Origin of the sequence: Alishewanella aestuarii B11, from assembly GCF_000280055.1 — a bacterium.
Lineage (GTDB): Bacteria > Pseudomonadota > Gammaproteobacteria > Enterobacterales > Alteromonadaceae > Alishewanella > Alishewanella aestuarii.
In genome coordinates, this window is sequence record NZ_ALAB01000010.1 from 57672 (window position 1) to 173014 (window position 115343).

General features: G+C 51.9%; 102 protein-coding genes, 3 tRNA genes, 1 other RNA gene, 1 pseudogene and 1 riboswitch (2 of these 108 cut by a window edge). Of the genes and pseudogenes, 57 read left to right on the forward strand and 50 right to left on the reverse strand.

All coding sequences use genetic code 11. The features are described from left to right. The 7 genes from AEST_RS05265 to AEST_RS05295 all read left to right on the forward strand — a co-directional run. Window positions 1-462: the 3' portion of a riboflavin synthase gene (locus AEST_RS05265; RefSeq protein WP_008607566.1), read on the forward strand. It extends 189 nt beyond the left edge of the window; only the last 462 of its 651 coding nucleotides appear in the window; its start codon lies off the left edge, out of view; its stop codon occupies window positions 460-462. 11 nt (window positions 463-473) lie between these two features. Next, complete coding sequence (gene ribBA / locus AEST_RS05270) at window positions 474-1583, forward strand: bifunctional 3,4-dihydroxy-2-butanone-4-phosphate synthase/GTP cyclohydrolase II (protein WP_008607567.1); 1110 nt, start codon at window positions 474-476, stop codon at window positions 1581-1583. Window positions 1584-1659: 76 nt separating this feature from the next. Beyond that, on the forward strand, window positions 1660-2124 hold the full coding sequence (ribH, locus tag AEST_RS05275; protein ID WP_008607568.1) for a 6,7-dimethyl-8-ribityllumazine synthase: 465 nt from the start codon (window positions 1660-1662) through the stop codon (window positions 2122-2124). A 12-nt stretch (window positions 2125-2136) separates the two neighbouring features. Beyond that, window positions 2137-2550 carry a transcription antitermination factor NusB gene (gene nusB / locus AEST_RS05280; protein ID WP_008607569.1) on the forward strand — a complete coding sequence of 138 codons (414 nt, stop codon included), beginning with the start codon at window positions 2137-2139 and terminating at the stop codon, window positions 2548-2550. A 42-nt stretch (window positions 2551-2592) separates the two neighbouring features. Further along, a complete protein-coding gene (gene thiL / locus AEST_RS05285) occupies window positions 2593-3552 on the forward strand; it encodes a thiamine-phosphate kinase (protein WP_008607570.1) in 960 nt (319 codons plus the stop codon). Continuing rightward, window positions 3552-4028: a phosphatidylglycerophosphatase A family protein gene (locus tag AEST_RS05290; protein WP_008607571.1), complete on the forward strand. Its 477-nt coding sequence runs from the start codon at window positions 3552-3554 to the stop codon at window positions 4026-4028. The genes thiL and AEST_RS05290 overlap by 1 nt, the downstream gene beginning before the upstream one ends. 24 nt (window positions 4029-4052) lie before the next feature. Further along, a complete protein-coding gene (locus tag AEST_RS05295; RefSeq protein ID WP_008607572.1) occupies window positions 4053-7067 on the forward strand; it encodes a ligand-binding sensor domain-containing protein in 3015 nt (1004 codons plus the stop codon). Between the two features lie 74 nt (window positions 7068-7141). Here AEST_RS05295 and dxs read toward each other — a convergent pair whose 3' ends face one another. Genes dxs through xseB form a run of 3 tightly spaced genes read right to left on the reverse strand, consistent with a single transcriptional unit; the run spans window position 7142 to window position 10177 of the window. Then, entirely contained in the window at window positions 7142-9019 is a 1878-nt protein-coding gene (gene dxs / locus AEST_RS05300) for a 1-deoxy-D-xylulose-5-phosphate synthase (protein ID WP_008607573.1), read from the reverse strand. A gap of 23 nt (window positions 9020-9042) precedes the next feature. Beyond that, window positions 9043-9930 carry a (2E,6E)-farnesyl diphosphate synthase gene (gene ispA / locus AEST_RS05305; protein ID WP_008607574.1) on the reverse strand — a complete coding sequence of 296 codons (888 nt, stop codon included), beginning with the start codon at window positions 9928-9930 and terminating at the stop codon, window positions 9043-9045. A 1-nt stretch (window position 9931) separates the two neighbouring features. Further along, entirely contained in the window at window positions 9932-10177 is a 246-nt protein-coding gene (gene xseB / locus AEST_RS05310) for an exodeoxyribonuclease VII small subunit (RefSeq protein ID WP_008607575.1), read from the reverse strand. Window positions 10178-10387: 210 nt separating this feature from the next. Between xseB and pomA the strand changes: the two genes are divergently transcribed. From pomA to thiI, 3 genes are all read left to right on the forward strand, one after another. Next, window positions 10388-11158, forward strand: coding sequence for a flagellar motor protein PomA (pomA, locus tag AEST_RS05315; RefSeq protein WP_008607576.1), 771 nt, complete (start codon window positions 10388-10390; stop codon window positions 11156-11158). Next, the gene (locus AEST_RS05320) at window positions 11155-12096 is read left to right on the forward strand and encodes a flagellar motor protein MotB (protein ID WP_039925146.1); all 942 of its coding nucleotides are present in this window, start codon (window positions 11155-11157) and stop codon (window positions 12094-12096) included. The genes pomA and AEST_RS05320 overlap by 4 nt, the downstream gene beginning before the upstream one ends. Window positions 12097-12196: 100 nt before the next feature. Then, the gene (thiI, locus tag AEST_RS05325; protein ID WP_039925176.1) at window positions 12197-13654 is read left to right on the forward strand and encodes a tRNA uracil 4-sulfurtransferase ThiI; all 1458 of its coding nucleotides are present in this window, start codon (window positions 12197-12199) and stop codon (window positions 13652-13654) included. Window positions 13655-13658: 4 nt separating this feature from the next. Here the strand turns inward: thiI and AEST_RS05330 are convergent, their stop codons facing one another. After that, window positions 13659-14555, reverse strand: coding sequence for a ketopantoate reductase family protein (locus AEST_RS05330; protein ID WP_008607579.1), 897 nt, complete (start codon window positions 14553-14555; stop codon window positions 13659-13661). Continuing rightward, on the reverse strand, window positions 14516-14878 hold the full coding sequence (locus AEST_RS05335; RefSeq protein WP_008607580.1) for a VanZ family protein: 363 nt from the start codon (window positions 14876-14878) through the stop codon (window positions 14516-14518). The genes AEST_RS05330 and AEST_RS05335 overlap by 40 nt, the downstream gene beginning before the upstream one ends. An 81-nt stretch (window positions 14879-14959) precedes the next feature. Between AEST_RS05335 and AEST_RS05340 the strand changes: the two genes are divergently transcribed. Further along, window positions 14960-15442, forward strand: a complete 483-nt coding sequence (locus AEST_RS05340) for a YajQ family cyclic di-GMP-binding protein (protein ID WP_008607581.1) — start codon at window positions 14960-14962, stop codon at window positions 15440-15442. 74 nt (window positions 15443-15516) lie between these two features. Next, a riboswitch (cobalamin riboswitch) is annotated at window positions 15517-15719 on the forward strand. 35 nt (window positions 15720-15754) lie between these two features. Next, window positions 15755-17530, forward strand: a complete 1776-nt coding sequence (locus AEST_RS05345) for a TonB-dependent receptor domain-containing protein (RefSeq protein ID WP_008607582.1) — start codon at window positions 15755-15757, stop codon at window positions 17528-17530. A gap of 26 nt (window positions 17531-17556) precedes the next feature. Here the strand turns inward: AEST_RS05345 and msrA are convergent, their stop codons facing one another. Continuing rightward, entirely contained in the window at window positions 17557-18102 is a 546-nt protein-coding gene (gene msrA / locus AEST_RS05350; protein ID WP_008607584.1) for a peptide-methionine (S)-S-oxide reductase MsrA, read from the reverse strand. A gap of 88 nt (window positions 18103-18190) precedes the next feature. Between msrA and AEST_RS05355 the strand changes: the two genes are divergently transcribed. After that, entirely contained in the window at window positions 18191-19159 is a 969-nt protein-coding gene (locus tag AEST_RS05355; RefSeq protein ID WP_008607585.1) for an NAD(P)/FAD-dependent oxidoreductase, read from the forward strand. Beyond that, window positions 19152-19862 carry an SDR family NAD(P)-dependent oxidoreductase gene (locus tag AEST_RS05360; RefSeq protein ID WP_008607586.1) on the forward strand — a complete coding sequence of 237 codons (711 nt, stop codon included), beginning with the start codon at window positions 19152-19154 and terminating at the stop codon, window positions 19860-19862. The genes AEST_RS05355 and AEST_RS05360 overlap by 8 nt, the downstream gene beginning before the upstream one ends. A 101-nt stretch (window positions 19863-19963) precedes the next feature. Here the strand turns inward: AEST_RS05360 and AEST_RS05365 are convergent, their stop codons facing one another. Both AEST_RS05365 and AEST_RS05370 read right to left on the reverse strand, forming a co-directional pair. After that, the gene (locus tag AEST_RS05365) at window positions 19964-23122 is read right to left on the reverse strand and encodes an efflux RND transporter permease subunit (RefSeq protein ID WP_008607587.1); all 3159 of its coding nucleotides are present in this window, start codon (window positions 23120-23122) and stop codon (window positions 19964-19966) included. A 2-nt stretch (window positions 23123-23124) separates the two neighbouring features. Continuing rightward, window positions 23125-24141 (reverse strand): efflux RND transporter periplasmic adaptor subunit, encoded by a 1017-nt coding sequence (locus AEST_RS05370; protein WP_008607588.1) that lies wholly within the window; start codon window positions 24139-24141, stop codon window positions 23125-23127. 227 nt (window positions 24142-24368) lie between these two features. Here AEST_RS05370 and AEST_RS05375 point away from each other — a divergent pair, with 227 nt between their 5' ends. From AEST_RS05375 to AEST_RS05390, 4 genes are all read left to right on the forward strand, one after another. After that, on the forward strand, window positions 24369-25028 hold the full coding sequence (locus AEST_RS05375; RefSeq protein WP_008607589.1) for a DUF2982 domain-containing protein: 660 nt from the start codon (window positions 24369-24371) through the stop codon (window positions 25026-25028). 57 nt (window positions 25029-25085) lie between these two features. Further along, window positions 25086-25421 carry a hypothetical protein gene (locus tag AEST_RS05380; protein WP_008607590.1) on the forward strand — a complete coding sequence of 112 codons (336 nt, stop codon included), beginning with the start codon at window positions 25086-25088 and terminating at the stop codon, window positions 25419-25421. Window positions 25422-25632: 211 nt separating this feature from the next. Continuing rightward, window positions 25633-27288: a FapA family protein gene (locus AEST_RS05385; RefSeq protein WP_008607591.1), complete on the forward strand. Its 1656-nt coding sequence runs from the start codon at window positions 25633-25635 to the stop codon at window positions 27286-27288. A 95-nt stretch (window positions 27289-27383) separates the two neighbouring features. Beyond that, complete coding sequence (locus AEST_RS05390) at window positions 27384-28142, forward strand: DUF2884 family protein (protein WP_238534559.1); 759 nt, start codon at window positions 27384-27386, stop codon at window positions 28140-28142. 19 nt (window positions 28143-28161) lie between these two features. Here AEST_RS05390 and AEST_RS05395 read toward each other — a convergent pair whose 3' ends face one another. From AEST_RS05395 to AEST_RS05440, 10 genes are all read right to left on the reverse strand, one after another. Then, the gene (locus AEST_RS05395) at window positions 28162-29214 is read right to left on the reverse strand and encodes a succinylglutamate desuccinylase/aspartoacylase family protein (RefSeq protein WP_008607596.1); all 1053 of its coding nucleotides are present in this window, start codon (window positions 29212-29214) and stop codon (window positions 28162-28164) included. Beyond that, on the reverse strand, window positions 29214-30131 hold the full coding sequence (gene rimK, locus AEST_RS05400) for a 30S ribosomal protein S6--L-glutamate ligase (protein WP_008951500.1): 918 nt from the start codon (window positions 30129-30131) through the stop codon (window positions 29214-29216). Before rimK ends, AEST_RS05395 begins: the two co-directional genes overlap by 1 nt. Window positions 30132-30224: 93 nt before the next feature. After that, a complete protein-coding gene (locus AEST_RS05405; RefSeq protein ID WP_008607598.1) occupies window positions 30225-31187 on the reverse strand; it encodes a magnesium transporter CorA family protein in 963 nt (320 codons plus the stop codon). 60 nt (window positions 31188-31247) lie between these two features. Next, window positions 31248-33095, reverse strand: coding sequence for a DUF885 domain-containing protein (locus tag AEST_RS05410; RefSeq protein WP_008607599.1), 1848 nt, complete (start codon window positions 33093-33095; stop codon window positions 31248-31250). A gap of 21 nt (window positions 33096-33116) precedes the next feature. After that, on the reverse strand, window positions 33117-34259 hold the full coding sequence (hemW, locus tag AEST_RS05415) for a radical SAM family heme chaperone HemW (RefSeq protein WP_008607600.1): 1143 nt from the start codon (window positions 34257-34259) through the stop codon (window positions 33117-33119). Continuing rightward, the gene (gene rdgB / locus AEST_RS05420) at window positions 34256-34861 is read right to left on the reverse strand and encodes an RdgB/HAM1 family non-canonical purine NTP pyrophosphatase (protein WP_008607601.1); all 606 of its coding nucleotides are present in this window, start codon (window positions 34859-34861) and stop codon (window positions 34256-34258) included. The genes hemW and rdgB overlap by 4 nt, the downstream gene beginning before the upstream one ends. A gap of 9 nt (window positions 34862-34870) precedes the next feature. After that, window positions 34871-35302 carry a DUF4426 domain-containing protein gene (locus AEST_RS05425; protein WP_008607602.1) on the reverse strand — a complete coding sequence of 144 codons (432 nt, stop codon included), beginning with the start codon at window positions 35300-35302 and terminating at the stop codon, window positions 34871-34873. A 13-nt stretch (window positions 35303-35315) separates the two neighbouring features. Then, window positions 35316-35855, reverse strand: coding sequence for a YggT family protein (locus AEST_RS05430; RefSeq protein WP_008607603.1), 540 nt, complete (start codon window positions 35853-35855; stop codon window positions 35316-35318). 15 nt (window positions 35856-35870) lie between these two features. Next, window positions 35871-36686 (reverse strand): pyrroline-5-carboxylate reductase, encoded by an 816-nt coding sequence (proC, locus tag AEST_RS05435; protein ID WP_008607604.1) that lies wholly within the window; start codon window positions 36684-36686, stop codon window positions 35871-35873. Further along, window positions 36679-37374 (reverse strand): YggS family pyridoxal phosphate-dependent enzyme, encoded by a 696-nt coding sequence (locus tag AEST_RS05440; protein WP_039925150.1) that lies wholly within the window; start codon window positions 37372-37374, stop codon window positions 36679-36681. The genes proC and AEST_RS05440 overlap by 8 nt, the downstream gene beginning before the upstream one ends. Before the next feature lie 29 nt (window positions 37375-37403). Between AEST_RS05440 and AEST_RS05445 the strand changes: the two genes are divergently transcribed. Genes AEST_RS05445 through AEST_RS05455 form a run of 3 tightly spaced genes read left to right on the forward strand, consistent with a single transcriptional unit; the run spans window position 37404 to window position 40036 of the window. Then, a complete protein-coding gene (locus AEST_RS05445; protein ID WP_008607607.1) occupies window positions 37404-38456 on the forward strand; it encodes a type IV pilus twitching motility protein PilT in 1053 nt (350 codons plus the stop codon). Window positions 38457-38464: 8 nt separating this feature from the next. Beyond that, entirely contained in the window at window positions 38465-39583 is a 1119-nt protein-coding gene (locus AEST_RS05450) for a PilT/PilU family type 4a pilus ATPase (protein WP_008607609.1), read from the forward strand. Window positions 39584-39595: 12 nt separating this feature from the next. Continuing rightward, on the forward strand, window positions 39596-40036 hold the full coding sequence (locus AEST_RS05455; RefSeq protein WP_008607610.1) for a CBS domain-containing protein: 441 nt from the start codon (window positions 39596-39598) through the stop codon (window positions 40034-40036). On the opposite strand, the gene AEST_RS05460 is transcribed toward AEST_RS05455, so the two are convergent. After that, window positions 40021-40695, reverse strand: coding sequence for a lytic transglycosylase domain-containing protein (locus AEST_RS05460; protein WP_008607612.1), 675 nt, complete (start codon window positions 40693-40695; stop codon window positions 40021-40023). The two genes, AEST_RS05455 and AEST_RS05460, sit on opposite strands and share 16 nt — an antisense overlap. A 12-nt stretch (window positions 40696-40707) precedes the next feature. Beyond that, complete coding sequence (locus AEST_RS05465) at window positions 40708-41985, reverse strand: DUF3422 domain-containing protein (protein WP_008607613.1); 1278 nt, start codon at window positions 41983-41985, stop codon at window positions 40708-40710. Window positions 41986-42271: 286 nt separating this feature from the next. Here AEST_RS05465 and AEST_RS05470 point away from each other — a divergent pair, with 286 nt between their 5' ends. Then, window positions 42272-43129: an EamA family transporter gene (locus AEST_RS05470; protein WP_008607615.1), complete on the forward strand. Its 858-nt coding sequence runs from the start codon at window positions 42272-42274 to the stop codon at window positions 43127-43129. Window positions 43130-43241: 112 nt separating this feature from the next. On the opposite strand, the gene AEST_RS05475 is transcribed toward AEST_RS05470, so the two are convergent. From AEST_RS05475 to AEST_RS05485, 3 genes are read right to left on the reverse strand one after another with little or no spacing between them, the layout of a single operon-like run. Continuing rightward, window positions 43242-46331 (reverse strand): efflux RND transporter permease subunit, encoded by a 3090-nt coding sequence (locus AEST_RS05475; RefSeq protein WP_008607616.1) that lies wholly within the window; start codon window positions 46329-46331, stop codon window positions 43242-43244. Window positions 46332-46341: 10 nt separating this feature from the next. Next, window positions 46342-47460 carry an efflux RND transporter periplasmic adaptor subunit gene (locus tag AEST_RS05480; protein WP_008607618.1) on the reverse strand — a complete coding sequence of 373 codons (1119 nt, stop codon included), beginning with the start codon at window positions 47458-47460 and terminating at the stop codon, window positions 46342-46344. 50 nt (window positions 47461-47510) lie between these two features. Then, complete coding sequence (locus AEST_RS05485) at window positions 47511-48266, reverse strand: TetR/AcrR family transcriptional regulator (RefSeq protein WP_008607619.1); 756 nt, start codon at window positions 48264-48266, stop codon at window positions 47511-47513. 160 nt (window positions 48267-48426) lie between these two features. Between AEST_RS05485 and AEST_RS05490 the strand changes: the two genes are divergently transcribed. Further along, on the forward strand, window positions 48427-48858 hold the full coding sequence (locus AEST_RS05490; RefSeq protein ID WP_008607620.1) for a CBS domain-containing protein: 432 nt from the start codon (window positions 48427-48429) through the stop codon (window positions 48856-48858). Between the two features lie 74 nt (window positions 48859-48932). Here the strand turns inward: AEST_RS05490 and AEST_RS05495 are convergent, their stop codons facing one another. Further along, window positions 48933-51089 carry a S46 family peptidase gene (locus AEST_RS05495; protein WP_008607621.1) on the reverse strand — a complete coding sequence of 719 codons (2157 nt, stop codon included), beginning with the start codon at window positions 51087-51089 and terminating at the stop codon, window positions 48933-48935. A gap of 281 nt (window positions 51090-51370) precedes the next feature. Between AEST_RS05495 and AEST_RS05500 the strand changes: the two genes are divergently transcribed. The 3 genes from AEST_RS05500 to AEST_RS05510 are packed head-to-tail and all read left to right on the forward strand — an operon-like array spanning window position 51371 to window position 54585. Further along, window positions 51371-52525 carry a porin gene (locus AEST_RS05500; protein WP_008607622.1) on the forward strand — a complete coding sequence of 385 codons (1155 nt, stop codon included), beginning with the start codon at window positions 51371-51373 and terminating at the stop codon, window positions 52523-52525. Window positions 52526-52534: 9 nt separating this feature from the next. Then, window positions 52535-52930, forward strand: a complete 396-nt coding sequence (locus AEST_RS05505) for a substrate-binding domain-containing protein (RefSeq protein WP_008607623.1) — start codon at window positions 52535-52537, stop codon at window positions 52928-52930. A gap of 44 nt (window positions 52931-52974) precedes the next feature. After that, window positions 52975-54585 (forward strand): methyl-accepting chemotaxis protein, encoded by a 1611-nt coding sequence (locus AEST_RS05510; RefSeq protein ID WP_008607624.1) that lies wholly within the window; start codon window positions 52975-52977, stop codon window positions 54583-54585. On the opposite strand, the pseudogene AEST_RS05515 reads toward AEST_RS05510, so the two are convergent. From AEST_RS05515 to hisG, 9 genes and pseudogenes are all read right to left on the reverse strand, one after another. Continuing rightward, window positions 54582-56272 (reverse strand): annotated as a pseudogene (locus AEST_RS05515) (PocR ligand-binding domain-containing protein). The gene AEST_RS05510 and the pseudogene AEST_RS05515 sit on opposite strands and share 4 nt — an antisense overlap. Before the next feature lie 178 nt (window positions 56273-56450). Next, window positions 56451-57065 (reverse strand): bifunctional phosphoribosyl-AMP cyclohydrolase/phosphoribosyl-ATP diphosphatase HisIE, encoded by a 615-nt coding sequence (gene hisIE / locus AEST_RS05520; protein ID WP_008607629.1) that lies wholly within the window; start codon window positions 57063-57065, stop codon window positions 56451-56453. Between the two features lie 231 nt (window positions 57066-57296). After that, on the reverse strand, window positions 57297-58070 hold the full coding sequence (gene hisF, locus AEST_RS05525; RefSeq protein ID WP_008607630.1) for an imidazole glycerol phosphate synthase subunit HisF: 774 nt from the start codon (window positions 58068-58070) through the stop codon (window positions 57297-57299). Further along, window positions 58052-58789, reverse strand: coding sequence for a 1-(5-phosphoribosyl)-5-[(5-phosphoribosylamino)methylideneamino]imidazole-4-carboxamide isomerase (gene hisA / locus AEST_RS05530; RefSeq protein ID WP_008607631.1), 738 nt, complete (start codon window positions 58787-58789; stop codon window positions 58052-58054). The genes hisF and hisA overlap by 19 nt, the downstream gene beginning before the upstream one ends. Beyond that, on the reverse strand, window positions 58786-59382 hold the full coding sequence (gene hisH, locus AEST_RS05535) for an imidazole glycerol phosphate synthase subunit HisH (protein ID WP_008607632.1): 597 nt from the start codon (window positions 59380-59382) through the stop codon (window positions 58786-58788). Before hisH ends, hisA begins: the two co-directional genes overlap by 4 nt. Then, a complete protein-coding gene (hisB, locus tag AEST_RS05540; protein ID WP_008607633.1) occupies window positions 59382-60452 on the reverse strand; it encodes a bifunctional histidinol-phosphatase/imidazoleglycerol-phosphate dehydratase HisB in 1071 nt (356 codons plus the stop codon). The genes hisH and hisB overlap by 1 nt, the downstream gene beginning before the upstream one ends. Then, window positions 60449-61573 carry a histidinol-phosphate transaminase gene (gene hisC / locus AEST_RS05545; protein WP_008607634.1) on the reverse strand — a complete coding sequence of 375 codons (1125 nt, stop codon included), beginning with the start codon at window positions 61571-61573 and terminating at the stop codon, window positions 60449-60451. The genes hisB and hisC overlap by 4 nt, the downstream gene beginning before the upstream one ends. Before the next feature lie 14 nt (window positions 61574-61587). Continuing rightward, a complete protein-coding gene (gene hisD, locus AEST_RS05550) occupies window positions 61588-62913 on the reverse strand; it encodes a histidinol dehydrogenase (RefSeq protein ID WP_008607635.1) in 1326 nt (441 codons plus the stop codon). Window positions 62914-62917: 4 nt separating this feature from the next. Then, entirely contained in the window at window positions 62918-63826 is a 909-nt protein-coding gene (gene hisG, locus AEST_RS05555) for an ATP phosphoribosyltransferase (RefSeq protein ID WP_008607636.1), read from the reverse strand. A gap of 487 nt (window positions 63827-64313) precedes the next feature. On the opposite strand from hisG, the gene AEST_RS05560 reads away from it, so the two are divergent. The 3 genes from AEST_RS05560 to tsaB all read left to right on the forward strand — a co-directional run bounded on the left by AEST_RS05560 (window position 64314) and on the right by tsaB (window position 67312). Then, window positions 64314-64559, forward strand: a complete 246-nt coding sequence (locus AEST_RS05560; protein WP_008607638.1) for a hypothetical protein — start codon at window positions 64314-64316, stop codon at window positions 64557-64559. 111 nt (window positions 64560-64670) lie between these two features. Further along, entirely contained in the window at window positions 64671-66617 is a 1947-nt protein-coding gene (locus AEST_RS05565) for a DNA repair helicase YoaA (protein ID WP_008607640.1), read from the forward strand. Continuing rightward, window positions 66617-67312 (forward strand): tRNA (adenosine(37)-N6)-threonylcarbamoyltransferase complex dimerization subunit type 1 TsaB, encoded by a 696-nt coding sequence (gene tsaB / locus AEST_RS05570; protein WP_008607641.1) that lies wholly within the window; start codon window positions 66617-66619, stop codon window positions 67310-67312. The genes AEST_RS05565 and tsaB overlap by 1 nt, the downstream gene beginning before the upstream one ends. 2 nt (window positions 67313-67314) lie before the next feature. Here the strand turns inward: tsaB and AEST_RS05575 are convergent, their stop codons facing one another. Together AEST_RS05575 and AEST_RS17140 are read right to left on the reverse strand one after the other, a co-directional pair. Then, on the reverse strand, window positions 67315-68280 hold the full coding sequence (locus AEST_RS05575) for a CPBP family intramembrane glutamic endopeptidase (protein ID WP_008607642.1): 966 nt from the start codon (window positions 68278-68280) through the stop codon (window positions 67315-67317). A gap of 22 nt (window positions 68281-68302) precedes the next feature. After that, window positions 68303-69037 (reverse strand): hypothetical protein, encoded by a 735-nt coding sequence (locus tag AEST_RS17140; RefSeq protein ID WP_008607643.1) that lies wholly within the window; start codon window positions 69035-69037, stop codon window positions 68303-68305. 789 nt (window positions 69038-69826) lie between these two features. On the opposite strand from AEST_RS17140, the gene AEST_RS05585 reads away from it, so the two are divergent. Beyond that, window positions 69827-70147: a hypothetical protein gene (locus tag AEST_RS05585; protein ID WP_008607646.1), complete on the forward strand. Its 321-nt coding sequence runs from the start codon at window positions 69827-69829 to the stop codon at window positions 70145-70147. 84 nt (window positions 70148-70231) lie between these two features. Here AEST_RS05585 and AEST_RS05590 read toward each other — a convergent pair whose 3' ends face one another. Beyond that, on the reverse strand, window positions 70232-70465 hold the full coding sequence (locus tag AEST_RS05590; protein ID WP_008984105.1) for a type II toxin-antitoxin system ParD family antitoxin: 234 nt from the start codon (window positions 70463-70465) through the stop codon (window positions 70232-70234). A gap of 155 nt (window positions 70466-70620) precedes the next feature. On the opposite strand from AEST_RS05590, the gene AEST_RS05595 reads away from it, so the two are divergent. Genes AEST_RS05595 through AEST_RS05605 form a run of 3 tightly spaced genes read left to right on the forward strand, consistent with a single transcriptional unit; the run spans window position 70621 to window position 72345 of the window. Further along, entirely contained in the window at window positions 70621-71358 is a 738-nt protein-coding gene (locus tag AEST_RS05595; protein ID WP_008607648.1) for an SDR family NAD(P)-dependent oxidoreductase, read from the forward strand. Beyond that, window positions 71355-71852, forward strand: coding sequence for a DUF2878 domain-containing protein (locus tag AEST_RS05600; protein WP_008607651.1), 498 nt, complete (start codon window positions 71355-71357; stop codon window positions 71850-71852). Before AEST_RS05595 ends, AEST_RS05600 begins: the two co-directional genes overlap by 4 nt. Next, on the forward strand, window positions 71845-72345 hold the full coding sequence (locus AEST_RS05605; protein ID WP_008607653.1) for a chalcone isomerase family protein: 501 nt from the start codon (window positions 71845-71847) through the stop codon (window positions 72343-72345). The genes AEST_RS05600 and AEST_RS05605 overlap by 8 nt, the downstream gene beginning before the upstream one ends. A 3-nt stretch (window positions 72346-72348) precedes the next feature. Here AEST_RS05605 and AEST_RS05610 read toward each other — a convergent pair whose 3' ends face one another. Then, window positions 72349-73662: an alkaline phosphatase gene (locus tag AEST_RS05610; protein WP_008607655.1), complete on the reverse strand. Its 1314-nt coding sequence runs from the start codon at window positions 73660-73662 to the stop codon at window positions 72349-72351. Between the two features lie 188 nt (window positions 73663-73850). Here AEST_RS05610 and AEST_RS05615 point away from each other — a divergent pair, with 188 nt between their 5' ends. The 5 genes from AEST_RS05615 to rarD all read left to right on the forward strand — a co-directional run bounded on the left by AEST_RS05615 (window position 73851) and on the right by rarD (window position 80199). Continuing rightward, window positions 73851-74687, forward strand: a complete 837-nt coding sequence (locus AEST_RS05615; protein WP_008607659.1) for a class I SAM-dependent methyltransferase — start codon at window positions 73851-73853, stop codon at window positions 74685-74687. A 153-nt stretch (window positions 74688-74840) separates the two neighbouring features. Next, on the forward strand, window positions 74841-76496 hold the full coding sequence (gene fadD / locus AEST_RS05620) for a long-chain-fatty-acid--CoA ligase FadD (RefSeq protein WP_008607661.1): 1656 nt from the start codon (window positions 74841-74843) through the stop codon (window positions 76494-76496). A 47-nt stretch (window positions 76497-76543) separates the two neighbouring features. Further along, a complete protein-coding gene (gene rnd, locus AEST_RS05625; protein WP_008607662.1) occupies window positions 76544-77689 on the forward strand; it encodes a ribonuclease D in 1146 nt (381 codons plus the stop codon). A 129-nt stretch (window positions 77690-77818) separates the two neighbouring features. Next, on the forward strand, window positions 77819-79204 hold the full coding sequence (locus AEST_RS05630; protein WP_008607663.1) for a DUF4397 domain-containing protein: 1386 nt from the start codon (window positions 77819-77821) through the stop codon (window positions 79202-79204). Window positions 79205-79305: 101 nt separating this feature from the next. Then, complete coding sequence (gene rarD / locus AEST_RS05635) at window positions 79306-80199, forward strand: EamA family transporter RarD (RefSeq protein WP_008607665.1); 894 nt, start codon at window positions 79306-79308, stop codon at window positions 80197-80199. Window positions 80200-80240: 41 nt separating this feature from the next. On the opposite strand, the gene AEST_RS05640 is transcribed toward rarD, so the two are convergent. The 4 genes from AEST_RS05640 to minC are packed head-to-tail and all read right to left on the reverse strand — an operon-like array spanning window position 80241 to window position 83806. After that, entirely contained in the window at window positions 80241-81959 is a 1719-nt protein-coding gene (locus AEST_RS05640; protein ID WP_008607666.1) for a hypothetical protein, read from the reverse strand. 39 nt (window positions 81960-81998) lie between these two features. Then, a complete protein-coding gene (minE, locus tag AEST_RS05645) occupies window positions 81999-82259 on the reverse strand; it encodes a cell division topological specificity factor MinE (protein WP_008607670.1) in 261 nt (86 codons plus the stop codon). Between the two features lie 3 nt (window positions 82260-82262). Further along, window positions 82263-83072, reverse strand: a complete 810-nt coding sequence (gene minD / locus AEST_RS05650; RefSeq protein ID WP_008607671.1) for a septum site-determining protein MinD — start codon at window positions 83070-83072, stop codon at window positions 82263-82265. Window positions 83073-83083: 11 nt separating this feature from the next. Further along, the gene (gene minC / locus AEST_RS05655; RefSeq protein ID WP_008607672.1) at window positions 83084-83806 is read right to left on the reverse strand and encodes a septum site-determining protein MinC; all 723 of its coding nucleotides are present in this window, start codon (window positions 83804-83806) and stop codon (window positions 83084-83086) included. Between the two features lie 146 nt (window positions 83807-83952). Between minC and AEST_RS05660 the strand changes: the two genes are divergently transcribed. The 9 genes from AEST_RS05660 to AEST_RS05700 all read left to right on the forward strand — a co-directional run bounded on the left by AEST_RS05660 (window position 83953) and on the right by AEST_RS05700 (window position 94112). Next, the gene (locus tag AEST_RS05660) at window positions 83953-84252 is read left to right on the forward strand and encodes a YcgL domain-containing protein (RefSeq protein WP_039925156.1); all 300 of its coding nucleotides are present in this window, start codon (window positions 83953-83955) and stop codon (window positions 84250-84252) included. Further along, on the forward strand, window positions 84249-85274 hold the full coding sequence (locus AEST_RS05665; protein WP_008607674.1) for a lytic murein transglycosylase: 1026 nt from the start codon (window positions 84249-84251) through the stop codon (window positions 85272-85274). Before AEST_RS05660 ends, AEST_RS05665 begins: the two co-directional genes overlap by 4 nt. Beyond that, window positions 85274-85936, forward strand: coding sequence for a fumarylacetoacetate hydrolase family protein (locus AEST_RS05670; RefSeq protein ID WP_008607675.1), 663 nt, complete (start codon window positions 85274-85276; stop codon window positions 85934-85936). Before AEST_RS05665 ends, AEST_RS05670 begins: the two co-directional genes overlap by 1 nt. Further along, on the forward strand, window positions 85937-86431 hold the full coding sequence (locus tag AEST_RS05675; protein WP_008607676.1) for a YcgN family cysteine cluster protein: 495 nt from the start codon (window positions 85937-85939) through the stop codon (window positions 86429-86431). Between the two features lie 3 nt (window positions 86432-86434). After that, window positions 86435-87088, forward strand: coding sequence for a mechanosensitive ion channel domain-containing protein (locus tag AEST_RS05680; protein WP_008607678.1), 654 nt, complete (start codon window positions 86435-86437; stop codon window positions 87086-87088). Window positions 87089-87148: 60 nt separating this feature from the next. After that, window positions 87149-90562: a chromosome segregation protein SMC gene (gene smc / locus AEST_RS05685; protein ID WP_008607679.1), complete on the forward strand. Its 3414-nt coding sequence runs from the start codon at window positions 87149-87151 to the stop codon at window positions 90560-90562. A 20-nt stretch (window positions 90563-90582) separates the two neighbouring features. After that, window positions 90583-91470, forward strand: a complete 888-nt coding sequence (zipA, locus tag AEST_RS05690) for a cell division protein ZipA (RefSeq protein ID WP_008607681.1) — start codon at window positions 90583-90585, stop codon at window positions 91468-91470. A 59-nt stretch (window positions 91471-91529) separates the two neighbouring features. After that, window positions 91530-93566 carry an NAD-dependent DNA ligase LigA gene (gene ligA, locus AEST_RS05695; protein WP_008607682.1) on the forward strand — a complete coding sequence of 679 codons (2037 nt, stop codon included), beginning with the start codon at window positions 91530-91532 and terminating at the stop codon, window positions 93564-93566. Window positions 93567-93644: 78 nt separating this feature from the next. Then, entirely contained in the window at window positions 93645-94112 is a 468-nt protein-coding gene (locus AEST_RS05700) for a DUF2919 family protein (protein WP_008607684.1), read from the forward strand. Between the two features lie 11 nt (window positions 94113-94123). Here AEST_RS05700 and AEST_RS05705 read toward each other — a convergent pair whose 3' ends face one another. The 4 genes from AEST_RS05705 to AEST_RS05725 form a co-directional block, all read right to left on the reverse strand. Next, a complete protein-coding gene (locus AEST_RS05705) occupies window positions 94124-95752 on the reverse strand; it encodes a response regulator (protein WP_008607686.1) in 1629 nt (542 codons plus the stop codon). 1199 nt (window positions 95753-96951) lie between these two features. Continuing rightward, window positions 96952-97027 (reverse strand) — tRNA-Val (locus AEST_RS05715). 25 nt (window positions 97028-97052) lie between these two features. After that, window positions 97053-97128 (reverse strand) — tRNA-Val (locus AEST_RS05720). Between the two features lie 25 nt (window positions 97129-97153). Then, window positions 97154-97229 (reverse strand) — tRNA-Val (locus tag AEST_RS05725). A 198-nt stretch (window positions 97230-97427) separates the two neighbouring features. On the opposite strand from AEST_RS05725, the gene gltX reads away from it, so the two are divergent. The 3 genes from gltX (at window position 97428) to AEST_RS05740 (ending at window position 101864) form a co-directional block, all read left to right on the forward strand. Then, on the forward strand, window positions 97428-98834 hold the full coding sequence (gene gltX / locus AEST_RS05730; protein WP_008607687.1) for a glutamate--tRNA ligase: 1407 nt from the start codon (window positions 97428-97430) through the stop codon (window positions 98832-98834). 117 nt (window positions 98835-98951) lie between these two features. Continuing rightward, window positions 98952-99743 carry a DUF481 domain-containing protein gene (locus AEST_RS05735; protein ID WP_008607688.1) on the forward strand — a complete coding sequence of 264 codons (792 nt, stop codon included), beginning with the start codon at window positions 98952-98954 and terminating at the stop codon, window positions 99741-99743. Between the two features lie 114 nt (window positions 99744-99857). Continuing rightward, the gene (locus tag AEST_RS05740) at window positions 99858-101864 is read left to right on the forward strand and encodes a PhoX family protein (RefSeq protein WP_039925159.1); all 2007 of its coding nucleotides are present in this window, start codon (window positions 99858-99860) and stop codon (window positions 101862-101864) included. 79 nt (window positions 101865-101943) lie between these two features. On the opposite strand, the gene serA is transcribed toward AEST_RS05740, so the two are convergent. From serA to ssrS, 4 genes are all read right to left on the reverse strand, one after another. Further along, entirely contained in the window at window positions 101944-103170 is a 1227-nt protein-coding gene (gene serA, locus AEST_RS05745; protein ID WP_008607690.1) for a phosphoglycerate dehydrogenase, read from the reverse strand. A gap of 105 nt (window positions 103171-103275) precedes the next feature. Continuing rightward, on the reverse strand, window positions 103276-103932 hold the full coding sequence (gene rpiA, locus AEST_RS05750) for a ribose-5-phosphate isomerase RpiA (protein ID WP_039925160.1): 657 nt from the start codon (window positions 103930-103932) through the stop codon (window positions 103276-103278). 99 nt (window positions 103933-104031) lie between these two features. Continuing rightward, window positions 104032-104616, reverse strand: a complete 585-nt coding sequence (locus tag AEST_RS05755) for a 5-formyltetrahydrofolate cyclo-ligase (protein WP_008607694.1) — start codon at window positions 104614-104616, stop codon at window positions 104032-104034. Window positions 104617-104656: 40 nt separating this feature from the next. Beyond that, a non-coding RNA gene (ssrS, locus tag AEST_RS16995) (6S RNA) lies at window positions 104657-104840 on the reverse strand. A gap of 140 nt (window positions 104841-104980) precedes the next feature. Between ssrS and AEST_RS05760 the strand changes: the two genes are divergently transcribed. From AEST_RS05760 to gcvP, 7 genes are all read left to right on the forward strand, one after another. Next, window positions 104981-105562 (forward strand): UPF0149 family protein, encoded by a 582-nt coding sequence (locus tag AEST_RS05760; RefSeq protein ID WP_008607695.1) that lies wholly within the window; start codon window positions 104981-104983, stop codon window positions 105560-105562. Between the two features lie 8 nt (window positions 105563-105570). Next, window positions 105571-106878, forward strand: coding sequence for a Xaa-Pro aminopeptidase (gene pepP, locus AEST_RS05765; protein ID WP_008607696.1), 1308 nt, complete (start codon window positions 105571-105573; stop codon window positions 106876-106878). Window positions 106879-106935: 57 nt separating this feature from the next. After that, entirely contained in the window at window positions 106936-108144 is a 1209-nt protein-coding gene (gene ubiH, locus AEST_RS05770; protein WP_008607697.1) for a 2-octaprenyl-6-methoxyphenyl hydroxylase, read from the forward strand. Next, entirely contained in the window at window positions 108131-109330 is a 1200-nt protein-coding gene (locus AEST_RS05775; protein ID WP_008607698.1) for an FAD-dependent oxidoreductase, read from the forward strand. Before ubiH ends, AEST_RS05775 begins: the two co-directional genes overlap by 14 nt. A 231-nt stretch (window positions 109331-109561) precedes the next feature. Then, window positions 109562-110641: a glycine cleavage system aminomethyltransferase GcvT gene (gene gcvT, locus AEST_RS05780; protein ID WP_008607699.1), complete on the forward strand. Its 1080-nt coding sequence runs from the start codon at window positions 109562-109564 to the stop codon at window positions 110639-110641. A gap of 132 nt (window positions 110642-110773) precedes the next feature. After that, window positions 110774-111163 (forward strand): glycine cleavage system protein GcvH, encoded by a 390-nt coding sequence (gene gcvH / locus AEST_RS05785; RefSeq protein WP_008607700.1) that lies wholly within the window; start codon window positions 110774-110776, stop codon window positions 111161-111163. 79 nt (window positions 111164-111242) lie between these two features. Then, window positions 111243-114134: an aminomethyl-transferring glycine dehydrogenase gene (gene gcvP / locus AEST_RS05790; RefSeq protein ID WP_008607701.1), complete on the forward strand. Its 2892-nt coding sequence runs from the start codon at window positions 111243-111245 to the stop codon at window positions 114132-114134. A gap of 221 nt (window positions 114135-114355) precedes the next feature. On the opposite strand, the gene AEST_RS05795 is transcribed toward gcvP, so the two are convergent. Continuing rightward, window positions 114356-115343 carry the 3' portion of an anion permease gene (locus tag AEST_RS05795; protein ID WP_008607702.1) on the reverse strand. The gene runs 464 nt beyond the window's last position, so only the last 988 of its 1452 coding nucleotides appear in the window; its start codon lies off the right edge, out of view; the stop codon is at window positions 114356-114358.

A 115343-nucleotide genomic window follows, 5' to 3' on the forward strand; every position in this document is an offset into this window, starting at 1 on the left:
TCGGCTGAAACCTTAACCCTGACCCGCTTTGGTGAATATAAGGTCGGGCAGTTGCTGAATCTGGAGAAGGCACTGCTGGCAACCGGGCGTCTCGGCGGGCATCTGGTAAGTGGTCATGTCGATGGGGTGACGTCTTTGCTGGCCATGGAACAAAGCGCCCGTGCCTGGCAGCTGTGGTTTGCGCTGCCGGCAGAACTGGCGCCCTTTATTGCCCACAAAGGCTCGGTGACTATCGATGGCATTAGTCTGACCGTAAATGAAGTGCTGACTGACCGTTTTCGCTTAACCATAGTGCCGCATACGGCAGCACAAACTACCTTACTGACCTTGCAAAAAGGCAGTCGGGTGCATATAGAGGTGGATCTGTTAGCCCGCTATATCCAGCGGCTGTTAACCACACCGGTTGCGGCGCCTAAGGGCGGTGTTGATTTGGCGTTGCTGGCGCAGCGCGGCTTTTTATAAGAAGGTTAGTTATGCAACTGAATACCCCCGCTGAAATTATTGAAGATATCCGTCAGGGCAAGATGGTGATCCTGATGGATGATGAAGATCGTGAGAATGAAGGCGATCTGGTGATGGCGGCCGAATATGTCACGCCGGAAGCCATTAACTTTATGGCCAAATATGGCCGCGGTCTGATTTGTTTAACCCTGACCAAAAAGCGCTGCAAGCAGCTTAATCTGGCGTTAATGGTTGATGCCAACAAATCGCCGTTTTCGACCAATTTTACCGTATCGATTGAAGCCGCCGAAGGCGTTACCACCGGTATTTCGGCGGCAGACCGCGCCCGCACTGTGAAAGCGGCGGTAGCTCGTGATGCCAGCCCGGCAGATATCGTGCAGCCCGGCCATATTTTTCCGTTAATGGCGCAGGACGGCGGTGTGCTGGTGCGGGCTGGGCATACCGAAGCCGGTTGTGACTTAGCGCGTCTGGCTGGCCTGGAACCGGCCGCTGTGATTGTCGAGATCCTGAATGATGACGGTACCATGGCGCGGCGTCCGGATCTGGAAGTCTTTGCCAAGCAACATAATATTAAGATTGGCACCATTGCCGATCTGATTGAATACCGTAACCTGAATGAAACCACTATCGAAAAAGTGGCAACCTGCCAGCTGCCAACGGAGATGGGCGAGTTTGAACTGGTGACCTTTAAAGATACTATCGATAATCAGCTGCATTTTGCGCTGGTCAAAGGCGAGATTACGCCAGAACAACCAACCTTGGTGCGGGTACATTTACATAATACCTTCAGTGATTTATTACTGAGCAACCGTGGCGCTAATCTGAGTTTCCCATTGCACACTGCCATGCAGCGTATTGCTGACGAGGGCGGGGTGCTCGTGCTACTGGGTAAGCACGAGTCGACTGACGAGCTGGTGCAAATGGTGCAGAATTTCCAGGCCGAAGATAAAGGTGAAAAACCCCGCTCCGCGCCCTGGAAAGGTACCTCCCGTAATGTTGGCGTTGGCTCGCAAATTCTGGCCAGCCTTGGTGTGCGGAAAATGCGGCTGTTAAGCCAACCGAAAAAGTATCATGCGCTGTCGGGTTTTGGCCTGGAAGTGGTGGATTACGTTTCTGAATAAGCCTCTGCCAGAACGTCGCAAACTATGCTATTATGCGCGGCTGATTTTAGTGGCAGTTAACAAGTAAGGACTGGCAATGCAGGTGATTGAAGCAGGCTATGCTGCAACAGGTAAAAAGATCGCGATCGTGGTCGCGCGCTTTAACAGTTTTATCGTCGAAAGTTTGCTTAGCGGCGCCGTAGATACTTTACAGCGTGTCGGCAATATCGCCGCTGAAGATATTACCGTGGTACGCATTCCCGGTGCCTTCGAACTGCCATTAGCGGTGCAGCGGGTTGCTGCCAGCAAAAAATATGACGCTATCGTTGCGCTGGGCGCGGTGATCCGCGGTGGCACGCCGCACTTTGAATATGTATCCGGCGAATGTGTGAAAGGTATCGCTCAGGTCGCGATGCAGTTTGACCTGCCGGTTGCATTTGGCGTGCTGACGGTCGACAGTATCGAGCAGGCGATCGAGCGTGCCGGTACCAAGGCAGGCAATAAAGGCGGTGAAGCAGCGATGTCGGCACTGGAAATGATTAATGTGCTTGAGCAGCTGTAACAGGAAACCGGCATGAAACCAAATGTGCGTCGTCAGTCCCGCTCGTTAGCGGTACAAGGTATCTACAGCTGGCAAGTCAGTCAGAATCCAATTGCCGATATTGAACAGCAGCTGTTGCTGGAAAACAATGTCAAACATCTGGATGTGCCTTACTTCCAGGATATTCTGCGTGGCGTGGTGTTACATCACAGTAAGCTCGATGAAGCCATTAAACCCTTTCTGGAACGGCCGTTTGAAGATATCGATCTGGTCGAGAAAGCGGTGTTACGGGTATCGGCTTATGAGCTGAAGTACCGCCTGGATGTGCCCTATAAGGTTGTCATTAATGAGGCGATCGAACTGGCCAAAGCCTTCGCCGCGGATGACAGCCACAAATTCGTCAATGGTATCCTGGACAAAGCCGTCCGGGTATTACGACCAGCATAACCTGCTTTATGGAGGCCGACGTAAGTCGGCTTTTTAATCTGTATGGGTGAATTTGATTTAATTGCCCGGTACTTTAGTCAGGCCGGGGCGAAACGCGCTGATACCCAAGTGGGGATCGGTGACGACGGTGCTGTACTGCAGGTGCGGGATGGCTTTGATCTGGTGATCACTACCGATACTATGGTCTGTGGCACCCATTTCTTTGCCGATGTGGATCCCAGAGCCCTCGGTCATAAGCTGGTGGCGGTTAACGTCAGTGATTTAGCAGCGATGGGTGCGGAACCTGCCTGGTTGTCGCTAGCCCTTACGTTACCGGAAGTTAACGAAGACTGGCTGGCGGAATTTGCTGCCGGTTTACATGAAACCGCCGATTATTATCACTGCCAGCTGATCGGTGGCGATACCACCCGCGGACCACTTAGTCTGACCATGATTGCCAAGGGGTTGGTGCCGCATGGTAAGGCCATTACCCGCAGCGGGGCCAAGGTCGGTGATTATATCTATGTTACCGGCACTTTGGGCGATGCCGCGCTTGGTTTAAAGTTGGTGCAGGGCCAACATCAGGTCAGTAAAAAGCATCAGGCCCACCTGCTGCAACGCTTTCATTATCCATCAGCCCGGGTCGCCCTGGGGCAGGCGCTGCGCAATCTGGCAAGCAGTGCGATGGATATCTCTGATGGTCTGGCCGGTGATTTGCCGCATATTCTGCGCCGCTCTGGCGTTGGCGCCTTTATTGATGTCAATCGCATTCCGATGTCACAGGCATTAAAAGACAGCTGCGATCAGGCCGAAGCCTTACAGTTAGCTTTATCCGGTGGTGAGGACTATGAGCTGCTGTTTACGGTACCTGAGAGTCGTCGTGGTGCCCTTGATGTGCTGTTAAGCCCCTATGGCGTGCCCGTTACCTGTATCGGCCGTATTACCGGCGCCAGTGGCAAACTGGAATTAAAAGCTGGGGAACAGGCCATTAGTTATCAACATACCGGCTTTGTCCATTTCTGATGCAAAACACAAAATTTCAGCTGTCTAAATGGCAGCATTTCTTAGCCCTGGGTTTTGGCAGTGGTTTAGCGCCAAAAGCACCCGGCACCTTTGGTACCTTAGCTGCGGTGCCACTGATCTTATTATTCAGCCAGTTAGGCACGCTGTGGTACGGGCTGTTTTTGCTATTTGGCACCGCACTGGGTTGCTATATTTGTGGCAAGGCTGCATCTGATGCCGGCGAGCATGATCACGGTGCCATTGTCTGGGATGAGATTATCGGCTTTATGCTAACAATGCTGCTGGTGCCGATTTCGGTGAGCAGTCTGTTAGTGGGCTTTGTATTATTCCGCTTCTTTGATATTGTCAAACCCTGGCCGATCCGTTGGTTTGATCAGCGCGTGCATGGAGGAGTTGGCATTATGCTGGACGACCTGTTGGCAGCAATACCGGCCTTACTGATTATGCACGCCTTGCTGAAGCAGGGTTGGTTATAAGGACACCTAATCTACGGAGGGGAGATGCGACTACTCTGCATGTTACTGGCGTTGTGCTATTTGTTGCCCGTGCAGGCCGCCACCTCTTCGGTGTTCGATTACGATATTAAACACTGGACCAGTGCCAACGGTCTGGCCAGTAACTCAGTACGTACCATCACGCAAGACCAGCAAGGTTATTTATGGTTCGGCACCCTCTACGGCTTGCATCGCTTCGATGGCCAGCAATTTGAAATCTTCACCACTGAAACTCATCCTCAGCTGGCCAGTAATGCGATTACCCAGCTACTAACCGATAAAGAAGGCCGGATTTGGGTCGGTACCAAAGCCGGTTTATCGGTGTTCCATCCGCAACAATGGCAATTTCAGCGTTTACCGCTCTACAACGAAGTCACGTCATTACTCGAGCTGGATAACGGTGAAATCTGGGTTGCTGCCGACCAACTGTTCAGTGTCAGTCAGGGCCAGGTGAAACGGGTGGAACATATCAAAGCCGTTGTCAGCCAGCTAACGTATTTTCAGCAACAGCTGTGGGTTGCCGCGGCGGAATATTTGTATCAGCGGACCCCTGAGGGCGAGTGGTTACAACATGCGTTGCCAACAGAATTAATGCAAACCCCACTCTACGATCTCAGTGGTACCGATGAGGGCTTATTTCTGGCCAGTGAATCCGGGCTATACCGGCTGACTGAGCAGGGGGTCAGAGCGCAGGCTCTGCCAGATGGCAGCGTGGCGCCGGTGTATCAGGTGTTGCAGGATGCCCATGGTGCAACCTGGATCTCAGCCTACCGCAAGTTGTTCTACCGTTTTGGCCAGGAGCATTGGCAAACTGTTACGCTGGAGGAGTTAGGCAGTTCGCCATGGTTTAGCGCGCTGTATCAGGATCAACAACAACATCTGTGGCTAAGCAGTTTTAGCGACGGTGTGTTTCGCGCCAGCCTGGCGCAGATCCGGCGATTACTGCCCGGTCATGAGCCGGTGGTACGTAGCCTCGGGTTGACACCACAAGGACAATTGCTGATAGCGGCCCAGACTGAGTTAGGTATTCTCGATAAGGCCGGCTTCTACCGGCAATTACTGGCGGAAGAGGCGTTGCAGGCGCAAACAGTCCATGACATGTTCTGGCCGGATGGTCAGACGCTGTGGTTGGCCATGGAGCGCGGATTGTATCAGCTGGATGAGGAGCAGGCGCGTTTACTGCCGGTATTCCCGCAGTTACAGGGACAAACGGTGAGGGCTATTTTGCCGGATCAGCAGGGACAGATTTGGATCGCGGCCTTGCAGGGCCTGTATCAGGTTATTGATGGCGAACTCCATTTCTCAGAGCTGAATCAGCAGCTTGAATCACGTCAGATCACCACCCTGAATCGTAACGAGCGGCAGCTATTATTGGGTACCAGTCGCGGTTTGTACCGCTGGCAGAATAACAGATTAAGCCGGCAGGGCTCAGGCACTGCGCTCTACAACGCCTATATACTGGCGGCGCTGCTACTACCGGATGATACTATGCTGGTCAGTACTCTGGATGACGGGATCTTTATTATGTTACCAGGGCAGAGCTGGCAGCATTTGCACGGTGGTAATGGCCTGGTGCATGGTCCGGCAGTGAGTTTTTACTATCATCAACATAGTGGCTGGATTTGGGTTAGTACCCACAAGGGTATCTTTCGTTTGCAACGCGCCAGTCTGGAAGCCGCCCGCACTGAGGGCTACCGGCTGGAAGAGATTTTATCGCCATTTGATCGGCAAATGGGCTCGCTGTCGAGTCGATGCTGCAATGGCGCTGGTGCAGCCAAGGTCGTCTACTGGCAGCAACAGCTTTGGTATCCGACGTTAAAAGGCGTCGTCAGTGTGCCTGAGCTGCCGGCAGTCAGTGCGTTACCAGAGCCAAGGCCGCACCTGAAATCGGTTAATGCGCAGCATTTTTACCCGGTTGCCGCCACGCAGCGTAGTGTGGTGCTGGAGCAATATGAGCGCAATATGCAGCTTAACTTTACCGCGCTGGAGTTTGACCGGCCGGAAAGTCTGGTATTTCGCTATAAGTTAGAGGGTTTTGATCAGGATTGGCAAGTCAGCCCGCTGCGCCGCGAAGCGGTGTACACTAACCTGCCGCCGGGTAATTTTGAATTCTTATTGCAGGTAAAGTACCGGCATCAGCAATGGCAGGATGCGGCACAGACACAACTGCAGCTGGTGATCCCACGCCGTTTTGATGAGACGCTGCTCTATCGTCTACTCTGGTTATTGCTATTTATCAGCACCCTTTACGGCTTGTTCTGGTTATACCGGCAGAACGCTCTGCTAAAACAAGAGCAATTGGCGCGTCTGGTGCAACAGCGCACGCAGGAGTTGGAGAACAGCAATCAGCGATTGAATGTGCTGAACGAACAACTGCAGCAACTAACCCACCGTGATAGTCTGACCGGTTTACGCAATAGCCGTTTTCTGTCTGAGCAACTACCAAAAGACATTGAGCACTTTCAGCGCAATATCGACAGCCTGCAACAGCAAGGCAAGATTATTGCGTTGCTGGTGCTGCAAGCGGATGGGCTGGATCAGCTGCTGGCCACTCATGGTAAAGGTCTGGCGGATAGCCTGTTGCAACACTTTAGTGCGGTGTTAAGCCGCGAAACCCGCGGCTCAGACTATGTTGTGCGCTTAGACGACGGGCGTTTTGTTGTAGTGTTTCGGGAAATTTTGCAACAACAAGTAGGCCCCTATAGCCGGCGGCTGTTGGATTTATTGTCCGGTAGCGACTTAGCGCTGGGTGATGGTAGTCCGTTGACCTTATCCGTGTCGGGCGCTTATGCCTGGTATCCTTTGCCATTACTCGGTGGCAGCCTGTTAAGTTGGGAGTTTTCATTGCAGTTGGCCAGCCTGGCATTGCGACAATTGCAGCAGCATGGCCGGGTTGCCAGAGTCGCCAGTCTGCAGTTTGCCAGTCAGTTGGATGCATTTGAATTTGAAGAAACTGCAGATTTAGAGCAACAGGTCAATCGCTTGCAGGCTGAGGGCCTGATTTGGCTTAAGACCGAATAACAAAGGCTCCGTCAGGAGCCTTTAGTTGCAGTGCAGTATTATGGCCAGGTTTCGCCTGGCTTACGTTGTCTTGCTCACTTTGCCTGGCTTAGCGCGGTCAGCGCTTGCGCCTGTGTCAGGATCCCCTGGCTATCCAGGCCCAGCTCCTGATAAATTTCCTGCTGGCTGCCATGTTTAATAAACTCGTCCGGCAGTCCCAGGTTCATCACCTTACCTTGATAGTGATGCTGCACCAGGTATTCATTCACTGCCGAACCGGCACCACCCATCAGTGCATTGTCTTCCACGGTCAGGATCTGGCCATGGCTGCGCATCAGCTGCTGTAATAGCTGCTCATCCAGCGGTTTTACAAAACGCATATCTACCAGGGTTGCGTTAAGGGTGTCGGCCGCTAACTGACAGGCTGCCAATAAGGGGCCAAAGGCCAGGATCGCCAGCTGTTCGCCCTGACGCACCAGCCGGGCTTTACCGATAGGTAGTAATTCCATCTTTTCTTCTGCAGCAATACCGGTACCACTGCCTCTTGGATAGCGCACCGCTGCAACACCGGGATGTTGATAGCCGGTATACAACATCTGCCGGCATTCGTTTTCATCCGATGGCACCATAATGGTGATATTCGGGATGCAGCGCATAAAACTGATATCGAAGGCACCCTGATGCGTAGGGCCATCCGCGCCAACAATGCCGGCTCGGTCAATGGCGAATAACACATCCAGTTGCTGTAGAGCAACGTCGTGAATTAACTGATCATAGCCACGTTGTAAGAAACTGGAGTAAATAGCGACGACTGGCTTCAGACCCTCAATCGCCATCCCTGCGGCAAGGGTAACAGCATGCTGTTCGGCAATGGCGACATCGAAATAGCGTTTAGGAAAACGTCTGGAGTAGGCCACCAGATCTGACCCCTCGCGCATGGCCGGGGTTATTGCCTGCAGTCGTTCATCCTGCTCAGCCATATCGCAAATCCACTGGCCGAAAATATTCGAAAAGCTCGGTAAACCGGCTTTTTTGGCTGGTTGGCTGCTGGCACTGGGGTCAAACTTGGAGACTGCGTGATAGCCGATAGGATCGGCCTCGGCCGGGGCATAGCCTTTACCTTTTTTGGTGACTATATGCAGCAGTTGCGGCCCCTTTAGCTGACGCATATTGCGAATGGTGTCAACCAGCGACAGCACATCGTGACCGTCTATCGGGCCAATATAGTTAAAACCCAGCTCCTCAAAGAAGGTACCTGGTGTCACCATGCCTTTAAAATGTTCTTCAGCTTTGCTGGCCAGTTCATGCAACGGCGGCATACCACGCAGGATCTTTTTACCCCCTTCACGCAGGCTGGTGTAAAAACTGCCGGACAGAATGCGGGCAAAATACTGATTCAGCGCGCCAACGTTCTCAGAAATCGACATTTCGTTGTCGTTCAGGATCACCAGCATGTCGGGTTTGACCTCACCGGCATGATTTAGTGCTTCAAATGCCATACCGGCGGTAATGGCGCCATCACCAATTACGGCCACGACTTTACGCTGGCTTTTGGCTTGCTGTGCGGCAATAGCCATGCCCAGAGCCGCACTGATCGAGGTGCTGGAGTGACCGACGGATAATACGTCATACTCGCTTTCTTCGCGGTACGGAAACGGATGCAGGCCATCTTTTTGCCGGATGGTGTGCATCCGCTCACGACGACCAGTCAGGATTTTGTGTGGATAGGCCTGATGGCCGACATCCCAGATCACCCGATCAAAGGGGGTATTGTAGACATAATGCAGGGCGACAGTTAACTCTACCGTACCCAGGCCTGAGGCGAAGTGACCACTGCTCTGGCTGACCGTTTTTAATAAAAACTGGCGCAATTCCTGACTCAGTTGCGGTAATTGCTCCTGCGGCAGCAACCTGAGTTGCTCCGGCAGGTTAGCCTTGTCCAGTAGCGGATAATCCGTCATATCAATATGCATAGCTTAGTTACCAAATACCTTGGTTAAAACGTTCTGGCGATTATATAGTGGGCAAAGGCCCGCAGTTCAGTTGTCTCGAATGGTAAGCTGTCGAGAGCCCGCAGCGCCTGTTGATACAGTTCATCCGCTTTAGCTCTGGCGCCATCCAAACCTAACAGTGCCGGATAGGTTGCCTTGTTAGCCCGTAAATCTGAGCCTTGCGGCTTGCCGAGTGTCAGGGTGTCGCCCTCAATATCCAGAATATCGTCCTGAACCTGAAATGCCAGACCCAGAGCACCGGCGAAAGTGGTCAGATGATGCAGGATCTGCTCATCCTGCAGCGGACTGCAATAATAGGCCAGCTTTACACTACACTCAATTAAGGCGCCGGTTTTTAGCCGGTGCATTTGCTCCAGTCTGGCCAGACTGATCTGCTGATTGGTTTGCGCTAAATCAATGGCTTGCCCACCACACATGCCGGCGGCACCCGCTGCGCTTGCCAGTGCCCGCATCATCTGCACTTGCCGCTCTGCAGCGAGGTGCTGATAAGGGTGTGAACTTAGCACCTCGAACGCCAGTGCCTGTAACGCATCACCGGCCAGGATAGCTGTGGCTTCATCAAAGGCCTTGTGGCAGGTTGGCTTGCCACGGCGTAAATCGTCATTATCCATGGCGGGTAGGTCGTCATGGATCAGCGAATAGGTATGCAGCATTTCGATGGCCATCGCCGGGCCATCCAGGTCCGCCAGACTGGCACCGAGTAACTGGCCACACTGATAAACCAGATAAGGGCGCACCCGCTTACCACCAAGCAACAGGCTGTATGCCATCGCCGGGCAGAGTTCGGGGCTGGACGACTTTCTGGCGTCCAACAAAAGGGTCAGTTGCTGCTCCAGACGTTGCTGGAACAGCGGCAGGCTGGCTGGGGTCAAATTAGTCTCCTGTCTCCGGACTAAAGGCCGCCAGACTCTCTTGCTGCTGCTGTTGCAGTAAAATCTGGACTTTCTGTTCGGCACCTTGCAGTTGCAGTTGACTGTGTTTAACCAGCGCTATGCCACGTTCAAATTGGCTCAGCGCCTGCTCGAGCGACAGTTCGCCCTGCTCCAGTTGCTGGACAATAAGCTCCAGTTCCTGCATCGACTGTTCAAACGGCATGGTGTCTGCGTTTTTTTTATTCATCCGACTCCCCAAAAACTGTGCGCAACCTTATCCTAGCAGGCTATTATGGTCAATGCTGCACGACTTGGAAACGACTAAATTGGTATTTTGCGTTGAATTATTGCTTAATGTTCAGCAACTGAAGTCGATAACAGAGTGTTGGCTAAGGTAAAATTAAGCTATACGTATAAAAGTTAGTCAGCACAATTTCTGTCGGTTAAGGAGTGAGATGTGGATTTAGCGACGCTGATCGGAATGTTAGGCGCTATCGGCTTTGTGGTGATGGCGATGATTATCGGTAGTGCCGGTGATCCTGGGATGTTTGGCGATCTGGTCTCGGTGTTAATTGTGGTCGGGGGCTCGGTTTTTGTTGTACTGTCAAAGTTTACCCTGACACAGTTTCTCGGTGCCGGTAAGGCGGCGGTAAAAGCCTTTATGTTTAAGATTGAAGCCCCGGAAGAGCTGATTGAAAAGGCCGTGCAGCTGGGTGACTCAGCGCGCAAAGGTGGCTTCCTGGCGCTGGAAGAGGCGGAGATCCCGAATGCCTTTATGCAAAAAGGTATCAATATGCTGGTTGACGGCCACGATGCTGATGTGGTGCGGGCGACCTTGCAAAAAGATATTGCGCTGACCGAAAAACGGCATGAAAACGCTATCGGCGTATTTAAGAGTCTCGGCGATGTGGCGCCGGCGATGGGGATGATTGGTACTCTAATCGGTTTGGTGGCGATGCTATCCAATATGGACGATCCGAAAGCGATAGGCCCGGCGATGGCGGTTGCACTGTTAACTACGCTTTATGGTGCCTTTATTGCCAACGTTATTGCCATCCCATTGGCCGATAAACTGGCCATTCGCAATCAACAGGAAAAGCTTAATAATATGCTGATTTTGGATGCCGTACTGGGGATCCAGGATGGCCAGAACCCGAAAGTGATCGAAGGGATCCTGCGCAATTATCTGGCTCAGGGTAAACGTGAGGTCGCCGGAGAAGCCGCATGAGTGATAGCGAGCAAGAGTGTAAATGCCCACCCCCTGGTTTACCCCAGTATATGGGCACCTTTGCCGATCTGATGGCATTGTTAATGTGCTTCTTTGTGCTACTGCTGGCCTTTTCCGAAATGGATGTGTTGAAATTTAAGCAGATTGCCGGCTCCATGAAGTTTGCCTTTGGTGTGCAAAATAAAATTGAAGTGGATGATATTCCCAAGGGCACCAGTGTTATTGCGATGGAATTCCGGCCGGGGCGACCCGATCCGACGCCAATTGAAACCATCCAGCAACAAACCATGGAAATGACGCAACAGGTGATTGAATTTCAGGCGGGCGAAGAAGATTCGGCCGGTGGACGCCAGGAACAGCGAGAAGATCAGACTGGTGGCCAGTCTGCGTTAAATGCGGAAGAAACCGAAACCGCGGAAGCTATGGCTGAGGCTGCGCAGGAACAGATTAATGAAACGGTTAAGAAGATGGCGCAGGAGCTGGAGCAGCAGATTGTCGACGGAGCCATTGAACTGGAATCGCTGGGGCAGCAGATTATTATCCGTATTCGGGAAAATGGCTCTTTTCCGTCAGGCTCTTCCTTTCTACAACCCAGATTTAAACCCATTGTGCTGCAAATTGGCCGGATGCTGGTGGATATTCCGGGTGAGATTACTGTTAGTGGTCACACTGATGATTTCCAGGTCGCAGATGAGCTGCATCTGAACAACTGGGATTTATCGGCAAAACGCGCGGTGTCGGTTGCCAGTGAGTTGCTGCGGGCGCCCGGCTTTGACCGTAATCGCTTAATCGTGGTAGGACATGCCGATACCAGGCCCCTGGTACCCAATAATAGCGAGCTAAACCGGCGCCGGAACCGGCGGGTAGAAATTGCCATTATGCAGGGTAAAGCCAAGGAGTCGGAGCCGGTCAGTTTACAACCGGTAAGCCCGCCTTAGGCTAACCTACAATCAGCTACGCAGCCAGCATGTGCCTTGTTCGCACTTTGCTGGCTTTTTCGCTATAATGCGCGCCTTTTTTTGCTACCGACAAGCCATCATGCTGGAATTTATTATCAAGCTGCACCCGGAAATCTCGATCAAAAGTAAGTCAGTGCGAAAACGGCAGACCATGCTGTTGGAGCGCAACCTGAGAACCATCCTGAAACAACTGGATGAGCAGGTAGAAGTGCTGAATAACTTTGACCACCTTACCGTGCGCAGCCAGCAGGCAACGGCGTCATTGCGCAGCCAGATGATTGAACGTTTGAGCTGTATTCCCGGTATCGTCAGTTTTTCCCAGATGCAAACCCGGCAGTTTACCGATCTGCACGATATTTTTCTGCAGGTGGCGGCGGTTTATGAAGCTCAGTTGCCGGGCAAGACATTCTGTGTCCGGGTCAGGCGGCAGGGGAGCCACAGTTTTAGCTCGCTGGAAGCCGAGCGTTATATCGGTGGCGGGCTGAACCAGCGGGTCGGCAGTGCCAGGGTACAACTGAAAAAGCCTGAGCTGACAATTAAGCTGGAAATTAAACAGGATCAGTTTTTACTGGTCAGCGAAAGCTTTGCTGGTATGGGCGGCTTCCCGCTACCGTCGCAATCTGATGTCTTGTCCTTGATCTCGGGCGGTTATGATTCAGCGGTAGCCAGCTATCTGATGATCCGCAAGGGGTTACGCACGCACTACCTGTTCTTCAATTTAGGTGGTGCCGCGCATGAAACTGGTGTGCGCGAAATGGCATTTTATCTGTGGCAAAAATACAGTTTGTCGCATCGGGTGAAATTTGTCAGTGTTGATTTTGCACCGGTAGTAACCGAAATTCTGGAGAGAGTGGAATCCGGCCTGATGGGCGTGGTGTTAAAACGGATGATGATGCGTGCCGCCAGTCAGGTAGCAGCAGATTTGGGTATCAAAGCGCTGGTGACCGGTGAGAGTATCGGTCAGGTTGCCAGCCAGACCATTGCCAACCTAGCGGTCATTGACCGGGTCACCGATACACTGATCCTGCGACCACTAATTTATCAGGATAAGCAAGAAATCATCAATCTGGCCAAGCAGATTGGTGCTGAGGAGTTATCCCGTACCATGCCGGAATACTGTGGCGTGATTTCAAAAAGCCCGACTGTCAATGCTGTGCTGTCTGAGGTGGAGGCGACGGAAGCGGCCTTTGACAGTGCCATCCTGCAGCAGGTGGTCCGGGAGGCGAAAATTCTGGATATTCGCACCGTCGAGTATCAGGCTGAGCAACAGGCCCGTACCGTGGCGGTAGAAGAGGTCTTGCCCGCGGATGCGGTGGTGCTGGATATCCGAGCACCGGATGAAACTGAGGCTAAACCTTTGCAATTGCATAGCCACCAGGTACAACAGATCCCCTTTTTCCGTCTGGCATCGCAATTCCCGCAACTGGATCAGAGCAAACAATATTACTGTTATTGTGAGCGCGGCGTAATGAGCCGGCTACAGGCCTTACTGCTGCAGGAAATGGGTTATCAAAATGTGGCGGTGTACCGGCCCTGATAGCTCAGGCGGTATGACGAAGCGCCTGCCATAAGGCCAGGTTCTCTGGTACCGCCAAACCATGACGGGCTGCGCGTGAGACAATATAGCCGGTGATGGCGGCGATTTCCGTTTGACGCCCGGCGTTGACATCTTGCTGCATCGATGAATAGTTGTGCGCAGTATTGGCGATCACCTGTTGTACTAACGCCAGTGTCGGCGCTGGCAACAGGCTGATACCTTCGGCCCCGGCTACCAGACAGACCTCATTCACAATAGCTGCCAATAAGGGTTGATAGTCTGCTGCGGCCAAAGCGCCGTTGCGACACTGATGAATTGCCGTCAGTGGATTGATCGCTGCATTGACAGCCAGTTTGCGCCACAAAGCCGGCCGGATATCGTCAGTCAAGGTCACCGGTCCCAGCGCCGTATCCAGCATCGCCACCACGCTCGTCGTGGCTTGCTGTGCCTTAGCGTTTAAAGGCGCCAGTACGCTTTGCCCCAAACCACTATGTTGCACCCCATCAGCGCTGCGCAAAGCCGCATGGCTGGTTGACAGAAACCACAATCCCTGGCCAGGAGCCAGCTGCTGTTGCAGCCACCCCAGATCCGGCATGCCGTTGTGGCTGACAATCAGCTGGGCATCGGCGGCAAGTACTGGCGCCAGTTGCCGCAAGCAGTTTTGCACGGCATAGGCTTTTACTGGGACTAGCAACAGCGTTAATGGTGCTTCGGCCGCGGGGAAATGCAGTGACCGTGGCTCTCCCTCTGCTGGTACAAAAATACAATCAAGGTTTGCTGCTTGTCGCAGCCAGAGATTGACCTGCCAGCCGGCTAGCTGCAACCGACTGGCAGCGAGCAAGCCGATGGCGCCACGGCCAACTATCTGACAGCGCGGCTGCGCGGACGGCAAAAGTGCCATAGCTTACGTCCAAGGTAAAATGCCAGGATGCCAGCGATATCTGCCAGCCAATCCCAGATATCGCCGTGGCGACGGGTGAAGTGCTCCTGCACGACTTCAATCAGCGCGCCATACAGTGCCAGCAAAAGAAACAATTTCCAGAATACCAGGCGAAAGCCTTTGAAAAACAGCCAACTTAGTACAACAAAAATCAGAAAGTGCGCCAGTTTATCCAGGTTAGCAATACCGGCACCGACGCGGTGACCACTGATTTCAGCCAGAAAACCTACAGTAGAAACAATTAACACCAGCACGCATAACAGACGATAAAAGGATTGGGGCACGTTACAACCTCCGCGAAAGTCGCTCGGATTGTAACAGTTTTCTGGTTATAATCGCCAGTAAACCGCATACAGGAGAATAAGATGCCGTCCTTTGATATTGTCTCAGAAGTCGATCAGCAGGAAGTGTTGAATGCTGTTGATAATGCCAATCGGGAATTACAAACCCGCTTTGACTTTCGCGGTGTCACCGCAGAATTTGCGTTAAAAGACAAAGTGGTGACCCTGACCGCTGATGCCGAGTTTCAGCTGCAGCAAATGGTGGAGATTTTTCTGACTAAGGCTGTGAAACGCGGTATTGATATCCGTTCATTCAAAGAGGGGAGTGTCACCTTCTCCGGTAAAACCTGTAGTAAGACCTTGAATCTGTTACAAGGTATTGAAACCGAGATGGCGAAAAAACTGGTTAAGCTGATTAAAGACAGCAAAGCCAAGGTACAGGCTTCGATCCAGGGCGAGCAGGTACGGGTGACCGGCAAAAAGCGCGACGACCTGCAGGAAGTCATTGCACTGGTGCGTGGCGCCGAGCTGGAGCAAGCGTTTCAGTTCACTAACTTTCGCGATTAAGGTTCAGCCATCCAGAAGTCTGTTGACATTCTGAGAGAAGGGCGTAAACTGCGACGGCTTTTATCTTCGGATAGACGCCGTTTTTATTTTCAGGTGCCCCGGCAGATGCTGCCGAGGGTTAAACGGGAATCTGGTGTAACACCAGAGCTGCCCCCGCAACGGTAAGTGACTGTACCTGTTTCTGATGCCACTGTCGCAAGATGGGAAGGTGAAGCAGGTGGTGGCCCACAGCTGCCAGGTAACAAGCCCGGAGACCGGCCTGACAATCCGACCAACCTGATGCAATGTGCGGTGGGCACATTGGGAGATGCTATGTTGCAATTTCGTCTGGCAGCACCGCTGCTACTTACGCTTTGTTCAGCCACAACTATGGCTGAGTCTGTTGAACGCATTAATATTCACGCCAGCCGCACTGCCTTAGCAGAAGCCGATGTATTGGCCAGTATCTCGGTGCTTGAGCGTGAAGATATTCTGGCCCGGCAAGCTGCCGACTTACCGGCCCTATTAGCACAGTTGCCGGGCATTAACCTGTCGCGGGATGGTGGCCGTGGCCAAAGTACTGGTCTTTATCTGCGCGGCGGTAATACCGGTTACACCCTGGTGTTGATTGACGGCGTGCGCGCTGGCTCGGCCACCACCGGTGCCAAAGCCCTGAGTATGGTGCCGCTGGAATTAATTGAGCGGATTGAGGTGATCCGTGGACCCCGCGCGGCCTGGTATGGCGCCGATGCACTCGCTGGGGTGATCGTCATTAGTACCCGCCAGGGGCAGGGCGCTGAGCTGCAACTGAATGCCGGCAGTTACGGACAGGCCGCTGCCGATCTGGCGCTGGGCCAGCAATTTGGGGCGCTGCAGTTAAACAGCGCTTTCGGCTACAGCCGGGCCGACGGTTTTGACGTGCGGGATGGTCTGGATCCGGACCGGGATGGCTATCAACAGCGTTTTGCCAAATTTGCTGCTGCCCTGACCACGGTAGCGGGGGACTTTAATGCCCAGTTTGATATTAACTCCGGCACCTATCAGTATGATACCGCCTGGGGGAGTGAAGATCAGGGCGATGTATTGCATCGCAGCTATATTTTGGGTTGGCAGTATGCTGCCGACCAGCTGCAACAGCAGGCTCAGCTTAGCCGTAGCCTGGATGATGAGACCAGCTTTGGTCCAGACTCCCGCAGCCCCTTTGTCACCGAGCGCGAGGAGTTTAACTATCAGGCCAACCTGGCATTGAGCGAGGCGCTGAATTGGTTAGCGGGTGTTAACTGGTATAGCGAAGATGTACAGCGCTCGGGTGTCGGTTATCTGGAAAGCCGGCGCATCAATCGGGCGCTATTCAGTGGTGTGCATCTGAAGCAGGATAGCTGGTTACTGGAGGGCTCGGCCAGGCGCGATCTGACCGACCAATATGGCGCCAATAATACCTGGCAACTGGCGGCTGGTTATCGTTTTGCCGAACATTGGTTAGTACGGACCAGCCGTGGTGCGGCCTTTAAAGCGCCGACCTTTAATGATTTATACTATCCGGGCAGCGGCAATACAGAGCTTACGCCAGAGCGCAGTGTGGCGGATGAGATTGCGCTTAGCTATCAGGTTGCCAATGGTAGTTTTGAACTGGCCTGGTTCGAAACCCAGGTGCAGGATCTGATCCAGTTTGATATGACCAGTTTCCGGCCGGAAAATATCAGCCGGGCGCGTTTGTCCGGTGTCGAGTTCGCCGTGACCGCAGAGCTGGGCAGTTTGACCCAACAGCTGGCCTATACCTTGTTGAATACCAAAAATCAGTTAAGTGGTCAGCGTTTGGTGCGCCGGCCCAAACATACGTTACACTGGCGATTAGAGCAGCAATGGCAGGCGCTGAGCGCCTTTGTGACAGCGGATTATCAGAGTGATACCTATCAGGGCGATTTTGCCAGCCGCAGCGAGCTGGGCGGCTTTACGCTGTGGGGGCTGGGCCTGGCCTATCAGCTGCAACCTGCGCTGACGCTACGGGCCAAAGTGGATAACCTGCTGGATAAACAGTATCAAACCAGTGACGGTTACAATACCGCCGGTGTGAATCTGAATCTTAGCCTGCAATACCGCTTATTCTAAGCGATATGGTGCGCCAGAGGCCGTCGTTATGACGGCCTTTGTTTTAGCTGAGCTAAAAACTGCTGGCGAAACTTCTGCAGCTTCGGGGTGATGATCCAGTGGCAATAGCCTTGTTGCGGATTCTGGCGGTAATAGCCCTGATGATAGGCCTCTGCCGGATAAAAGGTACTGGCCGGACTGAGCTCGGTGACGATAGCGGCATCGAACAGACCGGCCTGATTGAGCTCGCTAATAAAGGCCTCCGCCTGTTGCTGTTGGCTGCCGCTGTGATAAAAAATGACTGAGCGGTATTGGCTGCCAATATCATTGCCCTGGCGGTTTAGCTGGGTCGGGTCATGCAGGGCAAAAAATACCTGACAGAGCTCGGTAAAGCTGATGCGCTCCCGGTCATAGCTAACCTGCACCACTTCGGCATGACCTGTCTGGCCACTGCAGACACTCTGATAATCCGGCGCTGCGGTATGGCCGCCCATATAACCACTGAGCGCGCTGTGCACGCCCTCAAGTTCATTCAGTGCTGCCTCCAGACACCAAAAGCAGCCGGCACCAAAGGTTGCCACTTCGTTTGCCATTTTTGATACTCCCTGCGCTGTGATTTGATCATCTACCTTAAGTTTAACGTAAGTAACACATTATTAGTTTAGATGGGATCAGTAAAAGATGACGATCGCTGTAGTCGGTACCGGTATCGCCGGCCTGGCTTGTGCTAACCGGCTGCAACAACTGGGCAAGCCGGTTAAGCTATTTGATAAAGCCCGCGGGCCGGGTGGGCGTATGACCAGTAAACGCAGCGCTGAGGGTTATCTGGATTTAGGTGCGCAGTATTTTACCGCCCGGCATCCGGCTTTTATGGCACAGGTTCAACAATGGCAACAGCAAGGCGTGGTTGCGCCCTGGTTGGCAGCCATGTCGCAGTTTGTGGCGGGTAAACTGCTGCCATCTCCGGACGCTCAGCTGCGTTTTGTCGGTGTGCCGGCGATGCATAGCCCACTGCGACAGCTGGCGCAGGGGCTGGATATCCACTATCAATGTCAACTGCAACGGATCTGGCAGCAAGATCATTATTGGTGGCTGCAGGATACAACAGGTCAGGACTATGGCCCTTTTAGCCAGGTCGTACTGACAGTACCACCTCAGCAAGCCGCAGCACTATTGCCAGCTGAGTTCAGCACACTATTACCGCAACAGATACTGACCCCCTGTTGGGCGGTTGATTTGCAATTGACAAGGCCAAGCGGTAGCAATGTTGGCGGGATCTTTGTCAAAGATCCGCAACTGCCGTTGTCGTGGCTTTGCCGGCAAAATAGTAAACCCGGGCGCGCAGGCCCGGAGCATTGGCTATTGCATTTTACGGCCGCCTTTAGTCAGCAGCATCTGGAGCAGCCGGCCAGCTTCTGGCAGGAGCTGGCTGCCGAATTGCTGGCTAGGGTTGTGGCACAGCCGGTCGAGGTTGCGGCTGCTATCTGCCATCGCTGGCGCTTTGCTCAGATTGCGGAGGTTGCACAGCCAGTACCGCCGGTTAGTCTTGCAGCTGGCCTTTGGCTGGCCGGTGACTGGTTGCGCGGCGGAAGGGTAGAAAATGCCTGGTTAAGTGGTACTGAGGTGGCGGAGCAGATACAAAATGACTGAACACTGGTTAATTATTGGCGCCAGCGGCGGTATTGCGCAGGGCCTGCTACAGAATTTATTGGCTGCCGGGCATCAGGTGTCAGCCATCAGCCGCCAGCCGTTAGCTGAGCCGATATCCGGTGTGAGCTGGTACCAACTACAGAGTGCAGAGCAGGGCGCAGCGGACGCGGTTTTGGCCAGGATTTTTCAGCTGCCCGTTACCGCCGTTGTGATATGCCAGGGCTGGTTGCATGGCGATGGGCATTTGCCGGAGAAAAGTCTGCAGCAAGTAAGCCGAGAGGCGCTGCAGCAGAGTATGGAGATTAATCTGTTTAGTCCGGTTTTCTATTTGCAGGCGCTGCAGCCCTGGCTACAGAAAAAACCGGGGATCCGGGTGGCGGTACTCAGTGCTAAGGTCGGGAGTATCAATGATAATCAGCTCGGTGGTTGGTACAGTTACCGGATGGCGAAAGCGGCGCTGAATATGCTGGTACGCTGCACCAGTATTGAGCTTGGCCGTGTGAATAAAACCGCAGCGCTGTTTAGCCTGCATCCGGGCACTACCGACAGCGCTTTGTCGGCACCTTTTCAGCAGCGGCTGCCGGCTGGGCAGTTGCAAAGCGCAGCGGCAACGGCCGAACGTTTGCTAAGCGTGATCCGGCAAAGTCAGCCGATGGACTCCGGTTTGCTGCTGAATTGGGACGGGCAGCCGATCCCTTTTTAATGCTCTGATGCGGCACAATAAAAAACGGGAGCACCAGGCTCCCGTTTTTTATTGTCGTTCTTAATCCACCTCCTATGGAGGTGGATTGTTACTTACGCCAGTTAGGGCTTTGCAGGCGAGTTATCGCTATCGATAGCGCCTGGTACCACCTCATCAGCCGCATGTTCGTCCGGCGCTGCCGCCTCCAGCCGTTCCAGCTCACGACTTAATGCTTTCGGTGAGCCAGTGTTACGGGCAATCGCAATATAGGTCACAGGCACTACGTAGAGCGTTAGCAGGGTCGCAAAGGCGACACCGCTTAAAATCACCATACCAATTACCATCCGGCTTTCTGAGCCCGGGCCTGTTGCCAGTACTAACGGCAAGCTACTCATCACGGTTGTAAAGGCAGTCATCACGATAGGGCGCAGCCGCTGCGCCGCAGCGCGCTTTACCGCCTCTTCAAAGGCGATCCCGGCATCACGCAGCTGGTTGGCGAACTCCACAATCAGGATGCCGTTCTTCGCCACTAAGCCTATCAGCATCACGAGTCCGATTTGACTGTAGATATTCAGTGTCATACCAGAGAAATACAGACCTGACAGGGCACCAACCAGACCAAGTGGCACGGTGATCATAATGACCAGCGGATGGATAAAGCTTTCAAACTGAGCCGCCAGTACCAGATAGGTGATAATCAATGCCAGTACAAATACCAGTGTTGTCGATTTACCACTTTCCTGGAACAGTAACGACTCGCCTTTGTAATCAATACCGACCGGCTCATCAATTTCGGTTCGGACAATCGTCTCCAGATACTCCAGTGCTTCCCCCAGACTGTAGCCGGGCGCCAGACCACCAGTGATAGTAATGGCACGCATCCGGTTGTAGCGGTTCAGGCTTGAAGCCGTAGCTTCTTCACGCAAGGTCACCAGGTTATCCAGCGGAATTAACTCCCGGCTGCTGTCTGAGCGAATATAGACATTGCTGATTTTACCAGGGGCGCGGAAGTCATCATCCAGGCCCTCGATAATCACATCATATTCCCGGCCACGATCGAGGAAGGTGGTCACCCGACGGCCACCCAGCATCGCTTCCAGCGCCCGACCAATGGCGCCGACCGAGACACCTAAATCACCGGCACGGTCGGTATCGATTTCTACCAATACCTGCGGTACCGTTTCTTTGTAATCGTGATCCAGCATCAATAAATTCGGATTCTCTGCTGCTCGGCGTAAAATAATATCGCGCCACTGTGCCAGTTCCTCATAGGTATTGCCCTGAATCACGAACTGCACCGGCCGGTTACCGCCGCCACCGCCGCCTAATCCACCACGCATAAAGGTGAAGGCCCTAACATCTGGCAGTTCGTTAATTTTTTGGCCAATTTCAGTCACTAGCTCCTGAGTCGGTCGTTTACCGTTATACCAATTCTCGGTACCCACTATGGCAATACCACCGCTGTTGCCCCAGCCTGGTACCCGGATCAGCATTCGCGTCAACTGACCGTCCTGGTAATAAGGGGTCAGGATATCTTCAATTAACCGCATATTGCGGCTATTGCTCTGATAGCTGGCGCCTTCAGCCGGACTCATCATTACAAAGAAGGTACCACGATCCTCTTGTGGGGCCAGTTCGCTTGGCAGCATTCGCACCAGTTGATAGCTGGCCATAAAACACAGCGCCACGACGATTAACACCGGCCAACGGGTGTTGCAGACCACGGCTAACTGGCTCTTATAGGCGGCTTCCAGCTTAGCAAAAGCAGCGTGCAGCCAGGTACCCAGCTTGCTCTCGCGTTTGCGGTGACTCAGGATTTTTGAGCACAGCATAGGTGATAACGTCAGCGCCACCACACTGGAAAACGCCACCGCTGCTGCCACCGCCAGCGCAAACTCAGTGAATAGCTTACCCAACTGGCCCTGCATAAAGACCAGTGGCACAAAGACGGAAATCAGTACCAGGGTCGTGGCAACCACCGCAAAACCGACTTCCCGGGCACCGCGATAGGCTGCCAACAGCGGTGCTTCACCCTGTTCTATCCGGCGGTAGATATTTTCTAATACCACGATAGAGTCATCTACCACCAGACCAATCGCCAGTACCATTGCCAGCAAGGTCAACAGGTTAATAGAGAAATCCAGAGCGAAGAGTACTGTTACCGCAGAGACCAGCGCCACCGGTACGGTAATAGCCGGAATAAAGGTGGCTCTGATATTGCCGAGGAATAGGAAAATCACCAGTATAACCATGCACATGGCGATGCCAAGGGTGTTATAAACCTCTTTAATCGACTGAGCGATAAATACTGAGGAATCGTAACCTGGTTCTATTGTCATGCCGGCTGGCAGATTAGCTTTAATTCGCTCCATTTCCGCCCGGGCATTCCGTACTACTTCCAGGGTATTAGCCTTGGACTGCTTGATGATACCGATACCCAGAATATTCTTGCCATCGCTTCTGAACTCGCCTTCTTCATCTTCGGCTGTCAGCATAACATCAGCGATTTCCGATAATCTAACCAGATAATTATTGGCGCCCCGTTTAACGACCAGTCGCTCGAAATCCTGTTGAGTGCGGAAAGAGCGTACTACCCTGACGGTAAAGTCACGGTCAAAAGATTTGATATTACCGGCGGGAAGTTCGACATTCTCTGCACGGAGAACCGCCTCTACATCCTGAACTGTCACGCCACGGGCGGCCATTGCATCTCGATCTAGCCAGACCCGCATTGCATAGTCTCTGGCACCACCAAACTGCAAACGGGCTACACCATCGACGACTGAAAAGCGTTCTGCAATGTAGCGGTTGGCATAATCAGTCAGTTCAAGCGTGGTCATATTGTCGCTATTCAGCAAAAACCAGGCAATGGTGTCTTCGTCAGCATTGGCTTTAAATACCTCTGGCGGATCGGCCTGATCCGGTAGGTTATTCAGCGCCCGGGAGACCCGCTCGCGCACATCGTTAGCAGCTGCGTCGATGTCTCGCTCAACGTTAAACTCAATAGTAATGCTAGAGCGGCCATTGCGGCTGCTGGAGTTAATATTTTTAATGCCTTCAACGCCACTGATTCGGTCTTCCAGCATTTGGGTGATTTTGCTTTCGACAATTTCAGCAGAGGCGCCAGGATAATTGGTATTAATACTGACTATCGGAGAGTCGATATCCGGATATTCCCGTAGCGGTAGCATAGTGAAGCAAACAATGCCGAAAATCACCAGTAACAGGTTGATTACAGTAGCAAAAACCGGGCGTTTGACTGAGGTATCAGATAACCACATAGTTAGCCCTCAATTTTGCTGATAGTGACGCCGGTGCGGACCTTTTGCACCCCTTCGACAATAATTTCATCGCCCTCAGCTAAGCCTGATTCCACTTCTACCCAGCCAGGGATCCGCTGGCCAATTTGCACTTCCCGTTGTTGCACACGGTTTTCGGCATCGACAACAAACACATATTGCCGGTTCTGTTGCGGCACTAAAGCTTTTTCAGAGATTTGCAGCACCTGCCGGTTATCCAGTTGCAAACGGACATTGAGCAGCATACCTGGTCTTAACATCAGGTTATCGTTCGCAATCCGGCCATGAATAGTCACTGAGCGGGTCACCGGATCTAATCGGGTATCAATGGCGGTCACTTCACCTTCAAAAGGTAATTTGCCGTAAGCAACGTTAGTTACAGTAAGCGGCATACCGACGGCCACATCGGCCAGATGCCGCTCAGCGATCCGAAATTCTACCCGTAACTGTTGAATATCATCCAGCGTAGTGATCACGGTGCCAGCATTAACGAAGGCGCCGCGGCTAATTTGACGCAAGCCGAGAAAACCACTGAATGGGGCGCGGATAGTCATGTCATTGAGCTGTTGTCTGGCAATATCCAGTTGTGCCAGGGTGCTGTTAACCCGGGTCTGTTGCTCATCCAGCAAGGATTGGGCGGTAGCCTGGGTGGTAGCCAGATTTTTTAAACGGTCAAGTTGCCGGCGCTGCTCGGTTAGTACAGCTTCCAGTTCGGCGACCCTGGCTTTTTGCTGCACGTTATTTAAACGTGCTATCACATCGCCGGCATTCACTTTCTGGCCTTCGCTAACATTGAGTTCGATTAAAAATTCGCTGCTTGGTGCAATTAGCTGTACCGAGTTATTGGCGATACCGGTACCTATGGCACTGACTTCGCGCATCATTTGCTGAGTGCTAACGGTGGCAGTTTTAACGGCAACAGCACCGCCAGGCCCACGGCTATTGCCATTGCTTTGTTGAGATTGCCAGTACAAAAAGCCAACAAAACACAATAATGCCAATAAAATGAACCATATCAAGCGAGAGTGTAAAGGCGCCAAGGGAACTCCAATTTAATCAAAAAATAAACTCAGGGTATTGTATGGAAAGAATCGCCGTTCAGATTTCCTGTTATCGCACTCATCCTGCGGTCTGTCGTATCAGTCTAGCTGGTTCATGACGGTTAACCCAGAAGCGGTGAAATAACGTAAGATAATACAACAAGATTATGACAACGCGAGGTCGCAGTATGAAACAGGGGTTTGCTGGTTCTGCCAGTAGTGGCGGTGCCAGATTATTATTGAGTAGTTTGGCTGTATTACTGTTACTGCTGTTGTACACCCTGTTGTTCGCCAGCCAGTTTAGCTGGTGGTTGGGTATTGCTTATATGGCGTCTTTATTGGCAGCATTTCTGGGTTGGGCAAAATTGGCTGAGCCCAAATATAGTTTGGAACTTGATGAGTATGGCATCCGCTACTGTCACCGGGCAGGCAGTTGCCGTCTGGATTTTAGTGCCTTTGCTTATTGTGCGGTGCCGGAGCTGGATGGTAAGCCTCTGGCTTTTATCGGCTTTAAGATCACAGATTTCGATGCGTTACTGCAGCAATTGCCGTTGCGGTTAGCGGTCAGAATGATGACAGAGCAGCGACCGCTGTATCTGGAAGCGATCCGGCAAAGCTGTGCCAGCGGCCAGTGTGCCACTGAGTTGTTAAAAGAAAAGGACTTTTTCAACAGTGGTAAACAGCGCTATGACGGTGTTCGCGCCGCCTTTGCGCAGCGTATGCAACGTCTGGCAGAGGCTTGTAGCTTTGAGTTTATGGTGCCGGTTAATGTACCGGCAGAGGTAGCCCAGCAATGGTGTCAGGCGATAAACAAGCAGCGGTTGGCCAGCTTACAAACAGGGAACTAGACAGTGCTAAACTGCTGTATCATAATAACCTTAATCTAAACAACCGGCAGAGTAGTAATGAATAATTATGAAAAAGCTTTTCTGGTCAGTGGCCGGAATACCATCATTCATAAAAATAAAAAGCTGGACCTGGTGATTATTAACGATGATCAGGACCCGCCAATTTTGGTATCTCGACACGGCGTAAAAGTTTTTGAGGACGCAGTGCCATCTAGTCGCAGCGAAGCGAAAGAGCGCTACCTGGAGTTGGTGGACGTATCGAGTGTCGATGTGTTCGGTGAGACTAAGACGTTGTTGTTTATTCAGGCGCTTAACAACAAAGAATATAAAATCGAGTATACTAAAAAAGGTACGGATATGTTTATCCGGGTTCACCAGGATAACTATATTTAGCTACCCTTGGTGAGGTAGATAGCCAGAATAACGCGCTGACCAGCAGACAGCGCTTGCTTTTATGTAAAAAATTTGGTTCAGTAACGGCATCTTGTCTCAGGTAATGCTTTTTTCTTATAACGGATAGTGAAATCCGGCCAACACAGGGTGATAGCAGGAAGTAACTGACAAAAGCAATACCTGATAACTCCCTGAAGTAATGGGAATATTTATGGAATTTACTGAGCACGACCTCAATATAATAATCAAAGTGCCGGTTTCTGCTGCACCTCTGACTGCTGACGCCTTAAAACAAGCCATCATTGATGCCGGTTTCGGTCGCTGTTTTCTAAACCAGAATAATCTGGCTAATCTCGTCGCAGAATATCAGGAATATCAACAAAAAGTTAAAGCCATGACTTTGGCCGAAAACGCCAGGGTATTGACCTATCCGATTGCTGAGAAACGCCCTGCTCAGCTGGCATTTGAGATCGCCGAAGATAAGATGGCCGCCTATGCGATTATTACTGCAGCCTGGGGCGGCGCACCCATCTCCGCTAACGAGCTGGTGAAGGGCGCACAGCAGGCAGGTATCGTCTTTGGTTTTCAAAAAGAAAATATAATCCGTTTGGTGCAACAAGCCAGCCGGGCAGAACCCGGTAGTCGCCTGAAAGTAGAAGTTGCGACCGGGCGAGTCCAGGCCAATGGTATGAACTCGCGTTTTGAACCATTGATTCCGGATATGCTGCGGCGTCGTAATCAACCCTTGGTGGAGTCGGAGGCGAAAGCCGACCTACGTGACTTTGGCGCTATTCCGGCGGTTGCTGCGGGCCAGCCACTCATGCGCCGCTTTCCACCTACTTCAGGTGAGCCCGGAATCAACGTTATTGGGGAAGCGTTGCCGGCAGAACCCGGCGTATTGATAGACTGGCAATTAGGACCGGGGGTCGGCTTGAGTGCCGAAGATCCGGACCTGTTGCTGGCAACTCAAGACGGTTTACCCCGAGCCATCGATAATGGCGCGACTGTTGATGAAGTCTTTACCGTTAAGAATGTCGATTTGACCACTGGTCATATAATTTTCAAGGGGTCAGTGGTTGTCACCGGTAATGTGATTTCTGGTATGAAAGTGGTCGCGGGCGGTAATGTCATTATTCAAGGTGTTATGGAAGGCGACTTAGTCGAAGCGGGTGGTGATATTAATATTGTCGGCTCCATTATCGGTCATCAACTTAATCCGCAAAGCGAGACCCCTGAATACAGCACAGTGATTAGAGCGCAGGGCGATATTAACTGCAATATTGCGCAGTATTCCGCCTTTATCTGTGGTGGCCAACTGATGGCGACTAAGTATCTGATGCATTGTTCGGTAGAGGCCGAAACCGTGTTAGCAGGCACTGCGGAGAAAGTCACCGGAAAAATTGTTGGTGGTCACTATCTGCTTGGTAAAACCTTAACTTGCGGGCAACTGGGTTCTCCTTCCAGCGGTGTCGTGGTGATTAAAGTCAACCGTCATCTGACGCCATTATTGCAGCAACAAGAGTTAATGCGTAGTCAATTGAGCCAGGCCAGAGCGGTTTTGGATGAGCTTAAGCAGCGTATTGATAAGCAACGTAAATTACTGGCTGGCCAGACCGACGAGTTAATTCAGAAGCTCGAGCAGGAGTTTGCTGAGCAAAAAGAGCTGGCTAAAGCGCTGATTGAAGAGGTGCGTGCTCAGGAAGAGCAACGACTCTTGCTGTTGCCTGAGTTAAAGGTAAAAGCGACTCAGCAGCTGTTCTCGGCAGTTGAAGTGCAATTTGGTAAAGAAATTATCCGCAGTCGCCGTGAGTACGGGCCTTCAGTGATCGAGATTCAGGATGGTCATCCGGCGATCAATCCACTGTAGTGCGACCAGGGGTAGCGTCTATGCGGTATTGAGTAATGCGCTCTGCTGGCTTTTTCTCTAAGCTAGTCTCAGGTTTGGTTGGTAGGTGTCTGGTTGTGCGAGTTCTCTGTTTTTTATTACTGCTGGTCAGTTCACCGCTGCTTGCCGACTGTAATATGGCCTTCCGCTATGGTGTGCTGATCTCACCGGATCAGATCCGCATTATGCAAAATAACCGCACCTTCGTTCAAATCAATGAAGATAAACAACTTTTTATCAAAGGCGAATGGTTTGAGCTGGAAGATGATTCGCAACAGTTACTGCAGCTCTACGCCCAGGGCTTACGCCGTTTTGTGCCGGAAATTGTTAGCCTGGCGGTGGATGGCGTTGAAGTTGGCTTATCCAGTATCGAGGCGATGTTGGCTGGTGTGGGTAATAAGTCGCAGCAAGCCGAGTGGCGCGCTCTGATCCGGGAAACCACCTTTCAATTTTTATCGCGCTTTGTGCGCACCGGCGATCATTTTTATCTGGCACCACAAAGCTTAAACGAGCTGGATAACTTCCTTAACGGCGAACTAAAGCCGCAGCTGACGATGCTGGCGCGGCATACCGTCGGGGCGGTTTGGGGCGCGTTGCGCGATGCACTGCGGCAATCTGACAGCAACTTTGAAAAGGCCGATAGTCAGGACTGGCAGGCAGTGAATCAGCTGATGGATAAAATTACTCTGGGTATGGATCAGAAAATGGTCGAGTTGGAAGCTAAATCAGCGCTGTTTTGTCAGCGAATGCGCGAGCTCGACGACATCGAAACCAAGCTGCAGCAGCAACTACCTGAGCTGGCTGAATTTGATGTAGTGGTCGAAAAAGCGCCCTAGCTCGTGTTGAATTTTTAGCTTAGACCACACCATACTCATCGGTCAGCGATAACGGCATCGCATTGTCCACTTCGTCACTGATTGCATCCAGCGTCTTCTCGGCCTCTTCCAACGAGCTGACCTCTGCAATATGGAACAGCGCCTCGCCTTCATTCACCAGCGGCAGGTTAGTGCGGCCGATAATCACCCCGGATAGCGTCGCCGTAACCGCAACCTCAAAGTCGGAATAAGGCGAATAGATATGCGCCAGCAGATCGCCCTGCTGTACCGTCTGCCCCAAACTGACATAATAACGGGCGATGCCATCATGCTCGGCCCGCACCCAGCTGCTTTTCTTCGAAAACAGCGAGCGGGTTTTACCGAGTCGTTTGCCGCGACTTAGCATACCCAACTGCTGCATCACATTGACGATACCGCGTACCCCAATCTTAATGGATTGCTCATCAAAGCGCAGTGCTTCGCCGGCTTCATAGAGTAAAATCGGGATCCCTAAATTGTTGGCGGTACCACGCATGGTACCATCGCGGCTGGCCGCCTTGATAATAATCGGCGCGTTAAAGCTTTCCGCCATACTCAGTGCTACCTTATCCTTGGCACTGGCTCTTACCTGTGGCAGGTTGCTGCGATGAATGGCTCCAGTATGTAAGTCTATGGCATGAGTACATTTACTGAGGATTTGTTCGGTAAACTGAAACGCCATCCGGCTGCCCAGGGAGCCTTTCTCACTGCCAGGAAAACTGCGATTCAGATCCCGTCGGTCCGGTAAATAACGCGACTGCTGCACAAAGCCGTAAGTATTAACAATGGGTACCACCACCAAAGTACCGCGCAGCCGGTTCAGGCGGGGGACCTTCAGTAAGCGGCGGCAAATTTCGACACCGTTAATTTCGTCACCATGTAGCGCGGCTGTAACCAGTAATACAGGGCCATCCTGACGGCCATGCACCACATGAGCGCCGATATTCAATTCGGTATGGGTATAGAGCTTACCAAAAGGGATGTCTACTACCGCCCGGCTGCCGGCCGGGATCTGACTTTCACCGAGGAAAAAGGGGGCGCGTAGTTCGGACATTAGCCGGTTCCTTTTGTTCTGGCCGGTTTGCGGCTTTTTTGGCTGAGCACCCGCTTCTCCAGATGCTGGATAATGGCAGCGGCAACGTCTTTGTTGGTCGCCGCTTCAATACCTTCCAGGCCGGGTGAACTGTTGACTTCCATCACTACAGGGCCGTGATTTGAGCGTAATAAATCGACTCCGGCAACATCCAGCCCCATGGTTTTCGCGGCAGCCAAGGCGGTACGCCGCTCCTCTGGGGTCAGACTGACTTTGGTTGCGGTACCGCCACGATGCAGATTAGAGCGGAACTCGCCGGCTTTCGCCTGGCGCTTCATCGCTGCAACCACCTTGTCGCCAACGACAAAGCAGCGGATATCAGCGCCATTGGCTTCTTTAATATACTCCTGCACCAGAATATGTGCATTAAGCCCCATAAAGGCATCAATCACACTCTCGGCCGCGGTACGGGTCTCGGCCAGCACCACACCGATGCCCTGAGTTCCCTCCAGTAATTTAATCACTAAGGGTGCACCGCCAACCATCTCAATCAGATCCGGAATATCGCCGGGCTTATCGGCAAAACCGGTGATTGGCAAGCCAATACCCTGGCGCGCTAACAGCTGCATTGAGCGCAGCTTATCGCGGGCGCGGCCAATGGCGACAGATTCATTTAGCGCGTACACGCCCATCATTTCAAACTGCCGCAGTACCGCAGTGCCGTAAAAGGTAATAGAGGCGCCAATACGGGGGATCACCGCATCAAAGCCTTCTAACACTTCCCCTTTGTAGTGAATCGAAGAGCTAATGCGGTTAATATTCATATAACACATCAGGGGATCGATAACCCGTACTTCGTGCCCGGCTGACGTTGCCGCTTCAACCAGACGTTTAGTGGAGTAGAGTTCAGCATTGCGCGATAAAATCGCTATTTTCATATGGGCTCCGACGCGGCCGGTAATAATGGCCAATAGCGGCATTATTATGCGGCCGTGGGAGCGCCGCAAGAGATCATAAGATTATATTCGTTATTACCACCATTTCAGATGTTTAAACCAGATCAGACTGCCAAGGCCCACCGCCAGCATAAAACCCAGGGTAAGATAATACCCCCATTCCAGCTCCAGTTCCGGCATATTGCTAAAGTTCATGCCATAGATCCCGGCGACAAAGGTTAGCGGGATAAAGATACTACTCACCATAGTCAGTACCTTCATCCGCTCGTTGATTTGATGTGAGGTGGTCGACAGATAGCCCTGAACCAGATCGCTAAGCTGGTCATAATACATCTCGGTCATCGAATGCAGCCGTTCAAACTTTTCATAAAAGTCGCGCAAATCGGCCAGCGCAAAACGCCGCAGCAGACTATGCTGCTCCTCGAACAGGGCATCAGCAAAGAGATCTTTTTGATAGGCCAGGTTGCGACTGACTTTACGCAATACGGAGCGATAACGCATCATCATCGTCATCAGCTCGTCATTACCTTTGTGTAACATCCGATCTTCCAGCTCACCCAATTCATCCTCAAACACCAGTAATTTTTCCAGATAACTGGCGGATACAGTCAGGGTCAGCTGTTTTACCCAGTCACTGATTGGGTTATTACCGGGCTGTGTTAACTGCGGCTGTAGTTGACTACGCAGCAGCTGCTGGCTGCAATGCAGCTTAGTGATTAGAATATCCTGACTAAAGAGCAGGTTAAGCTGGGCATTTTCAGTCAATTCGCTGAAATCAGCGTCGGCATAAGCGCGCAAAATCAGTAAATTAAAATCACCCACCGCTTCAAATTTTGGCGGGTGCCGCGTTTTGCTAAAGTCTTCGGCCATGGTAGCGGCGATGCCCAGGTCCTGCAGCAGTTGTTGCTCTTCTGCTGCGCTGGCTTGTTGTAAATCAAGCCACAGCGGCGGCGTATGCCGCGCATTCGCTGGCAGGCGGCTGACCTGCTGTTGTTGCCAGCCTCCCAGCTCGGGATCATAATAATTGACGCTGATCATCCGTTATCCTCCATGGCGAGTGCCGTACCACCAGGCAGTACGGCTGATGCCCACTGCTATTTAGGCGCGTTTGCTGGCGATATAATCTTTTACCAGTTGCTCTAATACATCGAGCGGTACAGCGCCATTTTTTAGCACCACATTGTGAAACTCGCGGATATCAAAGCGCTCACCCAGTTCGGTTTTCGCCAGCTCGCGCAGTTCCAGCAGTTTGATCATGCCCACCATATAGGCGGTGGCCTGGCCCGGCATCACAATATAACGCTCAATGGCTTTTACCGCATCGCCTTCTGGATTAGGGGTATTGTCGACCAGATACTGGATCGCTTGTTCACGGCTCCACTTTTTAGCGTGAATACCGGTATCGACCACTAAGCGGGCGGCACGCCATAATTCCATCGCCAGCCGGCCAAAATCAGAGTAGGGGTCCTGATAAAGGCCAATTTCTTTCGGTAGCAATTCAGAATACAGGCCCCAACCCTCAATATAGGCGGTTGCACCACCAAAGCGGCGGAATTTCGGAATGCCGTCCAGCTCCTGCGCAATAGCCAGTTGCATATGGTGGCCCGGAATGCCTTCATGATAGGCCAGCGCTTCCAACTGATACTTTGGCATATCGCTCATGCGGTACAAATTGGCGTAATACACGCCGGGGCGGCTGCCATCCATCGAAGGGCGTTGGTAAAAGGCTTTACCCGCGGTTTGTTCGCGAAATGGCTCAACCGCTTTGACTATCATCTCTGCCTTGGGTTTAACCAAAAACAGCTCGTCCAGCCGGGTACGCATATGGTCAATTACGGCAGTGGCTTCAGCCAGATAAGCCGCACGGCCTTCCTCGGTATCCGGATAGTAAAACTGTGGCGCTTCGCGCATAAACACAAAAAACTCCGCCAGATCGCCGGCAAAGCCCACCTGCTGCATAATTTGCCGCATCTCGCCATGAATGCGCTCAACCTGTTGGAGTCCCAGCTGGTGGATCTGCTCGGCACTATAATCGGTGGTGGTCATCCGGGCCAGGCGGTTTTGATAAAAGGCGGCGCCTTCAGGGAAACGCCAGACGCCATCATCGGTACCAGCTTGCTGCTCTAATTGCTGTAAAAAGCTGATCAGGCTGCGATAGGCCGGCCCGACACTGGTAATGAGTGCCACTCTGGCTTCATCCTGCAGCAGTTTTTGCTCATGCTCTGTTAACGGCAGGGCTGCCACCTTGCTACTAAAATCTGCCAGCAGAGTACTGTCACCTTGCTCTGAAAACGGTGCGCCCTGCAGTAGATTTTCGCTGGCCGAATATAGGTGTGGAAACACAAATTTCGGCACTATGATGCCGGCTTCAGCACTTTGCGTGAGCAGGTGCTGTAACTGACGGAATAATTCCGGCACCGCATTTAGCCGGGCGATATAGGCTTTGGCATCGTCGACGGAGTCGATTTTATGTTGATTGATCAATAGCGCCGGCACCTGCGAATGCACGCCAAACATCTGATTCACCGGATAGCTGTACAGGCGCCAGCGCGCATCTGCCAGCATTTCCTGTAGCTGCTTGTGCATTAGCTGATAACTTAAACGGCTTTGTGGATCCAGGGCGGCAACATCAATCGCTTCCAGTAAGGCCAGATGCTGGCGGGTGAGTGCCAGTTCTGCTTCGAACGCCGCATCCGACAGATCCTGCCATTTGTCATAGTCGTCTTTTATGCCGAGGCTGGTTTGTAATACCGGATTGCGCTGCACCCGCTCGTTAAAGATTTGCTCAAACAGCTGGTTCGCCCGTTCATTCATATCCACCTGTTGCTGTGCAACCGTTGGCACTACGGCGCTGGGTTCAGCCGTTTTCGGGCCGCAGCCACTGATTAGCAGACTACCGAGTAGCAGCGGCAGCGTGGCAGTTCGGAAAGTCAAATGTTGTCGCATAACAGACCTCTGTTTGGTTATTTAAATAAAGAGTGTCAGTAAATCATTCAGATAGCGGGCACCTTTGGCCGTAATTTGCCAATGCTCGTGGCTTACCGTTATAAGTTGTTTTTGCTCGGCTTCAGCTAGGGGGCTACTGATAACACTTAGCGGCAAACCGGTCAGGGCGCTAAAGTCACTGATTGGGCAGGGCTCCAGTAAGCGAAAGCGGTTCATAAAAAACTCAAAGGGCCGGTCTTCCGGCTCAACCTGAGTGCGCTCGTCCAGATAACCACGGCTTAAATCCATATAGCCCTTCGGGTGTTTAATCTTTACTGTACGCAAAATACTATTGCGGCTGGGCAGGGTGATTTTACCGTGGGCACCACAGCCAATGCCCAAATAATCGCCATAGCGCCAGTAATTCAGGTTATGCCGGCACTGATGGCCGGCTTTACTGTAGGCTGAGGTTTCATATTGTTGATAACCGGCTGCAGCCAGCAGCTCAGCGCCGTGCTGCTGAATATCCCATAACAGCTCATCCTCAGGTAACACTGGTGGCCGGCTGGCAAAGGCAGTATTCGGCTCAATCGTCAGCTGATACCAGGATAAATGCGGAGGGTTAAGGTCGATGGCTTGCTGTAAATCAGCCAGAGCGCCTGTTAGTGTCTGACCAGGCAAACCATGCATCAGATCCAGATTAAAGCTCTGTAGTGGCAGGGTCGCAGCCAGCCGCGCCGCGGCTTTGGCTTCTTCGGCATTATGAATGCGCCCCAGCGCGCTCAGTTGCTGCGTTTGAAAACTCTGCACCCCAATCGAAAAACGCGTCACTCCGCCAGCGACATAGCCGGCAAAGCGCTCCGCTTCAAAGGTGCCCGGATTGGCCTCCATTGTCACTTCTAAATCCGCAGCGACAGGGAGCCGCTGTTTAACCCCGTCCAGAATTTGGGTGATGCCGGCCGCGCTAAATACACTGGGGGTGCCGCCGCCGATAAAAATGCTGCTAAGTTGGCGGCCAGCGACCAGTGGCAGATCCTGATCTAAATCGGCCAGCAGGTGCGCAATATATTCCTGCTCCGGGATCCCTTGTTTCACAGCATGGGAATTAAAATCACAGTAAGGACATTTCTGAATACACCAGGGAATATGGATATAAAGTGATAGCGGCGGCAGGCTTAAACTCAAAGCGCGCGCTCCTTAACCTGCAGCGCGGCCACCAGTTGTCGCAGTGCCTGCCCACGATGGCTTAGCTGTTGCTTTTCTGCTTTGGTCAGTTCGGCTGCGGTTTTGCCAAGCTCAGGCAAATAAAACACCGGATCATAACCAAAGCCGTCATTGCCGCTTTGCGTCAAGGCAATTTCGCCTTGCCAGCTACCGTGGCAAATTAGCGGTGTCGGGTCTGCAGCATGTTGCAAATACACCAAAACACAATGAAAAGCAGCTTGCCGATCACTGGCAGTGATGCCGGTCATTGCCTGCAGCAGTTTGTCGATGTTGGCCTGATCGCCAGCGCCAACACCGGCATAGCGGGCAGAGTAAATACCGGGGGCGCCGCCCAGGGCCGCAACCGCCAGGCCTGAATCGTCGGCAATTGCCGGCAAGCCGGTGATCCGGGCAGCATGGCGGGCTTTTAAGATGGCATTTTCAACAAAGGTCAAACCGGTTTCGTCGGCATCGCTTACGCCCAGTGCGGTTTGTGGCACAATGTCCAGCGCAAAGGGCGCCAGCATTGCCGACAGTTCTGCGACCTTACCGGCATTACCGGTGGCCAATACCACTTTTTGCATCAGCAAGTCCTATTCGGTATAGAGTTTTTGTTCAAAGTTCAGTTGCTGACGCTGATTACCCTGGCGGATATCCAGGCTAAAGCGGAACTGCTCTTCATTACGAAATGGCATGACGGCGATATAGTAAATGGCCTCGCCATCTTTAATTTCGCGAAAGGTCAATTCACGTTGCTGACCGAGTAAGTTGCGGGCAATACCACTGATCACCACTTGCTGTGCCTGCTGGCTTTGGCTATCCAGTACCGAAATATTAATAATGGCGTTGCTTTTGTTGCGGCTTAAATTGGCGGCCCGCGCCACTTCCGGCGTTAAGAAGGTTGAGTTAAACGCGATATAATGCACATCCCAGTTACCCAACTGTTTCTTTTGTTCAGCCTGGGCGTTCGGGGTTAACAGCAGAGCAAGCAGCAAAGCGCTAATCAGCTTAAGTAGTGGGTGCATAATGGGACTCCTGTTAAACAAATCTTAACCAGTCGCTGAGCAGAATATTAATAAACTGCAAGGCGACCAGTACCACCAATACTGACAAATCCAGGCCGCCCAGTGGCGGAATAATCCGACGAACCGGCGCTAAAAAGGGTTCAGTTAACTGATGGAACACCCGTTCCATCGGGTTTCGGCCCTGACTAAACCAACTCATAATGGCCCGGATCACCAACACCCAAAACAACAGGTTCAAGGCTTCTTTTAGTAATAACAGACCACCTAACACAAAGCTGACGCCAAGATTAAGTGACGGTGAAAATACCAGTTGCAGCACAATAAATTTGGCCGTGGCAATCAGATAGGCTAGCAGCAGGGTGGCAGTATCTAACTGACCGAGGCTGGGGATCACCTTGCGTAATGGCAGTACCAGCGGGTTAGTGGCCTTGACCACAAACTGGCTAAACGGATTATAAAAGTCGGCCCGCGCCAGCTGTAACCACAGACGGAGCATTACCACCATCAGATAGAGCGTAAAGGCGGTATTAATAAGAAAAATTACTGCATTCATCAGATCACTCCCTGCTTAAAGCGTTTTCGCCATTTCTTCTGCACGGTCAATTGCCGCCTGCATCGCCGCAGCGACCATCTGTTCTAGGCCGGCAGCGCTGAAGCTGCTTATGGCTTCATGCGTGGTGCCGCCTTTTGACGTCACTTGTTGCCGTAATTCGTCGAAGCTGTGGTCGCTTTGTAGCGCCATGGTGGCAGCACCGAGCGCGGTTTGAGCGATCATCGCTTTCGCCTCGCTGCTGCTAAAACCGAGTTGCTCGGCTTTTTGCTGCATGGCTTGCATAAAATAGAAAAAGTAAGCCGGGGCACTGCCGGTCGCGGCGATAATATGATTAATCTGTGCTTCGTGCTCTAACCAGACCCGCAAACCGGTGCCGCTGAAAATATGGTCAACAAAGGCGCGCTCGTAGTTGGAGCAGCGACTGGGGAAGAGCCCTGTTACGCCCAGGCTCACCAGCGCCGGCGTATTCGGCATCGCCCGTACCAGGCGGATATCACCTAACCACTGTTCATAGCGCGCTACCGGTAAACCCGCCGCCAGGGTGATAAACAGCTTCTCCTGACATTCTGGTGCTTCGGCCAACAGTTGTTCGCACACCTGCTGCATCATTTGTGGTTTGACCGCCAGCACTATCACATCAGCCCAGCGGGCGGCCTCAATATTGCTGAGGCTGGTGGCAATCGCAAAGTCAGCCTTAAGCGCAGTCAGCTTGGGTTCACTGCGATTGGCTGCCAGAATATTTTCCGCCGGATAGCCGGCTTTTACCATAGCGGCGATGACACAACGTGCCATATTACCTGCGCCGATAAAGGCGACCCTGTTGTCATTCATGCTTGTCATAATTCCTTGCGCCAAAAATAGCCGTACCTAATCTTATCATAGTTGCGCCATATCGCAGAGCCAGTGGCCAGTCATCGGACATTCCCATCGATAATTCAACAGCTTGAGGATAGTGCTGCTGCAATAAGCGCGAGAGTTGTTGCATTTGGGCAAAGTCCGCTTCCAGTCGTGCCGGGTCGGGCTCCGGAATCGCCATCAGTCCACTGAGTGTCAGGCCAGGCAGAGTGGCGACGACAGCTGCCAGCGGCAGCATCTGCTCTGCAGTGATACCTGCTTTACTGGCTGCGGCGCTGATATTAATTTGCAGTAACACCTTTAACGGCGGCAGATGCGCCGGGCGCTGCTCGGACAGGCGGCGGGCGATTTTCTCGCGCTCAAGGCTGTGTACCCAGCTGGCGGTTTCTGCCACCAGTTTGGTCTTATTTGACTGTAACGGCCCGATAAAGTGCCACTCCAGCTCACCCAAATGGGTAAGCGCAGTGGCTTTAGTGGCCAGTTCCTGCGGATAATTTTCGCCAAAGCGCCGCTGACCGGCTGCATAGGCCGTTTCAATATCTGCCGCAGTCTTGGTTTTACTGACCGCAATCAATTTTGGCGCCGGCCATTCGCTGGGCCGGCTTTCGCTGAATTTGTGCAGTTGCTGATAGGCGAGGGCCAGTTGTTCTGCTATGTTATTCATCATAAATAGGTAAATTGGAGAGCCTGGTAGTGGATATTACCGAATTATTAGCCTTTAGTGTTGAACATAAAGCCTCAGATTTGCACCTTTCTGCCGGTGTACCGCCGTTGATCCGCGTTGATGGCGATGTGCGCAAACTGAATATTCCACCGCTAACCCATAAAGAAGTCCATGCGCTGGTTTATGAAATTATGACCGACAAGCAGCGTAAAGAATACGAAGAACGGCTGGAAGCGGATTTCTCATTTGAAATCCCCAATTTAGCCCGCTTCCGGGTTAATGCTTTTGTGCAAAACCGCGGTGCGGCGGCGGTATTTCGCACCATCCCCAGCGAAGTCCTGACGCTGGATGATTTGGGCGCGCCGGATATTTTTAAAACCATTGCTGAGAATCCACGCGGACTGGTGCTGGTTACCGGGCCCACAGGCTCAGGTAAAAGTACCACCCTGGCGGCGATGATCGACTATATCAACAGTACTCGCTTTGACCATATTCTGACTATCGAAGATCCGATTGAATTCGTACATAGCAACAAGTTCAGCCTGATTAATCAGCGTGAAGTGCATCGCGATACCCATAGTTTCAGTAATGCCCTGCGCTCAGCGCTGCGCGAGGATCCGGATGTGATCCTGGTCGGTGAGTTGCGGGATCTGGAAACCATTCGTCTGGCAATGACGGCAGCAGAAACCGGTCACCTGGTATTCGGTACTCTGCACACCACCTCAGCGCCTAAAACTATCGACCGGATTATCGACGTCTTCCCTGGTGAAGAGAAAGATATGGTGCGCTCGATGTTGTCTGAATCATTAAGAGCCGTTATTTCGCAGACGCTGCTGAAAAAGGTCGGTGGCGGTCGGATCGCGGCACATGAAATTATGGTTGGGGTCCCGGCGATCCGCAACCTGATCCGTGAAGATAAAATTGCCCAGATGTATTCGGTGATTCAAACCGGCGCCGCCCATGGCATGCAAACCATGGATCAATGCTTGGTAAACCTGGTAAACCGTGGTTTGGTCACACAGAAAGACGCAGCGGCCAAAGCCCAGGATAAGAATACCTTTGGCGCCATGGGCCGAATCTAGAGGTAGGTATGCAACTAGTTGATTATTTGAAAAAAATGGTTGAAGTGAAAGCTTCAGACCTTTTTGTTACCGCAGGCATGCCGGTGGCGGCCAAAATCAATGGCGAGCTGACACCGCTGGATGACAAGGCGCTGACCGAGATGGACTCGCTGGCGCTGGTGTTGTCAGCGATGAATGAAAAACAGCAGCACGAATTTAATACGCAGAAAGAATGTAACTTTGCCATTCATAACGATGCCGGTCGTTTCCGGGTGTCGGCTTTCTGGCAGCGTGATAAGGCCGGTATGGTGATGCGGCGCATTGTGACCACCATCCCCAATGTCGAAGATCTGGGGCTGCCACCGATCATGAAAGAAGTGATCATGACCAAAAGGGGCCTGGTACTCTTTGTTGGCGGCACCGGTACCGGTAAGTCGACGTCTCTGGCCGCCCTGATTGGTTATCGCAACAAAAATGCCCGTGGTCATATCCTGACCATTGAAGACCCGATAGAATTCGTGCACGAACATGGTCGCAGTTTAATTACGCAACGTGAAGTGGGTATTGATACCGAATCCTTTGATGCTGCGCTGAAAAGCTCACTGCGTCAGGCGCCGGATGTGATCCTGATCGGTGAAATCCGTTCGCAGGAAACGATGGAGTTTGCGCTCTCTTTCGCCGAAACCGGCCATCTTTGTATTGCAACCCTGCACGCCAACAATGCGAACCAGGCCATTGACCGTATTATGCACCTGGTTCCAAAAGAGATGCACGATAAGCTACTGTTTGACCTGTCGTTAAATCTTAGGGCTATCGTTGCTCAGCAACTGGTACCGACTGCAGACGGCCATGGCCGGGTAGCGGCGATAGAGGTGTTACTGAATTCGCCGTTCGTGGCGGACTTAATTAGCAAGGGCGAAGTCGGAGAGATTAAGAGCGTGATGGCTAAGTCACGCGAGCTTGGTATGCAAACCTTTGACCAGGCACTGTATGACCTGTATCAACGCGGCACCATTAGCTACACCGACGCTATCCACCATGCTGATTCTCCGAACGATTTACGTTTGATGATTAAACTGCGCAATAACGAGGTTAAGGGTTCGGGTTTCCTGTCTGGTGTGACGCTGGATGGGATGGATAAAGAATAGTGAGGTAAGCAGATGTCTTTACTGGCTATTATGACCCCAAGAACCAGACTGGTGACGACAACCGGGGAGGCTAATCTGGCATCATTGCGGGCGGTCTTTAGCCAGGCCCGTTTCCAGCATGTGCCAGTGGTGGACAGTATGGATCGTGTGGTCGGCATAGTGTCCGTTAAAGACTACTTTAAAGAGTTAAGCCCGATGATGGAGGCGGCCAGCGAACAGGCGATTGGTTTGATGATGCGCAGCCGTAAAGTGAGTCAGGTGATGTCGGCTCCGGTGTTTACCGTTGCACCTGAAACCAGTATCAGGCAAGCGGCCAGCACGTTGGTGGAGCGCAATATCAGTTGTTTACTGGTTACCGATGCGCAGCAACGCCTGTTGGGGCTGGTATCCTGGAAAGATTTGCTCAAAGCCGCCTTACTGGCTAAACCAAAGCCGGCTCAGCCACCGGCATAACGCTGCTTTAAAATCATGACCCGTTCGATATAGGCGGTCGTTTCGGCGTAGGGCGGTACACCGCCAAAACGCCGGACTGCACCTGGTCCGGCATTGTAGGCGGCCAGCGCCAGTCTGAGATCGCCATCAAAGCTCTGCAGTAACTGTTGCAGATATAAGCTGCCGCCACGAATATTCTGTTCTGGCTGGCTGGGGTCCTGCACTCCAAGCATAGCGGCCGTTTCTGGCATCAGCTGCATTAGGCCCTGGGCACCACGACGCGAAATGGCTTGCGGATTAAAGGCCGACTCGGCATGGATCACGGCCCGGATTAAAGCCGGCTCAAGCACCAACTCGGCAGCAACCTGCTCAATCACCCGCGCAAAGCGGCGCTGGAACAAGGGCGTAGTATGCCAGTTGATTGGCGAACGCACCGCACAGGCAAAGCAATCAAACCGTAGCAGCTCATACTGCTGATCAACAGGTGGCCGGTCGGAAAAAACGGCAGAACCATCCTGGCGTAGGCTTTTATACACCAGGATCTGTGGTGCCGTTGGCTTGCTAACAGGCATAGCGGTGCTGTGCGGACTTAACCGCTGTACCGGTTTTGCGTCATCTGCTGCTAATGGCTGCACCAGCAGTGCCAACAGCAAAGGGGACCACTTCAGATTGCTAATCAAGCTACCCTTTCCTTAAAGACTCCGTTTTAAGCGGGCCGCCTGATAGCGCAGCAGCACCGCCACGCCAATAATAATGACAGGAATAGCGAGACTTTGCCAGCGCTCGGCGTTAAGCCCAGGCCACCAATATTGCAAGCTACTCAGCAGTTTAGCCGCCAACTGCACGGCGTAATAACTGATGGCAACCAGCGAAAACCCCTCCACCATCTGTTGTAGTTTTAGCTGCAGCTTGGCTTTCTGCTCCATTGAGCTTAGCAGTTGCTGATTTTGTTGCTCCAGCTTCAGATTCAGCCGGGTGCGCAACAACTCAGTACAACGCCCCAGGCGGCTGGAGAGCAGTTGTTGTCGGCGCTGTACTGCCTCACTGGTTCGGTAGGCCGGGGTGAGGCGTTTTTCGGTAAAGTCCTGCAATGACAAATGATCCGGCAGTGGGCTTTCCTGCAACGCCTTTAGCCTGTCCAGCGTCAGCTGATAATAGGCTGCGGTAGCCTGTAAGCGGTTGCTGTTCTCGGCGATCAGCCGCTCGGTGGCAGCGGCCAGACCCGTGATATCATGCAGCAACTGCTCATCGCTGCGTTTTTGCAACTCGATACTCTGGGTTAGGCCTGCCAGCTGCAATTCCAGTTCGCTTAATTTTTGCAGGCTCTGGCGGGCCAGCGGCCAGCCGAGCAGTGACAGCTTACGGTAATTACCGAGATCAAACAGCTGTTGTGCCAGTCGGCCAAGGGCATCGCCGGTTAAGCCTTTACTTAACAGTAGCATCCGGCCGGCACCTTCTGCATGCTTTTGAAAGTCAGTCCAGATCCGCGCCCGCCCAGCCGCTAACTCGCTGCTGATACAGTTATCGGCATTAAAACTTTGCCGGATCAAGCTCTCAGCGGGTGGCTGCTCTGCGGTCAGAATAGTAAGCTGCACAATGCGGAAAATCTGTCCGGGCAGCTCGCTGAACCAGTCGCGACTGGGCAAAAAGCTAAGTGGATCATCAAACCAGGGTTCGGCCATGCCAGGGCGGATAAAGGTATAGCTGGAGAATTCGCCATGCCGCTCCCAGCGCAGCCATAAACCGTACAGCGGCAGCGTCAAATCCTGGGCATTGTCACTCAGCTGCTGACCTTGCTGCTGTGCCAGTTGTTGCATTTGCGACAGCTCCAGACTACGTAGCGCCGGGCTAACGGTCAGCATAAAATGGCACAGCCGGCAGGGGGCGCTAACTGAGCCAAAGGTTCGCTGCTGTAATTCTTTATCCAGTACATCGCGTAACGGATGATTACGGCGGGATAAGCTTTCCATAGTGCACTCCGCTGTGGCTGAGATCATTAGCTTAACAGTAGGTATCGAAGCAGGTACTGTGCCAGCTTGCTTATGCTGACGCTTGGTGATGACAACGCCTTAACAAAACGATGAATTTGCCAAGACAATGGCCTGGCTCAGTGCCGGTTGACTGTTGCCTGCCTGCGCCAGAAGCAGGCATTTTGCCTGATTTCGGTGCAATCTGGTCAATAGGCCCTGGCAAACCCAACACGCAGGGCCGGGAATGGCGTAAAATAATGCTAATCAGGTAATAAACAGGGCAGTTATGCAAAGCAACAAGGCCGTTTGGCTGGCAGTCGCCAGCGTATTATTGGCGATGGTCACCATTCAAAGTGGGGCCTCAATTGCCAAACAACTGTTTCCGCTGATTGGTCCGGCGGGGACTACAGCGCTGCGGGTCGGATTCTCTGCTCTGATGCTGTGGCTGGTATTCCGGCCCTGGCGGCAGTTACCACAGGGGCGCAGTTGGCGCGCGGTGATCGTCTATGGTGCTTGCCTCGGCGGCATGAATCTGTTGTTTTACCTGGCGATTGCCCGTATTCCGCTGGGGATTGGCGTGGCACTGGAGTTTACCGGCCCTTTGGCGGTGGCATTATTCACCTCGCGGCGCAAATTAGACTTAGTTTGGGTCGCGCTGGCGCTGGGCGGTATTTTGTTACTGTTACCGGATATGACCAGTGTCGATGCGTTGGATCCGGTTGGGGTGATGTTAGCGCTTGCCGCCGGTGCCTGTTGGGCCGGTTATATTCTATTTGGTCAGCGCGCTGGTAATCTGGCCTCGGGTGGCATTACGGTCGCCCTCGGCATGACAGTAGCCGCAGCCTTTTTAGTGCCGATTGGCCTGGTCAGTGCCGGTAGCAGTTTATTCAGCTGGCAGGTGATCCCACTGGCTATCGCCGTAGCGGCGCTGTCCAGTGCCTTGCCCTATAGTCTGGAGATGGTGGCATTAAAGGCGCTGCCGGCCAAAAGTTTTAGTGTACTGATGAGTATGGAGCCAGCGATCGCTGCCTTGGCCGGTTTTTTATTGCTGGCGGAGTTGCTCAGTGTCACACAGTGGTTAGCGATCTTACTGGTGATCAGTGCCTCTTTGGGTAGCACCCTAAGTAAAACGAAAGAGAGCTAACCGCGTTATCCACTTTAAGGCTGCAGTGGCGCATCGCTGAACTCAGCTAAGGCGCTAGCATAAAAAAGCGGCCCGAGGGCCGCTTAGTTGAATTAGTCGAATGATATACGACTTAATGCGCAGCGGTCTGATCAGCGGCGACGACCGCATCCGGTTGTTGCCGGTAGTCACGGGCCAACAGCAAATACATCGCCGGTACCACATAGAGGGTAAAGAAGGTACCAATGGTCATACCGCTGGCAATCACCACCCCCATTGCATAGCGCGAGGCGGCGCCGGCACCGGTGGCAACCAACAGCGGGATCACGGCCAGTACTGTTGCCGCTGTGGTCATCAGAATAGGACGTAGCCGCAGCGCAGTCGCTTCCTCAATGGCATCGCGTTTTGATTTGCCTTCCTGCTGCAGCTGGTTGGCAAATTCAACAATCAGGATCCCGTGCTTGGCAATCAGACCGACCAGTGTCAGCAGACCGACCTGGGTGTAGATATTGATACTGGTAAAACCCAGACTGGTAAAGATCAGGGCGCCACAGACACTCATCGGTACTGTTACCATAATAATAATGGCATTTTTGTATGATTCGAACTGGGCTGCCAGTACCAGGAAAATCACTATCAGCGCAAAGAAGAAGGTAATCACCAGTTGCTGGCCTTCCTGCTTGTACTGCCGCGACTGGCCGGCGTAATCAATGCTAAAACCTGCCGGCATCACTTCAGCCGCGATATTATCCAGCACCGCTAAGGCCTCACCCAGGGGCACGCCAGGACGCGGCACCCCGGAGATTTTCACCGCATTCAGCTGCTGAAAACCGCGCAGGGCTTGCGGCTGTACCGATTCCTGTAGGGTTACCAGCGTCGATAACGGGATCAGTTCGCCTTGCTGGTTACGGGTATAGTAGTCCTTTAACTGCGCCGGATTTAGCCGCTCACTGCGCTCAATTTGCGGAATAACCCGGTAGGAGCGGTTATCCAGCGCAAAGCGGCCGGCGTCGGCACCGGCCAGTAACGAGCCCAAATCTGCCGCCAGTTGCTGCATTGATACACCCATTAAAGCGGCCTTTTCCCGGTCGACCAGCACAGTTTGCTTCGGTTTATCGATCTTTAAATCGCTATCGACAAAGATAAAGCGACCTGACGCCATCGCCCGGCCCAGCACTTCCTGTACCACTTCCTGCAGCGCAGCAAAGGGTTGGGTCGAGCCAATAATAAATTCAATCGGGGTACCATCACCGGAAGAGGGCAGCGAAGGTGGTACCAACGCAAAGGCATTCAGGCCCGGAATACCGGCCAGATGCGGCTGAATATTCTGCTCCAGTACCTGAGCGGTAGTGCGCTGGCGCTGATCCCAGGGCGCCAGGACAAAGCCGGCGATAGCGGTATTGGTACCGCCCATGCCGTTAATGATAAAGACGTTGCGGATCTCCGGTGCCTGCTCCGGTAATTGATTCAGCTTAGCGGTATTACGCTCCAGATAATCCAGGGTGGCAAAGCTGTCCGCTTGTAAAATCGAGAACACAAAACCCTGATCTTCAGCCGGTTCCAGCTCGGACGGGCTGGTAACAAACAGGAAGTAGCAGGATACCAGCACTATGGCAGCAAAGGTCAGTACCACCGGCATCGTATTCAGTGTGTTGTGTAACTGGCGCTGGTAAGCGGTGCGCAACTGCTCAAAGCGCGCATCCAGCCAGGCTTCGAGGGATTTTTCTTTTTTACCGTCAACGCTGTGTGGTTTCAGAATATAGGCACACATTACCGGTGATAGTGTGAGCGCCACCACGCCAGAGAGGATCACCGACGCGGCCAGTGTAAAGGCAAACTCAACAAACAACACCCCGGTTAAACCGCCAACAAAACCTATCGGCAGGAATACCGCCACCAGCGTGGTCGACATTGAGATAATCGGCCAGGCCAGTTGTCGCGCGCCCATAATGGCAGCATCGATGCGGGAGTGGCCCTCTTCGATAAAGCGGTGAATATTTTCCAACATAATGATCGCATCATCGACCACGATACCGATTGCCAATACCATCGCCAGCAACGTCAGCAGGTTAATCGAGAAACCCAGGATCCACATCAGAAAGAAGGTGCCGACCAGTGACACCGGAATGGCCACGGCGGGGATAATGACGCTGCGGATCGAGCCTAAGAAGGCGTAAATCACCAGTACGACAATCACCAGTGCCAGCACGATAGAGATCACTACCTCGTCAATGGCGTTTTCAATATACTCGGTTGAGTCATACGGAATATCGGCGTCCAGACCCTGCGGCAGCTGCGGGATAATATCGCGATCCCAGACCTTGCGCACCTCAGCAATTACATCCAGGGCGTTAGCATCCGGCGAAATCTCAATACCCATAAAGGTCGCTGCCAGACCATTAAAACTCACGGAGCTGTCATAACTTTCCGCGCCGAGTTCGACAGTGGCGACATCGCTTAACCTTACTACCGCCTTACCGTCGCTGCTGATAATCAGCTGTTTAAATTCTTCCGGTGAGCGCAGATCAGTTGCTGCATTCAGATCGACGGCGACCATTTGCCCTTTGGTGGAACCCAGCGCCGCCAGCACATTGTTACCACGCAGCGCAGCATTAACATCCGAGCCGGTCAGGTTGTAGGCGGCCAGTTTCACCGGATCCAGCCAAATCCGCATCGCAAAGGTGCGGGCACCCAGAATTTCGGCGCGTTGCACCCCCGGAATCGTCGCCAGCTGGGGTTCCACGACCCGCACCAGATAGTCGGTGATCTGGTTATTACCCAGTACTTCGGAATAAAACGACAGATACATCGCCGCCACATTCTGGCCGACTTTGAGTGAAATCACCGGATCGCGGGCGTTTTCCGGCAGTTCCGAGCGAATTTTATTCACCTGGGCGGCGATCTGGGTCAGTGCCTCGTTCGGGTCATAATCGAGCCGTAAAAAGGCCTGAATAGTACTGACCCCGGATACCGAGGTGGAAACCAGATAATCAATGCCTTCAGCCGCAGCGATTTCCCGCTCCAGCGGCGTGGTAATAAAGCCCTGGATCAGGTCGGCATCGGCACCGACATAGACAGTGCTGACGGTAACGACGGCATTTTTAATTTCCGGGAACTGCCGCACATTCATCTCTGAGATTGCACGCAGGCCCAGTAGCAGGATCAGCAGACTGACCACACTGGCCAGGATCGGCTTTTTAATAAAGATATCGGTAAAGCGCATACTGCAATCCTTACTGGTTAGCCGGCGTTGGGTTTAATTCAGCGCTGGGCGCGGCCGAACTGTTTTCCACAATATTTACCACGGCGCCATTGCGCAGCTTCAATAAGCCTGAGGTCGCCACCTGCTCACCAGGCTCCAGACCTGCGGTCACGGCAATCAAATCACCACGGGCTTCGCCGGTGCGGATAAAGCGCTGTTGCGCCACCTGTTGACCGTCCTGTTCGGTAATCACAAACACTGAGTTGCCATAAGGATTAAACTGCACTGCTGTTTGTGGGATCAGGGTAACAGTGTTGGGTTCACCTGTGGTCATGCTGACGCGCGCGAACATACCTGGACGCAGTAACTGCTCTGGGTTAGCAAAGGTGGCCTGCACTTCGATACTGCGGCTTGACTCGCGAATACCCGGTGCCACCGCAGTGATTTCACCTACAAATGCCTGTTCAGCATAGGCATCCACCCGCACTGTTAACGGCTTACCGACTTCAATCAACGCCAATTGCTGCTCGGGCAGGGTAAAGTTCAGATAGATAGGATCCAGCGATTGCAAACTGACAACAGGGGTGCCGCCAGTGAGTAACTGCCCGAGACTGACCTGACGAATACCGGCCACACCATCAAAGGGCGCATACAGCGATTTTTGCGCAATCCGTGCCTGCTGTGAGGCGACAGCAGCGCTCGCCTGAGCGGCTTCACTTTCGCGCCGACGCAGATCCAGCTCCGAGACGCCTTTATCGCGGAACAGCCGTTCCAGACGGCTTTGCTCCAGCTTTGCCAATTGCTCAGCGGCCTTTAACCGTGCCAGCTCGGCCTGATCAACGCTGTCGTCCAGTTGCACTAACAGCTCACCTTTTTTAATCAGGGCGCCATTCTCAAAGCGAATGCTGCGGATAATGCCACTGGCTTCGGTGGTAAGCTCGGTGCTGTTAACTGCGGCAAAGCTGCCGATGGCATTGACGGCAGGTTGCCAGGCATCACGGCTAACAGTGGCTGCGGTAATAGCAGCCGGTGGCATCGGCATATTGTCGAAGAATTGATTCATAAAATAATTACCGACGGCTTTAAAACCAAAGATACCGCCGAACAGCACTGTTACCAGGACAAGCATAATAATCATACGCTTAAGCATGATGTCTCCTTACAAGGGCAGGCGCCCGATTAACTAAAACTAAAAATCTGTTATACATTTAGCGGGTCCACATTAAGCGGGCACAGGTTATGAAATAACTGCTCAACGCGTTGTTTTAAATCCTGAATTTGCGCGGTCAAGGTTGCTGTATCGGTAATATCCAACAAGGGTTGCCACTGCATACCATTTAATAGCAGATGCATATGGCGATAACGTTGCAACGAATCTTTGTTTAAGCCAAAGGCTTCAAACAGGCCAGCGGTTTGTTCCAGATTGTGACTGCCACAGCAGAGCGCCCAGGGCGCGATTGACAGTTCCAGTGCTGAGCACTGATGATCGGGTAGTTCACCGGCGTCAATGGCCGCGCGCACTATGCCGCTTACCAGCGCGGACAGCGGCTTGCTATTATCCAGGATCAGCTGCCGGCGACTAGCAGAGGCGTTTTCCCAGACCACCTCGGTAAAGACATATTGTTCCAGCCTGGCATGGCTGGGGTGATACTGGCGCGCCAAATCTTCTGCGACACAAAGTGCCAGGATTTTGTTGCGGTGTGGGATCGCCAGTGCCGCTATCTGTTCAAATAACCGCAGTTGGTTGCAACCGTTGCGGGCCACTAATGCCAGCAATAAATCTTCTTTCGAACTGAAATGCTGATACAGGGTGCCGGTCGCGTATTCACAGGCTTTCGCCAGTGGCGCCATCTGCAGTTGCAAAATACCATCGCGGGCAATCAACTCAGCGGCTTTATCCAAAAACAATTGTTCACGGGCGGCGCGCTGGCGTTCTTTACGTTCGTTTACCGTCATAGGATCTGTAGCTCTTATAAACAGGTTCGAATTATGAACCTGATTCAAAAAATGAGCAAGGCTCAAATTATCTACCGCGTAAAAAGTTGATCCAGCTTGCTACCCAGAGCTGAAAAATTCGCTATAACTATCAACAACACTTTCAAGCCAAGGAGTAGTAATGACTATTAACACTGTCGCTGAATTGATGACGCCCGATCCGTTATCGGTAAAACGGGATGCCACCCTAAAAGACGCGCATGATCTGATGCGGGAGAAAAATATTCGCCATATCCCGGTGATTGATAGTAATGGTGAATTGATTGGTATGTTGACACAAAAAGTCATGATTGCCGCAGTGATGAGCCTGCTGGCGAAGTATGGCGCCACTGCGCTGGAGCGCAAGGAGAAGCAGCAATTAGTAGCAGAATTAATGCTTACTGATTTTGCTACCGTTACCCCGGAGCAAAGTCTGCAGCAGGTGGCCAGTTTCTTCGTACAAAACCGCCATGGTTGCTTGCCGGTGGTGAACAGTCATAACAAATTGCTGGGCATTTTGACCTCATCGGATTTTGTGCGCCTGGCCGCAGAATTGCTGGAACAACGCACATAAAAAAACCTCTGCCGCGGCAGAGGTTTTACTGTTAAGTTAGCGCAACAGGCTTAGCCTGAGCGGTGAGTGTTTGCTTATAGTACACCCATTTCCTGCAGCAAATTGTCGGCTTTGTCGACGATTTGCATCTGCCACAACATAAAGCGCAGATCGACCTGGATTGAACGGGTATTTGCCGGGTTGAAATCCCAATCTGAGATAATCGAATCCAGGGTACCATCAAAGGCTAAGCCAACAAATTCACCCTTGCTATTCAGGATCGCCGAGCCGCTGTTACCACCGGTAATATCCAAAGTAGCCAGATAGTTTACCGGTACCGAGTTCAGGCTGTCTTTGCCATAAGCACCATAGTTTTTCGCTTTGATCGCATCCAGCTGATTTTGTGGCGCATTAAACTCGCCCTCGCCGGTGGCTTTGGCGGTGATACCACGCAAAGTGGTAAAGGCGGTCCAGGCATTACCATCTTCGTTACCATGACCACGGCCCTTAACATTACCAAAGGTCACCCGCAGGGTGCTGTTGGCATCCGGATAAACGGCTTTGCCCTGCGATTGCATAAAGGCAATTTTTGCACGCATATAGCTGGCGTATGCTTGCTGGATCTTACCGGCTAGCTCTTCCTGCTCGGCTTCACGTTTCAGATCCGCTTTATACAAGGCCACGGCAGCGTTAACAAAAGGATCCTGTTTGCCAGCAAAGTCCAGTGGGCTGGCGCTTAACAGTGCCAGTCGCTCAGCCTGTTCGGTCAGCTTAGTATTGGCATACCAGCTGTCGATCAGCGCAATTAAGGCAGCTTCTGACATATTGTCCTGAATACCCATAGCTTTATCAAAGTCAGCATTACGCTGCTTTTTCGGCTGGGCGGCATATTTTTTCAGGTTATGCAGATCCAGGGCTTTTTCAACCTTAACGTCAAAGGTTCTGTCCATACCGGCCATAAAAGCCTGGAAGCGCGGCAGATCGCGTTGTTGGAAGCCTGCTTTACGTTCTGCGTCTGGTTTAGTGCTCTCATTAGCCAGCCGGTAAAGGCTGCGGGCTGTGCCCAGCAAACGTGGCGTGGCATTAGCCAGTAAGAAATTACTGCGGCCTTCCGTTTGCTGTTGCTCTAACAGCTTTTCGATGGCGGCTAAATCTTTGGCATAGGCTTGCTTGTTGGCACGATCACCGTTGACCCAGTTTTTTAGCGCCTGATGTTCGGCCTGCTTACGCTGTAAAAAGTCGCTTTGTGCATAGCTATCCAGCATACCCTGGCGATTTTTCAGCACGTTATTTAAACCAGCGACCCGACTGGCATATTTCAGCGCCGCATCGCGATCATTGGCGGTTTCACGGCCGATAATCTCTAACAACTCACCCAGATACTGCACCGTAGTGGGGTAGCTCCAGTCAAAGGTGTCGGCAACTTCTGACGGTAAGCGGTGGCGGTTGGTGCGGCCGGGATAGCCCAGTGCCATCACAAAATCGCCTTCTTTTAAGCCGTCTTTAGCCAGTTTCAGGTGGAAGTCTGGGGTGTAAGGCACGTTATCTTTATGGAAGTCGGCAGACTTACCATCCGGGCTGACATAGGCGCGCAGGAAGCTGTAATCGCCGGTATGGCGTGGCCACATCCAGTTGTCGGTATCGCCACCGAATTTACCAACGCCTTCAGCCGGGGCATGCACCAGGCGGACATCTTTAATTTCCAGCTGTTTAATCAGGTAGTATTCCAGCGAGCCATAAAACGCTGCCACGGTGCAGCGGTGACCGGCATCTTGCTCACAGTCAGCAACGATGGCTTTCTGATTTGCTTCGATAGCATCAAGGCGTTTTTTACCGGTTAATTTTGCGGTCTTGGCATCGATAACGCGCTCAGTCACCTTGTCTACGGCCTTGGTGACAAAGATCCGGCTACCTGGTGCCGCTGGCACTTCGTCGGCCAGGGTTTTGGCTAGAAAGCCATTTTTTAGCAGGTCATTTTCAGCGGTGGAATTATGCGCAATGCTGTTATAAACACAGTGATGGTTAGTGGCAACTAAACCCTGTGGTGAAACAAAAGACGCTGAACAGCCGCCCAGGCTAACAATAGCCGCCATCGGGAATTCGGTCAGTTTAGTCAGGTTAGCCGGATCCAGTTCAAGGCCAGCCGCTTTTAATTCCGAGGCAATTTCTGGCAATTGTTGTGGCATCCACATGCCTTCATCAGCAAAGGCCAGGCTGCTGGTCATTGCCAGTAACAGTAAGGTTTTTTTCATAGGTTTGTTCTTTATGGTTATGGGGAAAAAAGCACGCCATCTTCCGCTCTGCCAGCGCGCCTTGTCAAGGGACAGACATTTTCTGTTACAAAATGTCTGCTGAACCGGAATGTCGAACATTAGATTGGCTTGATATATGATAACTTTCGGTGCAAAAAATCCGTCATTATTTTCGCTGGCCTGCGGTTTTCAGCTACACTAGAAAAAGTAAATAAAAGACAAGTGCTTAGTTTTTTATTTCGGTACTTTCGATTGTATTAGCCCCGTTATATGAGGTCTTTATGAAAAAAACCGCTGTTGCGCTCGCGATTCTGACCGCCAGTGTTGCTGCCCCGGTGTGGGCAGACGTTACCATCAATGGCTTTGCGTCAATCAAAGCCGGGATGACTACCGGTAGTGATGAATCTTTATATGGTTATGATAAAGATATTGATTTTAAAAATGAAAGTTTATTCGCATTACAGATAAAGTCAGATCTGGGCGAGAAATTATCGATAACGGGGCAGCTGGTTGGCCGTGGTAGCAAAGACTTTGATGTTGGCTTTGAGTGGGCGTTTTTGACCTATCAGCTGGCGGATAATATGCATATTAATGCCGGCCGTTTACGTACACCGTTTTTTAAATTCTCTGATTTTAAAGATGTCGGTTATGCCTACGACTGGTTGCGGGTGCCGCAGGGCGTTTACGGGCTGGGTTTTGACAATATCGAAGGGATTTCATTTTATCGTACTGCACAGCTTGGTAGTGTTGAGTCAACGTTACAGGTAGTAGCGGGTGGTTATGATGGTAAGGCGACCATCAGTGGCGTAGAGGTCGATGCCGAAATAAAAAATATTCTCGGTTTAAGCTGGGAATTGACGCAGGGTAATCTGAGTGGCCGGGCGGCTTATTTAGTCGGTAAAATGACGGCTGCAGCCGAACAAGTGAGTTTGGCGCCGAATTTTACCATTGGTAATCTGTTTACTACGCTCAACAGTATTGGCCGCAACGATATTGTAAAAAGTGTGGATATTCAACGTGAAGATGGCAGCTTTCTGGGACTGGGTCTGGCCTATGATGACGGCGACTGGATCCTAGTCAGTGAATATACCAAGGTTAAGGTGAAAGATACCTTTATTGCCGATCAAAATAATTACTATGTCTCGGTGGGGAAGCGCTTTAATAGTTTCACTCCGTACCTCTCGTATGAAGTTGAAGATAACAACAGCCGCGATCAGATTTATCTGCCTTACCAAGGTGTTTTGCCGCCTCAGTTATTGGTACCGCTGCAAGGATTAGTGCGTACGCAGGAGCGCGACGCCAAGACCTGGAATCTGGGGTTGCGCTATGATTTCCATCCGGCGGCAGCCTTCAAAGCACAGTACTCTTCTGAGAAAAATGACACTACGGGTCAGCGCGCCGGTGTAGTGGCTGTTGGTGTTGATTTAGTGTTTTAAGAGGTTGTTATGATTAAAAAACTGATAATAATTGCCGCAACAGTCTTTGCTTTGCCGGCACTGGCACAAATCGCGGTGATCGTGCATCCATCTAATAGCGCCAATCTGACCAATGAAGAGTTAGTGCGGATTTACACCGGACGCTCCAATGCCTTTAATGCCGTTAATCTGGCGGAGACTGTGCCACTTCGGGCTCAGTTCGACGAAAAGGGCGTGGGCCGTACCTCGGCGCAGTTAAAAGCGCACTGGTCTAAGTTGGTTTTTACCGGCAAGGGTACACCGCCGACAGAGCTGGCGAGTGAGCAGGAGGTGCTTAATTTTGTTGCCAGTAATCCGCAGGCTATTGGCTATATCAGTGCCGCCAGTGTATCTGATGCAGTAAAAGTTGCGCTAACCATCAACTAACTGATCGTCCGGCGCCATTGGCGCCGGACTAAAGAGTCGTACCGATGAAGAATTTATCCATAGTGGCAAAAATCTGGCTGGTAATAGGGTTGGCAGTGATCGCCTTTTCGACAGTTGTAGCGGTCAGTTTGTTTTTTACCAGCAAAAATAATGCAACGACCCACAATATGCGTGACTTTATGTATGAGACCGCCAAACTATCTTCGCAGGCTCGTACCAGTTTTGTCTCATTGGATGAGTTTTTTACCCAGGCCGTGACGCTGTCTGATCCGGATTTGTTAGCCACTGCCAAACAAAATCAGCAAAGGATCAGCGATATGCTGACCCGGTTACAAAACCTGAACCCGGAGCGCAGCACGACCTTACAGCAGCTGCAACAGGAAGCCCAAAGCTACGCCGAATTATCTTCGGCGATTGCGCAACAATTTATTGATGGTGACGCCGATTTTGAGCAGATCCAGCAGCAGGTCAGTCGCAAAACCGCACTGTATGAAAAAGTCTATGCCGAGTTAACACAATTTGAGCAGCAGTCCGATCAGCGTTTTGCGCAATCTATTGATGCGGTGTCAGATAATTCCGAGCGAGCTCTGACCGTGATTTTATTGCTTGGCGGGGTTTTACTGGTAACCACGGCTGGCCTCGGGCACTTTATCGCCAACCGCATTAGCCAGTCAGCGAAAACCTTAGGCAGCTCATTAGCAGAATTGGCGAGTGGCAAGGGCAATTTAGCCAGCCGTTTGCCGGTGCAGGGCGATGACGAGCTGGCAGTGGTAGCGCGGGAGTTTAATATTTTTATCAAGATGTTGCAGTCGTCTTTTAATGAGCTGGCACAGGCTATAGATCCCTTGACACAGAGCTCTGATCATTTATCGACTGGCATGAAGGCATTAGAAGGACGCACAGCGGAGCAGAGTGCTGATTCGGAAACCGTAAGTCAGAGTATGGCCGAACTGCAATTGTCGGTGAAGGATATCAGTCAATCAGCCAATGAGGCGGCTAACTCGGCCGAAAAAGCCAGTCAGTTGGCGAAACAGGGTTTTGATAAAACCAGTAATGCGGTCAATTTTTCCCGTGGTTTATCCAGTGAGATTACTCAGGCGCAGAGTGTAATTACTGAACTGGCGGAAAAAACCAAAAATGTGACCCAGATCCTCAGTAGTATTAATGCCATAGCGGACCAAACCAACCTGCTGGCATTGAACGCAGCCATTGAGGCGGCACGAGCCGGTGAACATGGACGGGGATTTTCGGTGGTTGCTGATGAAGTTCGCAATTTGTCGGGTAAAACGGCACAGTCAGTGGTTGAAGTACAGCAGGTAGTCGGCGAACTGACACAAAATGTCAGTAAAGCGGTAAGTATTATGCAGCAAGCGGTAAAGAATGCCGCTCACTCGGCTGAGTTGGCGTCAGATGCAGGCAGCTCTATTGAGCAGATCAGCGGTGAAGTGCAGCAAATCAGTTTACTTAACGCGCAGATCGCTGCAGCCACCGAAGAGCAAACCATGGTTGCGGAGCAAATTGTCGCTAATACTGCGAAGATGCTCAGTTCCTTCAGTAGCTCGAAAGCCATTCAACAGGATGTGCATGGTATTGCTGCTGAGTTGCAGGCACTGGCGCAGTCATTGCAAACCATCAGCAGTAAATTTGAGACCTAACCGTTATACCAGCAGAGCTGTTGTCCGCTTTGCTGTTTAGCTTGATACATCGCGTTGTCGGCCCGGAGCAGGATTTCCTCAGCGAAATCCAGCTCACCATGAAACAGCACCATGCCGATACTGCAGGTGCACTGATAACTAGTATTACTCTGGTCGGTCAGGGTGAAGGGTAAATTCAGTTGCTCAGTAATTTTTTCTGCCAGTTGCTGTGCTTGTTCTCTTGCTTCTGCATATTCAGCAAGTAATTCCGGTAATAAAACAATAAATTCATCGCCACCCAGGCGGGCCACGGTATCGGTTTGCCTAACCAGGCTTTGTAACCTTATGCCAAATGCCGCAACAGCATATCACCGGTTTTATGTCCATAAACATCATTTACGGGTTTAAAATTATTCAGGTCCAGAAACATCAATGCACCATACCGCTTGCTTCGTTTACTTAATGCTAATGCTTGCTGTATCCGCTCATCTAATAACCTGCGATTCGCGAGCCCTGTTAATTGGTCATAAAACGCCATGTGACGGATTTTCTCTGCAGCGTTAAAGCGACTAATGGCCAACTCAGCCAGATTACTGAAAACCCGCATTTTTTCAGTAAAGGTTTGATCGGGTTTAGCGGGTTGGCGCTGGTAAATACCAAAGGTGCCCAACACCCGTTGCCCGGCATCTTTAATCGGAATCGACCAACAGGAGCGAATGCTGGCCAAATCGACCAGTTCACGATAAGCCTGCCAGTTGGGGTGGGTGTACAGATCTTCGGCAATTAAAATCTCACCGCTATGCGCTGCAGCACCGCAGGAACCAGCCATCGGGCCGAGTTTTAAACCATCAACTGCTCTGTTATAAGCTTCAGGTAAGGACGGCGCTGCACCATGTTGTAGCCGGCCGGTTTTGTCATCCAACAACAACACCGAGCAAATTAACCCCGGATATTGTTGTTCAATCTGTAGTACCAACTGCTCCAGAATATAGGGTAGGGGCGCGTTCTGACTAATTAAACTGAGGATCTGATTCTGCATCTGCAGCTCAAGAGTGCGGCGTTTGACTTCCTGTTCAACCCGCTCCAATAGTTGCTGGCTTTGCGAATGGTTATAACTGAGTTCAGCTATCTGCTCCGCCATAGTACTGATTAAATCCAGCATCGGCTTAACTTTCTGTGCCGGAATAATCGGTATTCTAGTTATCGCATCCAGATAACCAGCCTGATCAAAGTCATTTTCTGCTGCCTGCTGCCGGAAAGACGCCAAATCCGGTGGTTCCTGAAAAAACTGCCCGATAAACACATTCGCCAGATGGCGGCCGTTAATACGAATTGGCGCCGCACAGTCGGTTAAACCATTATGACAACGGTAGACAGCTTGCTGTTGTTGTTGCAGCAGCTGATTTGCTAATACCGTGTCACTTTGCAGACAATTATGCAGGGTGCCAGGTTGTTGGCGATGAAAATTTAAACAAGCATGTTGCCATTCGGAGGAGGCTAAGACTTTGCCCTGTAAATCGATCAGCGCTATGGTGACACCGAGTGCCTGTTGAAAGTTAGCAAAAATCGTATTCAGACGGGGTAAATCGAGCGAGCAGGCAAAAGTATGGGAGGCCACAGTGTCTTCACCGGCGCTGAGATTCCACTTCGCAATCAGCGGCGGCTGAACAGCCTGATCTGATGCCTTGGGAGATTCAGAGTGTGACATGTTTTGCTGTGAACTACAGCCTCCGTTAACAGCGGCACTGGGCCTAGACGCAGCAAGAGACAATCTCTGTGCCAGTCTAGCTTTAGGTATAGCACAAGATTATTAGGGCGCCAGTTCTGAACCGCGCCCTAACGCCAGTCTTTCTGGCTTATTAACGTTGTTGCAGACGGTGCTGTGTCTAACGATGCCGTTGCTTTAAAATCGCAATCACATCGGCCAGCTCCAACTGCTGGCTGCGTAGCAGTACCAGCAGATGGAACAGTAGATCAGCGGCTTCGTTTTTCAGCTCTTCGCGATCACCAGCCATCGCTGCCAAAGCCGACTCGACGCCTTCTTCACCGACTTTCTGCGCGATACGTTTCACGCCCTTGGTAAATAAACTGGCGGTATAGCTGCTTTTCGGATCGGCACCCTCACGGCTTTTAATCACTTGCTCTAAGTCATATAAAAACGCCAGCTGTGGGCTATTGGCGTCATTATCGTGCCAGCAGGTTTCTGTGCCAACGTGGCAGGTTGGCCCTTGCGGCAGCGCCAATACTAACAGGCTGTCACTGTCACAATCGCTGTCGATGCTGACCAGCTGCAGGGTGTGACCCGAGCTCTCGCCTTTGGTCCACAGTCGCTGCTTGCTGCGGCTAAAGAAGGTGACATTGCCGCTTTGTAATGTATGCTGCAGCGCATCCGGATTCATATAGCCTTGCATTAGCACCTTGCCGGAGATGGCATGTTGCACTATCGCCGGTAACAGTTGGCTATCGGGCCAGCTAAGCTGGCTGATTTGTTGTTGGTTCATTCAAGTGTCTCTTATTTCGGAGTCGACTAAGGTTATTGCGAAAAGAGCCTACACCAATGCTCTGCACTCCGTTACCCGCTAAGACTCCGTACATTTTTTCTGCGACACGCCATAAACCATCCCTGGGGCTCGATTCCGGCCATCCATGGCCTCCAACGGTCGCAGAAAAAAGTACATACGCCTTAGCTTTTTACCGGTTTATGCTCGGGTTTTGCTGCTTCGTTCAAACGCTCAAGGCCGAATACTAATCCCATCCGCAATTAACTTCGCTTTTAGCTCGCTGATCTGAATAATACCCTTATGAAACACACTGGCCGCCAGGGCGCCATCGACATCTGCGGTGCTAAACACCTCGGTAAAATGCTGCATAGTACCGGCGCCGCCACTGGCAATCAGCGGTACCCGACAAAGATCCCGGATACTTTTTAGCTGTGCTAAATCATAACCCTGCCGCACGCCATCCTGATTCATACAGTTCAGCACAATTTCACCGGCACCTAAGCGCTGTACCTCGGCGACCCAATCGCGGGTCAGCCACTGGGTTTTTTGGGTGCGGCTTTCATCACCGGTAAACTGATACACCTGATACTGGCCGGAGGCGACATCAAAAAAGCTGTCGATACCGACCACCACGCATTGCTGGCCAAAGGTTGCATTCAGTTCGGCTATCAGCTGTGGGTTGGCCAGGGCCGGGCTGTTAATCGACACCTTATCGGCGCCCATTTCCAGAATTTTGCCGGCATCGGCAACCGACTTAATACCGCCCGCGACGCAAAACGGGATATCAATGACCTCGGCTATGCGCCGGACCCAGCTTTTATCGACTACCCGGCCATCACTGGAGGCGGTAATATCATAAAACACCAGCTCATCGGCACCGGCTTCAGCATAGCGCTGCGCCAGCGGCACGATATCGCCGATAATTTCATGGTTACGAAACTGTACGCCTTTGACCACCTTGCCATCGCGCACATCTAAACAGGGAATTAACCGTTTTGCCAGCATGCGATCGCCTCCTGCAGTGTAAATTTACCTTCCAACAGCGAGCGGCCTAAGATCACGCCGGCCACACCGGAGCCAATCAGCGCCTGGATATCACTGAGCGCACCAATACCGCCCGATGCCTGCCAGGCCAGTTGTGGGTACTTGCTGCATAGCTCACGATATAAGGCAACATTAGAGCCGCTCAGGGTACCGTCTTTACTGATATCGGTACACAGCACATGTTTAGCGCCGGCCGCGATATAACCATCTAACACCTGTTCCAGGGTGACACCGGACTCTTCAATCCAGCCATGGCTGGGCAGGGTTTTTTCGCCTTTGGCGTTAATGGCGACATCCAGCGCCAGCACGATCCTCTCACCGCCGTAAGTTTTGATCCAGCTTTGCACCAGTGCCGGTTCGCGAATGGCTAAGCTACCAATCACGACGCGGCTGGCACCGGCTGCCAGTAAATCTTTTACGTCCTGCTCAGTACGCACTCCGCCGCCGACCTGAATTTGCAACGGCGAGTCGGTCATCAGTTGTGTTAATAGTGTAAGTTGGCGTTTGCTGGCATCTTTGGCACCGGACAAGTCCACCACATGTAATAGCGGCGAGCCGGCTGCGGCGTAGCTGTCGCGCAGGCTAATGGGGCTAAACTCGTACTCGGTGGTTTTATCATAAGCGCCCTGATACAGGCGGACGACTTTGCCGTCGATTAAATCTATGGCCGGAATAATCACAGCTGCCACTCCAAAAAGTTTTGTAATAAACGCGCCCCAACTTTGCCCGAACGCTCGGGGTGAAACTGGGCACCGGCGACATTATCTTTACCAATTACCGCAGCAAAGTCAGAACCATAGTGGCACTGTGCTAAGCTGTATTGGCTGGGAACCACCGCAAAGCTGTGCACAAAATACAGATAATCTTGCGCAGTAAAGCCCTTTAACAGCGGATGCTGGCTAATGCTATGCAAGGTATTCCAGCCCATATGCGGTAAGCGTAAACCGGCGGCGTTAAGCGGTGCCACTTCGCCCGGAATTAACCCAAGACAAGCAACATCGCCTTCCATGCTATGGGCGGTCAGCAGTTGCATGCCCAGACAAATGCCCAGTACCGGCTGTTGTAAGCCTTGTAAGGTGCTGATTAAATCACGCTCAGCTAGATTATGCATCGCCGCCTTAGCGGTACCGACGCCGGGTAAAATTACCCGCTCAGCTTGTTTGATTATTGCAGCGTCAGCACTGATCACCGGCTCCACGCCAAGGCGTTTTATGGCAAAATACACCGAGCTGATATTGGCACAGCCGGTGTCGACAATAACCAGCTCAGCCATTACAGCACTCCTTTTGAGCTTGGCAGCGCTTCACCGCTAACGGTAATGGCCTGGCGCAGGGCGCGGCCAAAGGCTTTAAATAAGCCTTCCACCATATGATGCTTATTGCCCGGCGTAATGCTCAGGTGTAGTGACATCGCCATCGCATCGCTCAGTGAGCGGAAAAAGTGCGGTACCATCTCAAGGTTCAAACCACCGACACTGCCTTCGCCCAGTTCGGCGTTAAAGACAAACAGCGGCCGGCCGGATAAATCCATTACGCATTCTGCCCGGCACTCGTCCATTGGCAGCACAAAGCCAAAACGGTTAATGCCACGCTTATTGCCCAGCGCCTGCTTTAATGCCTGACCCAGCGCCAGGGCGGTATCTTCCACGCTGTGATGATCGTCAATATGCAAATCGCCTTTTACCGCAACCTGCAACGAAAAGCCGCCATGGGTGGCAATTTGCTCCAGCATATGGTCAAAAAAGCCCACGCCGGTGTTAAAGCTGTTGTTGCCGCTATTATCCAAATCAACCTTAACCTTAATATCGGTTTCGCGCGTCACCCGGCTGACTTCAGCTTTGCGGCCACGGCTTAACAGTTGTTTGGTGATGTCGGCCCAGCCCAGCGTGTCGCGGTTATATTGAAATGACGGTAGACCCATATTTTCGGCCAGCTGCACATCAGTTAGCCTATCGCCAATCACATAGGAATTGGTAAAGTCGATTTTGCCTTGCTGCAGATAGTCTTTTACCAGGCCCAGTTTCGGCTTGCGGCAGCTGCAGTTATCACTGTCAAAGTGCGGGCAAATCAGCACATCGTCAAACTGGATCCCTTGCGAGGTTAACAGCTGCATCATCTTATTGTGCGGCGCGTCGAAGGTATCACGCGGGAAGCTGCTGGTACCCAGACCATCCTGATTGGTCACCATCACCAGCCGATAACCGGCCGCCTGTAATTTTAACAAGGCCGGCACCAGACCTGGCTCATAAGCCAGTTTTTCCAGACTATCCAGTTGCTTATCAATTGGCGGCTCTTCCACCATGGTGCCATCGCGGTCGATAAATAAAATAGGTTGGCCACTCATGCGCTTACTCTCTTATTCGCTGAAAAATAGTTAAGCATTGCCTGTTTAAGGCGCTGCATCTCATCCGGGTTGCCAATGGATACCCGCACCACCTGGCTTAAACCCAGCTGCGAGGATTGGTTGCGGATCAGGATATCCTCGTTAATTAGCGCGGCGACGCAGGCCGCGGCATCAGCCACCTGCAACAGCACATAGTTGGCATTGCTGGGCCAGACTTTTTGTACACCCTCTAAGCCTCGGGCAAACTGGCAAAACTCCTGGCGCAGCTGATTAATGGTCGCCACGCTTTGCTGCATTTGTGCAATACCCGCCGGAGCTAAAGCCTGAGCGGCGATTTGCGCAACCGGCTCGGCGATAGGATAAGGCGCAATGAGCTTTTTCAGGGCGTTAATTACCTCAGGGGCGGCCAGGGTAAAGCCACAGCGTAACCCGGCCAGGCCAAAGGCTTTGGACAGGGTACGCAGTATTACCAAATGCGGGTAACGGCTTAGCAGTGGCACCACAGAAGCACTGGGCGCAAATTCAATATAGGCTTCATCGACGACAACCAGCGCCTTACCCTGAAACTGTTCCAGCACGGCGATAATTTGCTCGCGCGGGATCAGGTCGCCGGTCGGGTTATTCGGGCTACAGATAAATACCAGCTTAGGCGTGGTGGCAAAGATACCGGCCAGATCCAGCTGCTCGTTATTCACCAGTAATACCTTGTTAACGGCGGTTTGATTACTCTCGGCGCTAATCGCATACATGCCATAAGTGGGTGGACAAATGGTAATGCTATCTTGTTTTGGTTCACAAAAGCTGCGGATCAAAAGCTCAATACCTTCATCGGCCCCCCGGCTGACCAGTACCTGCTCTGGCGCGACACCGGCATAGGCGGCATAGGCATCAATGACGGCTTTGGGCTGACAGGACGGATAACGGTTAAAAGTGCCATCCAGCTGATAGGCCGGTGCCAGCGCATTTTCATTGGCATTAAGCCAAACCGCACCGCCACTCATGCTGCTACGGGCTGAGGCATAAGGCACTAAGTCCTGTACCAGTTGCCGGGCCAGATCGCTGACGCTGTTATTTTTGCTGTCTTTGGTGTTAGTGCTATTGATCGTATTTGTTGTGCTCATCATGCTGCTCTGCCTTAATTCTGTTCTTGTGCTGCGCTTTCTAAAGCCGCTAAGCGCAGCCGTACGGCGTTGGCGTGCGCTTCTAAGCTCTCTGCTTCGGCCAGCGTAACAATCGCCGGGCCAATATTGCGCATACCGGTGGCCGACAAGCGCTGCACTGTGTAGCGGCGGAAAAAATCACTCAGCGACAAGCTCGACACGGTACGGCTATAGCCATAGGTTGGCAGCACATGGTTGGTGCCGCTGGCATAGTCACCGGCCGACTCCGGCGTCCACTGACCAACAAAGATGCTGGCGGCGCTGGTAAATTGCGCGGTTAAGGCTTCGGCATTGGCGGTTTGCACAATTAAGTGCTCCGGCGCATAGGCATTAGTCACGGCTACTGCCGTGGCCTGATCCGGCGTTAAAATAGCGCGGCTGTGCGCCAGTGCCTTGGCGGCAATCTCTTTACGTGGTAAGGCCGCCAGCTGTGCTGAGAGCTGCAACTCCACCTGATCGATCAGGCTCTGGCTATCGCTAACTAAAATGACCTGTGAATCCGGGCCATGTTCGGCCTGTGATAACAAGTCGGCAGCAATAAAGGCCGGATTGGCCAGCGCATCGGCCAGCACCAGCACTTCAGACGGGCCAGCAGGCATATCAATCATTGCACCACGCGGATCCTGACTTACCTGCTGCTTGGCTTCGGTAACATAACGATTGCCGGGGCCATAGATTTTATCTACTTTGGCAATCGTCTCAGTGCCATAGGCCAGCGCGGCGATCGCCTGGGCGCCGCCAATAGTATAGATCTCGGTAATACCACAGAGGTTAGCGGCATAGATAATTTCCGGTGCAATATCCGTCGCAGCCGGTTTGCCCGGCGGAGTGACCAGCACCGCACGCGGACAAGCCGCTAATTGTGCCGGTACGCCAAGCATCAGTACTGTGGAGGGCAGCGGGGCGCTGCCGCCGGGAATATAGAGGCCAACACTTTGGATCGGTTGATTCTTTAGCTCACAAATCACGCCAGCGCTGGTTTCAACTTCGATATCGCGCGGCAGCTGGGCGGCGTGAAACTTGCGGATATTGTCGTAGGCCAGTTCAATCGCGGCTTTGCGCTCCTGACTTAGCAGACTTAACAGCCGTTGTTGCTCATCGAGACTGAGCTTAAGCGGGTTATTATCCAGTTTGTCAAAGCTGGCACTGTAAGCCCGTAAGGCCACATCACCTTCGCTTTGTACCTTAGCAATAATCTCACGCACCTGGGGTGCCAGAGCTGCGGCATCCGGCAGCGCCGGGCGGGCTAATGCCTGTTGCTGTGCGGAAGAGTCTAACGTCGCCCAATCGATACGTTGCATGATGTTACTCCATCATCTTCTCAATCGGCAGCACCAGAATAGAGCTGGCGCCAAGTGCTTTTAACTGCTCCATGGTTTCCCAGAACAGGGTTTCGCTACTGACCACGTGAATGGCGACCACATCGTTATTCCCCGCCAGCGGCAACAGTGTTGGGTTTTCGGCGCCAGGTAACAGTGCAATCACTTCATCTAAGCGGGAGCGTGGTGCGTGCAGCATAATGTATTTACTTTCATTTGCCTGCATCACGCCCTGAATGCGTGGCATCAGTTTTCTAATCAGTTTTAGCTGACCGGCATCTGTCAGGCCTTTGCGCTGAATCAGTACTGCTTTGCTGCGGTAAATCACTTCGGCCTCTTTTAAACCATTGGCTTCCAGCGTGGCGCCGGTAGAGACCAGATCGCAGATCGCATCGGCCAGGCCAGCGCGCGGTGCCACTTCTACTGAGCCGGTGAGCATCACGATGCGGGCATTGACGCCTTGTTGTTTTAAAAAGCGTGCCAGTAAGCGCGGGTAAGTAGTGGCAATCGTTTTGCCATCGAGGCTTTGTACACCCTGGTAGTTTTCCTCTTGCGGCACGGCAATTGATAAGCGGCAGCCGCCAAAATCCAGTCGTGCCAGCACCTCATAGTCGAAGTTTTCCTGATCTAACTGGCGCTGTAGTGATACTTCTTCCAGCACGTTTTCGCCGATAATGCCAAGATCACAGACGCCATCCATTACCAAGCCCGGAATATCGTCATCGCGCACCCGCAAAATATCAATCGGCATATTTTCGACATGAGCAATTAAGCGCTGTTCACGTAAGTTAATTTTTAAGCCACAGCTGCTAAGCAGGGCTTGCGAGTCCACGGACAGTCGCCCGGATTTTTGCATCGCGATACGTAAACGTTTACTTTCAATGGCCGGACTCATACGTCACTCCTGATAGTCGAAAAATAAAAAACCTGAAAACAAAAAACCCCGTGGCACTGGCCTGCGGGGTTTGATATGACAGTATCCACCGGAGGCCTTAGCAATAGCCCTCCGCCTAAGCCGGAAGGCTAGGTGCTATGATGATGGTGCAGTGATACAGTGAACAGTGTCATGGGTTAATCCTGTACGTTAGATGCTATACAAGTTACTCCTGGCAAGCCTTGGTTGCAACTATTATTTTCAGTGGCAAATACGGCAATGTTTTTTAATTTATTTATTAATCAGTGATTTGTATTTTTTCGGCTTGTTTCGCATTAAAGTTTATCAGTGTTTAAAGTTCAAGACTGGCAACTAATTGCTTGTTTTATGGTCAGGTTGTATAGTCAATATTGCTGATTAAAGTTTAGGCTAATGCAGTCGATAACAGTATGGTATTGCAACTTAACACTTTACGGCGGCCACGTTTTTAACACAGGCAGGAGGAATGATGGACGTTTTTATGCCCTTTATTCAACGCACCCCGGGAACCCCTGTCGAACAGGATCCACGGCAGGTGCTGCCTGTGTTTAAAGAAGCCCGGCTGGAGCCGCTAAAACGCAATGAGCAAAAGTTTTTAATTCTGCGCCGCTTTGCCAAAAAAGCGCCGTCAGATGACTATCCGCCAGCACCCTACACCACGCCAGAGGAAGAGCAGCACGTCGATAAAGATGGCCATGTGGATATTTTTATCTGATTTTTGGCGCTGACAAGGCATAATAGCCGGCAATTGCTTTGTATTTTGCTTCTTTCTTCGTCTGGTTGAAGCCTTATTACTATTCTGGAGCTGCTGTGCTGCGTTTTTGTGATGCCGTTACCCGAGGTACTGATGTCGGCTAAGGTCAAACATGCCTTTGCCGAACAGGGCACCCTGGCAAAACAGATCCCGGGCTTTAAGCCGCGTGCGGCGCAGCTGGAGATGGCACAGGCCGTAGCAGAAAGTATCTCGGCCAATGGTGTTTTGGTGGTGGAAGCGGGTACCGGTACCGGTAAAACTTACGCCTATCTGGTGCCGGCACTGCTGTCCGGTAAAAAGGTGATTTTATCAACCGGCACCAAAAACCTGCAGGAGCAGCTGTACTTTCGCGATCTGCCAACGGTATTACAGGCGCTGGCCCTGCCGGTAAAGACTGCGCTGTTAAAAGGGCGCGCAAATTATTTATGTCTGTTTCGCTTAGAGCAGCATTATCAACATATCCCTAGTGCTGATCCTGAGCTGATTAATGACCTAAGCCTGATCAAAAAATGGGCCGCGGAAACGCAAAGCGGTGATATCGGTGAGCTCAGTTATATCGCCGAAGACTCGCGGGCGCTGCCTTATGTCACCAGTACCACCGATAACTGCCTGGGTAAAGACTGCCCGGTGTATGAAGACTGCCATCTGCTAAAGGCGCGCAAAGAGGCACAGGCAGCTGATCTGGTGGTAGTCAATCATCATTTATTTTTTGCCGATCTGGCGCTGAAAGATACCGGCTTTGGTGAGCTGTTACCTGACATGGAAGTGGTGATCTTCGACGAAGCGCATCAGATCCCGGATATCGCCAGCGATTATTTTGGTGAGCATTTCTCCAGCCGGGTGTTGCTGGATCTGTGTAAAGACTTAGAGCAAATCGGCAAAACCGAACTGAAAGATCTGATCCAGCTAAGTAAAGCCGCCGATAAACTCTACAGCCTGACCCGCGACTGGCGGTTGCAGTTTGCCGCCGAGCCAGCGCGTGGCAACTGGCGGCAGGCCTATCAGCAAAGCAATATGCAAACGGCAGTGATCCGCATTAATGATGCGCTGGAGATGTTGTATCAGATTGTAAAAAGCAGTCTTGGACGCAGTCAGGCGCTGGATAACTGCTATGAGCGGCTGGCGCAGCTAAAAAGTCAGTTACCGAAATTGCTGCAAACCGAGCAAAGCGGTGTCAGCCTGTGGTTTGAAACCAGCCGCTTGCACGTGACATTGCATTTAACGCCGCTGAGTATTGCCGATAAATTTCAAAAACTGGTATTTGCCGCTGAACGCAGCTGGATCTTCACCTCGGCCACGTTGTCAGTAGATGAAGGCTTTGCTCATTATCAACAGCAAATGGGCCTAGACGGTGCCCGTACGCTGTTGCTGGAAAGCCCTTTTGACTATGCGCAGCAGGCACTGCTCTGTGTGCCACGGTTTTTACCCGAGCCACATGAGCCGGCGATGGCGCATGCTTTGCTCAGTTTAGCTGTTCAGTTGATCCAGGCGAATAACGGCCGCTGTTTCTTTCTGTTTACCAGCCATCGTATGCTGCAGTGGATGGCGGGCGCCTTGCCGGAGCAGATCCGTCAGCCGGTGCTGGTGCAGGGCAGTACCGGTAAACGTTTGTTATTAGAGCAGTTTGTGCAGCTGGAAAATGCGGTGTTATTGGGTACCGGCAGTTTCTGGGAAGGGGTGGATGTACGGGGCGATACCTTAAGCTGTGTCATTATCGACAAGCTGCCCTTCGCTTCGCCGGACGATCCCTTGCTGCAGGCACGCAGTGAAGACTGTACAATGCGCGGCAAAGATCCGTTCGCCGAGGTCCAGTTACCCCAGGCGGTGATTACGTTAAAGCAGGGCGTCGGGCGGCTAATTCGCGATGTCAGCGACCGCGGTGTGCTGGTGATCTGTGATAACCGGCTTGTGACTAAGCCCTATGGCGCCACGTTTTTAAAGAGCCTGCCACCGATGCGCCGCAGCCGCGATCTGGCTGAGGCCTGTCAGTTTTTACATGCTATGCAACAGGATAAATGATGAAGTTTTTAGCCCTGGATACCTCTACCGAAGCCTGTTCGGTCGCTTTAGCTCTGGATGACCAGATCTTAGCGCTGGATGAAGTTTGCCCGCAGCAACACAGCAAACGCATTTTACCTATGGTACAGCAGCTGTTAAGCGATGCTGGCGTCAGCCTTTATCAGTTAGACGGTATTATCTTTGGCCGTGGCCCCGGCAGTTTTACTGGCGTCAGGATTGGCGTGTCCGTTGCCCAGGGCCTGGCTTTTGGCGCAGATTTGCCGGTATTCGGGGTGTCAACCCTGGCGGCGATGGCACAGGCGGCAGTACAGCAAAACGCCACAGAGGTGATTGCCGCTATTGATGCCAGAATGGCGGAAGTCTATATCGCAGCTTATGCGTTAGATGAAGCAGGGTTAATGCAAGCGATAACGCCGGAAATTGCGGCTAAACCGGCCGCTTTACCTGAGGTTTTGACCTCACTGTCTTTTACCTCACAGCTGTTGGGGGTGGGTACCGGTTGGCAAACTTATCCGCAGGCACTGCAGCAACTGGCCCCAGCACTGATTTCTGAGACGATTCTGTATCCATCAGCGCAGTTTATGCTGCCATTTGCCAGCCGAGCCTGGCAGCAACAGTTATTTGTCAGCGCCGAGCAGGCCGAGCCGGTCTACGTACGCGATGACGTCACTTGGCAAAAACTCCCTGGCCGTTGAGATTACAGAAAGAGCTGTTGAAACAGATAATACAGGCATAAGGATGTAAGATTAAAGGCAACATGAAAAGCAACAGATGCAGATAAACCGCCCTTAACATAGGCGAAACAAAGCATGAGGCTGGTGATATAGCTAATTGAAAACATAAAAATATTAAAACTAAGGTCTATCTTTATTCCAATGTGAAAAAGGGCAAAAAGTGATGAGATTATTATGGCTCCCAGCACTTTTGCATTTTTGGTCTCACTCATCCAAATCTGGTAACCAAGGCGTCTGAAAATGAGCTCTTCAGCGAAAGGACCAATCAAAATTACCATCAATAAAACTGAAAATGTGAAATCAGGGAACACTGATGAGCTGGTATGCACTGATGATACCAAGCCGAAATAATGCACTGCAATATTGGTGATCATGGCAAGCAGTGAAGAACAACCACCAATAAAGAAAAACAGTAAAACATATTTTTTATCTGGAACGGGTACTTTTTTATGCCAGATGTCATAGATTTTACCCGTTGACTTACTTGATAAAAAGTAGAATGTATGTGACAGGATTATTGCAAAAACGAAAAATATAAGCTGATCATTAATCCCGAAAAACTCAAGCTTCTTTGATACTGAGCTGGCTAAAATATTGCATCCATGTTCATTTAAAATATTTATTAGCTCAAGCGAATGTTCAAACTCTTGATTAAAAGTATATTTGAAAGGGGTTTTTCGATAGAAATCAATGCTATATGTCGAGTCATCAGACATGATTAGCCGAGCGCTCTGTTCAAAGTCGTAAAGTGCTGTTACGTTTTTTGCGTCGCAGTGTTGCACAGTAAAATTGAAATTTATCTTACTGCTAAATGATGAGCCTGACTTGTTCAATAAAGAAAATTGAATGACTGTTGCCAAAATAATTATAGATAAAACAATTAAGTAACTCATAATTATTTTTTTTGCACAACCTGTCAGGCTCATCATGCTGCATTTCCTATTAAATTATTTATTGAGCTGAGGTATAGGGCTGACCAATCACAAGTGCTGAGCCTGGATTAAAGAGCATTGGCAATCCATGAATTAGTGGGCCACTCCAACTGCCATAAACAGGAAAACTGCTAATTAAATTAGGTGTTTGGGGGCAGGGATTACATGAGCAAGAGGCATCAATCGCACCTGCAATACATTTATATGTATAACTTTGCACCCCACAATTGCATACTCTATTGCAATATGCTACTGCACTTGCAGCGCTTCCACTGCATGCAATGTGGTTAGCTAATACTACGACTACAGGAACAATTAAATGCCCCCAAGCTGGAGTTTCATTCTCATCATCACTAAAGCCAAACTTACTTTCTCTTATGCTTTGTGAATAAATACTCTTGCTGAGAGATTCAAAAATGTTTTCTGCAGAGAAAGTGAAGTATTGAGTATCATTCCAAACGTCAATTTGACCATTAGATGCCGTATAATCAAATTTTTGTTTTTCATGAAAAATATGACCATTATAAACGGATTGCTTGACTCCGCATTTTTGTGCATCGGAGTTTGTCAAGCTATTTAGTAATTTATGTTGCTCTATATCTCGGATAACATCATAGAATAAATCGTATTCCAACTTTGAACTAAAAATGCTAACTCCAGTTTTATCTACAATTAACTTCCAATCTGGATTTCCAAAGCAGCTTGCCGAAAAAACTACTATCGACAGGATAAGTGTATAAAAAAAACTCTTCATGACAACCTCCTGTTTATTAGTTTGCCAAATGGCTTATTTAGTGTGTAAAAAATGTGAATCTTGTCAAGTTTTGTTGTTATTTTTTTAATTTTTTTCTGGGGTATTGATTCTGAATTTTTTTAGTTTTTCTTTGAGAGGGAGTAACTAAATTACTCTTGAGAGAAGTGACTTGGCAAAAACTGCCAAGTTGTTGAGGTCGAATAGAAGGGGGTAAAACTGAGCGTTAACTGCCGCCGAGGCGGTCACGCAGGCGTTTACGTAATTGATCTTGTAATGTGCCCATCTGCGCATTTAATAACTACTCCGGTGAGGCTTGTATTACTGTGCTGTCTGCATCTTGTTGCCGGATGAATTGCAGCCACTATTGTTGGCCAGCTAACTGCTGTTGCAAGAGATTATCCAGGCTGTGCGTAGCCGGTTTTGCAATTGTGCGACTTTTTGTCTGGCTTCACCCAGTAAGGCATCGCCAATCATTTGATCCAAGCTGGCGCGAATAGTCACCTCAGGCGCTTACACTGGGGATGCCGTATCAGGCCTTGCTTTTTGCCTTTTGCATCTGTGCTGCTTCAGTTTCGCGATGCTAAATTTCAGATAAGGCCATGGCTGGTCAAGTTCTATTGAGGTTACTTTTCAGGAAATCCGGGACAATCAGCTTGGGTATGCTATCGAAGAAAAGATGCTTCAGCGTTTGCCGCTCGCTAATAATTTGCAACGTGAACAACTGAAAGTTGACATTAGCGCCTAATAATTGCCTATAATTAGGCCAGTTATTACTAAGTAGCGGCTTATATGAGCATTAACGCCAGCAATAATATCAATGCCAGCAGTTTGCTAAACCCGGCGACGAATCGTCCGCAACCGGTGCGACAAACTACGCCTGAGCGCCAAGCTGCAGAGGCGCAAAGCACGCAGCAAGCGGCAGGGATCCGCGTGGAGCGGGCAGTGATTGAGCGGTTAGATAATGAACGTGAGGCCGAGCGCAATCGGCAAAACTTTCGTGATAGCAGCGAACCCCGTAATGAGCGGGCGATAGCCGCTTACCAAAGCTTGCAAAATGAACAGCGTCGCAGTGAAGTACAAGCGATGCTGGGTGTTGATCTCTACGCCTAACTTTTGTCTTCTGGCTAATTTTTGAAATAGCCATCAATATCCATTTCTTGATGTGGTACGCCGATTACATCAATAAAACGGCCACTAATCCGAAATTAGCTGGTCGACGCTAAAGTCCTCAACAAACTGTCCCTCTCTGGCTTGCAAGGCACCCTGAGCTAAATGTGCACGTAAGGCTTCAAGTTTTGCCTTACGTTCTTCAAGCGTTCTCAATGCATCACGCACCACTTCACTGGCCGAACCGTAGCGACCGGTTGCAATTTCCTTCCTGATAAAGGTTTCCCAATGCTCGCCCAAACTCAAACTTGTCGTTGCCATATAAGGCCTCTCGTATTCATAAATGATAATAATGAATATAATCTTGAAGTGTATAAATGACAAGCAGCCTGACTCTTTTCAATTGTTTTGCGTTAAAGCACTACCGAACTGTTCGCTATACTTTACGTATAAGCTCCAACTGCAATGGAGTATTTATGACCTCAACGATTTTAATTACCGGTGCCAGCTCTGGCATTGGCCGCGAAACCGCACTGCATTATGCCCGTAATGGCTGGACGGTATATGCGGTGGCGCGCTCTGCGGATAAGTTAGCAGAACTGTCAGCCGAGGCGCCGCAGCGTATTGTGCCGGTAAGTCTGGATCTGACCGATAGCGCAGCCCTAACCAGCTGGTTTGCCAAGCTGCCGGCTGAGCTGCGTTTTGATGTGGTGCTGCTTAACGCCGGTAACTGCGAATATGTAGAGGCGACAAACCTTGATATCAGCGCTTTTGAGCGGACTTTTGAGCTTAATGTGCTGGCTGTGGTGCGGGCGGTGAAAGAGGCACTACCTCGGCTTAGCGACGGTAGCACTCTAGCCATCGTCAGTTCGATGGCGCATTTCTTCCCCTTTACCCAGGCTGAAGCCTATGGCGGCAGTAAAGCCGCAATTAGCTATTTCGCTGATAGCTTAAGGGTCGATTTAGGTGAAACAGGGATTAAGATCTGCCTGATTGAACCGGGCTTTATTGATACACCATTGACTCAAAAAAATGACTTTGCGATGCCGTTTTTAATGCCGGTCGCTCAGGCTGCAGAGCGTATTTACTCTGGTATCGCAGCGGGTAAACCGCGGCTGCGCTTTCCAAGGCGTTTAAGCCTGATGCTAAAGCTGCTAAGTGCTTTGCCTTATGGCCTGCGGATTAAATTGGCGAACCGGATGAAACAACAATGAGTGCCGCCGTGTCTAAGCTTAACTGGCGGGCCATTATCGGCTTTGAGTTGTGCTGGTTTTTGCTGGTGTATTTCCAGCAGCTGGCGTTCTGGCCGGTACTGGCGTATTTGCTTTATGGTTTGTGGCGTCTTATTGGCACGCGGCGACGGCTGGCTGTTGTGATTATTGCGCTACTGGGTGTCGCAATTGACTCAGCATTGATCCAGCTGGATATTTTAAGTTTTGCCCTGCGCGACAGCTTGCCACTGTGGTTCTGGTTGCTATGGGGTGTTTTTGCACTGGCAGTGGTGGAGTTGTTAGCCGATTTTCTACAAAAGCCCTGGTTAGCTTTTGTATTGGGCGCTACGGGCGGGCCTTTGTCTTATATCGGCGGTGCAGCCCTGAGTGGCGGAGTGCTCAGTTTCCCGGCGGGTTACGTGTCTTATGGCGTATTAGCACTGATTTGGGGCGGCCTGGCCGTCCTTTATGGTCAAAGCAGGAGGTTTTATGTTTAGAGTATCAGCATTTGCATTATTGCTGGGACTGGCAATGCCGGCGGCGGCCTTACCGGATCTCACTACAGTAGGCGAGGGTAGTTATCGCTACCTATTCTGGCAGCTATACGATGCCCGGCTGGCGACGGCCGATGGCCGTTTTGTCGATTACCAGCAAAGTACCCCCTTGCTGTTGGAGCTCACCTATAAGCGCAAAATCAGCCGCGATCAGTTTATTAAAGCCACCGTTGATGAGTGGAAGAAGCTAGGCCAAAGCACTGCCGAGCAGCAGCAAAAGTGGGCAGAACAGTTAAAAAGCCTATGGCAGGATGTCGACAAAGGCGACCGTTTGGCAGCGGTATTGCTGGCAGATAACGGCGTTGAGTTCTATATGAATGGAGAGAGTACCGGCGTATTGGCAGATCCAGAATTTGGGCCAGCATTTTTTAATATCTGGTTGCACCAAAATACCAGCGCGCCCGAATTACGGGCGCAGCTGATTGCCGGCGAGTAAGACTTACTCGCTGGCTTTAGGGGTTTGGTTGGTACTGATATAGCGGATCAGCTGTTTGGCGATATCGGTATTATCCATAAAGCCGCGGAAAGCCCCGCTGTATTTACCATAGGCCATTACCGGCACATCGGCGCCGGTGTGGCCGCCGGTAGTCCAGCCGGTATAGGAATATTTGGCTACCAGTCTGACCGCAACGTCACGTAGATCTTTTTGCTCCTTACCACGAGCGGCCAGCAACTGCTGTTGTTCTTCATCGGTAATATTAATACCGGTCAAGGCTTGCCAACGTGCCAGCGCTGCCTGTTCGCTGTCTGCAGCATTCATTTCGTCAGCAATTCGCCGGCCTGTCGCTTTAACACCACGTACCACCTCGGGTAACCACAGATATTTGCCATCCGCACCTAAGGACATACCGCCGGTTTCATGATCGGCCGTAATCACCAGCAAGGTATCCGGGTTGGCATCCACATAGGCTTTTGCTACAGCAATGGCTTTCGCAAAGTCATGCATTTCGGCCATAGCACAGGCGATATCATTATCATGCCCACACCAGTCAATCTGGCTGCCCTCAACCATTAGCACAAAGCCTTTCTCGGCCGGACTTAACAGCTGCAGGGCTTTTTGCGTCAGGGTGGCGAGTTGACTGGGATGTTCTGAATTTAATGCAGCCGGCAGACCGATTTGATCCAGCAGCGCCAGCGCTGGCTTAGTGGTCAGCTGGTTCAGATCCTGCCAACTACCGGCGTACTGATAGCCTTGCTGCTTAAATTCAGTAACCAGATTACGGTCGTCACGAATAAAGTACGAAGTACCGCCACCTAAAATCACATCGGCCACTGGTTGGCCATTAATCCGGTAATCCAGGTACATATCAGCAATAGCTTCGTAATTACGACGATGTACGTTATGGGCAACAAAGGCCGCTGGTGTGGCATGGTTCACCTGCGAACTGGCGACGATACCATTGGCTTTGCCTAAGCGCTTGGCCAGCTGCATCATGGTGCCAATCGGAATATGCTGGCGGTTTACTGAAATCGCGCCATTAAAGCTTTTTACACCGGTCGCCAGCGCGGTGGCACCTGCTGCAGAGTCGGTAACCAGGGTGTCATCGTCAGGATAGGTACTGGAGGCGCCAACCAGTAGTTGATCAAAAATCGTCTGCTGTACCGGCCGCTCGCCTTGGTTCAGGTAATAACGATAGGCGGTTAAATAGGCCGGGCCCATGCCATCACCAATCATATAAATAATATTTTTTGGCGCAGCGACAGCGGGTAAGGCCAGGAAACAACTTACAGATAACAGCAAACGAAAATGCATTAGATAACCTTTTTGCAAACAGGGAGGGAACCTGTAACAGTGTAAGAGATCCAAGCTATTGAACCAAGCGCCTTGCGGTCAAGTGGCAAAAAACCGTGTTTTGCTGGACTTTTAGGCGAAAGCAACGCTATCTTAAATTCAGCTGGTCTGCGTTGCAGACTCACTGAAGTCTCTAAAAGGTTGTAGCGATGAAAAAAACAATAACAAGCATCCTCGCCGCTTGCTGTCTGTTGGCTATCCCAGCAGTGGTCCAGGCCGAACCATGGCAAGCCCGTTTAACTGAGTTGGCAGAAGATCCGGCACGTGGTGCAGCTAATCTGCATCGCAATCAGTATCGTAACCCGGTAGAGACACTGCTGTTTTTTGGTATTGAGCCACAGATGTCGGTACTGGAGTTATGGCCAGTACGCGGCTGGTATACCGAGATCCTGGCGCCCTTTGTCAAAGAGCAGGGGCAACTGACGATTGCAACCTTCCGGCAGGATCTGGGTAACAGAGCCGATGCCAAGATGCAATTCTGGGCCAGACTCAGCGGCCGACTTGAGCAACGGATTGACGAACAAAGCGAACATTTTGGACCTGTGCGCCGCATTGTGCTGGACCCACCGCAGCTGTTGCCTGCGCCTGCGGACGGACAATTTGATATGGTTTTAAGTTTTCGTAATGTGCATATCTGGAACCAGGAGGGGCATTTACTGGCGACCCTGGAGCAATTATATCGGGTGTTAAAACCTGGCGGTATTTTGGGGATGGTGGAGCACCGAGCTGCTAAAGTTACTGAGCTAACCAGTGTCGCCAGTGAAGGCTACACCGACGAAGCCTATTTAATAGCAGTAGCGGAGCGGGTTGGGTTTCAGCTGGTGGCTAGCAGCGAGATTAATGCTAATCCGCGCGATACTAAAAACCATCCGAAAGGGGTTTATACTCTGCCGCCAACTCTGGCCCTTGGACTTGAGCAGCGCGATTACTATCTGAGTATTGGTGAAAGTGATCGCATGACACTGAAATTTATTAAGCCGGAGTAGCCAGAAGCAGGCCGCGGATTGTGTGTTGCCGGCTTTTATGGGATGATTAAGCTAGAGTAAAAGCTCCAAAGCTGTACAACAATAAAGTCGCCGGATGTCCCGTTCAGTCGGGCTCCAGGCAGGCGCGGTATAACAATTATTAAGGAGTAGACGGTGGATAGAGTCTGGTTAAAGCGTTACCCCTCAGGTGTACCGGCGGAAATTAATGCCGATCATTATTCATCCTTGCTAGATATTTTTGAGCAGAGCATTGCCAAATTCGCTGACAAAGTAGCCTTTGTCAATATGGGCAAAAGCATCACCTATCGTGAGTTAGATCAGCAAAGCCAGGCTTTTGCTGCCTATCTGCAACACGAGCTGGGCCTGAAAAAAGGCGATGCCGTGGCCATTATGATGCCCAATCTGCTGCAATACCCGGTAGCATTAATGGGTGTGCTGCGTGCCGGTTGCAGCGTGGTAAACGTCAATCCGCTTTACACACCACGTGAGCTGCAACACCAGTTAACTGATTCCAAAGCCCGCGCCATTGTTATCGTTGAAAACTTTGCCCATACCCTGATGGCCGTGGAAAAGAACATCCAGGTTGAGCATGTTATTCTGACAAAGATGGGCGATATGCTGGGCACTGTTAAAGGCACCTTGGTCAATCTGGTGGTAAAACACCTGAAAAAACTGATCCCGGCCTACCAGCTGCAAAAATTTGTGCCCTTTAAGCAGGTGCTGCAGCGCGGCACTGCTTTAAGCTGGCAAAAACCGGTAATGAGTGGTGCAGATATTGCCTTTTTGCAGTATACCGGCGGCACTACCGGTGTTTCTAAAGGCGCTATGCTTACTCACCGCAATATGGTGGCAAACCTGGAGCAGGCCAGTGGCTTTCTCGATAAATTCCTCGATGAAGGCAAAGAAAATGTGGTTACTGCCTTACCGCTGTATCATATCTTTGCGCTGACGGCGAACTTCTTTGTCTTCTTCAAGCACGGTGGCACTAACCTGCTGATCACTAATCCGCGTGATATGCCCAACTTTGTCAAAGAGCTGGCCAAGTTTCCCTTTACTGCCATTACCGGGGTAAACACCCTGTTTAATGGTCTGCTAAATACCCCGGGCTTTGCTGAGCTGGATTTTAGCCGGCTGAAGTTGTCGTTAGGCGGCGGTATGGCAGTACAAAGACCGGTTGCAGAGCGCTGGAAAAAAGTCACCAAAACCCGGCTGCTGGAAGGTTATGGCCTGACCGAGTGTTGTCCACTGGTAACCTTAAGCCCCTTTGATCTGGACGACTTTAATGGCAGTATCGGCTTGCCGGCACCTTCAACCGATATCCGGTTGGTGGACGAAAACGGCAACGATGTACCTCAGGGTGAAGCCGGTGAGATGATTGTACAGGGGCCACAGGTGATGCTGGGCTATCTGAATCGGCCGGAAGAAACGGCCAAAACCATCAAAGACGGTTGGTTATACACTGGCGATATCGCCACTATGGACGCCGATGGCTTCTTCTATATCGTGGATCGCAAGAAAGATATGATTCTGGTCTCGGGCTTTAACGTGTTCCCGAACGAAATTGAAGAAGTGGTTGCAATGAGTGAAAAGGTACTCGAAGTTGCAGCTGTCGGGGTACCCAACGAGACGACCGGTGAAGCGGTAAAAGTTTTTGTGGTGAAAAAAGACCCGTCATTAACCGAGCAGGAAGTGATTGCGCACTGTAAGCAACATTTAACCGGCTATAAGGTACCAAAGCTGGTAGAATTCCGCACTGAACTGCCAAAAACCAACGTAGGTAAGATCCTACGCCGCGAACTTCGCGGATAATAAAAAAAGCCGGCAGCCGCCGGCTTTTTTGTTTTAGAGAGCACAAGATGTCGTTACTTAGCACCAATCAGGCACTGGCGGAGTTTTGTCAGCAGGCCCTACAACAACCCTTGCTGGCACTGGACACCGAGTTTATCCGCCAAAGCACGCTGTATCCGAAGCTGGGGCTGATCCAGCTTTACGACGGGCAGCAGCTAGCACTGGTCGACCCACTGTGTATCACCGATTGGCAGCCATTACAGCAGTTATTAGCCGCGCCTGATGTGACTAAGATCCTGCACTCCTGTACTGAAGATTTGGAAGCGTTGGCGACGATCGGCATTCAGAGTATTCAGCCGTTATTCGATACCCAGCTGGCGGCAGAGATCCTGGGCTGGGGCGGTAGCATGGGTTATGCGCGCTTAGTTGAGCAACTGACCGGCGCTATGCTGGATAAAAGCGAATCCCGTACCGACTGGCTAGCCAGGCCGCTGGCGCAGAAGCAGCTGGACTATGCCGCCAATGACGTCAAGTTTCTATTGCCGGTGTACCAGAAATTGCTGCAGGAGCTTGGTGCAGGGCAAAAATTGACCCTGTTACTGGCCGAAGGGCAGCAATTACTGGCCCGGCGTCAGCAGCAACTGCCTGCCGAGTTCAAATACCTGGAGATTAAAAACAGCAGTCAGCTTAACAGTCGTGAGCTGGCGATTTTGCGTGAGCTGGTTAGTTGGCGCTATCAATATGCCAGCGCAAAAGATTTGGCGCTGGGGCTGGTGGTAAAGGACGCGCAGCTATTTGAATTAGCTAAACGCAAACCTGGCTCGGTTGAAAGCCTGTTGAATATTCCGGGGATGTTGGCCAAGGATCTGCGCCGCCACGCGAAAATTTTGATCGAGCTGATTCAAACGGCAAAGCAGTTGCCCGCCGAGCAATGTCCGCAACGCTTTTATCATCTGCAAAGTTTCTCCGGTGAAAAAGTGGTGCTGGCGGAAATTGGTCAGGCAGTAAAGGATGCTGCCGCAGCCGCTGATATTCCGGCGTCTTTTCTGGCAACACGGCGTCAGTTACATGAATATTTCAATTGGTGTTGGCGAGTTAGTGATGTCGAGCGATCTTTGCTACCTCTGCCGGAGTTTCTCAGCAGCTGGCGTCAAGCTCTGTTGCAAAGCCATTTGCGGCTACCTGCTCATGTTAATGGGACCGCTATTACGTAATTTTAACCTTTTTAGATCAGATTATTTTTTTCAATAAACCATTCAGTTTTTTGCGACCGGCAAAGTTGATCCTGCGTTTTTTTGCCGGCGTAAATTTTCGTCGCAACTATTAACTGAAGGGTTAGAACAATGAAAAAAGTCATCTCACTCTCAGTCGCCGCTGCAATTCTGGCGACTCTAAGTGCTTGTAACAGCAGCAGCGATCCAGTAGTGGTACCACCTCCGCCGCCACCACCACCACCACCGGTTGTAGTCGATGCCACCTTGCGGGTTATCCATGCGTCATTTGATGCGCCTGATGTGAATATCCTGGTGGGCGGCGAACCCGTTGTACAGGGTTTGGCCTATGGTCAGAGTTCAGATAATTTTGAACTCGCTCCGGCAACTTACAATGTTGCGGTACAGGCTATTTTACCCGGTAACGAGACTGCAACGGTGATAGGCCCGGTAGATCTGGCTTTAGCTGAGGCAACCAATTACAAGGTTTTTGCTGTTGGCTTGGTTGCGGATGAAACGCTGGAGCCGCTTATCGTAACCTCTGATGTGAAGGACTTAGCTGCAGGAAATGTTCGGCTGCAAGTGGTGCATGCGGCATCAGCTGCACCCACAGTTGATATTCATGTCACAGCGCCTGATGCTGCTTTATCGACGGCGTTGGCAACTCTGGATTTTAAAGACGCCACTAACGCTCTGGATGTTCCTGCCGGTAATTATCGCGTTCGTATTACGCTTCCTGGTGAAAATACAGTGGTCTTTGATTCTGGTCCACTTGAACTGGCGGGTGGTACCGATCTGGTTGTAGCTGCAATCAATAACAGATTTTCAGGTGCCTCACCTGTATCCCTGTTGGCTGTCACACCAAATGGTGACGAAATCGATATTAAAGATGTGGATACCACTGCTTCAGTAAGAGTGGTGCATAACGTATCAGATGCACCTGCCGTAGATATCATTGTCAACGACGAGTTGAAGCTAGTAGAAGCGCTGGCATTTCCTGATTTCACGGATTATGTCGGTGTTGCGCCTGATACTTACAATGTTAAGGTAGCTGCCGCTGCGGACAACAGTATCGTCGTAATTAACGAAGATCTAGAGTTGGAGGCAGGTGCCTTCTACAGCGTATTGGCGGTTGGTGCTTTGGGCGAGAACAGCATTGAACCTCTGGTGCTGGCGGATACGCCGCGTCGCATTGCTACCGAAGCCCAGGTTCGGATTGTACACGGTTCAACTCTGGCGGGCGCAGTAGATATCTATGTTACTGCAACTAACGATATCTCAGAAGCGACCCCAGCATTTAGTAATGTGCCATTCAAAGCTGAAACCGGTTATGTGTCTCTGAACGCCGGTGAGTATGTCGTAACCGTAACGCCGACTGGTACTAAAACTGCAGCCATCGGTCCGATAGCGCTCAATCTTGATGCAAACAAAATCTACACCGCTATCGCCCGGGATGGTGAAGGCCTGACAGCAGATGTTGGGTTAATTTTGATGGACGACTTCGTCACTCAGGATTAACGCTGGCGCTTTGCCACAACAGCTGGCTATGCCAGCTGTTGTCTTTTTCGCAATCAAAAACAAAGCCGCGTATAATCCGCCATCTAACTGGCGGAGTAGCTATGGCGTTAACACGAGAACAGCGATTAGGTGGCACCTTTGCCGCCAGCGCTTATACCCTGTGGGGCATAGCTCCGCTGTATTTTAAACAAATTGATTTTATTCCGGCGCCGGAAATTCTGATCCACCGTATTGTCTGGGCTTTTCTGCTATTGCTGTTGATCCTGTTACTGTTAAAGCTGGGGCGTGACACGCTGGCAGTCTTTGCCAAGCCTAAGCTGGTGGCTTGGTTACTGCTGTCATCTGTGCTGCTTGGCGGCAACTGGGGGCTCTTTATCTGGGCCGTCAATAATAATCATATGCTGGATGCCAGCCTCGGCTACTATATCAATCCCTTGCTGAATGTACTGCTCGGCATGCTGTTTTTAGGCGAGCGTTTACGTAAGCTGCAGTGGTTGGCGGTGGTTCTGGCATCGCTTGGTGTACTGTGGCAAATCATTGGTTATGGTGCTGTCCCCTGGATAGCCTTGGCGCTGGCCAGCTCCTTCGCTGTTTATGGTTTACTCAGAAAGAAGCTGGCAGTGGATGCGATTAAAGGGCTCTTTGTCGAATCCTTATTATTGTTGCCGTTAGCGCTCTGGTATTGGTGGGCTTATGCCGAGAGTCCGGCCGCTAATTTGCTGGCTAATAGTGCCGGCCTTAATCTTTATCTGGTCGCTGCGGGTCTGGTCACAACAGTACCGCTGCTGTGTTTTATTGCTGCTGCCCGGCGCCTACAGCTATCTACTATGGGCTTTTTTCAGTATATAGGTCCCACCTTGATGTTTATCTTTGGTGTCTGGTTATACCGGGAGCCCTTTGCGCTGGAACGGCTATTTACCTTTGGTCTGATCTGGCTGGCACTGCTCTGCTACAGCCTGGATGCCTGGCGGCATAATGTTAGAAAACGGGCATAAAAAAAGCCAGCTTAACGCTGGCTTTATCGGACCAGGTACGGTTAACGGCTGGTTTTCAGCTCGGTATTAAATACAATACCGTGCTGTTCAATACCAAAACCAAAACCCAGCTGCATATTGCTGTCCATCATCCGCTTCAGCTCATCTGGTACCGGTTGGCCGGACATTGCTGCCGCATCAGACAGGGCGCTGAAAAACTGCTTATAGTCGGCGCCTACAGCCATAATGCCATTCTTGGTCAGTTTTTCGCTGGCCAGCTGAGTGGCCTGAGCCTTAGCTTTATCCCCAACATACAACATCAGATGATTGGCACTGGCTTTTAAGCGCAGATCCAAACCCAGCATAGCAGCTGGCGGGAATACCTCGCTGACGGAAATCTCTTCACCTGCAGCCGGTAACTGGATACCTGCTAACATCGGCGCCATCGCGATAGCATTGGCCGCCAGCGTTTGCGGATTATCAGCAGAAACCGTGACCAATGCATCGGCCTGATTTGGCTGACCGGTCGCAGGATCCAGGCTAAAACCGTTAATAGTGACTGAGAACCCCTGTAAACCGTTGGCTGCCATCCCGGCCATCGCCAGCATCATCAGTGGGTTTTGTGCTTTCATCTGTTCCTGCACGGCAACCAGTGGCTCACAGCTGACAGATAAATCCGTCATACCAGCCCAGATCTTGCTGACGGACGGGGTTAACTGACTGATTTCGGTTCCCAGTGCCAGATAGAACATCGAGCTGTGCACCTTGCCATTCAGAGCTGCAGGGATAAAGCCCTGTAAGCCTTGTAAGCCTTCTAACGCGACCTTGCTGCTGGTTGGCAGCAGCATCTTGCTGCGGATATGGAACTGGCCGTTAGCCTGGGTCACCAGCTCGCTGTCCATCACCATACCAGGCCAGGTTTGCGCCAGCATCTGCATATCTGTGCGGCAAGCCGGGGTTTGCCAGCTTTGCAAAGCTTCTGGCACTTCACCGTTAAAGGTCAGTTGCAGATCACGCGCCAGTTGATTACCGTCAGTGGTGGTCAGTGCCAGTGCCAGCTGTTCAGTGCTAAAAAAGCCCAGACCATCGGTTTTCAGTTGATACTGCTTAACATAGTTTTCCAGTTTGTCACTGTTCGCCAGATTTTTCGCCGGCTGTTCCAGTGCCAGACTTTGCAGGCGGTGTGAGTCTGATAGCGCATGGTGGTGCAGGGCAATGGTCGCCCAACCACGTTCAGTGCTGACCAGTAATTCAAAGCCTTCAGGCGCGTCGTCAGTACGGTAGCGGCGGAAGCTGTGGCCGTTCAGACTGGCGTCCTGATAGCTCAGACCGCTGCGTTGTCCCAGATTATCCAAAAAGCTTAAAAAAGCCTGTTCATTGGCCAGTTCCAGCCGAACCACCGGTGCTGCACCAACCAGATAGAATAAGGAGCGCGATGCATTGGCGATACCGGTTTCGCGTTCAAACTGCTCCGGGCTGCCCAGCGCATTAATAAAGCCTTCAAACAACGCCAGCGCAAACTGACCGGCGGCCGGGGCTTGTTGTTGTAACACTGCTAAACCCTGTTGCAGGTCTTCGCCCTTCAGGTAGTCCGGTGTAATACCAACGGTAGCCAGATAACTGACCATATCCAGCGCTTTAAACTGGCCGGAAAACAGCACCGTATCAGCCGGTACATAGGCCAGCTCGGCATGAAAAGCCTGGCTGTCCTGTTTACTCAGAAAATAATAACCGGCGGCGCCGGCAGCAACCACAGCGGCGGCAATCAGGGTCTTACGCATTGTCTGCTCCTTTGACAGATAAAAAGTGAAAAGCGCCTGTTAGCGCTTTTCGTCAGGGAAGGTGATGTTTAACTCCAGTACAGATAACTCATCACCACGTTGCTCCAGTGATACCGCGACCTGATCGGCCGGAATATCCACATATTTGCGGATCACTTCCAGAATGTCGCGCTCCAGCTGGGGCAGGTAATCCGGCCCGGAGCGTCTTTTCCGCTCATGGGCCACAATAATTTGCAGGCGCTCTTTGGCAGTGCTGGCGGTATTTTTTTTAGTTGAACGAAAATAATCCAGTAACGACATTAGTTAGCCTCCAAACAACCTTTTAATAAATCCTTTTTTCTCCACCGTCAGAAAACGGAATGGCACTGCTTCACCCAGCAGACGTTTTACCGTGTCCAGATAAGCCTGGCCGGCGTCACTTTCTTCATCCAGAATAACTGGCTGTCCTGAGTTCGAGGCATTTAGCACCGCTTGCGACTCTGGAATAACGCCTACCAGCTCAATGGCCAGAATTTCTTTCACGTCTTCGACACTGAGCATTTCGCCTTTGATCACCCGCTCCGGGTTATAACGAGTCAACAGCAAATGCTCTTTAATCCCTTCCAGGCCCTGTTCAGCGCGGCGGGATTTACTCGACAGCATACCCAGGATGCGATCTGAATCACGTACTGAAGATACTTCCGGGTTGGTGACAACCACGGCTTCGTCGGCAAAGTACAGGGCCATCATGGCACCAGATTCGATACCGGCCGGTGAGTCACAGATAATAAAATCAAATTCAGCAGACAGCTCATTTAACACCCGCTCTACGCCTTCTTTGGTCAGGGCGTCTTTATCGCGGGTTTGCGAGGCCGGCAGGATAAACAGGTTGTCGACCCGCTTATCTTTAATCAGCGTTTGTTTCAGATTGGCTTCGCCATTAATCACATTAACGAAGTCGTAGACCACGCGGCGTTCACAGCCCATGATCAGATCCAGATTCCGTAAGCCGATATCAAAATCGACAATTACAGTTTTTTTACCGGCTAACGCCAGGCCCGTGCCAATAGCGGCACTGGAGGTGGTTTTACCGACACCACCCTTGCCAGAGGTAACCACAATAATTTTTGCCATAGTGACTTTCCTTACACTAATTCTGAAATGACTAAACTTTCGCCCTGCCAGCGGATGCAGGCCGGTTTACCCCAAAACTCGCCTTGCAGACTATGGCTTAACCAGTAATTCCCGGCTATTGAGACCAATTCGGCCTGCATGTTGTAACAGTAAATGCGTTTGCTGCTGTCGCCACTGGCGCCGGCAATGGCTTTGCCACGCAGCGAACCATAAATATGAATATTGCCATCGGCAATCACTTCTGCGCCGGCGCCAACGGCACCTTTAATAATTAAATCGGCGCCCTTGGCATAGATTTGCTGACCGGAGCGAACATTCTGCTCGACGATCTTGCTATCCATGGCCTGTTGTTGTACCACCACCTGTGCCGGTGCTGAACGCTCTGGCGCGGGGCTCTGTGGTGCCGGCTCTACCGCTTTGGCAGTATTGCTCTTGCCGGCTTGCAATACCGCTAAACCGGCTTGCTGCGCAGCCGCTTTTTGCGCGGCATTGGCACCCGTTACCCCGACCAGTACCAGCTTTAACTCGGTAAATAACTGTTTTAGCGCGGCAAAGTCAGGGTTGCTGTCGTTATCCTGTAAGTTAATCACTAGCGGGGCCTGATAGAAAAAGGCCGGCGCTTGTGCCAGTTTGGCAGTTAACAGGGATTGCAGACTGCTGATGCTAAGATCGGAGCAATGTAACACGGATAAAGGGAATAAACTGCCCTTTAATTCTAAGGAGTGTTCAGACATAAAAGTTCAGCGCTTTTACTATTATTATTACTGCTGTCGCAGCGAGAATTTTTCTGCGTCCGACAAGCTCTGTCGTTACGCTTGATCAGCGGTTCATGTTATAGTCTTGCCATCTGTTAGGCAAGTTGATGAAGTAGTTTTATTCTATGTTATGTGCGGTATATCGCAGCCCACGAAAAGAGGGCACCTACCTGTATATTGAAAAGCGGGACGACTTTAGCCAAGTACCGGCCCCCTTACTGGACACGTTTGGGCACCCGCAGCTGGTGACAGTGTTAAATCTGGCAAAACGGGAACATTTAGCCCTGGCCGATATTCAAAAGGTGAAAGCGGCGCTGCAGCAGCAAGGCTTTTACCTGCAATTACCCCCACCAGTAGCCAATCTGCTGGACGAGCATCGCGCGGCTTTGCAGCAAACGACGCTCAGCAACAAGGAGTCAGAATGAAGAAGAAGCTTATTGCCAGCCTGCTGCTGGCAGCCGGTTGGTTCAATGGTCAGAGTCTGGCCGAAGAGGCAAAACCGGATTTTCAAAGCTATACCGCAGCCCTGAAAGCTGAAGCGCAAAGCCGCGGCTATGATCAGGCGTTGCTGGAAGCCGTGTTTAGCAGCCTGCAATTTCATGAGCGGGTGGTCAGCGCTGACCGCAGCCAACCGGAAGTAGTCGAAACGCTGGATACCTATTTGCCGAAGCGGGTCAGTGAAACCCGGATCCGCATGGCGCGCGAACGTTATCAGCAATATCAGCCTCAGCTGGAAGAAATTGGTAAGCGCTACGGCGTGCAACCGCGCTTTATCGTGGCGTTGTGGGGTCTGGAGAGCAGCTTTGGCCGTTTTCAGGGTAACTATTCGATCCCGTCAGCGCTGGCAACGCTGGCCTACGAAGGCCGGCGTGAAGCCTTTTTCCGCACCGAGTTTTTCCATGCTCTGGATATTTTAACGCAGGGGCATATCGATCTAGATAATATGAAAGGTTCCTGGGCCGGCGCCATGGGGCAAAGCCAGTTTATGCCAAGCTCCTTTCTCGCCTATGCCCAGGATGGTGACGGTGATGGTAAAAAAGATATCTGGACTAACGAGCTGGATGTATTTGCCTCTATTGCCTATTACCTGAAACGCCAGGGCTGGAATAACAGCCTGACCTGGGGCCGCGAAGTAACATTGCCGGCCGGCTTTGACGCCGCTCATGCGATTCAGCGTGGTAGCCTGGCGCGTAATGAGTGGTTAAGCCGCTGGGACGCTTCAGCCCGTAGTATGGCCGACTGGCACAAGCTGGGGGTACGGCGCTTAAATGGTGAAGCGCTGCCGCAACGCGAAATCAACGCTGCTCTGGTGTTACCGGATGGCCCGAAAGGCCGTGCCTTCCTGGCGTATGATAACTATAAAAGCCTGATGCACTGGAACCGCTCTTACTATTTTGTCACCAGTGTTGGTTATCTGGCAGATCTTATTGTGGCGGAGCAAAGTTAATGTACCAGCATCAGGATTGGCAGGGGCAGGCGCTTGAGCTGCCGCTGGGTAAGGTTGTTTGTATCGGGCAAAACTACCAGGATCATATTGCCGAAATGCAAAGTAAAACGGCGCCCGAAGCGCTGTTTTTTATCAAACCGGCCACCTCGCTGGTGCCGCTGGCGCCGGCTTTTAGCATCCCAGCCGATCGCGGTGAGGTGCATAATGAGCTGGAGCTGGCGGTATTGATCGCCAAACCGTTGAAAAATGCCGGCTTTGCTGAGGTTACTGAGGCCATCTGGGGCTATGGGCTGGCATTGGACCTGACGCTACGCGACGTGCAGGGGCGTTTAAAACAACTGGGGCGGCCCTGGGAAATTGCTAAAGGTTTTGATGGCGCCTGTCCGATGTCACCGCTGGTGCCCAAAGCACAAGTACAACATCCGCAACAGCTGGATTTTAGCTTGCTGGTGAATGGTGAGCTGCGCCAGCAGGGTAACAGTGCCAATATGATTCGCGGTATTACCCAACTGATCAGTGAAATGAGTCAGCACTTTACCCTGCTACCCGGCGATCTGGTGCTGACTGGCACGCCGGCTGGCGTTGGTCCTTTGCAGGCTGGCGATAAGCTAAGTGTGATCCTGGCCGATCTGCTAAAAATAGATAGCCGGGTTGAGGTATAAATGAGCCCGACCGAACGTTTCTGGGAGCAAAAAAGCTTAAGCGAGATGAACGACGCTGAGTGGGAGGCCTTGTGCGACGGCTGCGCCAAATGCTGTCTGAACAAGTTTATTGATGATGACGAGGAAGAAGGCCCGACCGCTGAGCTAAAACAAGGTGAAGAGGTGGTTTTTACCAATATCGCCTGCCGCTATCTGAATAGCCATAAATGCGAATGTACCCAATATAGTCTTCGTACTGTGTTGGTGCCGGATTGCATTAAGCTGACCAAAGACAATCTGAAAGACATCTTCTTTATGCCCAACAGCTGTGCCTATCGGCGCTTACATGAAGGGCGTGGTTTGCCGTCCTGGCATCCGCTATTAAACGGCGGCAAGAAAAGCCTGATGCATAAAAAACAAATGTCGGTACGCAACAAAACCATCTCAGAGGATATGGTGGTTCTGGATGATTTTGAAGACTATATCGTTAGTTGGCCGTTAAATGATCTGGATTAAATGATGAGTGTGGAACAATCGATCATTGCTGACAGTGAGATCCTGAAACAACTCAGCGGTTATATGAGCCCAATGATGGTGCAGCTAGGTTTGTCACTGCTAGCGGTACTGGCTTATATCATCGTCAGCCGCCGGCTGGTGCCACTGATCTATGGCTTGCTGGCCGGTGGCCGGATGCGGCCGGAAATGAATAAAAGAGCCATTGTCGTTTTTCATATCCTGCTAATGCTGCTGTTGCTGGTGGTGCTAAGCATTATCTGGGGCGTGGATATTCGCGGCTTGCTGGTGCTGGCATCGTCAATTATTGCGGTAGCCGGTGTCGCCTTATTTGCGTCCTGGTCGCTAATCAGCAACGTAACCGCTTTCTTTATTCTACTGGGGCAGAAAGACTTTGCCGAAGGCAGCAAGGTGCGGATTATTGATGGTAATAATGCGCTGGAGGGTGATATTGCTGAAATCCATTTGTTTAATACGGTGCTGCGTACCAAAGAGCAGGAGCGGGTGATTTACCCAAATAACCTGATTGTGTCACGCCCGGTCGTAATTATCAGCGCGGCACAAGCACCGGTGCGTAAGACTATTGATGTGGTAGCCAAAGCAGAGCGTTGGCGTAAAAAAAATCTGCAAAGTCAGCCCGTTAATCGAATTAGCAAGTGACAGTGTGCGACAAAATGGGTAGATTTGTCGCTATAACTCTAAGCAGAATACAGCAGCCGGATGCGCTTAAAACAGATCAAACTGGCAGGTTTTAAATCCTTTGTTGACCCCACTACAGTGCCGTTTCCGCAAGCGATGACGGCCATAGTGGGGCCAAACGGCTGTGGCAAATCCAATGTGATTGATGCGGTGCGCTGGGTGCTGGGCGAAAGCTCGGCGAAAAACCTGCGCGGTGATGCAATGACCGACGTGATTTTTAACGGCTCGGCGCAGCGCAAACCGGTGTCGCAGGCCTCCGTCGAGCTGGTATTTGAAAATACTCAGGGCCGGCTGGCCGGCAATCTGGCGGATCGCAGTGAAATTGCAATCAAGCGCGTCGTGACCCGTGATGCCCAGTCGTTGTACTTCTTAAATGGCAGTAAGTGCCGCCGCCGCGATATTACCGATATTTTCCTTGGCACCGGCCTGGGCCCCCGCAGCTATGCCATTATCGAACAGGGCATGATATCGCGCCTGATCGAATCTAAACCGCAGGAGCTCAGGGTCTTTATTGAGGAGGCCGCCGGCATTTCCCGCTATAAAGAGCGGCGGCGCGAAACCGAAAACCGCATTAAACATACCCGGGATAATCTGGATCGCCTGACCGACGTGCGCGAAGAGCTGGGTAAAAATATCGACAAACTCAAGCGGCAGGCAGTTACCGCACAGCGCTATAAAGAGCTGAAAGCGCAGGAGCGCACACTGCGTGCCCAGCTGACAACGATTAAATGGCTGGGTTTTAATGACACGCTAAACAAGTTGGAACAGCAGCTGCGCGAGCAGGAAACCGAGCTGCAGAAATATCAGGCGGCGCAGGCGGGCGATGAGCGGGTGCTGACCGAATTACGCGAACAAGCCAATGCCGCACGGCAACAGCAGGAGCAGTGTCAGCAGCAGTACTATCAGTTGGGTAACAGGATCAGTGCACTGGAGCAGCAAATTGTCGGCCAGCGTCAGCAACAACAGTTACTTAGTCAGCAGATCCAGCAAAAGCAGCTGAGTCTGGCCGGTTTTCATGAGCAACAGCAGCAGGAGCAGCTGCAACGCGCCGAGCTTGAAGCGCAGCTGGAAGAGCTGATACCGGAACTGCTAGTGTTGACTGAGCAGCAGGAAGAGTTACAGGCACAATTGCTGGCAGCGACGGAGCAGGGAGCCGAGGCACAGCTTAACTGGCAAGACTGGCAACAACAGCATTATCAGCGTCGCGAGCAACTGCAGCAGTGGCGGCTGCAACTGCAACATTGGGCGCAGCAACAACATCAGTTGGCCGCACAGCAACATAAGTTAACTGAACAGCTGGCCCGGCTGGAGCCTGAGCAGGCAGAGCAAGAGCTGGCGCTGGCAGAAGCCCGGCACCAGGAGCTGGCAGAGCAAGTCGCCGCATTGCAGCTAGAGCAGGCAGAGCTTACTGCCGCCCTGGCGCAGCAGCAACAGCTGAGCGCGCAGGCAACCCAGCAGCGCCAACAGTGGCAAAACCAACAGCAAGTGTTGAGAATCGAGCATCAACGTCTTAGCCAGAGTCAACAGCAAGCCAGCAGCAGCGGGCCTTTACTGGCAGAGCAGCTGCAAATTGCAGATGGCTGGGCGCTGGCTGTTACGCTGGCACTGGGCGCACTACAACAGGCTGAGCTGGCTGCTCATACTGCGGGCAAAGCGCTGTATGTGACCGCAGTGGCTGGCGACAACGCGGCGCCGGCAAATACCCTGGCCAGCGTGGTGCGCTCAGGGGTATATCCGGATTATTTCCGGCAAATTTTATTGGCGGCGGATGAAGCGCAGGCGCTAACGATGCTGACACAGCTTAAACCCGGACAATCGGTGATCTGTGCTAAGGGTAAATGGTTCGGCACTAACTGGGGCCAGCAAAGCCAGGCGTCGCTGACCGATAGCCGTTTGTTACGCCAGGAGCGGTTACAACAATTAGGGCAGGAGTTAGCTGTCGTTGAGCAGGAGCTTGCAGCAGCTGCGGCAGCAGAGCAACAACAGCTTGAATTGCAACAACAGGCACAGCAGCAACTTAGCCAGCTTAATGCGGCACTCAGCAGCCAGCAACAAGCCCGGCAGCAACAACATACGGTGGTGCAGTTAAAACAGCAGGCGCTGCAGCAATTAAGGCAACAGAGCACACAGCTGCAGCAGCAACTGGCAGAATTACAGTTACAGCAACAGGCGCTGGCGGCAAGTGCAGAGCAAACCGAACTTAAGCTTGCAGAGGCGGAGCAAGAGTATCAGCAGGCGGTAACGCAGGAGCAGCAGTTACAGCAGCGCCAGCAACAGGCCAGGGCGCAGGAAGAGACGTTGCGCCAGCAATTGCAACAACAGCAAGGTCAGCACAGCCAGCTGCAAATGCAGCAACGGCTCTGTCAGCAGCAATTGCAAAGTGTCGAACTGAGTTTAAGCCGCGCGGCTTTGCAACAACAGCAATGGCTGGAGCAACTGGCCGAATTGCAGCTACAGCTGGACGAACAACAGGATCCGGCATTGCAACTGCAAGAGGAGCTGCAGGAAAGCTTGCTGCAGCGCAGTGACGCCGAACAGGCGCTAACCAGTGCCAATCAGCAGTTGGCTGCCATCCAGCAACAGATCCGTGAGCTGGAGCAGGGACAAAGCGGCATTACCCAGCGTTTAAGCAGCCAGCAAAAAGCGCTGGAAAATCTGCGGCTGGATGCTGAAGGCTACCGGATCCGCGCCAATAATATGCTGGAGTTGTTGCGTGAGCAGCAGGTAAATATGAAAGAGGTGCTGGCTGAATTGCCGGCCGATGCCGATGAAGCACAGTGGCAGCAACAGCTGGATAAAACCGTGGAGGCAGTTAACCGGCTTGGCGCCATTAACCTGGCAGCGATTGAAGAGTATGAGCAACAGGCCGAGCGCAAAGCCTATCTGGATGCCCAGCATCAGGATCTGACTTCGGCGTTGGACACGCTGGAAACCGCGATCCGTAAGATCGATCGCGAAACCCGGCAACGCTTTAAAGAGACCTTTGATCAGGTGAATGACGGCTTAAAACAGCTGTTTCCAAAGGTGTTTGGTGGCGGCAGTGCCTATCTGGATCTGACCGATGATGACCTGCTGGAAACCGGGGTCAGTATTATGGCCAGACCACCGGGTAAAAAAAACAGTACAATTCATTTATTATCGGGTGGTGAAAAAGCCTTAACCGCTTTATCATTAGTGTTTTCAATATTTAGACTTAACCCGGCACCGTTTTGTATGCTGGATGAGGTTGACGCCCCGCTGGATGATGCCAACGTAGGGCGCTTCTGTAATCTGGTGCGGGAAATGTCGGATACCGTACAATTTATTTATATCAGCCACAATAAAATTGCCATGGAAATGGCCGCGCAATTGATGGGGGTGACGATGCAGGAACCCGGTGTGTCCCGCGTGGTCGCAGTAGATGTGGATGATGCTGTCAAACTGGCAGTAGCCTAAAAGAGCAAAAGGTATAACAAATGGCTAGCGAGTTGCGTTTGGTATTAATTATTATCGGGGCCCTGGTGTTGGGCGGCTTGTTTTTGCATGGTCTGTGGACGGTGCGAAAAAACAGTAACAAGGTACAGCATCGCTATCATCCGGAGCAGGACAGCAAAGACGAGCGTCCGGGTGAAGGTTTTGACGAATACGGTATTGGTCAGGTTAGGGTGGTAAAGGGCGCCGGTAAAGGCAGTGCCGAGCAGCGTACTAAGCTGCACCCAAGCCGTACTGCAACCAAACCCACTAGCCGGCCAATTGATGTTAAGCGTCCGGCAGAGCAAACCGACTTATTTGCTGAGCCGAAAGAGCCGGTATTTAATTTCTCGGCCTTAGATGAGCCGAGCATTCCGGAGCAGGATGAACTGCTGCCGGAAGAGACCGATTACGGTTACGATGAGATGGCGACCGACGAGCCGGCAGACGACGCCGCTGCAGCACCCTCAGAAGTGCTGATCCTCTACGTGCTGCTGCCTGAACAGAAAGAAATCCGCGGGCAGGAGCTGTTATCGGTGTTAACCATGCTGGGCTTTAAATACGGCGATATGGACATCTTCCACCGGCATCAGGACAGTGCCGGTACCGGTGAGGTGCTGTTTAGTCTGGCCAATATGTTTAACCCCGGCACTTTTGATATTGAGCGCATGGACGAGCTGAGCACCCGTGGGCTGAGCCTGTTTATGACACTACCCGGACCGGGCGAACCGCTGCAAAACTTTAACCTGATGAACAACGCCGCGAAAAAGCTGGCGGAAGAGTTCGGTGGTCAGGTGTTAGACGGTCAGCGCAGTGTGCTGACGGTGCAAACCGTGCGGCATTATGTCGAGCGGATCCGCGAGTTTCAGCGGCAACAACTGATCCGCGGTTGATTGCCAGGCTTTAATCTAACGGCAGGATTATCCTGCCGTTTTTGTTGGTGAGTTTGCAAATGATGTCTCCTGAACAGCAAATCGCTCAGCTGCGCCGGCAGCTGGAACACTTTAACTATCAATACTATGTGTTAGACGCCCCCAGTGTGCCGGATGCCGAATACGATCGGCTGTACCGCGAGCTGCAACAACTGGAACAGCAGCATCCAGAATTGATTACCGCCGACTCACCAACACAGCGGGTTGGTGGCGCACCCTTAGCCAAATTCTCTCAGGTTAGCCATCAGGTACCGATGTTATCGCTGGACAATGCGTTTGATGACAGCGATTTTCTCTCCTTTGTAAAACGGATGCAGGATCGGCTGGATTTTGCCGGCGATTTTAGCTTTTGTGCTGAACCTAAGTTAGACGGCCTGGCGGTCAGTATCCGTTACGAACACGGCGTGTTAGTGCAGGCGGCAACCCGCGGCGATGGCAGCACCGGCGAAGATATTACCGCCAATATCCGCACCATCCGGGCGATCCCGCTGCGCTTAAGCGGTGAAGTACCGCCGGTACTGGAAGTGCGCGGCGAAGTCTTTATGCCGCTCTCTGGTTTTGAACGGCTGAACAACGATGCCAAGGCACGCGGTGAAAAAGTCTTTGCCAATCCGCGTAACGCCGCCGCGGGCAGTTTACGGCAGTTGGATCCGGCCGTTACCGCGAAAAGACCGCTGATGTTTTATGCCTATGCGGTTGGTCAACTGGATGATCCGCAGACACTATTAAACAATCGCTGCCATTATCAGCGTCTGCAGCAGTTAAAAGACTGGGGCTTGCCGGTATGCCCGGAGATCCGTCTGGTTGAGGGTACAGCGGCAGCGCTGAGCTACTATCAGCAGATCCTGGCCAAACGCGCGGCGCTACCTTATGAAATTGACGGTGTCGTCATTAAGGCCAGTAATCTGGCGCAGCAACAGGCGCTGGGCTTTGTCGCCCGCGCGCCGCGCTGGGCCATTGCCTTTAAATTCCCGGCGCAGGAAATGCTAACCACGTTACTGGACGTGGATTTTCAGGTCGGTCGCACCGGCGCTATCACCCCGGTCGCGCGGCTGGAGCCGGTTAATGTCGGCGGCGTGATGGTCAGTAATGCCACGCTGCACAATCAGGATGAAATAAACCGGCTGGGCGTACAAATTGGCGATAAAGTGATAGTGCGCCGCGCCGGTGATGTGATCCCACAAATTGTTGCCGTCGTTACCGAGCAGCGCCCGGCACAGACAAAGCCGGTAATCTTCCCCGAGGCCTGTCCGGTCTGTGGTTCAGCAGTGGAGCGGGTGAGTGGTGAGGCGGTGGCCCGCTGCAGTGGCGGTTTATATTGCGCGGCACAGCTGAAAGAATCGCTAAAACACTTTGTCTCGCGCAAGGCGCTGGATATTGAAGGTCTGGGCGATAAGCTGGTTGAGCAACTAGTCGAGCAGCAACTGGTGACAACACCGGATGCGATCTTTGACCTGGATATGCCGTCTTTAGTTGGCCTGGAGCGGATGGGCGAAAAATCGGCCCTGAAGTTGTTAAATGCCATTAAAGCCGCGAAAAGTACCACCTTGCCGCGCTTTATTTATGCCTTAGGGATCCGGGAAGTGGGTGAGGCGACGGCGCTGAATCTGGCCAATCATTTTGCGACCCTGGATGCCCTGATGGCGGCTGAAATGGAGCAGTTACTGGCGGTATCTGATGTCGGCACTGTCGTTGCTGAGCATCTGTATCATTTCTTCCGCGAGCCGCATAATCAACAGGTGGTCAGCGCCTTACTGGCGCAGGGCCTGCATTGGCCAGCGATAGCGCTGCAACAGGTCACCGAGCAGCCGTTAAGCGGCCAGACCATCGTATTAACCGGTACTTTGAGCAGTATGGGCCGTGATGAAGCCAAGGCGTTATTACAGCGGCTGGGCGCCAAAGTCTCCGGCTCGGTGTCAGCGAAAACTCATGCCGTGATTGCCGGCGAAAATGCCGGCTCGAAACTGGCGAAAGCCAGTGAATTACAGGTACCGGTCTGGGATGAGCAACAGATGTTGGATTTGTTTAAGCAGTATGGAGTCAGCCCGGATGCCTGATTGGTTAGTTAGCTTATTACTGGACTGGGGCGCCTTGTTTCGCCCCTATGTGCGCGATGAAAAAAATAAGCGACAGGCATGAAAGACTGGCCTCTGCTGGATAAATACGGTCTGACGCCGATACCACAACGCTTTTACTGGTTGCTGGCGCTGCTGCTGCGCCCTTATTTAAGCTGGGTACTAGTCCTGACCTTGCCGCCGCAGCAAAAAGATTTACTGAAACTGTTCTATCCGCAACAGCAGGACTTTTTAATCGCCTGTGTCATTGCCTTGCCGGTACTGTTGGTCGTGGCGGCACTAAGTCAACGCAGCGATAAACGCAGCGCCGCCTGGCGCGCCATCTGGCGTGCTAGCCGCTGGTTACTCTTAGTTAGCTGCGCGGCCGATTTGGCTTACAGCCTATATGATCTGCCCGCCGATGTGATTCTGGATGCGCCCTGGCGTTTGGTTTCGGTGATTGGTTTGGGGTTGGGGGTATTCTGGTTAATCCGCTCGAAAACCCTGCCGCGGATCTTTAGCGAATGGCCAGAGCCGGTAGAGAAATAAAGTACTGCGGCTCAGGCATTCATCGATAATGGCTGTTGCTTGCTTTTTAGCTGTTCATAACGACGTTGCTGCTCAGGTTTAAGGGTGGCGCCAGCGACAACCAGCTCACATTGTTGCAGCAAACGATAACGTAGATCTGGCGCGCACAGAGGTCTTGGGCTGGTTAGCAGGGTTTGCAGTAAGTTTAGTGCAATACCGGCATTCTTCGGCATCACCTTGTGTGCCAGAGCGAAGGCTTCAAACGCCTGCTCCCAATGTCCGCGTTGATAAAGCTGTACGGCACTGTTGTTAAGCTCGCGCGGGCCTTGTTGCATTTGCCGGCGCTCGGTGACTTCCTGTTGCAGGTAGGCGCCCAGCAGCGGATCGGGTTGTTGCTGTTTACAGTGCTGGCTGATTTGGCTAAACAGTTGTTCGGCCGCGTCGGTAAGCCCCACTTCATGCAGCGCCTTGGCCTTATCCAAGGCATCTTCCAGCGAGGTGATCGGCTGATCGGTTTTCAGATCGCGTAGCAGCGCCTTGGCTTTATCTTTGTGGTCTTGTAAGTACAGTAAACGGGCCTGTACTACCTGATGTTGCTCCCATAGATCCTGCTTGGCAAACTGCTTTTGTAATGCCTGTAAGCTCAGATTTACCTGCCGGTTTAAGCGGCTGTGCTGCTCTTCATCTTCAGTGGCCAGCGCAAAATCAATACTGGCCCGCGCCAGATTCAAATACAGATCCGGCTGTTCAAAAGCCGAGTAACGGGCATATTTCACCATATCCCGTGCCGCTTGGTATTGGGTTTCGTAATCATGATTCAGGCGGGATAACTGCAGTAATTTTTGCTGGCGCAGTAAATTTCGCGGTGCCAGCTCGGCGGCATCAATCAAATGCTGTTGGGCCTGCTGGTAATGCTGTTGTTTAAATTCCAGTTCCGCCAATAAGTCGAGCGCAAACAGTCGGCTTTCGCTGCGCAGTAATAACTCTTCCAGTAAGTTAAACGCCTGCTGTTCCTGACCTTTGGCGACATAACACCGTACCAGACCCATCTTGGCCCAGCTAAAGGGCTGAATACTCAGCATGGCGAGAAAGAAATGTTCGGCATCGGTAAATTCTTGCTGTGCCAGCAGAATATCGCCTTTGAGCTTTAACAGCAGCGGAAACCATTTACGTTGATTGGCATCAGCAAGTTGCTCGTCGATATAATTCAGCGCCGCCTGGTAATGCTGCGCATCCAGCAACTGATACAACGGGCGCAGTTGTTGTTTACGTTTTAGCACCCGTTCAATACGTAGCTGTAAGTCTTTAATTACAAAGGGTTTGGCCAGAAACTCGTCCGGCTGTAATTCAATAACACTGTGTACCAGGTTCGGATCGGTCTCGGCGCTGATAAAGATCACGGCACTGCTGTGCTTTTGCAGGCCACTGAATTTTAATTCGGCAAACAGCTGAAAGCCGTCTTTGCCATCGGCCTGGTTATACGAGCAGATAATAAGATCGAACAGGTTGTTACGGCACAGTGCCAGCGCCTGCTGTGGCCGTTCGGCAATGGTAATATTCTGATAACCCAGCTGCTCCAGCGTGTAGCGCAGGTAGCTTTGTGACAGGGGTTGCTCATCAATAATCAGGATGCGTTCGTCCCGCTTGGGTGCATTTTCCATTACAGGCTGGATCCGAGAACTTCGTCTAAAGCTACTATAGCAACTTTTTGCCTTGAGTTAACCGGGCAGGATCAATAAATAGGCGATTGCGCACTAAATCGGTACTCTGCATTTACCACTTTGTTCAAGATCTTGCGGCCAGAAGGATATTTTCCGTGATGCCTCACCGATATTAGTTAAGCTCTTAGCTGCGGTAGAATTTTCGTAACAGCAGCAGGGATGCTGCGGAGGCTGAAAGGGCACAAGGATGTGATCCTTGAAGCCGGTGGAGAAAATTGCTACCCAGCTAAGGGCGCTGCGCTGGTCTTGACGCTGTAGAGTCTAAGGCAGTGCATCCGGCGGTAATCATTCCGTACAACTTTGACGGGACACGCTGTGAATACATCCCTGTACGGTTACAAACTTCATCCTGAAGTTTGCCCTACGGGCCAGCTAAAGCTGTTCAAATTTGCTCCCGGCAAATTTGTGTCATTTTTCATCCCTGAAAAATACATTCCCTTACAAAGTGCACGGAATGCTTACCACCTCGTCTTATATCTGCTGTTCTCTATGATATTTTTCGTGATGCCTATCAGATACTATTTAAGCCCTTAGCTGCGGTAGAATTTTCGTAACAGCAGCAGGGATGCTGCGGAGGCTGAAAGGGCACAGGGATGTGATCCTTGAAGCCGGTGGAGAAAATTACTACCCAGCTAAGGGCGCTGCCCCAATCTCAACGCTACTGGTGCTCATCGTTACGCAGGTTCTATCTCGGTGCATCCGTCGGCTAAACGCGCCGTACAACTTTCCTGGGGCACACCGTGAACCCATCCCTGGGGGCTCCCCTTTCGCATCCATGCGAAAGACGTCCCCAGAAAAGTGTACTCTGCATTTACCGCCTCGTTCACGATCGTGCCGCCAAAAGTATATTGTCGTGATGCCTATCAGATACTATTTAAGCCCTTAGCTGCGGTAGAATTTTCGTAACAGCAGCAGGGATGCTGCGGAGGCTGAAAGGGCACAGGGATGTGATCCTTGAAGCCGGTGGAGAAAATTACTACCCAGCTAAGGGCGCTACGCTGGTCTGGACGCTAAGTGTCGGGATTTGAGCATCCGGCGATTGTGTTTCGGCAGAAAATCAATTGAGCAGATGTGAGCGACTCAAGTATTTCAGACAGGCAAAAAGCCAAGAGGCCGGTATTGTAACAATTGGGGGAACTTGGTGGATTGTACTGGGTTCGAACCAGTGACCCCCGCCTTGTAAGGGCGGTGCTCTCCCAGCTGAGCTAACAATCCATGGGAGTATCGTAAATAGGAGCTTTGGTGGATTGTACTGGGTTCGAACCAGTGACCCCCGCCTTGTAAGGGCGGTGCTCTCCCAGCTGAGCTAACAATCCATGGGAGTATCGCTGTGTAGAATATTGGTGGATTGTACTGGGTTCGAACCAGTGACCCCCGCCTTGTAAGGGCGGTGCTCTCCCAGCTGAGCTAACAATCCACGCTGCGATGGCGCACATTATAGGGAGCGTGATTTAGCTGTCAACTTTATTTTCGGGCAAAGCACGCTGTATGCCGCAAAAGTAAACAGCATAGTGAAAAAAACCAGCTTTTGCCACTACACCTCGGGTGCATCCGCCGGCGTGGATTGTTACAATACCGGCCTCTTAGCTTTTTGCCTGTCTGAATTGGAAAGATTATGTCATTAGTGACCCGTTTTGCACCCAGCCCAACCGGCTACTTACACGTAGGTGGCGCCCGTACTGCTTTATACAGCTGGCTGTATGCCAGAAAAAATGGCGGTAAATTTATTCTGCGTATCGAAGATACCGATCTGGAGCGCTCAACCCAGGAATCGGTAGACGCCATTTTAGAAGGTATGCAGTGGCTGGGACTGGAGCACGACGAAGGCCCGTACTATCAAACCAAACGCTTTGACCTGTATAAAGAAGTGGTGGCGCAGCTGTTAGCAGAAGGCAAAGCCTACAAGTGCTTCTGCACGGTAGAGGAGCTGGACGCGATGCGCGAAGCGCAAATGGCCGCCGGTGAAAAGCCAAAATATAACGGTATGTGGCGCGATCGCACTGATCATCCGGCCGATAAGCCTTATGTCATTCGCTTTAAAAACCCGCTGGATGGCGTGGTCGTGATTGACGATATGATTAAAGGCCGCATTGAAATTGCCAATGCTGAGCTGGACGATCTGGTAATTGCCCGCAGTGACGGCACCCCAACCTATAACCTGACCGTGGTGGTTGATGACTGGAAAATGGGCATTACCCATGTGATCCGGGGTGACGACCATGTTAATAACACCCCGCGGCAGATGAATATTCTGGCGGCGCTGGGCGCTGAGATCCCAAAATACGCGCATGTACCGATGATTCTGGGCGACGATGGCAAGCGGTTATCAAAGCGTCACGGCGCGGTCGGCGTTATGCAGTATCGCGATAACGGCTTTTTACCGCAGGCACTGATCAACTATTTAGTTCGTCTGGGTTGGTCGCATGGCGATCAGGAAATTTTTAGTCTGGACGAGCTGGTACAGCTGTTCGACCTGTCAGCTTGTAATCGTGCCCCATCGGCCTTTAATACCGACAAGCTGATCTGGTTAAATCAACACTATATGAAGACCCTGCCGGCAGAAGAGGTCGCCAGCCATTTAGCCTGGCATGTTGCCGAGCAAAAACTGGATATCAGCACCGGGCCAAGTTTAGCGCAGCTGGTGCAGGTGCAGGCCGAGCGGGTTAAAACCTTAAAAGAAATGGTGGAAGTCAGCCGCTATTTCTATGAAGACTTTAGCAGCTTTGACGAAGCAGCCGCCAAGAAACATTTAACTGCGGCAGCGGCGGAACCTTTGGCATTGTTACATGCCAAACTGGCTAAGTTGACCGATTGGCAGCCAGCGCTGATCCATCAGCAAATTACTGATACCGCTGCCGAACTGGCACTGGGTATGGGTAAGGTGGGGATGCCGCTACGGGTGGCAGTAACCGGTGGCGGTAATTCACCGGCGCTGGATCTGACGTTACAACTGATTGGTCAGGCGCGCAGCCTGGCCCGCATTGAGCAGGCGCTGAGCTTTATTAAGCAGCACGCTGTCTGATGCCATAGCTCAGGCCTGGCCTGAGCTGTTACCTGAAGATGTGATAACGCCTGCGAGTTCAGGCGTTTTTAGTTCGCTTAGCTTGTAGATTAAAAAAAACTGAATATTAGATTAAACATGCCTGTTTTTTTATTGTTAGTCGTAGCCTTGCTGGCGTTTCACGTCAGTGCCAATGAAGCGCCGGAAGAAGCTGAGCCTCTGGTGCCTGAATTACAGAACCTGGGGTTACTGGGCACCCTTACCGGCGATATTGAGCTGGGTTTTTTGTTTATCGATGGCAACACCGATGCGCGCGGCTGGCGGGTTAACACTGAACTGGTGCATGAAAATGATTTTTTCCGGAACCGCTATAACGTGCAGGGCCGGATCCAAAAGAATCAGTTTACCAACAGTGAAACCGGTGAAGTGCGCACCGAAGCCACAGTAAAGCGCTATGCGTTATCAGGCCAGAGTAACTACAAGTTTTTAAGCGGTTCGACCTCGTTTTTTGGCCGCGGTGCCTATGCTTACGATATGTTTGGTTCATTCCGGCAGGTCGGCTCGCTGGCAACAGGTTATGCCAACCGGGTGTATCAAAAGCAGGCCAATTATCTGGATCTGGAAACCGGCCCGGGTTTTGCGTATCGCGAGGGCGCTTCCGGCAGCACTTCTAAGGGTTTGATCTGGTTTTTGGCACTCAACTTTGAGCAGGAAATTTACAAAGGCAGCCGTTTCCGTCAAACGTTCGAAGGCAATGTGTCGGTCGATGGCGAAAACTCGGCTTATACCAGCCGCAGCGCTTTAACCGCGCAAATTAATGGCCGGCTGGCAATGCGTTTAAGTTTCTCGGTTAGCCACAACTCGCGGCCTGAGGGCAATTTGCAAACTACTGACACCGAAACCTCGGCGTCGCTGGTGTATCAATTCTAAGCAGTTGTTTGTAATTAATATTTAACAAAAAAGCCACCTGGGTGTCATTTGGCTTTCACATGGTCATGTTCCAATTTCTGCGCCAATATAATAAATCACGCAGGAACCCTGACCATGACACTATCTACTCTCCCTGTTCAAATAGACAACTCCGGCCTGGAGCCCATCTCTAATACGTCTGCTAATCCGAGCTTTGGCGAGGTATTAGAGCAACGGATGGCGCGGCGCAGCTTTTTAAAAGGCAGTTTGGCAGCAGCCGTGTCCGGTATTATGGGCGTTGGCTTAACCGGCTGTAATAGCAGCGATACCGCTGAGCCTTTGCCACCGGTTAGTGTGATCCCGGCACCGGCTTTTTTGGGTTTTGCTGCTATTGCGGCTAACCGCCTTGATGGCATTACCGTACCGGCGGGCTATAGCGCTAAACCTTTTCTGGCCTGGGGTACTCCTATCACCGGCACCTATCCGGCCTTTCTGGCGGATGCCAGCAACACGGCCGCCGAGCAGGCGATGCAAATGGGCATGAACCATGATGGCATGCATTTTTTCCCGATTGATGTGCGCAGCGGGGGTAATAGCTCCAGCGAAGGCCTACTGGTGATGAACCATGAATATGTAGAGCCCAATGTACTGCATCCGCAAGGACCGGTATTACCACGCCCGGCCGAACAGGTGGCCAAAGAGCTGGCGGCGCACGGTGTCAGTGTGGTGCATATTGAAAAAGCGGCCAATGGTGACTGGCGTGTCGTCAGTAACAGCCCCTTGAACCGCCGAATTACCGGTGAAACGCCCATGGAGCTGGCTGGTCCGGTTCGGGGCCATGCCAAGGTAGTGACCAAATACAGTCCGGATGGCAGCCGCACCCGTGGCACCTTAAATAACTGTGCTCATGGTTACACGCCCTGGGGCACCTACCTGACGGCGGAGGAAAACTGGGCGGGCTACTTTATGAATAGCGATAGCCCCCAGGTGCGTGAGCACCGCCGTTATGGTGTTGGCAGCAGTAATGGCCGTTATTTCTGGGAAACGGCTACGCCAGCTGCGGATCGCTACCAGCGTTTTAACGCATCGACATTAGCAGCCAGTGCCGCTGAGGATTACCGCAACGAACCCAATACCTTTGGCTGGATCGTTGAAATCGACCCCTTTAATCCGGACAGTGTGCCGCAAAAGCGCACCGCCCTAGGCCGCTTTGCCCACGAAGGTATCGTCTTTGCCAAGGTCACCGAAGGTGAGCCGTTAGTGGCTTATTCCGGCGATGATGCGCGGGATGAATATATTTACAAGTATGTGTCGAAACAGCCGTACTTCCGTAATACTGCCGGCGGGCATCTGCTGAATGACGGTACCCTGTATGTCGCCCGTTTTAACGCCGATGGCTCTGGTGACTGGCTGGCGCTGGATATTAATAATCCCGAGTTTGCTGCCAAGGCCGCTCTGGCCGGCGTAAGCTTTAGCGATCAGGCCGATGTGCTGCTTAATACCCGCCTGGCCGCCGATATCGCCGGTGCAACCAAGATGGATCGGCCAGAGTGGGGCGCAGTGCATCCGGAAACCTCGGAAGTGTATTTTACCCTGACTAACAATACTAACCGCACTGCAGCGCAGGTTGATGCAGCCAACCCGCGCGCCAACAATGCTACTGGCCATATTATCCGCTGGAAAGAGCGCGGTACCCTGGCCTCAAGCCAGTTTAACTGGGATATCTTCCTGCTGGCCGGTGATGTTGGCACCGCTACGCCGGGGACCAACCTGGTGTTAACGGCGGATAACCACCACGCCAGCCCGGATGGTCTGTGGTTTGATGATAATGGCTTACTGTGGATCCAAACGGATATGAGTGGCTCTCAGCAAAGCAGCGGCCCTTATGGTAACAATGCGATGCTGGTTGCCGATCCGGTGAGCCGGCAGATCAAGCGTTTCCTGGTGGGGCCAACTGACTGTGAAGTGACAGGGGTGATTATGACGCCGGATCAGCGCACTATGTTTGTTAATATCCAGCATCCGGGCGATCGGTCCAGCGTAACGAACTTTACCAGTAACTGGCCGGACGGTGGCAATAGCCGGCCGCGTTCAGCGACGGTGATTATTACCAAAGATGACGGTGGTATGATTGGGACCTAAGGTACCCGATTATTGACTGCACTAATAACACAGGGGGCCTTGGCCCCCTGTTCTGCTTCTAATATGACTCAGTAAAACCTTAGTGTAATACCCGCGCTCTTAAGGTACCGGGAATGGCTTTTAGCTCATTCAGTGCCAGTTCGTGATCGGCCGAGTCAATATCAATCACCACATAACCAATTTCCTGCACAGTTTGCAGGTACTGGCCGGAGATATTGATATTATGCCGGGCAAAGGCCTCGTTGATCTTGGTCAGCATACCCGGTTGGTTTTTGTGGATATGCAGCAGGCGTGAGCGGCCTTTATGCTCAGGCAGCGACACTTCCGGGAAATTCACCGCCGACAGGGTCGAGCCGTTATCACTGTATTTCACCAACTTACCGGCGACTTCAAAGCCGATATTCTCCTGCGCTTCCTGAGTCGAGCCACCGATATGCGGGGTTAAAATCACATTATCAAACTGGCGCAGTGGCGAGATAAATTCTTCGTCGTTGCCTTTAGGCTCCACCGGGAACACATCGATGGCGGCGCCGGCCAGCTTTTTGCTCTGTAGTGCGCTGGTCAGGGCATCGATGTCAACCACAGTGCCACGCGAGGCGTTGATCAGGATAGCACCGTGCTTCATCAGCTCCAGTTCGGCTTCGCCAATCATATTTTTGGTTTGCGGTGTTTCCGGCACATGCAGGCTGATCACATCGGATGTTTTCAGTAAGCTGCCTAAATCTACCTGTACCGCATTGCCCAGTACCAGCTTGTTTTCAATATCGTAAAACTGCACCCGCATACCGATATTCTCAGCCATAATGCCAAGTTGGGTACCGATATGGCCATAGCCGATAATGCCGAGCGTTTTACCGCGTGCTTCAAAGGAGTTATCGGCGGTTTTTAACCACTCGCCACGATGAGCCGCGGCATTACGCTGCGGAATACCGCGCAGTAACATAATAATTTGTCCCAGCACCAGTTCAGCCACCGAGCGGGTATTAGAAAAGGGCGCATTAAACACCGGGATGGCGCGTCTTAACGCCGCGTCCAGATCCACCTGATTGGTACCGATACAGAAGCAGCCGATCGCCACCAGCTTGGATGCCGCTTCTAACACCTTGTCGGTAAGCTGGGTGCGTGAGCGAATGCCGATAAAGTGGGCATCTTTAATCCGCTCAATCAACTCGTCTTCCGGCAGCGAGGTTTTCAGATACTCGATATTGCTGTAGCCGTGATCTTTAAAGGTTTGTACGGCACTCTGGTGCAGGCCTTCCAGCAGCAGGATCTTAATTTTGTCTTTTGCCAGCGAAAATTTTTCCATGGTCACTTCTCTTGTGCTTAATATAAATGCTGCCCGGTTGTCTTCACTGCCCCTTAAGCGGGGCTATTGTTATAAAAACAGTTCTATCAAAAGCTTTGTTTAGTGTTAGCGCAGTACCTGAGTACCCTCAGCGCTGCCCACCAAGACCAGATCGGCGGCGCGAGCGGCAAAGATGCCGTTGGTAACAACACCAACGATATTATTAATCTGCTGCTCCAGCGCTAACGGCTCGCTGATATGTAAACCGCGCACATCAATAATCAGATTACCGTTATCGGTGACCACGCCTTCGCGTACTACCGGTTTACCACCCAGTTTTGCCAGCTCACGGCTAACATAGCTGCTGGCCATCGGGATCACTTCAACCGGTAGCGGGAATTTGCCTAATACCTCAACCTGCTTGGTACTATCGACGATACAGATAAAGGTTTTGGCGACAGCGGCGACAATTTTTTCGCGGGTCAGGGCGGCACCACCGCCTTTAATCATTTGTTTAGCGGCGTTAATTTCGTCGGCGCCATCAACATAGACGCCAAAGCCGCTGATGCTGTTTAAATCCAGCACCGGAATGCCCAGTGCCTTTAAGCGGGCGGTAGATTGTTCAGAGCTGGAGACGGCACCGGCGATTTGATCTTTGATCTCGGCCAGAGCGTCAATAAAGTGGTTTACGGTAGAGCCGGTGCCGACACCGACAATGGTCTGTGGCTCGATATAGGCCACGGCGGCGCGGGCCGCGTTGCGTTTCATTTCATCTTGCGTCATGGAGGGTTCGCTTTATGCGTTTAGCCATAAAGATGGATAGTATATCGGCTGCCAGAAAAAAAGACAGTGTTAGTTAGCGCGGATAATTTTCGGCAAAAACTAGCGGCTAAAACGCAGCAGCCGGCTGCCGGTCGCTACCGCATGCAGCGGTTGATCCCAGGGCTCGATCGGTAACTGCGGCACTTGTTGGCAATCATGCGCCAAACCGATGAGCCGGCAATGATGATTGGCGGCTAACTGCGACAGGGTACGGTCATAAAAACCTCCGCCCATGCCAAGGCGTTGCCCGAGATGATCGAACGCAACTAAAGGGGTAAAAATCAGATCCAACTGCTGCACCGGTATTAGCTCAGCGCAGTTTAGTTTCGGCTCTGGAATACCAAAGCGATTGGGTAATAGCGGCGTAGTTGGCTGATAGTGCTGAAAAATCAGATAGCCGGCACAAAACGGATGCAAAATAGGTAGGTAGAGGGTTTTGCCGGCCTGCCATAAGGCCTGGATTAGCGGCGTGGTATCAATCTCGCTGTCATTACTCAGATAGAGTGCGATATGTTGCGCCGCTAATACCTCAGCACAGGGGAGCAGTTGCCGCACTAATCCGATAGCTGCGTCCTGCTGCGCCTGAGCGCTCAGCTGTTGCCGCCGGTTACGGATTTCAGTTCGCAGTTGTGCCCGATTTAGCAATTCAGAACCCTTGCTGTCAGGAAGAAGAGAAAGTGCAGAAGTGTTCTCCGAAGTTGCCGTGCCCTGTATCAGCCCTTGAACCCAAGGTTCAAGGCGGAACGCCAATGGCCACCGTAGGCTTCCCGGTACTAGCCGGGCCTGCACAAAAGCGACGCAGAAACATCCCTTAATAAAACAATTATCGGCTCAGGGACATCGACAAAACACGAACAACCCAGAGAACGCCCTCAGTATAACACTGCTTTTACGCCGTTGAGAACAAAGCCCGGCAAAAAGCGGCTAACTGCTGCTTGTTTAGGCACAGGTTGGCGTTGCCCTAGAGCAGTGGTAGCATAAGCACAGAAAAGAAACTGAGGGGCAAGATATGCCATTATCACTGGTACAAAGCTATGAGCGCTGGAGCGCAGCCCTGGATGCAGCCTATGTGATGGCTTCTGCCGCAGAATTGCATGGTTTAATCAGTGGCCTGCTTTGCGGCGGTATGCCAGCCGATGCCAGCGAGTTTTTGCCGGTGCTGCACGACTTTTTAAATGACGGTCAGGCCTTGCCTCAGGCGCTAAAAACCGACGTGCAGCAGCTGATCAGCAATACCTCCCAAAGCCTGAGTGCTGCCGACTATGATTTCGCGCTGTTGCTGCCGCATGACGATGATGCACTGATCGAGCGGCTGGAAGCGATGGTGGAGTGGGCACAAGCGTTTTTAGTCGGTTTCTCGGTGCAGCAAACCGATTTATCGTTATTAAGCGAAGAAGTGCGCGAAGCGATTAATCAGCTCAGCGAAGTCACCAAGGTTGACCTTAGTACGCAAGACGATGCCAGCGCCGAAGAAAACGAAGAAGCCTATTTCCTGGTACTGGAGCATATCCGGCTGATGGTGTTTAGTTGCTACAACGAAGTCGGGCAGCGGCCGGCGGTAAAGGGCCCGTTAAATAAAACCTTACATTAAGGTCTGCTATGCAAATCGAAGTCTATCAGCAGCGGCGTCAGCAACTGCTGGCGCAACTGCCAGAGCGCTCTGTGGTATTACTGAGTGCGGCCGCCGAGCAAACCCGCAGCCGCGATACCGAATATCCGTTTCGCCAGCACAGTGACTTTTGGTATTACACCGGCTTTAACGAGCCCGATGCCTTACTGATCTTAACTAAAACCGCCGCGGGCGAGTGTCGCAGCTTGTTGCTATGCCGTGACAAAGACCCTTTTGCCGAAATGTGGCAGGGCCGGCGGCTGGGGCCAGCTGCGGCCCTGACTACCCTGGGCTTAAATGCGGTTAGTCTAAGTGAACGTAGCGCCAGCTTGCAGCAGGCATTAAATGGTATGCAAGCGGTGTATCTGAATTTAGGTGATGAACCGGCATTGCAGCAGGAAGTGCTGACCATTATGCAGGGGCTCAGACAGCGTGAAAAACGCGGTGACCAGGCGCCGGTGGCGCTGATGGACCTTAGGCCTTATAGCAGCGAACAACGGCTGATAAAAAGTGCCGACGAAATTGCGATAATGCGTCGCGCCGGCCAAATCAGCACTCAGGCCCATCATCGCGCCATGCGCTTTTGCCATGCCGGCGGCTGGGAATATCAGTTAGAAGCCGAGATCCTGCATGAATTTGCGCTGCATGGTGCCCGTTTCGCTGCCTATAACACCATAGTCGGCAGTGGCGACAACGGCTGTATTTTGCATTACACCGAAAATAGCAGCCAGCTGACTGACGGCGAGCTGGTATTAATTGATGCCGGCTGCGAGTTACAGGGCTATGCCGCTGATATTAGCCGCACCTTCCCGGTAAATGGCCGTTTTACCCCGGAGCAGGCGGCGCTGTATCAGCTGGTATTAGACGCCCAGCTTTGCTGTATCGCCGCGGTTAAACCCGGTTGCACCTTTGCACAGTTAAATGCCATTGCCGAGCAGGTGCTGACCAAAGGGTTGCTGGAATTAGGTATTTTGCACGGCGATTTGACCGAGCTCATAACCAGTAAAGCCTGTAAGCAGTATTTTATGCATGGTATAGGCCATTGGCTGGGGCTGGACGTACATGATGTCGGCGCCTATAAGGTCGCTGGTGACGATCGGCCGTTTCAACCCGGCATGGTGCTGACGATTGAACCCGGCCTGTATATCGCACCGGGTAGCGAGGCCGCCGAAAAATGGTGGGGCCTGGCAATCCGGATCGAAGATAATATTCTGGTGACCGCGGACGGCCATGACAACCTGACTACTGGCTGTGTCAAAACCCTGGCGGAAGTAGAAGCCCTGATGGCCAATCGCTAGCCTGACGCTCTGACAGTAATCAGTAACAGCATAAATACACAACAAATAAGGTAAGCCGTGCAAGTAACAAGCACTACCACAGTCGATTTTGATCTGGTGATTGCCGGTGGTGGCATGGCCGGCTCGATGCTGGCGCTGGCATTATTACGCCAGGCGCCGGCATTAAAGGTTGCCATTATCGAGCAGGCTGAAACGCCGGTATCCAAAGCCAGTTTTGATAGCCGCAGTATTGCGCTGGCGGCGGCCAGTGTCGAATTATTACAACGCTGGCAACTCTGGCCACAACTGACCCAGCAGGCCTGCCCAATCAAAACCATAGCGGTGTCCGATCGTGGCCATTTTGGCAAAACCTGGCTTAGTGCCGACGAATACCGTTTGCCCGCCCTGGGGCAGGTGATCGAAGTCGAGCATATTGGTGCCGCGCTGTATCAGGCGTTAGCGGAACATCCGAATTTAAGCCGGCTACAGCCGCGCAGCATCGCCGCCATCGACAAACAGCAAGCTTGGCAACAGCTAACCTTAGATGACGGCAAGAGTGTGAGTACCCGCTTACTGGTGATCGCCGAAGGCGGTGCTTCCAATACCCGGCAGCTGGCCGGTTTTAGTTTAACGGAGCAGCCTTATCCGCAAGCGGCCATTATCGCCAATCTGGCGCTCAGCAGTGCGCATCAGTATAAGGCGTTCGAGCGCTTTACCGAGCATGGCCCTATTGCTTTATTACCGCTGACCCAAAACCGCTATTCGCTGGTCTGGACGGTGCCGCCGGAGCAGGTGCCGCTGTTACTGGCACTCAGTGACAACGAATTTCTAGCGCAAATTCAACAGGCATTTGGTTATCGGGCCGGCGTCTTTACGGCAGTGGGCAGCCGCGCCGCTTACCCGCTGGTGTTAAAGCAAAGCCAGCAGGTAGTGAATCACCGCACCGCACTGTTAGGTAACAGCTTACATAACCTGCACCCTATTGCCGGCCAGGGCTTTAATCTGGCACTGCGAGATATTGCCTGTTTAAGCCAGCTGCTGGCAGAACAAGGTTTAGCCGATGCCGGTGGCTATGCGCTGCTGCGTGCCTATCAGCAGCAACGCCAGGCCGATATGCAGCAGGTGATTTGGCTGACCGACGCCTTAGTGCGCACCTTTTCTAACCGCTCACGCCTGGTGGCGCTGGCGCGTAATCTTGGCCTGACGGCGATGCTGCTGTGCGATCCGCTTAAGACGCCACTCGCGCGGCAAACTATGGGTTATGGAACTCTTTATGCAAAATCTTGATGTCACCATTGTTGGCGCCGGTAGTGCCGGCTTAACCCTGGCGCTGTTATTGGCAGAGCAGGGTTTAAAGGTGGCGCTGGTGGAAAAGGGCGCCGAGCCACTGCCGGTAACCCCTGCTTATCTGCGGGTGAGCGCCCTTAATCCGGCTTCACAACGGGTGCTGGCCCATTTAGGTGTGTGGGATGGCATAGCCGCGCAGGCTGCTGCGTATCAGCACATGCAGGTGTGGGATGCCGACAGCTTTGGCCGCATTCATTTTGCCGCCGAGCCACCACAGCCGGCCGATTTAGGCTGGATCTGCGATAACGAAGCGATTCGCCAGCAGCTGTATCAAAAAGTACAGCAACAGCCGGCGATCCGCTGTTATTTTGGTGCCCAAATTCAGCAGTTAGTGCAATCGGAACGAGAGGTGCTGCTGCAACTGAGCAGCGGTGAGATCTTACTCAGCGAATTACTGGTTGGCGCCGATGGCGTGAATTCATATGTACGGCAACAACTACAGTTACCCCTGACACACTGGGACTATCAGCAGGATGCGATAGTGGCGGTGATCCACTGCGACGAGCCACATCAGGCGACGGCGCGGCAGGTGTTTTTACCGACCGGGCCGCTGGCGCTGCTGCCGCTGCCGGATCCTAAGCATTGCTCTATTGTCTGGAGTGCTGAAACCAGCCGAGCCAGCGAACTGATGGCGCTGGATGATGCTGCCTTTACGCGCGCCCTAACCGCCGCCAGCCAAAGTGTCTTGGGTTGTTTAACGCTGACAACAGCGCGCAGCGTGCATCCGCTACGGATGCGTTATGCCAGTGACTGGGTACGTGGCCGTGTGGTGCTGGTGGCCGATGCGGCGCATAGTATTCATCCGTTGGCCGGGCAGGGCATGAATCTGGGTTTAATGGATGTGACTGCCTTGGCCGAATTGTTAGGCAAGCAACAGCAGGCGGGCAAGCCGCTATTTGCCCCCCGCGTGTTACAGGCGTATCAGCGTTGGCGTAAGGCCGAAGCGCAAAGCATGATCGCGGCGATGGAAGCTTTCAAACGTGGTTTTAGTAATGAGCAGCCGGCATTAAAATTTTTGCGCGGCGCAGGTTTGCTGCTGGCCGATAAACTGCCTTTTGTTAAACAGCAGCTGATGGCACAGGCGCTGGGTAATAGCGGTGATTTACCGGCTTTAGCCAAACCATAGCTGTAGCAATTATTGCTGTCATAAATTTGCCTTAGTTTTTTTGGTAACCCCGGCTGTCGCATTACAAAAAGTAATCCAAATTGGGCTGTTTGCTGGCGGGGGTATCGGGTATAATCGAGCAGTATTTTTTAGTCAGACTGGTAGCAATATTGCGTAATAGGCTGATAACAAAGGTTTATTTGCCAAGCTCAATATTAAGCTGCCGGCCCGTATAATAAACAGGAAAAAATAATGGCTCAAAAAACCGTGTTACACGCCAGTCATCTGGCTGCTGGTGCGAAAATGGTCGATTTCTTCGGCTGGGAAATGCCAATTAACTATGGCTCTCAAATTGAAGAACACCACGCCGTCCGTCAGGATGCCGGCATGTTCGATGTGTCGCATATGACCATTGTTGATTTAACCGGTGCCAATACCCGTAACTTCCTGCGTTATTTATTAGCCAACGACGTTGTCAAACTCACCACCCTCGGCAAAGCCCTGTACAGCGGCATGTTAAACAGCGCCGGCGGTGTGATTGATGATTTAATCGTGTACTTCCTGCAAGAAGATTTCTTCCGTTTAGTGGTGAACTCTGCCACCCGCGAAAAAGACTTAGCCCATATCAACGCCGAAGCTAAAGCCTTTAATGTCACCGTAACCGAGCGTCCGGAATTTGCGATGATTGCCGTGCAGGGCCCGAATGCCAAAGCCAAGGTGGCAACCTTATTAACGGCCGGGCAGCAAGCTGCCGTCGCTGGTATGAAGCCGTTTTTTGGTGTGCAGGCGGGTGACTTATTTATCGCTACCACCGGTTATACCGGTGAAGACGGTTATGAAATTGCGCTGCCAAACGAGCAGGCGGCAGACTTCTGGCAACAGCTGTTAAATGCCGGCGTAAAACCCTGTGGTTTAGGCGCCCGCGACACTCTGCGCTTAGAAGCCGGTATGAACCTGTACGGTCAGGATATGGACGAAAGCGTATCACCACTGGCAGCCAATATGGGCTGGACCATTGCCTGGGAGCCTAGCGACCGTAACTTTATTGGCCGCACCGCGCTGGAGCAGGCCAAAGCCGCCGGTACCGCTAAGCTGGTGGGTTTGGTGATGGAGCAAAAAGGGGTATTGCGCCATGGCCAGAAAGTGATTACTGCTGCCGGTGAAGGTGAAATTACCTCTGGTACTTTCTCGCCGACGCTGGGCTTTAGCATAGCGCTGGCGCGGGTACCTGCTGCGACCGGCGATACCGCAGAAGTGGATATTCGCGGTAAACTGGTGCCGGTAAAAGTAGTAAAACCGGCCTTTGTGCGCATGGGTAAAAAACTGGTCTAAGCTTTATAGCTGGCCAAAAATAATACAATAACGATGCCGGCCTGCTGCCGGAAAGACCAGAGAGGCTTCACCTGGTCGTGCCTGTGCTAACAGGGCGGCAGGTGGCAAGAACACACAGCTAAGGAACTTACAATGAGCAACATTCCTGCAAACTTAAAATACGCATCCAGCCACGAATGGCTGCGCGCTGAAGGCGATGGCATTTACACCGTTGGTATTACTGAGCACGCTCAGGAATTACTGGGGGATATGGTATTCGTTGAATTACCAGAAGTTGGTGAGTCTGTAGCGCAAGGTGATGATGTTGCCGTGGCTGAGTCAGTGAAAGCGGCATCAGATATTTATGCGCCGGTTTCAGGTGAAATCGTGGCGGTAAACGATGCCCTGAGCGACTCGCCAGAGCTGGTAAACAGCAGCCCATACGAAGATGGCTGGATGTTTAAGATTAAGATCGCAGACGAAGCCGAGCTTGGCAGTCTGTTAGACGCCGCCGGTTATCAGAGCGCGATTGACGAAGCTTAATATTACGGCAGATCCTGCCACCCTAAAGCCCCGTAGATAACGGGGCTTTATGTTAGAAAGCACTACCAGGATAATGAGCATGACCCATACCGCTGTGAAAACCCTGACGCAACTTGCGAAACACGACGAATTTATCCAGCGCCATATTGGCCCGGATGCTGCCGAAACTACTGCTATGCTGCAGGAACTTGGCGTAGACAGCATCGAGCAGCTGATTGCGCAAACCGTGCCGCAGAGCATTCGCTTGCCAAAACCTTTGGCCATTGGCGACAGCCGCACTGAAGTAGACGCCCTGGCGTATTTAAAGGCTGCTGCGTCAAAAAATAAAATGTATAAGTCTTACATTGGTATGGGTTACCACCCAACACTGACCCCGCACGTGATTTTACGTAACGTGCTGGAAAACCCGGGCTGGTACACCGCGTACACGCCATACCAGCCGGAAATTGCGCAGGGCCGGTTAGAGTCGCTGTTAAATTTCCAACAGTTATCTTTAGACTTAACTGGTATGGAACTGGCCAGCGCCTCGCTGCTGGACGAAGCAACCGCCGCTGCCGAAGCCATGGCCCTGGCCAAGCGCGTCACCAAGAGCAAGTCTAACCTGTACTTTATTGCCGACGACGTGCACCCACAAACCATCGACGTGGTAAAAACCCGCGCCGAAATGTTTGGTTTTGATATCGTAGTGGGTAAAGCCAGCGAAGCCGCTGAGCAGGACGTATTCGGTGCCTTATTACAGTACCCTACCACTAACGGTGATATCCGTAACGACAGCGCCTTAATTGCTGCGCTACAGGCGAAAAAAGCCATTGTTGCGGTAGCAACAGACCCAATGGCGTTAATGCTGTTAAAAGCACCGGGCGAGCTGGGCGCCGATGTGGTATTAGGCTCTATGCAGCGCTTTGGTGTACCAATGGCCTTTGGTGGCCCACACGCTGCTTTCTTCGCTACCCGTGATGCCTATAAGCGCTCTATGCCAGGCCGCATTATCGGTGTGTCGAAAGATCGCCGTGGCAATCAAGCATTGCGGATGGCAATGCAAACCCGCGAGCAGCATATCCGCCGCGAAAAAGCTAACTCCAACATCTGTACTGCCCAGGTATTACTGGCCAATATCGCCTCCTTCTATGCCGTGTACCATGGCCCACAAGGCTTAAAAGATATCGCCGAGCGCATTCACCGCAGCGCCGATATTTTTGCTGCTGGCTTAAAAGCCAAAGGTGTTGCCTTGGTGAATAGCCACTGGTTCGATACCATCACCTTTAAGGTTGCTGATCGTGCTGCCGTTATCGCCCGCGCTTTAGCAGCCGGTGTTAACCTGCGTACGGACGTGGCCGATAGCCTGGCCGTAAGTTTTAGCGAAGCTACCCAAGCGGCCGATATTGCCGAGCTGTTTGATATCGTATTAGGTGCCGGCCATGGCGTAGACGTAAACGCCTTAGATGCACAGATTGTGGCTAATGGCTCTACCTCTATCCCTGCTGACTTAGTACGCACCTCTGCCGTATTAAGCCACCCGGTATTTAACCAGTATCACAGCGAAACTGAGATGCTGCGTTATATCAAAAAGCTGGAAAACAAAGACTTAGCACTGAACCACTCGATGATTTCGTTAGGGTCATGCACGATGAAACTGAACGCCACCGCCGAGATGATCCCGATCACCTGGCCAGAGTTCGCGTCTCTGCACCCATTCGTGCCACGCGATCAGGCCGAAGGTTACTACCAGATGATCAACGAGCTGGGCGACTGGCTTGTCAATATCACGGGCTATGACAATATCTCGATGCAGCCAAACTCAGGCGCTCAGGGCGAGTACGCCGGTATGGTGGCGATTCGTAAGTACCACGAAAGCCGTGGCGAAGGCCATCGTAATATCTGTTTAATTCCGGTATCGGCGCACGGTACTAACCCGGCTACTGCGGCCATGACCAACTACGAAGTTGTGCTGGTAGACTGCGATAAGTCAGGCAATATCGATATGGCCGACTTAAAAGCCAAAGCAGCCGAAGTAGGCGATCGCTTAGCGGCCATTATGGTGACTTACCCGTCTACGCACGGTGTATTTGAAGAAACCATCGCCGAACTGTGCGAAGTGATCCACTCCTACGGCGGCCAGGTGTATATGGACGGCGCCAATATGAACGCTCAGGTGGGTTTAACCTCGCCAGGCTTTATCGGCTCAGACGTATCGCACTTAAACCTGCACAAAACCTTCTGTATCCCGCACGGCGGTGGTGGCCCGGGTATGGGCCCAATCGGCGTGAAGAGCCATTTAGCGCCGTTTTTACCTAACCATGCGGTCGTAAAAATCGACGGCACCGGCGCCAGCAATGGTGCAGTATCGGCAGCACCTTTTGGTAGCGCCGGCATTCTGCCAATCAGCTGGATGTATATCGCGATGATGGGTAGCGAAGGCTTAAAACAAGCCACTGAATTCGCGATCCTGAACGCGAACTACGTTGCCAAGAAACTGAACCCGCACTTCCCGGTGCTGTATGTCGGTACCCATGGCCGCGTGGCGCACGAATGTATTATCGACATTCGGCCATTAAAAGAAGCCAGCGGTATTACAGAGATGGATATCGCCAAGCGCTTAATGGACTTTGGTTACCACTCACCAACGATGAGCTTCCCGGTCGCCGGCACGCTAATGATTGAACCAACCGAATCAGAAAGCAAAGCCGAGCTGGATAAGTTTATCGAAGCGATGACGACTATCCGTGCGGAAATTGCCAAGGTAGAAGCGGGCGAGTGGACAGTGGACAACAACCCACTGGCTTACGCACCACACACCATGGCCGATATTCTGGACCCAAGCTGGGATCGCGCCTACGAGCGCACCTACGCCGCCTTCCCAGCGCAGTTTGTGGCAGAAAACAAGTTCTGGCCAACGGTTACCCGTATCGACGACGTCTACGGCGACCGCAACCTGATGTGTTCATGCCCAAGCCCGGAGGCTTACCGGTAATAAGTGTAAGCGCCAGGCTAGTTACTGGCGCTTTAGCTTAGCAGCTAGATCCTAAACTGAGCAGGGCTGCACTGTAATACTGGCAAGAAGTGTGAAAAGCCAATTAAAAAGCGACCAGAGCTGAGTCGCTTTTTGCTTTTATGAGCCGTCATGATTAAAAGCCATTTGTAGCTAATCTTTAAAGAAACCACTTACTCGGCTTAATTGAGCAAAATTTAATGTTAAAACAGAAATTGTAACCACGGATAGCCAACTAATAGTAACACGGCAAGGTACAACAGACCGAAAATGGTGCCAAGGCGCCAATAGTCGTGTGCCGGCAAATAACCACTACCAAAATAAATCGGGCTGGGGCCTGTGCCGTAAGGGGTCAGGATGCCCATTAAGCCTAATGACGTTACCAGTAATAAGCTGAAGATCAGTAAATTCATGCCGGGTATCGCGGCACCGATAGCCAGCGTCACTGGCAGTAATGCAGTAGTATGTGCTGTGCTGCTGGCAAATAAGTAGTGCAATAGATAAAAGGCTATCACTAAGATCAGTGTAGCAGCAACGGGTGATAAATCGCCCAGCCATTGGCCACCTAAGACACCCAGCCAACGGATAAAGCCGACATCAGATAAGCCTCCGGCCAGAGTTACCAAGGTCGCAAACCACACCAGCGTATTCCAGGCAGCCTTATTGCCGGTAATATCTGACCAGTCCAACACTTTGGCATATAACATTAAACAAATCACCAGCAAGGCAGCTAACGCCGGCTCAATATATTTACCGGCAAAGATCCACAGTACCAGGGCTAAGCAAACAAAACTGACCAGTAACCACTCTTTTAGCTGCATCGGGCCAAGTTTAGCCAGCTCTGTTGCGGCCCAGCGCGGGACTTCTGCATTGCTTTTTATGGTTGGCGGGTAAAACCAATACGCCAGCAAAGGGGTTAGTAGCAGCAGTATCACCCCTACCGGTAAAAATGCTAATGCCCAGGTGGCCCAGCTAATACTAATATCTATTTGGCTTTTTACTAAGGCGGTGGCCAGTAAATTGGGGGCTAGTGCTGATAAAAACATTGAGCTGGTGACACAGGTTGCGGCAATGGCGACCCACATCAAATAAGAGCCAATCAGCCGGGCGCTTGGATCATTAGGTTTGGAGCCATACAGGGCCGGCAGGTTAGAGATAATAGGGAAGATGGTGCCGCCACTTCTGGCCGTG

Bases quoted from the DNA above. Each gene is read 5' to 3' on its own strand.
- AEST_RS05495 (WP_008607621.1), bottom strand. From the start codon at position 51,089: ATGAAAAAAACCTTACTGTTACTGGCAATGACCAGCAGCCTGGCCTTT.
- AEST_RS05600 (WP_008607651.1), top strand. From the start codon at position 71,355: ATGAGTGCCGCCGTGTCTAAGCTTAACTGGCGGGCCATTATCGGCTTT.
- hisF (WP_008607630.1), bottom strand. From the start codon at position 58,070: ATGCTGGCAAAACGGTTAATTCCCTGTTTAGATGTGCGCGATGGCAAG.
- AEST_RS05290 (WP_008607571.1), top strand. From the start codon at position 3,552: ATGCAAAACACAAAATTTCAGCTGTCTAAATGGCAGCATTTCTTAGCC.
- AEST_RS05430 (WP_008607603.1), bottom strand. From the start codon at position 35,855: ATGAATGCAGTAATTTTTCTTATTAATACCGCCTTTACGCTCTATCTG.
- AEST_RS05660 (WP_039925156.1), top strand. From the start codon at position 83,953: ATGTTATGTGCGGTATATCGCAGCCCACGAAAAGAGGGCACCTACCTG.
- serA (WP_008607690.1), bottom strand. From the start codon at position 103,170: ATGGAAAAATTTTCGCTGGCAAAAGACAAAATTAAGATCCTGCTGCTG.
- smc (WP_008607679.1), top strand. From the start codon at position 87,149: ATGCGCTTAAAACAGATCAAACTGGCAGGTTTTAAATCCTTTGTTGAC.
- msrA (WP_008607584.1), bottom strand. From the start codon at position 18,102: ATGGCAAACGAAGTGGCAACCTTTGGTGCCGGCTGCTTTTGGTGTCTG.
- AEST_RS05775 (WP_008607698.1), top strand. From the start codon at position 108,131: ATGCAAAATCTTGATGTCACCATTGTTGGCGCCGGTAGTGCCGGCTTA.
- AEST_RS05605 (WP_008607653.1), top strand. From the start codon at position 71,845: ATGTTTAGAGTATCAGCATTTGCATTATTGCTGGGACTGGCAATGCCG.
- AEST_RS05365 (WP_008607587.1), bottom strand. From the start codon at position 23,122: ATGTGGTTATCTGATACCTCAGTCAAACGCCCGGTTTTTGCTACTGTA.
- zipA (WP_008607681.1), top strand. From the start codon at position 90,583: ATGGCTAGCGAGTTGCGTTTGGTATTAATTATTATCGGGGCCCTGGTG.
- AEST_RS05760 (WP_008607695.1), top strand. From the start codon at position 104,981: ATGCCATTATCACTGGTACAAAGCTATGAGCGCTGGAGCGCAGCCCTG.
- AEST_RS05320 (WP_039925146.1), top strand. From the start codon at position 11,155: ATGAGTGATAGCGAGCAAGAGTGTAAATGCCCACCCCCTGGTTTACCC.
- rarD (WP_008607665.1), top strand. From the start codon at position 79,306: ATGGCGTTAACACGAGAACAGCGATTAGGTGGCACCTTTGCCGCCAGC.
- AEST_RS17140 (WP_008607643.1), bottom strand. From the start codon at position 69,037: ATGAAGAGTTTTTTTTATACACTTATCCTGTCGATAGTAGTTTTTTCG.
- AEST_RS05500 (WP_008607622.1), top strand. From the start codon at position 51,371: ATGAAAAAAACCGCTGTTGCGCTCGCGATTCTGACCGCCAGTGTTGCT.
- AEST_RS05355 (WP_008607585.1), top strand. From the start codon at position 18,191: ATGACGATCGCTGTAGTCGGTACCGGTATCGCCGGCCTGGCTTGTGCT.
- rnd (WP_008607662.1), top strand. From the start codon at position 76,544: ATGTCGTTACTTAGCACCAATCAGGCACTGGCGGAGTTTTGTCAGCAG.
- ribH (WP_008607568.1), top strand. From the start codon at position 1,660: ATGCAGGTGATTGAAGCAGGCTATGCTGCAACAGGTAAAAAGATCGCG.
- AEST_RS05665 (WP_008607674.1), top strand. From the start codon at position 84,249: ATGAAGAAGAAGCTTATTGCCAGCCTGCTGCTGGCAGCCGGTTGGTTC.
- gltX (WP_008607687.1), top strand. From the start codon at position 97,428: ATGTCATTAGTGACCCGTTTTGCACCCAGCCCAACCGGCTACTTACAC.
- tsaB (WP_008607641.1), top strand. From the start codon at position 66,617: ATGAAGTTTTTAGCCCTGGATACCTCTACCGAAGCCTGTTCGGTCGCT.
- AEST_RS05405 (WP_008607598.1), bottom strand. From the start codon at position 31,187: ATGATCAGCGTCAATTATTATGATCCCGAGCTGGGAGGCTGGCAACAA.
- AEST_RS05440 (WP_039925150.1), bottom strand. From the start codon at position 37,374: ATGAATAACATAGCAGAACAACTGGCCCTCGCCTATCAGCAACTGCAC.
- AEST_RS05485 (WP_008607619.1), bottom strand. From the start codon at position 48,266: ATGACGGTAAACGAACGTAAAGAACGCCAGCGCGCCGCCCGTGAACAA.
- AEST_RS05675 (WP_008607676.1), top strand. From the start codon at position 85,937: ATGAGCCCGACCGAACGTTTCTGGGAGCAAAAAAGCTTAAGCGAGATG.
- AEST_RS05585 (WP_008607646.1), top strand. From the start codon at position 69,827: ATGAGCATTAACGCCAGCAATAATATCAATGCCAGCAGTTTGCTAAAC.
- AEST_RS05670 (WP_008607675.1), top strand. From the start codon at position 85,274: ATGTACCAGCATCAGGATTGGCAGGGGCAGGCGCTTGAGCTGCCGCTG.
- gcvT (WP_008607699.1), top strand. From the start codon at position 109,562: ATGGCTCAAAAAACCGTGTTACACGCCAGTCATCTGGCTGCTGGTGCG.
- hisD (WP_008607635.1), bottom strand. From the start codon at position 62,913: ATGCAACGTATCGATTGGGCGACGTTAGACTCTTCCGCACAGCAACAG.
- AEST_RS05450 (WP_008607609.1), top strand. From the start codon at position 38,465: ATGCAACTAGTTGATTATTTGAAAAAAATGGTTGAAGTGAAAGCTTCA.
- gcvH (WP_008607700.1), top strand. From the start codon at position 110,774: ATGAGCAACATTCCTGCAAACTTAAAATACGCATCCAGCCACGAATGG.
- AEST_RS05475 (WP_008607616.1), bottom strand. From the start codon at position 46,331: ATGCGCTTTACCGATATCTTTATTAAAAAGCCGATCCTGGCCAGTGTG.
- AEST_RS05700 (WP_008607684.1), top strand. From the start codon at position 93,645: ATGAAAGACTGGCCTCTGCTGGATAAATACGGTCTGACGCCGATACCA.
- ligA (WP_008607682.1), top strand. From the start codon at position 91,530: ATGATGTCTCCTGAACAGCAAATCGCTCAGCTGCGCCGGCAGCTGGAA.
- AEST_RS05480 (WP_008607618.1), bottom strand. From the start codon at position 47,460: ATGCTTAAGCGTATGATTATTATGCTTGTCCTGGTAACAGTGCTGTTC.
- AEST_RS05375 (WP_008607589.1), top strand. From the start codon at position 24,369: ATGAAACAGGGGTTTGCTGGTTCTGCCAGTAGTGGCGGTGCCAGATTA.
- AEST_RS05395 (WP_008607596.1), bottom strand. From the start codon at position 29,214: ATGTCCGAACTACGCGCCCCCTTTTTCCTCGGTGAAAGTCAGATCCCG.
- hisB (WP_008607633.1), bottom strand. From the start codon at position 60,452: ATGAGTGGCCAACCTATTTTATTTATCGACCGCGATGGCACCATGGTG.
- gcvP (WP_008607701.1), top strand. From the start codon at position 111,243: ATGACCCATACCGCTGTGAAAACCCTGACGCAACTTGCGAAACACGAC.
- minE (WP_008607670.1), bottom strand. From the start codon at position 82,259: ATGTCGTTACTGGATTATTTTCGTTCAACTAAAAAAAATACCGCCAGC.
- AEST_RS05425 (WP_008607602.1), bottom strand. From the start codon at position 35,302: ATGCACCCACTACTTAAGCTGATTAGCGCTTTGCTGCTTGCTCTGCTG.
- proC (WP_008607604.1), bottom strand. From the start codon at position 36,686: ATGAATGACAACAGGGTCGCCTTTATCGGCGCAGGTAATATGGCACGT.
- rdgB (WP_008607601.1), bottom strand. From the start codon at position 34,861: ATGCAAAAAGTGGTATTGGCCACCGGTAATGCCGGTAAGGTCGCAGAA.
- AEST_RS05360 (WP_008607586.1), top strand. From the start codon at position 19,152: ATGACTGAACACTGGTTAATTATTGGCGCCAGCGGCGGTATTGCGCAG.
- thiL (WP_008607570.1), top strand. From the start codon at position 2,593: ATGGGTGAATTTGATTTAATTGCCCGGTACTTTAGTCAGGCCGGGGCG.
- AEST_RS05615 (WP_008607659.1), top strand. From the start codon at position 73,851: ATGAAAAAAACAATAACAAGCATCCTCGCCGCTTGCTGTCTGTTGGCT.
- AEST_RS05295 (WP_008607572.1), top strand. From the start codon at position 4,053: ATGCGACTACTCTGCATGTTACTGGCGTTGTGCTATTTGTTGCCCGTG.
- AEST_RS05490 (WP_008607620.1), top strand. From the start codon at position 48,427: ATGACTATTAACACTGTCGCTGAATTGATGACGCCCGATCCGTTATCG.
- hisG (WP_008607636.1), bottom strand. From the start codon at position 63,826: ATGAGTCCGGCCATTGAAAGTAAACGTTTACGTATCGCGATGCAAAAA.
- rpiA (WP_039925160.1), bottom strand. From the start codon at position 103,932: ATGACGCAAGATGAAATGAAACGCAACGCGGCCCGCGCCGCCGTGGCC.
- AEST_RS05735 (WP_008607688.1), top strand. From the start codon at position 98,952: ATGCCTGTTTTTTTATTGTTAGTCGTAGCCTTGCTGGCGTTTCACGTC.
- hisC (WP_008607634.1), bottom strand. From the start codon at position 61,573: ATGAGCACAACAAATACGATCAATAGCACTAACACCAAAGACAGCAAA.
- hisH (WP_008607632.1), bottom strand. From the start codon at position 59,382: ATGGCTGAGCTGGTTATTGTCGACACCGGCTGTGCCAATATCAGCTCG.
- AEST_RS05505 (WP_008607623.1), top strand. From the start codon at position 52,535: ATGATTAAAAAACTGATAATAATTGCCGCAACAGTCTTTGCTTTGCCG.
- AEST_RS05640 (WP_008607666.1), bottom strand. From the start codon at position 81,959: ATGCGTAAGACCCTGATTGCCGCCGCTGTGGTTGCTGCCGGCGCCGCC.
- AEST_RS05330 (WP_008607579.1), bottom strand. From the start codon at position 14,555: ATGGCACTTTTGCCGTCCGCGCAGCCGCGCTGTCAGATAGTTGGCCGT.
- AEST_RS05705 (WP_008607686.1), bottom strand. From the start codon at position 95,752: ATGGAAAATGCACCCAAGCGGGACGAACGCATCCTGATTATTGATGAG.
- AEST_RS05680 (WP_008607678.1), top strand. From the start codon at position 86,435: ATGAGTGTGGAACAATCGATCATTGCTGACAGTGAGATCCTGAAACAA.
- AEST_RS05595 (WP_008607648.1), top strand. From the start codon at position 70,621: ATGACCTCAACGATTTTAATTACCGGTGCCAGCTCTGGCATTGGCCGC.
- AEST_RS05575 (WP_008607642.1), bottom strand. From the start codon at position 68,280: ATGATGAGCCTGACAGGTTGTGCAAAAAAAATAATTATGAGTTACTTA.
- AEST_RS05380 (WP_008607590.1), top strand. From the start codon at position 25,086: ATGAATAATTATGAAAAAGCTTTTCTGGTCAGTGGCCGGAATACCATC.
- thiI (WP_039925176.1), top strand. From the start codon at position 12,197: ATGCTGGAATTTATTATCAAGCTGCACCCGGAAATCTCGATCAAAAGT.
- AEST_RS05410 (WP_008607599.1), bottom strand. From the start codon at position 33,095: ATGCGACAACATTTGACTTTCCGAACTGCCACGCTGCCGCTGCTACTC.
- AEST_RS05565 (WP_008607640.1), top strand. From the start codon at position 64,671: ATGCCGTTACCCGAGGTACTGATGTCGGCTAAGGTCAAACATGCCTTT.
- dxs (WP_008607573.1), bottom strand. From the start codon at position 9,019: ATGCATATTGATATGACGGATTATCCGCTACTGGACAAGGCTAACCTG.
- nusB (WP_008607569.1), top strand. From the start codon at position 2,137: ATGAAACCAAATGTGCGTCGTCAGTCCCGCTCGTTAGCGGTACAAGGT.
- AEST_RS05610 (WP_008607655.1), bottom strand. From the start codon at position 73,662: ATGCATTTTCGTTTGCTGTTATCTGTAAGTTGTTTCCTGGCCTTACCC.
- AEST_RS05340 (WP_008607581.1), top strand. From the start codon at position 14,960: ATGCCGTCCTTTGATATTGTCTCAGAAGTCGATCAGCAGGAAGTGTTG.
- AEST_RS05510 (WP_008607624.1), top strand. From the start codon at position 52,975: ATGAAGAATTTATCCATAGTGGCAAAAATCTGGCTGGTAATAGGGTTG.
- AEST_RS05560 (WP_008607638.1), top strand. From the start codon at position 64,314: ATGGACGTTTTTATGCCCTTTATTCAACGCACCCCGGGAACCCCTGTC.
- rimK (WP_008951500.1), bottom strand. From the start codon at position 30,131: ATGAAAATAGCGATTTTATCGCGCAATGCTGAACTCTACTCCACTAAA.
- ribBA (WP_008607567.1), top strand. From the start codon at position 474: ATGCAACTGAATACCCCCGCTGAAATTATTGAAGATATCCGTCAGGGC.
- AEST_RS05345 (WP_008607582.1), top strand. From the start codon at position 15,755: ATGTTGCAATTTCGTCTGGCAGCACCGCTGCTACTTACGCTTTGTTCA.
- AEST_RS05470 (WP_008607615.1), top strand. From the start codon at position 42,272: ATGCAAAGCAACAAGGCCGTTTGGCTGGCAGTCGCCAGCGTATTATTG.
- AEST_RS05455 (WP_008607610.1), top strand. From the start codon at position 39,596: ATGTCTTTACTGGCTATTATGACCCCAAGAACCAGACTGGTGACGACA.
- minD (WP_008607671.1), bottom strand. From the start codon at position 83,072: ATGGCAAAAATTATTGTGGTTACCTCTGGCAAGGGTGGTGTCGGTAAA.
- xseB (WP_008607575.1), bottom strand. From the start codon at position 10,177: ATGAATAAAAAAAACGCAGACACCATGCCGTTTGAACAGTCGATGCAG.
- minC (WP_008607672.1), bottom strand. From the start codon at position 83,806: ATGTCTGAACACTCCTTAGAATTAAAGGGCAGTTTATTCCCTTTATCC.
- AEST_RS05630 (WP_008607663.1), top strand. From the start codon at position 77,819: ATGAAAAAAGTCATCTCACTCTCAGTCGCCGCTGCAATTCTGGCGACT.
- AEST_RS05740 (WP_039925159.1), top strand. From the start codon at position 99,858: ATGACACTATCTACTCTCCCTGTTCAAATAGACAACTCCGGCCTGGAG.
- hisIE (WP_008607629.1), bottom strand. From the start codon at position 57,065: ATGAACCAACAACAAATCAGCCAGCTTAGCTGGCCCGATAGCCAACTG.
- pepP (WP_008607696.1), top strand. From the start codon at position 105,571: ATGCAAATCGAAGTCTATCAGCAGCGGCGTCAGCAACTGCTGGCGCAA.
- AEST_RS05385 (WP_008607591.1), top strand. From the start codon at position 25,633: ATGGAATTTACTGAGCACGACCTCAATATAATAATCAAAGTGCCGGTT.
- AEST_RS05590 (WP_008984105.1), bottom strand. From the start codon at position 70,465: ATGGCAACGACAAGTTTGAGTTTGGGCGAGCATTGGGAAACCTTTATC.
- AEST_RS05465 (WP_008607613.1), bottom strand. From the start codon at position 41,985: ATGGAAAGCTTATCCCGCCGTAATCATCCGTTACGCGATGTACTGGAT.